97 protein-coding genes, 2 tRNA genes and 4 pseudogenes are annotated in these 112,461 nt (G+C 44.3%); 63 read left to right on the top strand and 40 right to left on the bottom strand.

The annotated features are described in order from the left end of the window. From Xedl_RS07635 to Xedl_RS07645, 3 genes are all read left to right on the top strand, one after another. Positions 1–443 (top strand): transposase (locus Xedl_RS07635; RefSeq protein WP_143187407.1); only part of this gene is annotated, 443 nt, incomplete at its 5' end. 269 nt (positions 444–712) lie between these two features. Beyond that, positions 713–1,675, top strand: coding sequence for an IS110 family RNA-guided transposase (locus Xedl_RS07640; protein ID WP_074023231.1), 963 nt, complete (start codon positions 713–715; stop codon positions 1,673–1,675). Positions 1,676–1,779: 104 nt separating this feature from the next. Beyond that, positions 1,780–2,664, top strand: coding sequence for an IS982 family transposase (locus Xedl_RS07645; RefSeq protein ID WP_074023232.1), 885 nt, complete (start codon positions 1,780–1,782; stop codon positions 2,662–2,664). 16 nt (positions 2,665–2,680) lie between these two features. Here the strand turns inward: Xedl_RS07645 and Xedl_RS07650 are convergent. The 4 genes and pseudogenes from Xedl_RS07650 to glyQ form a co-directional block, all read right to left on the bottom strand. After that, positions 2,681–2,779, bottom strand: a pseudogene (locus Xedl_RS07650) (IS200/IS605 family transposase); the annotation flags it as partial. A 162-nt stretch (positions 2,780–2,941) separates the two neighbouring features. Continuing rightward, a tRNA-Pro gene (locus Xedl_RS07655) sits at positions 2,942–3,018 on the bottom strand. A 184-nt stretch (positions 3,019–3,202) separates the two neighbouring features. Continuing rightward, positions 3,203–5,272: a glycine--tRNA ligase subunit beta gene (gene glyS / locus Xedl_RS07665; protein WP_074023234.1), complete on the bottom strand. Its 2,070-nt coding sequence runs from the start codon at positions 5,270–5,272 to the stop codon at positions 3,203–3,205. Positions 5,273–5,281: 9 nt separating this feature from the next. Then, positions 5,282–6,190: a glycine--tRNA ligase subunit alpha gene (gene glyQ, locus Xedl_RS07670; RefSeq protein WP_074023235.1), complete on the bottom strand. Its 909-nt coding sequence runs from the start codon at positions 6,188–6,190 to the stop codon at positions 5,282–5,284. 193 nt (positions 6,191–6,383) lie between these two features. Between glyQ and Xedl_RS07675 the strand changes: the two genes are divergently transcribed. Then, entirely contained in the window at positions 6,384–6,968 is a 585-nt protein-coding gene (locus tag Xedl_RS07675; protein ID WP_074023236.1) for a DNA-3-methyladenine glycosylase I, read from the top strand. A gap of 109 nt (positions 6,969–7,077) precedes the next feature. Then, positions 7,078–8,334, top strand: coding sequence for a valine--pyruvate transaminase (locus tag Xedl_RS07680; RefSeq protein WP_074023237.1), 1,257 nt, complete (start codon positions 7,078–7,080; stop codon positions 8,332–8,334). A 351-nt stretch (positions 8,335–8,685) separates the two neighbouring features. Here the strand turns inward: Xedl_RS07680 and Xedl_RS07685 are convergent, their stop codons facing one another. Beyond that, positions 8,686–10,344 carry a putative transporter gene (locus Xedl_RS07685; RefSeq protein WP_074023238.1) on the bottom strand — a complete coding sequence of 553 codons (1,659 nt, stop codon included), beginning with the start codon at positions 10,342–10,344 and terminating at the stop codon, positions 8,686–8,688. Positions 10,345–10,704: 360 nt separating this feature from the next. Here Xedl_RS07685 and Xedl_RS07690 point away from each other — a divergent pair, with 360 nt between their 5' ends. Then, positions 10,705–11,064, top strand: coding sequence for a YceK/YidQ family lipoprotein (locus Xedl_RS07690; RefSeq protein ID WP_074023350.1), 360 nt, complete (start codon positions 10,705–10,707; stop codon positions 11,062–11,064). Between the two features lie 81 nt (positions 11,065–11,145). On the opposite strand, the gene Xedl_RS07695 is transcribed toward Xedl_RS07690, so the two are convergent. Beyond that, positions 11,146–12,435, bottom strand: a complete 1,290-nt coding sequence (locus Xedl_RS07695; RefSeq protein ID WP_074023239.1) for a YidR family protein — start codon at positions 12,433–12,435, stop codon at positions 11,146–11,148. Between the two features lie 134 nt (positions 12,436–12,569). Here Xedl_RS07695 and Xedl_RS07700 point away from each other — a divergent pair, with 134 nt between their 5' ends. Continuing rightward, positions 12,570–13,187 (top strand): trimeric intracellular cation channel family protein, encoded by a 618-nt coding sequence (locus Xedl_RS07700; protein WP_074023240.1) that lies wholly within the window; start codon positions 12,570–12,572, stop codon positions 13,185–13,187. Positions 13,188–13,235: 48 nt separating this feature from the next. On the opposite strand, the gene ligB is transcribed toward Xedl_RS07700, so the two are convergent. Further along, entirely contained in the window at positions 13,236–14,981 is a 1,746-nt protein-coding gene (gene ligB, locus Xedl_RS07705; protein ID WP_074023241.1) for an NAD-dependent DNA ligase LigB, read from the bottom strand. A 334-nt stretch (positions 14,982–15,315) separates the two neighbouring features. On the opposite strand from ligB, the gene gmk reads away from it, so the two are divergent. The 5 genes and pseudogenes from gmk to recG all read left to right on the top strand — a co-directional run bounded on the left by gmk (position 15,316) and on the right by recG (position 20,751). Next, the gene (gmk, locus tag Xedl_RS07710; RefSeq protein ID WP_074023242.1) at positions 15,316–15,939 is read left to right on the top strand and encodes a guanylate kinase; all 624 of its coding nucleotides are present in this window, start codon (positions 15,316–15,318) and stop codon (positions 15,937–15,939) included. Positions 15,940–15,993: 54 nt separating this feature from the next. After that, the gene (rpoZ, locus tag Xedl_RS07715; RefSeq protein ID WP_074023243.1) at positions 15,994–16,269 is read left to right on the top strand and encodes a DNA-directed RNA polymerase subunit omega; all 276 of its coding nucleotides are present in this window, start codon (positions 15,994–15,996) and stop codon (positions 16,267–16,269) included. 18 nt (positions 16,270–16,287) lie between these two features. Continuing rightward, positions 16,288–18,402: a bifunctional GTP diphosphokinase/guanosine-3',5'-bis pyrophosphate 3'-pyrophosphohydrolase gene (gene spoT, locus Xedl_RS07720; protein ID WP_074023244.1), complete on the top strand. Its 2,115-nt coding sequence runs from the start codon at positions 16,288–16,290 to the stop codon at positions 18,400–18,402. A gap of 5 nt (positions 18,403–18,407) precedes the next feature. Further along, positions 18,408–18,503: pseudogene (locus tag Xedl_RS25670) on the top strand (tRNA (guanosine(18)-2'-O)-methyltransferase TrmH); the annotation flags it as partial. Positions 18,504–18,669: 166 nt separating this feature from the next. After that, entirely contained in the window at positions 18,670–20,751 is a 2,082-nt protein-coding gene (recG, locus tag Xedl_RS07725) for an ATP-dependent DNA helicase RecG (RefSeq protein ID WP_074023245.1), read from the top strand. Positions 20,752–20,854: 103 nt separating this feature from the next. On the opposite strand, the gene gltS is transcribed toward recG, so the two are convergent. Beyond that, the gene (gltS, locus tag Xedl_RS07730) at positions 20,855–22,069 is read right to left on the bottom strand and encodes a sodium/glutamate symporter (protein ID WP_074023246.1); all 1,215 of its coding nucleotides are present in this window, start codon (positions 22,067–22,069) and stop codon (positions 20,855–20,857) included. A 241-nt stretch (positions 22,070–22,310) separates the two neighbouring features. On the opposite strand from gltS, the gene Xedl_RS07735 reads away from it, so the two are divergent. Together Xedl_RS07735 and Xedl_RS07740 are read left to right on the top strand one after the other, a co-directional pair. Then, on the top strand, positions 22,311–23,696 hold the full coding sequence (locus tag Xedl_RS07735; RefSeq protein ID WP_074023247.1) for a nucleobase:cation symporter-2 family protein: 1,386 nt from the start codon (positions 22,311–22,313) through the stop codon (positions 23,694–23,696). A 141-nt stretch (positions 23,697–23,837) separates the two neighbouring features. Next, positions 23,838–25,619: an AsmA family protein gene (locus Xedl_RS07740; RefSeq protein WP_074023248.1), complete on the top strand. Its 1,782-nt coding sequence runs from the start codon at positions 23,838–23,840 to the stop codon at positions 25,617–25,619. On the opposite strand, the gene fabY is transcribed toward Xedl_RS07740, so the two are convergent. From fabY to typA, 4 genes are all read right to left on the bottom strand, one after another. Next, positions 25,609–26,526, bottom strand: a complete 918-nt coding sequence (gene fabY, locus Xedl_RS07745) for a fatty acid biosynthesis protein FabY (protein WP_074023249.1) — start codon at positions 26,524–26,526, stop codon at positions 25,609–25,611. The two genes, Xedl_RS07740 and fabY, sit on opposite strands and share 11 nt — an antisense overlap. 50 nt (positions 26,527–26,576) lie before the next feature. Beyond that, positions 26,577–27,014 carry a D-aminoacyl-tRNA deacylase gene (dtd, locus tag Xedl_RS07750; RefSeq protein ID WP_074023250.1) on the bottom strand — a complete coding sequence of 146 codons (438 nt, stop codon included), beginning with the start codon at positions 27,012–27,014 and terminating at the stop codon, positions 26,577–26,579. A 39-nt stretch (positions 27,015–27,053) separates the two neighbouring features. Beyond that, positions 27,054–27,671, bottom strand: coding sequence for a glucose-1-phosphatase (yihX, locus tag Xedl_RS07755; RefSeq protein WP_074023251.1), 618 nt, complete (start codon positions 27,669–27,671; stop codon positions 27,054–27,056). A 228-nt stretch (positions 27,672–27,899) separates the two neighbouring features. After that, complete coding sequence (gene typA, locus Xedl_RS07760) at positions 27,900–29,729, bottom strand: ribosome-dependent GTPase TypA (protein ID WP_074023252.1); 1,830 nt, start codon at positions 29,727–29,729, stop codon at positions 27,900–27,902. A 639-nt stretch (positions 29,730–30,368) separates the two neighbouring features. Here typA and glnA point away from each other — a divergent pair. The 3 genes from glnA to glnG all read left to right on the top strand — a co-directional run bounded on the left by glnA (position 30,369) and on the right by glnG (position 34,568). After that, positions 30,369–31,778 carry a glutamate--ammonia ligase gene (gene glnA, locus Xedl_RS07765; RefSeq protein ID WP_074023253.1) on the top strand — a complete coding sequence of 470 codons (1,410 nt, stop codon included), beginning with the start codon at positions 30,369–30,371 and terminating at the stop codon, positions 31,776–31,778. 270 nt (positions 31,779–32,048) lie between these two features. Then, the gene (gene glnL, locus Xedl_RS07770; RefSeq protein ID WP_074023254.1) at positions 32,049–33,098 is read left to right on the top strand and encodes a nitrogen regulation protein NR(II); all 1,050 of its coding nucleotides are present in this window, start codon (positions 32,049–32,051) and stop codon (positions 33,096–33,098) included. Positions 33,099–33,137: 39 nt separating this feature from the next. Further along, positions 33,138–34,568 carry a nitrogen regulation protein NR(I) gene (gene glnG / locus Xedl_RS07775; RefSeq protein ID WP_074023255.1) on the top strand — a complete coding sequence of 477 codons (1,431 nt, stop codon included), beginning with the start codon at positions 33,138–33,140 and terminating at the stop codon, positions 34,566–34,568. Between the two features lie 224 nt (positions 34,569–34,792). On the opposite strand, the gene hemN is transcribed toward glnG, so the two are convergent. Both hemN and yihI read right to left on the bottom strand, forming a co-directional pair. Next, positions 34,793–36,166: an oxygen-independent coproporphyrinogen III oxidase gene (hemN, locus tag Xedl_RS07780; RefSeq protein ID WP_074023256.1), complete on the bottom strand. Its 1,374-nt coding sequence runs from the start codon at positions 36,164–36,166 to the stop codon at positions 34,793–34,795. A gap of 175 nt (positions 36,167–36,341) precedes the next feature. After that, positions 36,342–36,890, bottom strand: a complete 549-nt coding sequence (gene yihI / locus Xedl_RS07785; protein WP_074023257.1) for a Der GTPase-activating protein YihI — start codon at positions 36,888–36,890, stop codon at positions 36,342–36,344. A 149-nt stretch (positions 36,891–37,039) separates the two neighbouring features. Between yihI and Xedl_RS07790 the strand changes: the two genes are divergently transcribed. After that, on the top strand, positions 37,040–38,509 hold the full coding sequence (locus Xedl_RS07790) for a glycosyltransferase family 39 protein (RefSeq protein WP_074023258.1): 1,470 nt from the start codon (positions 37,040–37,042) through the stop codon (positions 38,507–38,509). 73 nt (positions 38,510–38,582) lie between these two features. Here Xedl_RS07790 and Xedl_RS07795 read toward each other — a convergent pair whose 3' ends face one another. Then, on the bottom strand, positions 38,583–39,920 hold the full coding sequence (locus tag Xedl_RS07795) for an NCS2 family permease (RefSeq protein ID WP_074023259.1): 1,338 nt from the start codon (positions 39,918–39,920) through the stop codon (positions 38,583–38,585). 474 nt (positions 39,921–40,394) lie between these two features. Between Xedl_RS07795 and Xedl_RS07800 the strand changes: the two genes are divergently transcribed. Next, on the top strand, positions 40,395–40,844 hold the full coding sequence (locus Xedl_RS07800; protein ID WP_074023260.1) for a VapA/VapB family virulence-associated protein: 450 nt from the start codon (positions 40,395–40,397) through the stop codon (positions 40,842–40,844). A gap of 157 nt (positions 40,845–41,001) precedes the next feature. Continuing rightward, positions 41,002–41,199, top strand: a complete 198-nt coding sequence (locus Xedl_RS07805) for a hypothetical protein (protein ID WP_074023261.1) — start codon at positions 41,002–41,004, stop codon at positions 41,197–41,199. Positions 41,200–41,295: 96 nt separating this feature from the next. Here the strand turns inward: Xedl_RS07805 and Xedl_RS07810 are convergent, their stop codons facing one another. From Xedl_RS07810 to greB, 11 genes are all read right to left on the bottom strand, one after another. Continuing rightward, positions 41,296–42,009 carry an amino acid ABC transporter permease gene (locus Xedl_RS07810; protein ID WP_074023262.1) on the bottom strand — a complete coding sequence of 238 codons (714 nt, stop codon included), beginning with the start codon at positions 42,007–42,009 and terminating at the stop codon, positions 41,296–41,298. Between the two features lies 1 nt (position 42,010). Beyond that, positions 42,011–42,748, bottom strand: a complete 738-nt coding sequence (locus tag Xedl_RS07815) for an amino acid ABC transporter permease (protein WP_074023263.1) — start codon at positions 42,746–42,748, stop codon at positions 42,011–42,013. A gap of 100 nt (positions 42,749–42,848) precedes the next feature. After that, positions 42,849–43,697: an ABC transporter substrate-binding protein gene (locus Xedl_RS07820; RefSeq protein ID WP_074023264.1), complete on the bottom strand. Its 849-nt coding sequence runs from the start codon at positions 43,695–43,697 to the stop codon at positions 42,849–42,851. Positions 43,698–43,807: 110 nt separating this feature from the next. Further along, positions 43,808–44,524: a phosphate signaling complex protein PhoU gene (phoU, locus tag Xedl_RS07825; RefSeq protein ID WP_074023265.1), complete on the bottom strand. Its 717-nt coding sequence runs from the start codon at positions 44,522–44,524 to the stop codon at positions 43,808–43,810. A gap of 35 nt (positions 44,525–44,559) precedes the next feature. Beyond that, complete coding sequence (gene pstB / locus Xedl_RS07830) at positions 44,560–45,369, bottom strand: phosphate ABC transporter ATP-binding protein PstB (RefSeq protein ID WP_074023266.1); 810 nt, start codon at positions 45,367–45,369, stop codon at positions 44,560–44,562. Between the two features lie 49 nt (positions 45,370–45,418). After that, the gene (pstA, locus tag Xedl_RS07835; RefSeq protein WP_074023267.1) at positions 45,419–46,327 is read right to left on the bottom strand and encodes a phosphate ABC transporter permease PstA; all 909 of its coding nucleotides are present in this window, start codon (positions 46,325–46,327) and stop codon (positions 45,419–45,421) included. A 1-nt stretch (position 46,328) separates the two neighbouring features. Continuing rightward, on the bottom strand, positions 46,329–47,288 hold the full coding sequence (gene pstC / locus Xedl_RS07840; protein ID WP_074023351.1) for a phosphate ABC transporter permease PstC: 960 nt from the start codon (positions 47,286–47,288) through the stop codon (positions 46,329–46,331). Between the two features lie 34 nt (positions 47,289–47,322). Then, positions 47,323–48,345, bottom strand: a complete 1,023-nt coding sequence (gene pstS, locus Xedl_RS07845) for a phosphate ABC transporter substrate-binding protein PstS (RefSeq protein WP_074023268.1) — start codon at positions 48,343–48,345, stop codon at positions 47,323–47,325. Between the two features lie 202 nt (positions 48,346–48,547). Beyond that, positions 48,548–49,573, bottom strand: coding sequence for an ATP-binding protein (locus Xedl_RS07850; protein WP_143187408.1), 1,026 nt, complete (start codon positions 49,571–49,573; stop codon positions 48,548–48,550). Beyond that, a complete protein-coding gene (gene ompR, locus Xedl_RS07855) occupies positions 49,570–50,289 on the bottom strand; it encodes an osmolarity response regulator transcription factor OmpR (protein ID WP_074023269.1) in 720 nt (239 codons plus the stop codon). The genes Xedl_RS07850 and ompR overlap by 4 nt, the downstream gene beginning before the upstream one ends. Positions 50,290–50,406: 117 nt before the next feature. After that, positions 50,407–50,889, bottom strand: a complete 483-nt coding sequence (gene greB / locus Xedl_RS07860) for a transcription elongation factor GreB (RefSeq protein ID WP_074023270.1) — start codon at positions 50,887–50,889, stop codon at positions 50,407–50,409. 275 nt (positions 50,890–51,164) lie between these two features. On the opposite strand from greB, the gene Xedl_RS07865 reads away from it, so the two are divergent. Beyond that, the gene (locus tag Xedl_RS07865; RefSeq protein ID WP_074023271.1) at positions 51,165–53,501 is read left to right on the top strand and encodes a Tex family protein; all 2,337 of its coding nucleotides are present in this window, start codon (positions 51,165–51,167) and stop codon (positions 53,499–53,501) included. Positions 53,502–53,597: 96 nt separating this feature from the next. Here the strand turns inward: Xedl_RS07865 and Xedl_RS07870 are convergent, their stop codons facing one another. From Xedl_RS07870 to Xedl_RS07890, 5 genes are read right to left on the bottom strand one after another with little or no spacing between them, the layout of a single operon-like run. Then, positions 53,598–54,698, bottom strand: a complete 1,101-nt coding sequence (locus tag Xedl_RS07870) for an aminotransferase class V-fold PLP-dependent enzyme (RefSeq protein ID WP_158024352.1) — start codon at positions 54,696–54,698, stop codon at positions 53,598–53,600. Positions 54,699–54,711: 13 nt separating this feature from the next. Beyond that, on the bottom strand, positions 54,712–55,932 hold the full coding sequence (locus Xedl_RS07875) for an MFS transporter (RefSeq protein WP_074023272.1): 1,221 nt from the start codon (positions 55,930–55,932) through the stop codon (positions 54,712–54,714). Beyond that, the gene (locus Xedl_RS07880; RefSeq protein WP_074023273.1) at positions 55,925–57,181 is read right to left on the bottom strand and encodes an ATP-grasp domain-containing protein; all 1,257 of its coding nucleotides are present in this window, start codon (positions 57,179–57,181) and stop codon (positions 55,925–55,927) included. The genes Xedl_RS07875 and Xedl_RS07880 overlap by 8 nt, the downstream gene beginning before the upstream one ends. 19 nt (positions 57,182–57,200) lie before the next feature. Further along, positions 57,201–58,172 (bottom strand): proline dehydrogenase family protein, encoded by a 972-nt coding sequence (locus Xedl_RS07885; RefSeq protein WP_074023274.1) that lies wholly within the window; start codon positions 58,170–58,172, stop codon positions 57,201–57,203. A 24-nt stretch (positions 58,173–58,196) separates the two neighbouring features. After that, entirely contained in the window at positions 58,197–59,246 is a 1,050-nt protein-coding gene (locus Xedl_RS07890) for a fatty acid desaturase family protein (RefSeq protein ID WP_074023275.1), read from the bottom strand. 824 nt (positions 59,247–60,070) lie between these two features. Here Xedl_RS07890 and Xedl_RS07895 point away from each other — a divergent pair. From Xedl_RS07895 to Xedl_RS07925, 7 genes are all read left to right on the top strand, one after another. After that, the gene (locus Xedl_RS07895) at positions 60,071–62,881 is read left to right on the top strand and encodes an inverse autotransporter beta domain-containing protein (RefSeq protein WP_074023276.1); all 2,811 of its coding nucleotides are present in this window, start codon (positions 60,071–60,073) and stop codon (positions 62,879–62,881) included. Between the two features lie 384 nt (positions 62,882–63,265). Then, on the top strand, positions 63,266–63,670 hold the full coding sequence (locus tag Xedl_RS07900; RefSeq protein WP_143187409.1) for a hypothetical protein: 405 nt from the start codon (positions 63,266–63,268) through the stop codon (positions 63,668–63,670). A 587-nt stretch (positions 63,671–64,257) separates the two neighbouring features. Further along, positions 64,258–64,995: a Thoeris anti-defense Tad2 family protein gene (locus Xedl_RS07905; protein ID WP_074023278.1), complete on the top strand. Its 738-nt coding sequence runs from the start codon at positions 64,258–64,260 to the stop codon at positions 64,993–64,995. A 723-nt stretch (positions 64,996–65,718) separates the two neighbouring features. Beyond that, entirely contained in the window at positions 65,719–65,946 is a 228-nt protein-coding gene (gene feoA / locus Xedl_RS07910) for a ferrous iron transporter A (protein ID WP_074020765.1), read from the top strand. 126 nt (positions 65,947–66,072) lie between these two features. Next, a complete protein-coding gene (feoB, locus tag Xedl_RS07915) occupies positions 66,073–68,385 on the top strand; it encodes a Fe(2+) transporter permease subunit FeoB (RefSeq protein WP_074023354.1) in 2,313 nt (770 codons plus the stop codon). Positions 68,386–68,407: 22 nt separating this feature from the next. Then, complete coding sequence (locus tag Xedl_RS07920) at positions 68,408–68,647, top strand: FeoC-like transcriptional regulator (RefSeq protein WP_074023279.1); 240 nt, start codon at positions 68,408–68,410, stop codon at positions 68,645–68,647. A 73-nt stretch (positions 68,648–68,720) separates the two neighbouring features. Then, positions 68,721–69,164 (top strand): OsmC family protein, encoded by a 444-nt coding sequence (locus Xedl_RS07925; RefSeq protein WP_074023280.1) that lies wholly within the window; start codon positions 68,721–68,723, stop codon positions 69,162–69,164. Positions 69,165–69,287: 123 nt separating this feature from the next. Here the strand turns inward: Xedl_RS07925 and Xedl_RS07930 are convergent, their stop codons facing one another. The 3 genes from Xedl_RS07930 to bioH form a co-directional block, all read right to left on the bottom strand. Continuing rightward, positions 69,288–69,581 (bottom strand): type II toxin-antitoxin system RelE/ParE family toxin, encoded by a 294-nt coding sequence (locus Xedl_RS07930; protein WP_074023281.1) that lies wholly within the window; start codon positions 69,579–69,581, stop codon positions 69,288–69,290. After that, positions 69,569–69,841 (bottom strand): CopG family ribbon-helix-helix protein, encoded by a 273-nt coding sequence (locus Xedl_RS07935; protein WP_074020760.1) that lies wholly within the window; start codon positions 69,839–69,841, stop codon positions 69,569–69,571. The genes Xedl_RS07930 and Xedl_RS07935 overlap by 13 nt, the downstream gene beginning before the upstream one ends. A gap of 152 nt (positions 69,842–69,993) precedes the next feature. Further along, positions 69,994–70,770 (bottom strand): pimeloyl-ACP methyl ester esterase BioH, encoded by a 777-nt coding sequence (gene bioH, locus Xedl_RS07940; protein ID WP_074023282.1) that lies wholly within the window; start codon positions 70,768–70,770, stop codon positions 69,994–69,996. 38 nt (positions 70,771–70,808) lie between these two features. Between bioH and gntX the strand changes: the two genes are divergently transcribed. From gntX to glpD, 6 genes are all read left to right on the top strand, one after another. Beyond that, on the top strand, positions 70,809–71,492 hold the full coding sequence (gntX, locus tag Xedl_RS07945; RefSeq protein WP_074023283.1) for a DNA utilization protein GntX: 684 nt from the start codon (positions 70,809–70,811) through the stop codon (positions 71,490–71,492). Between the two features lie 59 nt (positions 71,493–71,551). After that, positions 71,552–72,127 (top strand): Fe-S biogenesis protein NfuA, encoded by a 576-nt coding sequence (nfuA, locus tag Xedl_RS07950; RefSeq protein ID WP_074023284.1) that lies wholly within the window; start codon positions 71,552–71,554, stop codon positions 72,125–72,127. Positions 72,128–72,303: 176 nt separating this feature from the next. Beyond that, complete coding sequence (glpE, locus tag Xedl_RS07955; RefSeq protein WP_074023285.1) at positions 72,304–72,627, top strand: thiosulfate sulfurtransferase GlpE; 324 nt, start codon at positions 72,304–72,306, stop codon at positions 72,625–72,627. A 91-nt stretch (positions 72,628–72,718) separates the two neighbouring features. Then, the gene (gene glpG, locus Xedl_RS07960; protein ID WP_074023286.1) at positions 72,719–73,570 is read left to right on the top strand and encodes a rhomboid family intramembrane serine protease GlpG; all 852 of its coding nucleotides are present in this window, start codon (positions 72,719–72,721) and stop codon (positions 73,568–73,570) included. 84 nt (positions 73,571–73,654) lie between these two features. Next, complete coding sequence (locus Xedl_RS07965; RefSeq protein WP_074023287.1) at positions 73,655–74,413, top strand: DeoR/GlpR family transcriptional regulator; 759 nt, start codon at positions 73,655–73,657, stop codon at positions 74,411–74,413. 287 nt (positions 74,414–74,700) lie between these two features. Beyond that, the gene (gene glpD / locus Xedl_RS07970; protein WP_074023288.1) at positions 74,701–76,194 is read left to right on the top strand and encodes a glycerol-3-phosphate dehydrogenase; all 1,494 of its coding nucleotides are present in this window, start codon (positions 74,701–74,703) and stop codon (positions 76,192–76,194) included. A 125-nt stretch (positions 76,195–76,319) separates the two neighbouring features. Here glpD and Xedl_RS07975 read toward each other — a convergent pair whose 3' ends face one another. Next, the gene (locus Xedl_RS07975) at positions 76,320–77,819 is read right to left on the bottom strand and encodes a hypothetical protein (RefSeq protein WP_074023289.1); all 1,500 of its coding nucleotides are present in this window, start codon (positions 77,817–77,819) and stop codon (positions 76,320–76,322) included. Positions 77,820–78,351: 532 nt separating this feature from the next. On the opposite strand from Xedl_RS07975, the gene yhfZ reads away from it, so the two are divergent. The 8 genes from yhfZ (at position 78,352) to abiEi (ending at position 85,692) form a co-directional block, all read left to right on the top strand. Further along, positions 78,352–79,263, top strand: a complete 912-nt coding sequence (gene yhfZ / locus Xedl_RS07980; protein WP_074023290.1) for a GntR family transcriptional regulator YhfZ — start codon at positions 78,352–78,354, stop codon at positions 79,261–79,263. Between the two features lie 44 nt (positions 79,264–79,307). After that, positions 79,308–79,670 carry a PRD domain-containing protein gene (locus Xedl_RS07985; RefSeq protein WP_074023291.1) on the top strand — a complete coding sequence of 121 codons (363 nt, stop codon included), beginning with the start codon at positions 79,308–79,310 and terminating at the stop codon, positions 79,668–79,670. A gap of 92 nt (positions 79,671–79,762) precedes the next feature. Further along, the gene (locus tag Xedl_RS07990; protein WP_074023292.1) at positions 79,763–80,953 is read left to right on the top strand and encodes a YhfX family PLP-dependent enzyme; all 1,191 of its coding nucleotides are present in this window, start codon (positions 79,763–79,765) and stop codon (positions 80,951–80,953) included. Positions 80,954–81,042: 89 nt separating this feature from the next. Beyond that, on the top strand, positions 81,043–81,966 hold the full coding sequence (locus Xedl_RS07995; protein WP_083600294.1) for a phosphotriesterase-related protein: 924 nt from the start codon (positions 81,043–81,045) through the stop codon (positions 81,964–81,966). Between the two features lie 117 nt (positions 81,967–82,083). Then, positions 82,084–82,446: a DUF2620 domain-containing protein gene (locus Xedl_RS08000; RefSeq protein ID WP_074023294.1), complete on the top strand. Its 363-nt coding sequence runs from the start codon at positions 82,084–82,086 to the stop codon at positions 82,444–82,446. Positions 82,447–82,456: 10 nt separating this feature from the next. Next, on the top strand, positions 82,457–83,806 hold the full coding sequence (locus tag Xedl_RS08005) for a YhfT family protein (protein ID WP_074023295.1): 1,350 nt from the start codon (positions 82,457–82,459) through the stop codon (positions 83,804–83,806). A 3-nt stretch (positions 83,807–83,809) separates the two neighbouring features. Next, positions 83,810–84,895 carry an aminotransferase class V-fold PLP-dependent enzyme gene (locus Xedl_RS08010; RefSeq protein ID WP_074023296.1) on the top strand — a complete coding sequence of 362 codons (1,086 nt, stop codon included), beginning with the start codon at positions 83,810–83,812 and terminating at the stop codon, positions 84,893–84,895. A gap of 260 nt (positions 84,896–85,155) precedes the next feature. Next, positions 85,156–85,692, top strand: coding sequence for a type IV toxin-antitoxin system AbiEi family antitoxin (gene abiEi, locus Xedl_RS08015; protein WP_074023297.1), 537 nt, complete (start codon positions 85,156–85,158; stop codon positions 85,690–85,692). Between the two features lie 135 nt (positions 85,693–85,827). On the opposite strand, the gene paaZ is transcribed toward abiEi, so the two are convergent. Then, positions 85,828–87,900, bottom strand: coding sequence for a phenylacetic acid degradation bifunctional protein PaaZ (paaZ, locus tag Xedl_RS08020; protein WP_074023355.1), 2,073 nt, complete (start codon positions 87,898–87,900; stop codon positions 85,828–85,830). 327 nt (positions 87,901–88,227) lie between these two features. Between paaZ and paaA the strand changes: the two genes are divergently transcribed. The 18 genes and pseudogenes from paaA (at position 88,228) to Xedl_RS08110 (ending at position 104,691) form a co-directional block, all read left to right on the top strand. Next, positions 88,228–89,169 (top strand): 1,2-phenylacetyl-CoA epoxidase subunit PaaA, encoded by a 942-nt coding sequence (gene paaA, locus Xedl_RS08025; protein WP_074023298.1) that lies wholly within the window; start codon positions 88,228–88,230, stop codon positions 89,167–89,169. A 54-nt stretch (positions 89,170–89,223) separates the two neighbouring features. Further along, complete coding sequence (paaB, locus tag Xedl_RS08030; protein ID WP_074023299.1) at positions 89,224–89,511, top strand: 1,2-phenylacetyl-CoA epoxidase subunit PaaB; 288 nt, start codon at positions 89,224–89,226, stop codon at positions 89,509–89,511. 11 nt (positions 89,512–89,522) lie between these two features. After that, complete coding sequence (paaC, locus tag Xedl_RS08035) at positions 89,523–90,314, top strand: 1,2-phenylacetyl-CoA epoxidase subunit PaaC (protein WP_074023300.1); 792 nt, start codon at positions 89,523–89,525, stop codon at positions 90,312–90,314. Positions 90,315–90,353: 39 nt separating this feature from the next. Beyond that, positions 90,354–90,872, top strand: a complete 519-nt coding sequence (gene paaD, locus Xedl_RS08040; protein WP_074023301.1) for a 1,2-phenylacetyl-CoA epoxidase subunit PaaD — start codon at positions 90,354–90,356, stop codon at positions 90,870–90,872. Between the two features lie 27 nt (positions 90,873–90,899). Further along, the gene (gene paaE / locus Xedl_RS08045; protein WP_074023302.1) at positions 90,900–91,988 is read left to right on the top strand and encodes a 1,2-phenylacetyl-CoA epoxidase subunit PaaE; all 1,089 of its coding nucleotides are present in this window, start codon (positions 90,900–90,902) and stop codon (positions 91,986–91,988) included. A 29-nt stretch (positions 91,989–92,017) separates the two neighbouring features. Beyond that, positions 92,018–92,791 (top strand): 2,3-dehydroadipyl-CoA hydratase PaaF, encoded by a 774-nt coding sequence (gene paaF / locus Xedl_RS08050; protein WP_074023303.1) that lies wholly within the window; start codon positions 92,018–92,020, stop codon positions 92,789–92,791. Positions 92,792–92,794: 3 nt separating this feature from the next. Then, complete coding sequence (paaG, locus tag Xedl_RS08055; RefSeq protein ID WP_074023304.1) at positions 92,795–93,592, top strand: 2-(1,2-epoxy-1,2-dihydrophenyl)acetyl-CoA isomerase PaaG; 798 nt, start codon at positions 92,795–92,797, stop codon at positions 93,590–93,592. A gap of 2 nt (positions 93,593–93,594) precedes the next feature. Next, a complete protein-coding gene (locus tag Xedl_RS08060; RefSeq protein ID WP_074023305.1) occupies positions 93,595–95,214 on the top strand; it encodes a 3-hydroxyacyl-CoA dehydrogenase in 1,620 nt (539 codons plus the stop codon). Positions 95,215–95,216: 2 nt separating this feature from the next. Continuing rightward, entirely contained in the window at positions 95,217–95,693 is a 477-nt protein-coding gene (paaI, locus tag Xedl_RS08065) for a hydroxyphenylacetyl-CoA thioesterase PaaI (RefSeq protein ID WP_074023306.1), read from the top strand. A gap of 2 nt (positions 95,694–95,695) precedes the next feature. Continuing rightward, positions 95,696–96,910 carry a 3-oxoadipyl-CoA thiolase gene (pcaF, locus tag Xedl_RS08070; RefSeq protein ID WP_074023307.1) on the top strand — a complete coding sequence of 405 codons (1,215 nt, stop codon included), beginning with the start codon at positions 95,696–95,698 and terminating at the stop codon, positions 96,908–96,910. Between the two features lie 138 nt (positions 96,911–97,048). After that, positions 97,049–98,383 carry a phenylacetate--CoA ligase PaaK gene (paaK, locus tag Xedl_RS08075; RefSeq protein WP_422645914.1) on the top strand — a complete coding sequence of 445 codons (1,335 nt, stop codon included), beginning with the start codon at positions 97,049–97,051 and terminating at the stop codon, positions 98,381–98,383. A gap of 168 nt (positions 98,384–98,551) precedes the next feature. After that, positions 98,552–99,493, top strand: a complete 942-nt coding sequence (paaX, locus tag Xedl_RS08080; RefSeq protein ID WP_074023309.1) for a phenylacetic acid degradation operon negative regulatory protein PaaX — start codon at positions 98,552–98,554, stop codon at positions 99,491–99,493. Further along, positions 99,490–99,669: pseudogene (locus tag Xedl_RS08085) on the top strand (type B chloramphenicol O-acetyltransferase); the annotation flags it as partial. The gene paaX and the pseudogene Xedl_RS08085, both read left to right, overlap by 4 nt. 159 nt (positions 99,670–99,828) lie before the next feature. Further along, positions 99,829–100,368: a dihydrofolate reductase family protein gene (locus Xedl_RS08090; protein ID WP_074023310.1), complete on the top strand. Its 540-nt coding sequence runs from the start codon at positions 99,829–99,831 to the stop codon at positions 100,366–100,368. 264 nt (positions 100,369–100,632) lie between these two features. Next, entirely contained in the window at positions 100,633–102,066 is a 1,434-nt protein-coding gene (gene treB, locus Xedl_RS08095; RefSeq protein ID WP_074023311.1) for a PTS trehalose transporter subunit IIBC, read from the top strand. Between the two features lie 18 nt (positions 102,067–102,084). Then, complete coding sequence (gene treC, locus Xedl_RS08100) at positions 102,085–103,746, top strand: alpha,alpha-phosphotrehalase (protein ID WP_074023312.1); 1,662 nt, start codon at positions 102,085–102,087, stop codon at positions 103,744–103,746. Positions 103,747–103,932: 186 nt separating this feature from the next. Next, positions 103,933–104,364, top strand: coding sequence for a hypothetical protein (locus Xedl_RS08105; RefSeq protein WP_074023313.1), 432 nt, complete (start codon positions 103,933–103,935; stop codon positions 104,362–104,364). Next, the gene (locus tag Xedl_RS08110) at positions 104,365–104,691 is read left to right on the top strand and encodes a lysozyme inhibitor LprI family protein (protein ID WP_074023314.1); all 327 of its coding nucleotides are present in this window, start codon (positions 104,365–104,367) and stop codon (positions 104,689–104,691) included. 31 nt (positions 104,692–104,722) lie between these two features. Here the strand turns inward: Xedl_RS08110 and Xedl_RS33560 are convergent. Beyond that, positions 104,723–104,839: pseudogene (locus tag Xedl_RS33560) on the bottom strand (GNAT family N-acetyltransferase); the annotation flags it as partial. 886 nt (positions 104,840–105,725) lie between these two features. Here Xedl_RS33560 and Xedl_RS08125 point away from each other — a divergent pair. After that, the gene (locus Xedl_RS08125; RefSeq protein ID WP_074023315.1) at positions 105,726–106,625 is read left to right on the top strand and encodes a YopJ family acetyltransferase; all 900 of its coding nucleotides are present in this window, start codon (positions 105,726–105,728) and stop codon (positions 106,623–106,625) included. 271 nt (positions 106,626–106,896) lie between these two features. Here Xedl_RS08125 and Xedl_RS27820 read toward each other — a convergent pair. Next, positions 106,897–106,992 (bottom strand) — tRNA-Sec (locus tag Xedl_RS27820). Positions 106,993–107,217: 225 nt separating this feature from the next. Between Xedl_RS27820 and prlC the strand changes: the two genes are divergently transcribed. Both prlC and rsmJ read left to right on the top strand, forming a co-directional pair. Continuing rightward, on the top strand, positions 107,218–109,260 hold the full coding sequence (prlC, locus tag Xedl_RS08130; protein WP_074023316.1) for an oligopeptidase A: 2,043 nt from the start codon (positions 107,218–107,220) through the stop codon (positions 109,258–109,260). 5 nt (positions 109,261–109,265) lie between these two features. Continuing rightward, positions 109,266–110,009: a 16S rRNA (guanine(1516)-N(2))-methyltransferase RsmJ gene (rsmJ, locus tag Xedl_RS08135; protein WP_074023317.1), complete on the top strand. Its 744-nt coding sequence runs from the start codon at positions 109,266–109,268 to the stop codon at positions 110,007–110,009. An 81-nt stretch (positions 110,010–110,090) separates the two neighbouring features. Here the strand turns inward: rsmJ and gdhA are convergent, their stop codons facing one another. Both gdhA and uspA read right to left on the bottom strand, forming a co-directional pair. Beyond that, a complete protein-coding gene (gdhA, locus tag Xedl_RS08140) occupies positions 110,091–111,434 on the bottom strand; it encodes an NADP-specific glutamate dehydrogenase (protein ID WP_074023318.1) in 1,344 nt (447 codons plus the stop codon). 258 nt (positions 111,435–111,692) lie between these two features. Next, positions 111,693–112,124, bottom strand: a complete 432-nt coding sequence (gene uspA, locus Xedl_RS08145) for a universal stress protein UspA (protein WP_074023319.1) — start codon at positions 112,122–112,124, stop codon at positions 111,693–111,695. Between the last annotated feature and the right edge of the window lie 337 nt (positions 112,125–112,461).

The raw sequence follows: 112,461 nt of genomic DNA on the forward strand, positions 1-112,461 counted from the left end.
ATCTCATGATAGACGAAATCGGCGTAGTAACCGGGTTTACACTGACGCCCGCCAATGTCAGTGAGCGTGAAGCAGCCTGGGATGTGATCGGCTCGATAACAGGCTGTTTGCTGGGTGATAAAGGGTATTTAGGCATTGAATTTAAAAAGGAAATGAAAGCAGAGGGTATTGAAATGATTACCCCGGTGCGGGCCAATATGGATGATCCCCTCCCCAGAAAAACGAGAAGGGCCATTAACGCCAAACGCCGTTTAATTGAAACCGTGATTAGTCAACTCGCCGGACAATTTGCTATCGAGAAGTGCTGGGCACGAGATTTGTGGCATTTGAGTAATCGAATTGCCAGAAAACTGCTTTCTCACACGTTGGGTATTTTTGCCAATTTTCAACAAGGTAAAAGTCAACGCGACTGGCTTCAACAAGCCAATGTTATAGGATGTTAAAGTTGAGCATCGCGTTAACCTTATATCTTGATTATCACTTTTACAGAGCGATAATCCCCTGACTGATCATCAGGGATGCTGTTGTGAGTTTGTTATTATTAACCTGAACCTGAAATGTGTCATTCAATGGAGTTCGTAATTCAGAGTAAACCACAACAGCCTCTTCTTTATCGCCTTTAAGATTGAACGGTATCTTGTGCCTCGAGCATCTATTTTATAAGTCTAATCATGGCGATATCTCCTGTGTCTCTGACAAAGAGGATAACCTTATGTCTGATAACATCGTAGTCGGTATTGATATCGCCAAACACAAATTTGATGTCGCCGTTTGGGCAGGCGAAAATCATTACAAAATGAAGCATTTTCCAAATGACCTTAAGGGATTCGACGCCTTCATTAATTGGCTTAAACCCGCCTCAAATTACCATTTTTGCATGGAAGCAACAGGAGTTTATGGGGATCCGCTTGCACTTTATCTTTCGGATAAGGGGCTTCTTATCAGTGTTGTCAATCCGGTACAAATCCATGCCTTTGGTAAAGCGGAATTACTCCGCAATAAAACCGATAAAATTGATGCCAAACTGATAGCACGTTATTGCGCCAGTCAGCATCCTCCGGCATGGCAGCCCGCGCCGCTTTGTGAACGCCAATTACTGGCTTTAGTCCGCCATCGCAATAAGCTGAATGAAATGCTTTTGACGGAAGAGAATCGCCTCTCCGTGGCGGATGAAGTTGTTTGTGATTCTCATGCAAAGATAATCACCCTGCTAAAGCAAGAGCTCAAAGACACCGAATTGAAAATAAAAAAGCACATTGATGACTCGCCTTCGCTGAAGAAAAATAAGGGGTTACTGGAAAGTATTCCCGGTATTGGCGAACGGTTGAGCGCAACACTGCTGGCTTATATTGGTGATGGTTCACGGTTTCATCATAGTGGGCAAGTGGTGGCTTACGCTGGGCTTAATCCTAAATTACATGAATCAGGACAACTAAAAGGGCGGGCTCATCTCTCGAAGCAGGGAAGTGCCGAGCTGCGAAAAGCACTTTATATGCCTGCGCTGGCAGCGATCAGTTGCAATAAAGTAGTGAAAAAGCAGTGGGAACAGCTGACAGCACGCCATAAAGGGGGGAAAGTCGGTGTTTGTGCAGTGATGCGTAAACTCTTACGATTAGCCTATGGCGTGATGAAATCAGGCACATTATTTAACGCAGAAATACCGCTTGCAGTTTAATGACTGAGACGGTATCTGAATTCTGGATAAGGAATTGACGAAGTGCCTGTTCCAAGAGCAAAGTTTTGGTGCACACCAAAAACAGCTCTGGGGAGGAACAGGCAATGAACAAATTAGTTGAAATTTTCTGCGATGCCGATGACTTTTGTCGTTTTTTTATTCCTCAATGGGAGCAGTTTTGTTTCAATAAGGGGGAGCGCCTGCGCCGCAGACAAGGTTATATGTATCCCAGTGAAATCATGACCATTCTGATCCTCTTTCATATGTCGCATTACCGTGATTTCAAACATTTTTATCTGGCGCATATTTGCAAATATCATCATAACGATTTTCCAACCCTGCTTAGTTATACCCGTTTTGTCAGTGTTGCGCCTTCCGTTTTAGTGCCACTGTGCAGTTATCTGACTCAATTAAAAGGGAAACCCACAGGCATTGCTTTTATTGATTCCACCAGTTTGAAAGTTTGCCATAACATCCGCATTCCCCGCCATAAGGTCTTTAAGGGGATAGCACAACACGGAAAAACTTCAATGGGATGGTTTTACGGTTTCAAATTACACTTGATTGTTAACCATCAGGGCGAATTGCTGGCACTTAAAGTCACCGCGGGTAATGTGGATGATCGGGAACCTGTTCACGAATTAGTAAAAGAATTAACGGGTTCTCTTTATGGTGATAAGGGTTATCTTAGCCAGGAACTGGCAGAGGATTTAGCGCAAACCGATATCACTTTCATCACGAAAAAACGCCGTAACATGAAAGAGCATGCGCTGGCCGAATGGGATAAGATGATGTTATCAAGGCGTTTTATCATCGAAACAATTAATGGGCAATTAAAAACAATTTCTCAAATAGAGCATTCTCGCCACCGAAGTCTAAAAGGATTTTTGTTGACCGTTTTAGGTGGACTGATTGCTTACTGCCTTAAATGGAAGAAGCCGTCACTGAAAGTTTTCTACTCAGAAGAAAATTTTTCAGAAACGGCTTAAACGGAATTCGGGTTGATTACTTACGACCCGTAAACGGGCTACCTGGATATGGGATCGATAATTGTTCTCCCAATTTATCCGCTTCCAGTTGGTGCCTTATATATTCCTGTATGCGCTAAGCTCTTTTCATCCCTCATTGTGGGATCCCCTTTCGATTTCTTGATTCACTTTTGCAGTTGCCAGACCGCAAGGGGTTTTAACAAACGGAACCCCCTGCCTAGCAGGGGGTTCTCTATATACAAAAAACCCCGCTCATAAGAGCGGGGTTTCTGAATGCTGGTCGGCGAGAGAGGATTCGAACCTCCGACCCACTGGTCCCAAACCAGTTGCGCTACCAAGCTGCGCTACTCGCCGAAAACGAAGCGCATCTTACTGCCAGAGCCATGAACCGTCAATACCTTTTTAAAGATAAGCAATTAGTTGGCGGCAAATCATCCAAAATGACCGTTATAGGCGATATTACAGACAGCAAAAAGCCCTACCCAAAAGGTAAGGCTGTTCGATTAAACTGATTGACACTAATCCAATCAATCAGAAATTACTGGAGCAGTGAAATATCGGCGACACGCAAGAACAGGTCACGCAATTCACTTAATAATGTCAAGCGATTAACCCTGACTTGACTGTCTTCATCCATAACCATCACATTGTCGAAGAACGCATCCACCACTTCACGCAGGGAAGCCAGCTCAACCAGCGCATCCTGATAGTTACTTTCGGCAAACAAAGGCGCCAGTTTCTCTTTCAACACCACAAGGTGTGTCGCCAGTTGGATCTCTTCTGCTGCTTTCAATACGGAAGCAAGGACAGTGTCATTCAACTGTTCTTCTGATTTCGCCAGAATGTTGGAAACGCGTTTATTGGCCGCTGCCAGAGAAACGGCTGCATCCAGGGTACGGAAATGCGTAACCGCTTTCATACGAGCATCAAAGTCTGCCGGTTGAGTCGGACGACGTGCCAGCACCGCTTGAATAGTATCAACGCTATAACCCAGTTCTTGATACCAGGCGCGGAAACGGCCGAGCATAAACTCAACCACATCATCCACCGCTTTTTCGTTGGTCAGCTTGTCACCATACAGACGCACCGCTTCTTCTGCCAACGTCTGGAGGTCAAGAGGCAATTTTTTCTCAACGATAATGCGCAGAACACCCAATGCCGCACGGCGCAGAGCAAACGGGTCTTTATCCCCTTTCGGATGCTGACCAATCCCGAAGATCCCCGCCAAAGTATCCATTTTATCGGCAATGGCAACGGCACAGGAAACCCCTGTTGATGGCAATGCATCACCAGAGAAACGTGGCTGATACTGTTCATTCAGTGCCAGTGCCACATCTTCGGCTTCCCCATCATGACGCGCATAATGCATTCCCATTACGCCTTGCGTATCGGTGAATTCAAACACCATATTGGTCATCAGGTCACATTTGGACAATAGACCTGCACGAGTCGCATGATTGACATCTGCACCGATTTTTTCCGCAATCCAGCCAGCCAGAGCCTGAATACGATCAGTTTTGTCACGCAGTGTTCCCAATTGTTTCTGGAACAACACGGTCTCTAAACGAGGAAGGTTATCTTCCAAACGTTGTTTACGGTCTGTCTTGAAGAAGAATTCTGCATCCGCCAGACGGGGGCGAACAACTTTTTCGTTACCGGAAATAATTTGCTGAGGATCAGAAGATTCAATATTGGTGACAAAAATAAAGTTCGCCATCAATTTGCCGGCCTTATCGTAAACCGGAAAATATTTCTGGTCACCTTTCATGGTATAAACCAGCGCTTCAGCAGGAACTTGCAGGAATTTTTCTTCGAATTTCGCCGTCAGTACAACGGGCCATTCCACCAGAGAAGTCACTTCTTCCAACAAACTGTCGCTCAGATCCGCAACCCCGCCAAGCTGCATTGCGGCCTGTTCTGCATCACGTTTGATCATCGCCTTACGCGCTTCATAATCTGCGATAACCCGACCTCGCTCCTGCAAAATAGCTGGATATTGTTCTGCGTTCTCAATGGTAAATTCCGCCTCACCCATAAAGCGGTGACCACGAATAATGCGATCCGATTGAATCCCCAGAATTTCGCCTTCAACCACTTCGCTGCCCAGCAGCATAGTGACCGTATGAACCGGACGAACAAACTGAGTCTGCTTATCGCCCCAACGCATCAACTTAGGGATCGGCAACTTACTCAGAGAACTGCTTACCATATCCGCCAGCAGCTCTTTTGCTGCGCGGCCTTTAACCTGGGCACGATAGAGCAACCATTCCCCTTTGTCCGTGACCATGCGTTCAGCCTGATCAACGGTGATACCGCAACCACGCGCCCAACCTTCTGCGGCTTTGGTGGGTTTACCTTCTGCATCGAACGCCTGAGCAATCGCAGGACCACGCTTTTCAACTTCACGATCAGCCTGTGCGGCCGCCAAATTTGCTACTTTCAGTGCCAAACGGCGAGGAGCCGCAAACCAACTCACTTCACCATGACCCAGATTAGCGTTATTCAGTTCGGCTGCAAAATTAGCCGCAAAGGATTCAGCCAATGAACGCAGCGCCTTTGGCGGTAGCTCTTCTGTACCGATTTCCACAAGGAAAGTCTGTTGAATCATGATGGCCTCTTATTTCTTGTTACACATAGGGAAGCCAAGCGCCTCGCGGGAGGCATAATAAGCTTCAGCAACCGATTTAGTCAGGGTACGGATGCGCAGGATATAGCGCTGACGTTCTGTCACAGAAATCGCTTTGCGGGCATCCAGCAAATTGAAGGTATGACCCGCTTTTAAAATGCGTTCATAAGCCGGCAATGGCAGCGGAGTTTCCAGCGCCAGTAATTCCTGAGCCTCTTTCTCATATTGCTCAAAGCAGGTAAACAGGAAATCTACATCGGCGTGCTCGAAGTTATAAGTAGACTGTTCAACCTCATTCTGATGGTAAATATCACCATAGGTGGTTTTACCCAACGGGCCATCGCTCCAGACCAAATCGTAAACGCTATCCACACCTTGAATATACATCGCAAGACGTTCCAACCCATAAGTAATCTCACCAGTCACTGGCTTACACTCAAGGCCGCCCACTTGCTGGAAGTAAGTAAACTGGGTGACTTCCATACCATTCAACCAGACTTCCCAACCCAGTCCCCAGGCGCCCAAGGTTGGGTTTTCCCAGTTATCTTCAACAAAGCGGATATCGTGAACCGTCGGATCAAGTCCCAACGCTTTCAGGGAACCCAGATAAAGCTCCTGAATGTTATCCGGAGATGGCTTGATGATAACCTGAAACTGATAATAGTGCTGGAGGCGGTTTGGGTTTTCGCCATAACGACCGTCAGTTGGACGACGAGAAGGTTGCACATAAGCTGCGGCAATAGGCTCTGGTCCCAAAGCACGCAGGCAAGTCATAGGATGAGAGGTTCCTGCGCCGACTTCCATATCCAGTGGTTGGACAATGGTACAGCCTTGATGCGCCCAGTAATCCTGTAGTGTCAGGATGAGCCCCTGAAAGGTTTTGGTATCAAACTTTTGCATGTTGAACCCGCACGCGATACATATGAATTTAAACGAAAGAGGCCAGTATACCCTTTGGATGTAAGATATACAGCACTGATCACTGTCAATTTTGCCGCGATATAAAAAAATCTTATTCAAGTCTCTTTACTTGTATATTTATACAGCTAAGATTGGTGTAATTATCAACCATTATCTGAGATAAATACGGTTCATGAGCAAGGAAATCACTCGCTGCGGTTGGGTAACATCTGACCCGGATTATCTGGCCTATCACGACAATGAATGGGGGATCCCCTTGAGAGATAGCCAGCAACTTTTCGAACTGATTTGTCTGGAAGGACAACAAGCAGGCTTATCCTGGTTCACTATCCTGAAAAAACGGGAAGGCTATAGAAAATGTTTCCATCAGTTTGATCCGGTCAAAATCGCCAAAATGGATGAAACTGACGTTGAGCGACTGATGAAAGAACCTATCATCGTGCGTAATCGAGCCAAAATCAATGCGATTATCCACAATGCCCGCGCTTACCTAAAAATGGCTGAACAAGGTGAAGATTTCAGCGCTTTTATCTGGCGTTTCGTTGATGACTCACCACAAATTAATCACTGGCAAAATTTGTCAGAAGTTCCTGCTAAAACAACCAATTCCGATGCACTTGCAACCGCACTGAAAAAACGAGGATTTAAATTTATTGGCAGCACCACCTGCTATGCGTTTATGCAAGCAGCAGGTTTGGTAAATGATCACCTCGTAAATTGTTTGTGTCGAAAATCAGTTATTGTGATGAAAAATTAAAATTAGTGTATAAAAATAAACAAAAATACCACTTTTACCCCATTGCACCCTAGTAATGAGCAGAGTATGGTGTTTTCTTCTCATACAAAAAACAGACGCTAACGCCACTATGAAATTTTCGCAATTCGGAAACAAATTTACACAAAATTCGGGAATTACCCGTCTGATGAATGATCTCAACCAAGGCCTGAGAACACCTGGTGCAATTATGTTAGGTGGTGGAAATCCGGCACATATCCCAGAAATGGATGAGTATTTCCAGCAGATATTGACTGATATGGCGTTAGGCGGTCAATTAAGTGAAACCCTATGCAACTATGACGGGCCACAAGGGAAAAACATCTTGATAACGGCGCTGGCCCAAGAGCTAAGAGAAAAGCTCGGCTGGGACATCCAACCACAAAACATCGCCCTGACTAATGGCAGCCAAAGCGCCTTTTTTTATCTGTTTAACTTACTGGCAGGTCGTAGTGAAGACGGCTCAATGAAGCGCGTTTTATTTCCTCTTGCGCCAGAATATATTGGCTATTCTGATTCAGGTTTGGATGAAGGATTATTTGTCGCTAATAAGCCGAATATTGAATTATTGCCCAACGGCCAATTCAAATATCACGTTGATTTCGATCACCTAAATATTACCGAAGACATTAACCTGATTTGTGTCTCTCGTCCGACCAACCCAACAGGCAACGTGATCACCGACGAAGAATTACTGCGCCTGGATAGACTGGCTCAACAGCACCAGATCCCCCTACTGATAGACAATGCCTACGGTGTGCCATTCCCCGGTATTATCTTTAGCGAAGCTACCCCGCTGTGGAATCACAATATTATTCTGTGTATGAGTCTGTCCAAACTAGGGCTGCCAGGTTCCCGCTGCGGTATCATTATCGCTAATGAAAAAATCATCAGTGCTATCAGTAATATGAATGGCATTATTAGTCTGGCTCCTGGGGGCGTTGGGCCGGCTATCGCTTTGGAAATGATTAAGCGCAACGACCTATTCCGTCTGTCACAAAATGTTATTCAACCGTTTTACAAGCAGCGGGTAGATAACGTGATTACAATCATTCGGCGCCATATATCGGAAGATCGCTGCCTTATCCATAAACCGGAAGGTGCCATATTTCTATGGCTCTGGTTCAAGGATTTACCAATCACGACAGAAGAGCTGTATCAGCGATTAAAGAAACGCAAGGTGCTGATGGTGCCGGGACATTTCTTCTTTCCAGGACTGGAACATGATTGGCCACATGCCCATCAATGTATGCGAATGAACTATGTTCCTGATATTGAGAAGATCGAAGAAGGCGTGCGTATTCTGTCTGAAGAGATTGAGATAGCGCATCAGGAAGCAGGACTCTGATCCTGCCAATAAAATAAAAAAAAGCTCCCTCATTTTAGGGGAGGGAGCAAAATGATAACGAGGACTTTTACCTGCGAACAGGACAGTAGTTATTAGAATCCCAAAAGAATTCTTCACACACAATAGGAAAGGAAAACACTCCTTGTTTTTATACCCTCCCTGAACTGCGTATATTTAACCAGAAATATCTTATTCTAATGAATTGAATAAGCAGGGGTTTTCTACTTTAAATTGCCCCTACTATCTCAAATTAATACCAAATGAAGACAGTTGGGCAGCATTTTGTGATCTAAAGCACATTTAATGAATTAAACAATTATACTTTATACAGTAACTGCTCCCCACACTAAATCATAATGCCCAGAAAATAACCGCCAAAATTTGAGGAGACATGATCCTCAAAAACATCGCCAATGGATAAACTGTCGCATATGACAATGCCGCTGCCCCGCTGGTACTATGGATCCCATTAGCAAAAGCCAGAGCAGGGGGATCTGTCATCGCGCCTGCCAACATCCCACATAAGCTGAGATAATTCATTTTTACAACAATACGTGCCAGCAGGCTCACGACTAACAAAGGAACTATCGTTATCAACGCCCCATAACCAATCCATGCCAGACCTTCGCCATGCACCAATGTATTAATAAAATTACCACCAGATTTCAGCCCTACAACCGCCAGAAACATAACAATCCCCAGTTCGCGTAATGCAAGGTTCGCACTGGGAGGCATAAACCAATAAAGTTTACCAATCGTACCAATCCGTCCCAAAATTAACGCAATAACCAAGGGCCCTCCTGCCAATCCCAGGCGTAACGCGGCTGGAAAACCAGGAATAAACAGGGGAATCGAACCTAATAAAACCCCTAACCCTACTCCAATAAACACAGGCAACATCTGAACTTGCTGGAGTTTTTGCTGTGAATTACCCAAGAGCTTCGTGACGGCTTCTACGGCTTCAGGACGACCGACAATATTCAGGATATCGCCGAACTGTAAACTGGCATTATTACTGGCAACCAGTTCAATGCCTGCACGATTTAGGCGTGTGACGACAACGTCATATTTCTGCTTTAAATTCAGCGCGCCAAGCCTCTGGCTCAATACTTCATCATTCGTTACCACAACCCTGACAGATTGAAAAATATCACTAGCAGTAGACAAGGAGACATCAACTTCTTCCCCAATAACCAGCCTAACCTGATTTAATGCATCTCGCTGCCCCACCAGATAAAGCAGATCCCCACTCTGAATCACCGTCGTTGGCTGGGGAACCATCAATAAATCCTTCCGTTTTAAGCGGGAGCATACTATTTCGTCATTATTAAGTAAGGGAATCTCCTGCATCATTAATCCATTCAAATTTGGATTACGTACAGCAATATTCATTGTCTGGAGCACATCCCGATTCTGATTATTTTGGTTATCAAACGAATCAGCTTCCTGTTCAATGCTTACTCTGAATAAAAGGCGAACCAACCACATCACCAGTAAAATACCGCAAATTCCCATAGGATAAGCCATTGCATACCCCATACCCATTTGGCTAACCAATGAGGGGGCAGATCCTAAATCTGCCAGAATTTGCTGCCCTGCCCCTAAAGATGGGGTATTTGTCACTGCACCGGAAAAAATACCTAAAATAATAGGCAAAGGAACACCAAACAATTTGTGAATCATTGCAGCAACTAATCCACCAATAATGACAATCAGGACAGCAAAACCATTTAATTTAAGGCCAGAAACCCGCAGGGAAGAAAAAAAGCCCGGTCCAACTTGAATACCAATAGTATAAACAAACAGAATTAAGCCAAATTCCTGAATAAAATGCAGCATGTCATTACTGAGAGACAGAGAATACATCCGGGCAAAATGACCAACAATAATCCCACCAAACAAAACCCCACCAATTCCAAGACCAATACCCCGTATTCGCCAGTTGCCTATCCATAACCCCAATGCGGCAGACAGCGCCAGCAAGCTCATTGTCAGTGCAATATCACTCATGACCCGCTTCCTTTACCAAAGGTTAATCATCCGGGAAATTAGTCATTTTCCCTTCCGCCTCATAATAAATGATGGCATTACCACTAATTAAATATTGGCATGAATTAACCGCAAGTTGTGTGTTTTAAACCACATACTGTATACTTTGAACTTAAAAAAGAAATTTAAATTCACCTCACAAAAATTATTAAATTTAGCGATAATTGCTATAGCAAACTGAATATTACCTGACTATAGTAAATAGTATTAAAGGATAAACCGCATTAAAGGCTTGTTACCTGTCATGCTTTGGAAAAGTGGCGTTAATAGCGAATAAGTACCTGAACATTGGCAAATTAACTCATTGAGATCATGGAAATGATGAAAAATTGTAAAGTGCTTCTATTACTATGTACCACATTAGGATGGTTACTTGTTACAGGCTGTTCCAGCATAATGACCCACAGCGGTCCCTACCAAGGTTATTATGCTGGAGCAAAAGCCAATATTGACATGCTGCAAGATGACAAAACGGGATGGCTTATGAAGCCCTTGCTTGCGATAGACCTGCCGTTTTCTGCCTTTCTGGATACGCTTCTGCTACCCTACGATTATGCTCGTTCCGATCAAGATAGCTCAGAACAATCTCCTAAGCATCGTATAGAGCAACTCGATAAAAACCCAATTATCGTACTGCCTACACCAGAAACTGGTGACCACGAGACTTCATTGTTAGAATAGAAACATAATAGGTTATATCAACGTATTATCGGGCATCACCCATCATTAATCTGCAATGCCCGTTTTGCTATATCTTTTATTTCAATTAATCCCTGTTTCCACCACAAAAATTTGTCGGTAACCGTCAATATCACGCATAAAAGCGACATAACGATCATCTGGTGATATCACAATCGCATCAGCGCAAGGAGCATCATCAGTGCGCTCGGTTAAACGCTGCATTTTTCCAGTCTGAATATCACAAAGTACAACGCTATTGTCACAAACACAGGCAATAAACCGCCCGCGACTATCCCAGCTAAATGCAGATTGTATGCTGTTTTTGCTGTAAGTTATCTGCATTGGCTCACCACCATTTGGTGAGATATACCATAGCTGGACAATTCCCTCTTCATCTTTCATCAGAAAACAGATTTTACTGCCATCTGGCGAGGTTCTTAGCCAATGACGTGGAACATTCACCACTCCCGGCCAGCGATTATCGTGCGTAAAAGTCAAACGTTTCTGTTTCACTCCCGCAGGTGGTGCTGGTAATGTTATTTCTGTCCCAGCCAAAGGCTGGTCACCCGCAATGGCATAAACATCATCGTTTTCAGGTAGATCAACGAGATAAATTTCCGGTATTTTTTCGCCATGAGTGGTGTATGTATCCCCAATAAAAGCCAGCGCCCACCGTTGCCATTGACCATTATCTTTACGATATCCTCGCTGCCCAATCCATCCCTCCTCATAAGCTCGATTGATGTCATCACTGCCGGGACGCGGGTGAGCCGTTGTCTCGCTAACCACAACCGAAAAATAGCTCCCCCCATGTTCCCTTGGATGTTTTTTGGCTGGCATTACAGCTCGCAAAGGGATGGCCACCGCCACATTACGTAAATCAAGCACAGGATCTAACTCATGCATCACATGATCATTGTAGGTAAAGCTTAGACGACTGCCATCAGGGCTGAAAACGTGAACATGTGTTCCACCGCGCAAAGCGCCAGCGGTGTAAGGTGGAGTAATATCCATAGCATCAATATTAATTGCCACATTTGGCTGCATATCGGAAACAATAACACCACGGCGATGGTGAAAATCATATTGCCACTGCGCATCGGGTTTTTCCGGGCCATGAATAAAAGCATAACGAACTGGCTCTTGTGGACTCACAGTCACAACACCGACATGCGCATCATCCTTTGCCTGATAGATAATTTCAGTTTTCCCATGATTAACATGAATTTTTTCTATCGTTAAACCAGTAAAAGATGCACCATGAGGACGAACATCGTATACCAACCATTGGCTGTCTGGCGTCCAAATATTTATATTAGTTATCTGATGGCTACGGCTATCGAATGTAATTTGACGTTCCTTAAAAACCATTTTACTGCCTTATTTTGCGAAGTTTCGGATAATAAAAACTAATCTTATTCAAATTCGGCTAAAAAATTTCAGTCGAGACGTTATTATTTCAACAGTACCTTTACTTCTACGTTATATCTCATGTAATTAAATTTATGCTACTTAGTGTCCTTTATATTATTGGTATTACGGCTGAAGCCATGACAGGCGCTTTGGCCGCAGGTCGTCGAAAAATGGATGTATTCGGCGTTATCATTATTGCTTCCGTGACAGCCATCGGTGGTGGCACCGTCCGTGATATTATTTTGGGGCACTATCCCCTCGGCTGGGTAAAAAACCCAGAATATATAGTGACTGTTGCCTGTGCTGCCGTACTCACTATCTGGGTTGCTCCCATGATGAAACACCTACGCCGTCTGTTTCTCATTCTTGATGCCATTGGCTTAATTGTCTTCTCCATCCTTGGTGCACAAATCGCGTTGGAGATGCACTATAGCCCGATCATCGCAGCCATTGCCGCCGTCATCACTGGCGTTTTTGGGGGTGTACTGCGCGATATGTTTTGCAATACCATCCCCCTGGTATTCCAAAAAGAGATTTATGCCGGTGTCTCTTTTGCCGCTGCCTGGCTTTATATTGCCTTACTGCATACACCATTACCCCCGAACAGTGTCATCTTGATTACGCTTGTTGCGGGACTGGCTGCACGATTGATCGCCATTCGTTATCGTCTTGGATTACCTATCTTCAATTACGATGGCACAGACCACTGATACCATAATGAACCTCTGGGGCAACCCTTTGCCCCTATTCCTTTGCTCCTATTCACTGAATATCTCTTGTTTATTCTCACTATCCTGTGAAGACAAAATATGAATTACCGCCTTAATCTCAGGATGCTGTAAAAAGGCCAGGATTTTTTCTCTTTGTTTTACTGTTAATGCTTGTTTATCCGTAAGGTGCCTGGCATAAGGCAGGCCAATGGCTTCGCGCCATAGCGAAAGAGGCTGTAACTTTGCTTGCTGAAATTGGGCGAAGATCGATTTGGCACGTTGAGTTCCAATATGAGTCACGGCCTCAAGCTGTTCTTTATCCAAATCCAACCAATCCGTTAAATTTGCCACCAGCCTATGTTTTACCAAAGCTGACCACGTTCCTTGACCAATGCCTTTCATTTTCAATTTTTCCCCCAGCCATGTCAGGCGAGCGATAAACTGTTGCCGGCAATGTTCATCACTGCTTCTATTTTCATGATCGAGTGTCTTTTCATGATCGAATATCTTTTCATGATCGAATGTCAGGCAACTGAGGAAATGATAATCCTGTTCATTAGGTGGCTGAACATCAGGGCGTTCCACCATACGCCACACCACCTTATCAAGTTTGGGTATACCATGCCCCGCCAGCGCCACTGTGATCTTATCACCAGGATAGACATTCCACTGTTTCCAACGTTTGATTGAACCGATATTGACTCGACTCACCTGTCGATCATCCACCTTTACTTTTTCCAGCTCTAATACAACGGATATTCTCCCTGTCCGGCCTATTGTGAAATTAACACCTTTTACGGTTGTTATTTGCTGTCGCAGTGGATATTTCCATGCAATTGCCCAACTGTTTGAGCCGGCACGCCATTGCCGACCTGTTGGCTCAATCACCTGCCGTAAGACAACTCCATCCGTAGCAAAAGGCAGGGGCTGGACAAAATAATCTTTCCATCTTTTTTCGGCATCTTCTGCTGTGGCAATAAGGTGGCTATATTGTTGTGTGATGGGAAAACCCATTGCAGCCAATTTTTCCAGTTTCACCGCCATTTCATTTGGTCCATCCGGCCAGCCCCAAATAAAAATACCCACTTGTTTCAGCTCTGGTGCTGGAATTTTACGTATCATTAAACCCGCCACTTTACTGCGCGCACCCTGACTCCCCGAAACAAACTGCCGATGCTGTTCCTGCTGCCAGAAAAGTTCACCTTGCAATACCAAATATTCAGGGGCATTTTTAATTTGTTTAGGAATACTGGGAATAAACGCGCTTTTCTCCATCCAGTCTATTCCTTCAATACCATCACCACGGCTGATTAACTGCACTAATTGACCTTTTTCATACACCAAAGTCACCGCAACACCATCGATTTTAGGTTGTAGCCACACCCCTGTGCGCCCCTGCAACCACTGACGAATTTCTTGTATTCCTTTTAGCTTATGCAAGCCTGTATGCTGGACAGGATGAAGCTGCTTCCCTGCCCGTCGCACGGGGATCACAGAAGTGTCAGTAGCAGGGCTAGCAGAGGTCAAAGCGCTGTCTGATCCGTGAGTTAAGCAACTTTGCCAAATTCTCAAGGTTTCCAATAATTGATCGTAAATTTCATCATCTATTTCACTCATCCCCTGCTGACGATAAAGATGATCCCATTTAACCACCTGCTGTGTGAGTTGATTAATTTCATGCTGAAATTTTTCTTGTGACCAGTCAGGACACTGAATCTTGTTTGCAAATGCCATTGGCGTACCAGATAGCAGTATCCACACGGTTATTAAAAAACTGATGAGAAAATTAAGCATCCTTGCTCCTTGGTTTCCTTAAAACGGCTTCCTAAAAATTGATTCCCAAGATACGGACAAAGAATAAAAAGCAGGAAAATTTTTACCAAGTGGCAAAAAAGAAGTTTGCGGAATGTTTCGAAAAATAAATGTGCAATTTCTGCAAACGACTATTTTTGCTGAAAATGTCTCGCAAAAAATCTCATTAGTGCCCGTTTGTTAAGAAAAAATTTTGGTGAAATACCGGTTGGCATGTATTGTAGCGCTGCATGGATTAACGTATCCGTGTATACTATGTGGGATCTTATATTCCTGCGCTTGCATTTATTTATACCCAATCAGTCAAGAAATCATCATGAACCAAGGAACGTTATATATTGTTTCTGCGCCGAGTGGAGCAGGCAAATCAAGCCTTATTCAGGCTTTATTAAAAACCCAGCCCATGTATGACACTCAGGTTTCTGTTTCGCATACAACGCGGCAAACTCGCCCAGGCGAAAATCATGGTGAACACTATTTTTTCGTCACAGTGGATGAATTCCAAAATATGATCAACCATGATGAATTTTTGGAATATGCCTGTGTTTTTGGTAACTATTACGGCACATCCCGAAAAGTCATTGAAGATACACTCGCCAGTGGTGTTGATGTTTTTCTTGATATTGACTGGCAAGGTGCACAGCAAATCCGCCAGAAAATGCCAACAGCTCGCAGCATTTTCATCCTTCCACCGTCTAAGGAAGAGTTGCTCCGCCGCCTGCGTGGGCGCGGTCAGGACAGTGAAGAGGTGATTGCCAAACGAATGGCTCAGGCTATCGCGGAGATGGAACATTACAACGAATATGATTACGTCATCATCAATGACGATTTCAATACGGCACTGGCCGATTTACAATCTATTATTCGTTCAGAGCGTCTACGATTAGATCGTCAGACCCAGCGGCATGATGCCTTAATCAGCAAATTATTGGCAGACTGAACCAAGTTTCAGTATTATGCCCAGTCATTTATTTATCTGTGGAGTAGCACACATATGGCACGCGTAACTGTTCAAGACGCAGTAGAAAAAATTGGTAACCGTTTTGACCTGGTGTTGGTCGCTGCTCGCCGAGCACGCCAATTGCAAGTAGGTGGCAAAGATCCCCTCGTTCCAGAAGAAAACGATAAGACGACTGTTATCGCCCTGCGTGAAATCGAGCAAGGCCTCATCAACAACAAAATTCTCGATGTTCGTGAACGTCAGGAACAGCAAGAGCAAGAAGCCGCAGAAATCAAAGCCGTTTCTGCTATCGCTGAAGGTCGTCGTTAATTTTACGGTAGGTCTGCCTTGTACCTGTTTGAAAGCCTGAATCAGCTAGTTCTGAAATATTTGCCTGAAGATCAAATTGATCTGCTTAAACAGGCCTATGTGGTTGCGCGGGATGCCCACGAAGGGCAAACCCGTTCCAGCGGTGAGCCGTACATCACTCACCCTGTTGCCGTTTCCTGTATTTTGGCTGCAATGCGCCTTGACCATGAAACACTTATGGCGGCACTGTTGCACGATGTCATTGAAGATACCCCCGCAACATTTCAGGATATAGAACAGTTATTTGGCACCACCGTTGCCGGATTGGTGGAAGGTGTATCCAAGCTGGATAAGCTGAACTTCCGTGACAAAAAAGAAGCACAGGCTGAAAACTTCCGCAAAATGATCATGGCGATGGTGCAGGATATCCGCGTCATTTTGATCAAACTGGCAGACCGTACACACAATATGCGTACCCTTGGCTCACTGCGCCCCGATAAACGGCGACGCATTGCCAGGGAAACGCTGGAAATTTATAGTCCACTGGCTCATCGTCTGGGTATTCATCACCTAAAAACGGAGCTGGAGGAGCTTGGGTTTGAAGCCCTGTATCCAAACCGTTACCGCGTGATTAAAGAGGTTGTGAAAGCCGCCCGCGGTAATCGTAAAGAGATGATCCAGAAAATTCTGTCGGAGATCGAAGGCAGGTTAACGGATGCCGGCATTACATGCACAGTCAGTGGCCGCGAAAAACATCTCTACTCAATCTATCGTAAGATGCGCCTGAAAGAACAGCGTTTCCATTCCATCATGGATATTTACGCCTTTCGTGTCATCGTCAATAATCTTGATACCTGCTACCGCGTATTGGGGCAAATGCACAGTTTGTACAAGCCACGCCCTGGCAGAGTGAAAGATTATATCGCCATCCCCAAAGCCAACGGCTACCAATCTCTCCATACCTCCCTGATAGGCCCGCATGGCGTACCTGTCGAAGTTCAGATCCGTACCGAAGATATGGATCAAATGGCGGAAATGGGGGTTGCCGCACACTGGGCCTATAAAGAGCAAGGGGAATCCGGTACGACTGCACAGGTTCGGGCCCAACGCTGGATGCAGAGCTTGCTGGAACTCCAGCAAAGTGCCGGCAGCTCTTTTGAATTTATTGAAAGCGTTAAATCTGATTTGTTCCCTGATGAGATTTACGTTTTTACTCCTGAAGGACGAATTGTTGAGTTACCGGCGGGCGCGACCCCTGTCGATTTTGCCTATGCCGTCCATACCGATATCGGCCACGCCTGTGTTGGTGCACGCGTTGATCGTCTGCCTTATCCTCTCTCACAAACGCTTAACAGTGGGCAAACTGTCGAAATTATTACTGCGCCAGGGGCTCGCCCTAATGCTGCATGGCTGAACTTTGTCGTTAGTTCCAAAGCGCGAGCCAAGATCCGCCAGTTATTGAAAAACCTGAAACGGGATGATTCCATTAGTTTGGGACGTCGTTTACTCAATCATGCTCTCGGTAACGGCACGAAAGTTGCCGATATTCCGCAAGAGAATATCAACAAAGAACTAGCAAGAATGAAGCTCGCTACTTTGGATGATTTGTTGGCGGAAATCGGATTGGGTAATGCTATGAGCGTGGTTGTTGCCCGCAACTTATTATTAGGTTCACCGGAGAAAGTACCGAACAACCACAGCAATACTTCCCGTAAGCTGCCTATCAAGGGCGCTGATGGTATTTTGATTACCTTTGCTAAATGTTGTCGCCCAATTCCAGGCGACCCGATTATTGCCCATATCAGCCCGGGGAAAGGCTTAGTCATCCACCACGAATCCTGTCGCAATATCCGTGGATATCAGAAAGAGCCGGAAAAATTCATGCCAGTTGAGTGGGATAAAGATATCAATAGCGATTTTATTGCTGAAATTAAAGTCGATATGTTTAACCACCAAGGAGCACTGGCAAATCTGACTGCGGCCATTAACGATGTCAACTCCAGTATTCAAAGCATGAATACAGAGGAAAAAGATGGCCGTGTCTATTGTGCTTTCATCAGGCTGACGACCAAAGACCGTATCCAGCTAGCGAATATCATGCGTAAGATACGTATCATGCCAGACGTGATGCGAGTCAGCCGTAACCGAAACTAGAGGTTATGAATCCAAAACGTTACGCACGCATTTGCCAGATGATGGCAATGCGTCAACCTGACCTGACAATCTGTTTAGAAGAAGTTCACAAACCCCATAACGGAACAGGCGATTCACCAATTTAAATCTGATGGAATGCAATTGCTGGCAAACAAGGGCAAATTATCGCAAGTGAATCATGGTGATCAGCTATGCAAGCAACATCAGCCGCGCAAAAAACAACTGCACCATCAGCAAGGAAATAAATCATCCTGACGGAGAAATCGTATGAAAGGCCAACTACTTGATGCCATCCCCTTAACCACGTTGCGTGGTGTTGGAGCCAATCAGGTCACTAAACTCGCGAAGCTAGGGTTGGTCAATCTACAGGACTTGCTTTTGCATTTGCCTCTCCGTTATGAGGATCAAACCCGCCTGTATACCATTAATGAATTACTATCCGGCACTTATGCTACGGTAACAGGTGAAATATTACGCACCAATGTGGCGTTTGGGCGGCGGCGCATTATGACCTGTCAAATCAGTGATGGCACAGGTATATTGACCTTGCGTTTCTTCAATTTTACTGCCGCTATGAAAAATAATCTGGCCGCAGGAAAGCACCTTGTTGCTTATGGGGAAATTCGCCGCGGCAATCAAGGGCCAGAGATTATCCATCCTGAATATAAAGTCCAGCAACACGCCAACCGCGTCCAACTGCAAGAGACGTTAACTCCCATCTATCCCACGACCGAAGGAGTGCGCCAGACAACGCTGCGCAAGTTAATCGATCAGGCATTGGAAATATTAGATACCTGTGCCATTAATGAATTGCTGCCGGAAGAATTCAGCCAGAAGATCATTAGCCTGCCCAACGCACTGCGTACATTGCACCATCCCCCGCCGGATACTTCTCTGGCCGATTTGGAAAATGGTCGGCATCCAGCCCAGCGAAGGTTGATTCTGGAAGAATTGCTGGCTCATCATTTAAGTATGTTAGCAGTCAGAGCTGGAACCCAGCGCTTTCATGCCTCCCCTTTAACGGCGGGTGATTCACTAAAGCAGAAGCTACTGAGCCAGTTACCATTCTCACCCACAGGCGCACAAGTCCGTGTCGTTGCAGAAATAGAACATGATTTGGCAAAAAATGTCCCGATGATGCGTCTGATACAAGGGGATGTTGGTTCGGGGAAAACATTGGTGGCAGCACTGGCTGCCGTCCGTGCCATTGTTCATGGCAAGCAAGTGGCTCTGATGGCACCAACTGAGCTTTTGGCAGAGCAACATGCCAATACCTTCCGCCAATGGCTTGAGCCGCTCGGTATTCAGGTCGGTTGGTTGGCTGGCAAACAGAAAGGCAAGGCGCGTCAGGCACAGCAAGAGGCGATAGCAAGTGGTCAAGTGAGCATGGTTGTCGGTACTCACGCCATGTTTCAGGAGCAGGTAAAATTTGCCGGATTGGCACTGGTTATCATTGATGAGCAACATCGATTTGGTGTCCATCAACGCCTGGCATTATGGGAAAAGGGGCGTGAACAAGGCTTTCATCCCCACCAATTGATCATGACTGCGACCCCTATTCCACGCACATTGGCAATGACCGCCTACGCCGATCTGGATACTTCTATCATTGATGAATTGCCACCAGGTCGAACACCAGTCACAACGGTTGCCATCCCAGATACGCGCCGGAACGATATTATCCAACGTATCAAAAACGCTTGTCTGGATGAAGGCCGTCAGGCTTACTGGGTATGTACCCTGATCGAAGATTCGGAGGTACTGGAAGCGCAAGCAGCACAGGCAACCAGCGAAGAACTGACCCTGGCATTGCCTGAATTGAAAATCGGCTTAGTGCACGGACGAATGAAACCGGCAGAAAAGCAAGCCGTTATGGCGGCTTTCAAGCAGGGCGAGATACAATTGCTGGTTGCCACGACAGTCATCGAAGTTGGGGTAGATGTGCCTAATGCCAGCCTGATGATCATCGACAATCCCGAACGGCTAGGATTGGCCCAGTTGCACCAGCTTCGAGGGCGCGTCGGACGTGGAGCTATTGCTTCTCACTGTGTCCTGCTCTATAAAACCCCACTGACCAATACAGCCAAAATTCGCCTGCAAGTTTTACGGGACAGTAATGATGGTTTTGTGATTGCCCAGAAAGATTTGGAGATCCGCGGGCCAGGTGAATTACTTGGTACACGCCAAACGGGCAACGCAGAATTTAGGATTGCTGATTTATTACGGGATCAAAGCATGCTGCCTGAAGTGCAACGTGTCGCTCGCTATATCCACCAGCGCTACCCTGAACATGCCAAGGCGCTGATTGAACGCTGGTTGCCGGAGCGTTCGCAATATAGTCATGCTTAAGTTCTAAAGAAAACCCAAAGACGGCACAAACAAATAAAAATGCCGCTGAAATACTCAGCGGCACCTTTTACCAAGATAGCAGACAAATCAAAAGTCAATTAATTTAACCTGCTACAGATGGGAACATCGGTAATAACAGATACAATTTGATAACGGCAGCGTTGACGATATCAATAAAGAATGCCCCCACCATAGGTACAAGTAAGAATGCCACATGTGATGGCCCACAACGGTCAGTGATCGCTTGCATATTTGCGATAGCGGTCGGTGTTGCGCCTAAGCCAAAACCACAGTGACCGGCTGACAATACTGCCGCGTCGAAATTCTTGCCCATGACACGGTAAGTGACGAAAACAGCATACAAAGCCATAACCAAGGTCTGCACGGCAAGAATGATCAACATTGGCAGCGCAAGGGAAGCCAACTGCCACAGTTTCAGGCTCATCAATGCCATTGCCAGGAACAGAGACAAACTGACGTTACCCAAGACCGAAACCGCGCGATCAAATACCCGATAAAAACCAAGCAGGGATAAGCCGTTGCTGAGAATAACACCAATAAACAGGACACATACGAATGTCGGCAATTCAAAGGCCGTACCTTGTAGCAGTTTCTCAATAAACCTACCGGCCAATAAGCAAATGGAAACCATAGCAATAGTTTCTACCATCACTAATGGCGTAATAAGCCGACCAGTATAAGGTTTCTCAAATGCCGTCGGAAGCTCGGTATCCTCCCCCCCCAATCCTGGAGTTTTGGTATTTTTCACCAACATACGGGCAACTGGGCCGCCAATCAAGCCACCTAAAATCAGGCCGAATGTTGCACATGCCATTGCCACTTCTGTAGCATTTTCAAAACCATAGCGTTCAGTGAATACCTTGCCCCAAGCGCCACCTGTTCCATGACCACCAGATAGTGTAATGGAGCCTGCTAACAATCCCATTAATGGATCAAGGCCAAGCATTTTCGCCAATGCGATGCCTACGGTGTTCTGTACAAATAACAGGCCAACAACCACGCAGACAAAAATGACCAAAGATTTTCCGCCTGCTTTCAGGCTGGCAAGATTAGCGTTCAAGCCAATGGTGGCAAAGAACATCAACATGAGAGGCTCTTGGAGGGATAAATCAAAACTGACTTCCCAACCCGTGGATTGTTTAACTGCCAGCAGAACTAGCGCAACCAATAATCCACCGGCGACGGGCTCAGGGATAGTATATTTTTCAAGGAATGGGACTGATTGTACGAGTTTTCTTCCCAGCAGCAAAACCAGTGTGGCAGCAACGAGCGTGCCATAAATATCCAGATGATACATTTATGTACCTCATCCATTGTTAATGTTATGTGAAATTAATACGACGTTATAATCATCCTATAAAAACGCCAAGAGCAGGTAAGGGTTGGATTAAAAAGAAAATTACTCATAAACACAAGTTAAAACATTTAAAAATGTGACGAATTTAAGCTGGATTTAATAATGAAAACTTTACGCAAACGATTGCTTTACTGTTGAGAATCATTAAAATGCGCTTTTTGTCTATCTGGAATTTCACAACATGGTCAATTTACCCCGTGAATCCAATTCATCAGAAGTTCCCAATAAATCAAATAATGAACTGATCTATCGCCTGGAAGATAAACCCCCGTTCCCACATGCCCTCTTTGCTGCATGCCAACATTTACTGGCTATGTTTGTGGCTGTTATTACGCCAGCAATGCTGATTTGCCAGGCTCTGGGGCTGCCAGAGCAGGATACCCAACGCATTATCAGTATGTCCTTGTTTGCTTCAGGTTTGGCATCACTTATTCAAATTCGCTCTTGGGGGCCCATTGGCTCTGGGTTGCTTTCAATTCAGGGCACTAGTTTTAATTTCGTTGCCCCACTGATTATGGGTGGCCTGGCATTAAAAAATGGCGGTGCAGATATTCCCACTATGATGGCAGCTCTGTTCGGTACACTGATGCTCGCCGCCATGACGGAAGTGCTGCTTTCACGCGTGCTGCATTTGGCAAGACGGATCATCACACCTCTGGTATCCGGTATCGTGGTGATGATTATTGGCCTGTCATTAATTCAAGTGGGGTTAACCTCAATCGGTGGCGGTTATTCTGCAATTCAAAACGGCTCATTTGGCGCACCTGAAAACCTGCTGCTCGCTGGATCTGTTCTTGCGGTTATCGTATTGCTGAATCGCCAAAATAATCCTTACTTGCGTGTCGCATCTCTGGTCATTGCCATGACAGTGGGTTATCTGCTGGCCTGGTATATGGAGATGTTGCCCGTTTCAACACCAAAAGAAGACGTTCCCATCATCACGATTCCTTCGCCACTCTATTATGGTTTGTCTTTTGACTGGAATTTGTTGATCCCACTGATTCTGATTTTTATGGTGACATCACTGGAAACGATTGGTGATATCACTGCTACCTCAGATGTCTCCGAGCAACCTGTCAGCGGCTCACTTTACATGAAACGTGTCAAAGGTGGTGTGCTGGCAAATGGTCTCAATTCTATGGTGTCAGCCGTGTTCAATACATTTCCAAACTCCTGTTTTGGTCAGAACAATGGGGTGATCCAGCTAACGGGTGTCGCCAGTCGCTATGTCGGTTACATGATTGCTTCAATGCTGATCCTATTGGGACTGTTTCCCGCCGTGGCGGGTTTTGTTCAACATATTCCTGAGCCTGTTCTGGGAGGGGCGACGATTGTCATGTTTGGGACTATCGCCGCATCGGGTGTCAGAATTGTTTCTCGTGAGCCTTTGAATCGACGTGCCATTATGATCATTGCACTGTCTCTGGCTGTGGGATTAGGTGTTTCTCAACAACCATTGATTTTGCAGTTTGCCCCTGATTGGGTGAAAAACTTACTTTCTTCAGGTATTGCCGCTGGTGGGTTAACCGCCATTCTGCTTAACCTCATTTTTCCCCAGGAAAAATAGTTGACAGATTTTTGTATGGTATTTTTCTCCCGCCTTAGCCGCGGGAGTTTTCTTTTTTTAGCTAACTCCTCTATTGAGTGCTGCTCTATTTTACGGCATAAAAGGGCTTCTATTGGAAGGTCACACTATTGAGGTGAAATAATGAGGTGGTTAGGGAAATTTTTTGTCACTCTTTTGGTGTTGCTAATTTTGGCAATCATCGTTATCTATGTTATGGTCCAGACACATTGGGGCGCTAAACAGTTAAGTCAATGGCTCAGCAGGCAAGGGCATTATCAAGTCAGTATTGAAAACATCAGCCATAGCTGGCAGCAACCCGCTACCATATCACTTCACCACATCGATATTCGCGACAAACAAAGTCCTTTCTCACTCAATACCGCTACCATTAACCTCGATTTTAAATGGCAGCATTTACTGTCCCCCCAAAATCTCCGGCGTTTGACTTTGCAACAAGGGACGCTGCTACTGTTTGAAAATCAATTTCCCCCTCTTTTACAAGCGGATATCTTACAACTGAACCAGATGAATATTCAGCTAGAAAGGCCCAACACACATATTCAGGGGGAGAATATCACGGGCGGCATTACCCCCTGGGCTCCTGCTGTAGGCAATCCATTTGGTAATGGAAAATATCAATTCAGTGCCAGTACGATCCGTTTAAATGACATATCTGTTGAAAATGCCGTTGTGCAAGGCAGTTACCAGAATAAAGCCCTGACTATCGACTCTTTTGGCGCAACATTTCTGCGAGGTGCCATTTCTGGCGATGGTCAACAATTACCGGATGGCAGTTGGCGCTGGAACAATATTCTGCTCAGTGATATCCGCTGGCAAACACCGATGACTTTGGGCGACTTAAAAGAAAAAATTAGCCATCTGCCAGCTACTTATGTCAAAAATCTCAATATCACCAATGCCAAACTGCAAGGACAAAACTGGTCTGTCGATTACCTGGATAGCACCATCAAAAACTTAGGTTTAGTCAACGGCAGTTGGAGCGCCGAAGATGGGTTGATGGATTTTAATGCGATGAATATGATGTTGGATGATGAACAGTTCAGCGACACGCTTGGCAAATTCCGTTTTTCTGGTGATACCTTTACCATCGCAAGCCTGACCACCCATTATCAAAAAGGGTTGTTCAATATCCAGTCTCAGTGGGATCGCAAAAGCCGGCTTCTTACTCTCAAAGAGAGTTCTGTAACAGGGCTGCTTTATGCTCTGCCACCGGCATGGCTCAACTATTTCAAACAACCGGCATCGGAATGGATTGCAGGAGTAAAACTCAATGATATTACTATCAATAATACGCTGCTGATTGATACCAATCCCAACTTCCCGTTCCAGCTCACCACCCTCGCAGCCCATATTAACAACATGGATATCTTGAAAAATGGCACGTGGGGATTGTGGAATGGTCAGGCATCGCTGCAAGCGGCGGCGGGAACATTTAACAAAATCGAAATCACCCGTCCTTATCTGCAACTCCATGCCACAGACGGCAAAGTTACTATTGATAAATTGAACGGCTTTACACGTGAAGGGCTGTTGCAAGTTACTGGCTCGGCGGAACAACAAACTGCTCATACACCTTTTAAGCTCAACTTCCAAGGCATGAATGCGGATTTGAACACCTTGCCACAGTGGGGTTGGATACCGCTTAAGATTCAGGGAGAAGGAAATTTCTCACTCGCTATCACGGGAGATCTCTCCGCTGACGATGTGAAGGGAACAATAAACGGGACATTGGTTGCTGAAGATAAATCATCAGACAAAGAGTCACAGTCTGTTGAGCAAGGTTTGATCTCAACGAACCGCTGTATCCCAACAGCACCCTCTTCCGTCGATACCCCTGAAGCAGGAAATTCAACAACAGACCATGATACGGAGAGCCAAACCTGCGCAAAAATTAAGCTTTAGTAAACCGTTCGGGAGGCAGGACGATATAAGTACCGGTGAACACGCTACCTACGCCATGTTCACCGCTAACCTGCACTTCTACTTTGACGCGCGCTTTATTACCGCGGGCAAGGCGAGCCAGGTCTCCGCTCATATTATTGAAATCCGCAGTTGCACAGGGGCGCCCTGTAACCGGTTTTCGATAACGAATATTGGCATCCACTAAAATGATATCTCCCCCTAACTGGCGTTCCTGTAACAACAACCAAATCAGTCCCCATGCCGTTAACGTGGCTTGAGAAAATAAACTACCGGCGAAAATAGTATGATGTGGATTCTGGTTTCCGGCTTCAGGCATCGTTGTGATAAAACGCTGGCCGGTATATTGGGTGATCCGCAGCCCCATTTTTTCACTCAAAGGGATTTGCTTATGCCATGCCTGCTGCAATTCGGCACACCAATCAGGGCGGTGTAAGATATCATCAAGGCTTATTATCGGTTTTATCATGAGGAAATGGCTAATCGGCGACGCCTTAGCACCATTGATCAAACCACGATTTTGAAAACCCAACTTGTCAAAGAAATCAACCGCATCTTCCCGTGCACTACAAACAATTCGTTTCACACCTTCCTGTCTGGCTACTGATTCCAATGCCATCGCAATCAGTGTACCCAATCCTTTTCGCTGCACATGGGGATGTACAGCCAGAAAACGAATAGCACCTTCATTGTCCGCATTGATATATAAGCGCCCAACAGCCAGTGGTTTCCCCTGTTCATCCACCACCATTTGATGATGAGCCATCGAATCGTAACCATCTTTCTCTGATCCGCTGGGTTGGTGAAGCGGTTTACGCAACATTTCCCAACGAAATTGGTAATAGGTTTCCAACTCTTGTTCTGTTTGAGGTACTCTCAGATGGTACATAGAAACAACCCCTTCTCTTGTGTGTTGCCATGTGTAGCCAGAAAAACACATCATACTTGCAACCAAAAAGTTACTGGCCCGTCATTTGTCAAACTGACTTTCATGTCTGCCGCAAATTTCCCCGTTTCTGTTTTTACACCAGTTACACGGCACTGTTCAATAAAATAGCGATAAAGTTCCTCGGCTTTTTGTGGTTCGGCACCACCAGAAAAGCTGGGTCTTAAGCCTTTCTGCGTGTCCGCAGCCAGTGTAAATTGCGATACCACCAGCAAACTACCGTCAGCCTGCTGAACGTTAAGGTTCATTTTTCCCTGCTCATCGCTGAATACCCGATACCCCATCACCTTATCGCATAAACGTTGCGCTTTCTGTGGGGTATCGTCTTTTTCAACCCCCAGCAACACCAGCAATCCCTGCCCAATTTCTCCCATCGTTTCACTTTCAACAACAACCTTTGCCTGTGTTACACGCTGAATTAATGCGATCATTTCTCTTGCCTATTATTCTGTTGCAATAAGCTAACGGTGTTAATTTTTTGAGGGAAGCGAGAAATCATGTGACTTAAAATCATCAGGGATCACACTCCTGTCAGCCACATGAATGGCATTGATGCCTAATTTTTTTGCTGCTTCGACGTTTTCTAAAAGATCATCAAAAAATATGGCTTGCTCCGCTGCCATACTTTCTGCGGCAAGCACATAGTTAAAAATATCAAGATTGGGTTTACGCATCCCCAATTCGTGGGATAGGTAGAGAAAATCCGCTGATACTGCAATCTCAGGATAATGCACTGAGCAGTAATCAATATGCAGACGATTTGTATTTGACAGCACAACCACACGATGCCCTTCGGCACGCAATCTATTCATTATCTCAATGACTTCTTGCCTGACACCAATAAAGATTGCATTCCAACCTTCGACAAATTGTTCAAAACTGAGAGAGACCTCCATTTCATCACACATTCTTTCTGCAAATTCAGTGTCACTGATTTGCCCATATTCATGTTTTTCAACAATCTCTTTTAGTGAAGATTTGGGGATCAATGCTGCCAGTGGTGTCCCACTCAGATTACTCCAAACAGCCAGCGCTCTTTTAAAATCAATATCAATAATCACGTTACCCAAATCGAAAATATACAGCATACTTCCTCCTGACTGACGCTCATTGTTTGGTACTTTTATCATACTTTTGTTAAAAACAAATAAATTGTTCTTGTTATAAATCGTCGTTGAAGCCCTGACTGGCTGTATTAACCGATAAGGAAGAGGTAACAAAATGGCTGGGAAGGGATAGGATAAAAAAACTCAGGGCACAGAAGTACCCTAAGCTGTTGATTTTCAGGCGGTCATATACAATGCATAAGCCAGAAATTAAACTTCTTTGCTACGATTTGCACGACGGCGATCGTTTTCAGTCAAATGACGCTTACGCAAGCGAATTGACACTGGAGTCACTTCAACCAACTCGTCGTCATCAATAAACTCCAACGCCTGCTCCAATGTTTTCTTGATATGTGGAGACAGTGTTGTCGCTTCATCCGTACCTGATGCACGCACGTTAGTCAGTTTCTTACCCGTCAGACAGTTAACAGTCAGGTCATTTGAACGTGAGTGAATACCAATGATCTGGCCTTCATACACTTCAGTACCATGACCCAGGAACAATTTACCACGCTCCTGCAAGCCATACAGCGCGTAAGCAACTGCCTTGCCTTGTCCATTGGAAATCAGCACACCATTTTGGCGACGACCAATCTCACCTGGGCGGATGTCATCATAGTGGCTGAATGTGGCATACAACAAACCCGTACCCGAAGTCATGGTCATGAATTCAGTACGGAAGCCAATCAAACCACGGCTAGGAATGACGTAATCAAGACGAACACGACCTTTGCCATCTGGCAGCATGTCACGCATTTCACCTTTACGCTCACCCAATGCCTGCATCACATCGCCTTGATGCTGCTCTTCGATATCCAGAGTCACCTGCTCAAAAGGTTCCTGCTTACGGCCATCAATTTCACGGAAAATCACTTTTGGACGGGAAACTCCCATTTCGAAACCTTCACGGCGCATATTTTCGATCAGAACGGACAGGTGCAGTTCACCACGGCCTGATACACGGAATGCGTCTGGATCTTCAGTTTCTTCAACACGCAGCGCAACGTTATGAACCAGTTCTTTTTTCAGACGATCAAGGATCTGGCGAGAAGTCACGTACTTACCTTCACGACCACAGAACGGCGAAGTGTTGACACAGAAATACATGCTTACGGTAGGTTCATCAACTGCCAGTGCTGGCAATGCTTCAACCGCATTGACTTCACACAGGGTATCAGAGATGTTCAGCTCACCCAGGCCGGTAATGGCAATGATATCGCCGGCTTCCACCTTATCAGATTCAATACGCTCCAATCCCAGATGGCTAAAGACCTTGCCGACTTTACCGTTGCGAGTTTTCCCTTCGCTGTCGATGATAGTGATATTTTGGTTTGTTTTTACCATACCACGCTTAATGCGACCGATACCGATAACCCCAACGTAGTTGTTGTAATCCAACTGCGAAATTTGCATCTGGAATGGGCCATCAAGGTCAACCTTAGGTGGCTCAACATGATCCACGATTGCCTGATACAACGGAGTCATATCTTCAGCCATATCGGTATGTTCGTTACCCGCAACCCCCATCAACGCAGAAGCATAAATGATTGGGAAATCCAACTGTTCATCGGTTGCACCGAGGTTGACAAACAAGTCAAACACCTGATCCACTACCCAATCAGGGCGAGCACCCGGACGGTCAACTTTGTTGATCACGACAATAGGCTTCAGACCGTGAGCAAATGCTTTCTGGGTTACAAAGCGAGTCTGTGGCATTGGGCCATCCATCGCATCAACCAGCAACAAAACACTGTCTACCATTGACATTACACGTTCAACCTCACCACCAAAATCGGCGTGGCCTGGGGTGTCTACGATATTGATACGATAGTCATTCCATCTGATGGCCGTGTTCTTTGCAAGGATGGTAATACCACGTTCTTTTTCCAGATCATTGGAATCCATCACACGCTCAGTTGTTGCAGCACGCTCCCCGAAGGTACCGGACTGTTGCAGGAGTTTATCAACCAGCGTGGTTTTGCCATGGTCGACGTGAGCGATAATTGCTATATTTCTTAACTTACTAATTTCATTTGACATTTAAAAATTCCGATAACACTAAAATCATTTATGTACTCAATGCAGTACACAAAAAGAATTCTGTTTTACTTGGCTACTGCCGAACAAAAGTGCAGCATTATACACTTTGGATGGTTGCACTGGTATTAAAAGTTGTGCAGTATTGGCGGTTTTCTCTTTATTTAGGAACATTAGGAACACCGCTAAAATGATATCCCTATTGAGGTATAAAGAGGCGTCCATCAGGCTGGAAGTCGAGTTCAGTGGCGTCGCCAGTGACCTGCTCGAACAAAGGATGAACTGGATTGATATAGTATTAACATATCAATTGATTACGTAACGAGCAAATTCACGAAATTCCAGCCGACCATTTGCACCATAATAATGCAATCACGTTGTGATTATTCACCGTTTCGGTGCAAGATACCTAAAACCACACACTTAACTTATGCACTTTTTTCTCTTTCCCTTCCCATATATTTTTATCACATTGATATTAAATGATTTTTAAATATTGGCACACTTTTCGCATTTATGCTTAGCAATAGTGATTTATAAAATTGATCATACAGAGATCTATAATCGCCCCTAACTTTTAAGATAAAACAGCCTGTTTCTTGCCCTGTTTTATCAGGCCGACGTAATTCCAGGAGAGCCAGTATGTCCGCTGAACATGTTTTGTCCATGATTGAAGAACATCAGGTGAAATTTATTGACTTACGCTTTACTGACACTAAAGGTAAAGAACAACATATCACCATCCCTGCCCACCAAGTTGATGAAGACTTCTTTGAAGATGGCAAAATGTTTGACGGCTCATCTATCGGTGGCTGGAAAGGTATCAATGAATCCGACATGGTGTTAATGCCAGATCCAAGTACTGCGATGCTTGATCCCTTCTTTAATGATGCCACCCTGATCCTGCGCTGCGATATCCTTGAGCCTGGCACCATGCAAGGCTATAGCCGCGATCCTCGCTCCATTGCGAAACGTGCAGAAGATTTCCTGCGTGCAAGCGATATTGCTGACACCGTCTTATTTGGGCCAGAACCCGAATTCTTCTTGTTCGATGATATCCGTTTCGGCAATTCCATTTCTGGCTCTTATTATCATATTGATGATACGGAAGCTGCATGGAACAGCGGCACACGCTATGAAGGTGGTAACAAAGGCCACCGTCCTGGCATTAAAGGAGGGTATTTTCCGGTTCCTCCTGTGGACTCTTCCCAAGACCTGCGTTCAGCCATGTGCTTAACAATGGAAAAAATGGGTTTGGTAGTTGAAGCTCACCACCATGAGGTCGCAACTGCCGGACAAAACGAAGTTGCCACCCGCTTTAATACCATGACCAAAAAAGCGGATGAAACCCAGATTTATAAATATGTGGTTCATAACGTTGCCGATAAATTTGGCAAGACCGCCACATTTATGCCAAAACCGTTGGTGGGCGATAATGGTTCAGGTATGCACTGTCATATGTCACTGTCCAAAAATGGCACTAACCTGTTTGCCGGTGACAAATATGGCGGCCTGTCCGAAATGGCACTTTACTATATCGGCGGTGTCATTAAACACGCCCGTGCGTTAAATGCCTTTACCAACCCAACCACTAACTCGTACAAACGTCTGGTACCTGGCTTTGAAGCCCCGGTTATGCTGGCCTATTCTGCCCGTAACCGTTCTGCTTCTATTCGTATTCCCGTGGTCGCCAGCGCCAAAGCTCGCCGTATTGAAGTGCGCTTCCCTGATCCCGCAGCGAACCCTTATCTGGCCTTCGCTGCCCTGTTGATGGCCGGCCTTGATGGTATCATCAACAAAATCCATCCGGGTGATGCAATGGACAAGAACTTGTATGACCTGCCCGCCGAAGAAGCCCAAGAGATCCCAACGGTGGCCTCTTCTTTGGAAGAAGCGCTGGCTGCACTGGATGCCGACCGCGAATTCCTGACACGCGGTGGTGTTTTCACTGATGACACGATTGATGCTTATATCAATTTATTGAATGGGGAAATTGAACGTGTTCGCATGACACCACATCCCCTGGAGTTTGAACTGTATTACAGTGTGTAGTGCTTTTATCAGGTGTGCTTTTTTTATCAGGTGTGCTTTTTTTATCAGGTGTAGTGCCCTATCGGGCAATGCCCCATAACGTGAAGACATTATTATTGTTTTTTGTTGCCGTGAAACTTTTGGCCCATCCTTAGATGGGCTTTTTTCCCCTCGCATATACACACTCGCATAGACATTATTGTATTACCCATGAGGATGTATGCTGAGCGGAAGGATTTATCAAACTATGCTTGAATAAGCTACAATGCACCAAAAAAGTGCAGGAACTGAATGACAATGGTTAGTTTGCCCAAAGCAGAACAGATTCTCGACTCACAGATAAACAACGTTTTGGTGCTGGATAATGATTTGATCATTCGCTACGCCAATCATTCTGCTATGCAACTTCTGGCGCAAAGTTCCCGTAAATTATTCGGCACGCCTCTTCCTATCCTGTTTAGCTATATTTCACTGGATACAGAATTGATGCGTTCTAGTTTGATCAACGGTCATGGTTTTACCGATAACGAAGTCATATTGGTGATCAATAATCACTCTCATGTGATGTCGCTCAGTGCCCAACCAATTTCCGAACAGTTTATTCTGCTGGAACTGGCGCCTATGGACAGTCTGCGCCGGCTAAGCCAAGAGCAGATCCAACAAGCACAGCAGGTAGCTGCGCGGGAACTGGTTCGGGGGCTGGCACATGAAATCAAAAATCCGCTTGGAGGATTGCGGGGAGCCGCACAGTTACTTGCCAAGGCACTGCCCGATCCGTCCTTGCGGGAATATACTCAGGTGATCATTGAGCAGGCAGACAGGCTACGCAACCTTGTTGATCGATTGTTGGGACCACAGCATCCTGGCTGCCAAACCCGCCAGAGCATTCACCATGTAGTCGAACGGGTTTATCAACTAGTCTCACTGGAAATGCCTGCCAATGTCACGCTGATTAAAGATTATGATCCAAGCTTGCCTGAACTGGCGCATTATCCTGACCAAATTGAACAGGTATTACTGAATATCACCCGCAATGCCCTACAAGCACTAGGGAAAAAGGGAGGAATTATCACCCTAAGAACGCGAACAGCGTTCCAGATTACCTTACAGGGTGAACGCTACCGACTGGCAGCCCGAATTGATATTAAAGATAACGGGCCAGGCATTCCCCCCAATATTCAGGATACGCTTTTTTACCCGATGGTTAGCGGGTATGAAGGCGGAACTGGACTTGGCTTATCTATAGCACGTAATCTTATCGACCAACATGCTGGCAAAATTGAATTTACCAGTTGGCCAGGACATACGGAATTCTCCATTTACCTGCCTATCAAGAAATAACCGGTCAAGGAACAACTGAACAAACAGTAGAGGGTGACAATGCAACGAGGAAAAGTTTGGATCGTTGATGATGACAGTTCTATCCGCTGGGTACTTGAACGGGCGCTGAGTGGCGCAGGGATGGAGTGTATCAGTTTTGAAAATGCCGATGCCGTCTTGGCCGCGCTAGGACAAGGTAATCCAGAAGTTATTCTGTCGGATATCCGTATGCCCGGATTAGACGGACTTAGTTTACTCAATCGGATCAAGCAGAGCCACCCACAGCTTCCGGTCATCATTATGACTGCCCATTCTGATCTGGATGCCGCTGTCAGTGCCTATCAACACGGAGCATTCGATTATCTACCAAAGCCTTTCGATATTGATGAAACTGTTGCGCTGGTTGAACGTGCACTGAGTCATTATCGGGAACAACATCAATCAGCCGCTAATCCGCAGTTGCCGGTATCGGTTTCAGATATGATCGGAGAAGCCCCCGCGATGCAGGAGGTATACCGGATTATCGGCCGCCTTTCCCGCTCTTCCATCAGCGTGTTAATTAATGGTGAATCCGGCACAGGAAAAGAGCTGGTTGCCCATGCCCTTCACCGCCACAGTCCATGCGCTTCCGCACCATTTATTGCCCTGAATATGGCGGCAATCCCGAAAGACCTGATTGAATCCGAACTGTTTGGTCATGAAAAAGGCGCATTCACAGGGGCAAATCAAGTACGTCACGGTCGTTTTGAACAAGCCAATGGTGGCTCACTGTTTTTAGATGAAATTGGTGATATGCCGCTGGATATCCAAACTCGTCTGCTGCGAGTGCTGGCCGAAGGACAATTCTATCGAGTCGGGGGCTATGCACCCGTGAAAGTGAATGTTCGTATTATCGCTGCTACTCACCAGAATCTTGAGCAGCGCGTTGCAGAAGGTAAATTCAGGGAAGACCTCTACCATCGTCTGAATGTGATCCGTGTTCAATTACCGCCTTTGCGGGACAGAGTGGAAGACATTCCTCGTCTGGCGCACCATTTCCTACAACAAACGGCCAAAGAGTTGGGCGTTGAAGCCAAAGTGCTGCATCCTGATACTGAACTCGCTTTGATGCGTCTGCCGTGGTCGGGCAATGTCCGCCAGTTGGAAAACGTCTGCCGCTGGCTGACCGTGATGGCGGCAAGCAAGGAGGTACTGGTACAGGATCTGCCCGCTGACCTGATTGGCAACCAACCGACAGGACAGACAGGGAACTCCTCTATTGCACGCTCCACTCTACCTGAAAACTGGTCACAACTGCTGGCTGAATGGGCGAAACATGCTTTAAAAGAGGGAAAAACTGATCTCCTTGCCGATGCCTTACCACTGCTGGAACGCACTCTGCTTAATTGTGCACTAGAATATACCAATGGACATAAACAAGAAGCCGCCCGTTTGCTGGGTTGGGGAAGGAATACGATAACGCGGAAATTGAAGGAGCTGGGGTTACAATAAGCTTCACAACAGTCAACAGAAATCCTTTTATACTTCGGTGGCGCAAGTGTTCTATAGCAGAATATCTTCCTTTCAAGGATACGTTACTACCTTACAGTCCGGATTTGAATCTTATCAACCCAAATAGGCGAAAGCAAAAACGATAAGAAGACGAAAAAGGGGCTCAATTGATGAATTATTTATTTCGCATGTGAAATGTGCCTAATTTATTGATTCACCGATACTCATATCACCCGCGAAAATTGCCGCTGTCGCATCTGATTACGCAGATAACGATCAAAACACATACAAATATTACGTATCAGCAATCGCCCTTTCGGGGATACCTGAATCTGCGATTCGGTCACTTCAACCAACCCATCTTCGGCCAACGGCGCCAATAATTGCAGGTCTTCGGCAAAGTAATCCGCGAAATTCAGCCCGTAATACTGCTCAATATCTGCAAAATTCAGCCGGAAGTTACAGATTAGCGCCTTAATCACATCACGACGAATGCAATCATCCTGTGTCAACGCTAAACCACGCCACAAAGCATGGCCTTGTGCTTCCACCACAGCGTAGTAGGTTTTCAGGTCTTTCTGGTTCTGAGCATAGCTATCCCCCAGCATACTGATCGCGGAAACGCCCATACCCAGTAAATCGCATTCCCCCTGCGTGGTATATCCCTGAAAATTTCGGTGTAAGATGCCCTTTCGTTGGGCAACGGCCAATTCATCATCAGGACGGGCAAAATGATCCATGCCAATAAACTGGTAGCCATTACCTGTCAGGGTTGCGATCGTTGCTTGCAAGATATCCAGCTTTTGCGTCGCAGTGGGTAAATCCTGTTCCTTAATCTTGCGTTGTGCCGCAAATAAATCCGGTAAGTGGGCATAGTTGAATACACTTAAGCGATCAGGAGACAAGGCCAATACCCGCTGTAATGTAAAAGCAAAACTCTCAGGTGTCTGTTGCGGCAGGCCATAAATCAAATCAATGCTGGTGGATGTAAAGCCAATTTCACGGGCACGTTTGATCAGTTCGAAAATAAATGCTTCATCTTGCTCTCGATTCACCAAACGCTGCACATCTTTATTAAAATCCTGCACGCCCATACTCAGGCGGTTAAAGCCTTCGTGATGCAAATGATCAATGACATCAAGCTCAATTTCACGCGGATCAATTTCAATGGAAAGTTCAGCATCGGGCAGAAAATGGAAATGGCTGCGCAGCATCGACATCAATCGGCTGATCTGTGTTTTGTCCAGATAGGTTGGCGTCCCTCCACCCCAGTGCATCTGGCTGACTTTCCGCTGGGAAAATAATTTTCCACGAGCAGCAATCTCTTTTTCTAACACATTCAGATACTCATCCGCTTTGTGCTTTTGGCGCGTCACCAGTTTATTGCAACCACAGAAATAACAAAGCTTATGGCAGAACGGAATATGGATATAGAGGGAAAGCGGGCGCTCAGGATAACGGGCGGCAGCCTGTGCAAAAGCGGTCGCATCGTACTGTTGGTTAAACTCCAATGCTGTTGGATATGAAGTATAACGAGGCCCTGAATAGTTGTATTTTTGGATCAAAGGCAGATCCCAAACAATGGCTTGCTCTGACATGCTTATTCCTTCCGCTGTTTTCGCCCATCAAAACGCAACATGATTGCCGCCATAGTTTACCCAATAACCACAAAAAATAACACACTGATACTATGGTTATTAATACCGTGGTTATTAATATCGTGGTTATCAGAATGAACCCGCCTTTTACGATCACAATTCATTGATGAAGGCGTTACTTACCCTTCAACAATTGCATGATATCTTCCTGTGATTCTTCTTCGCTATTTTCTTCATCCAGTTCGATGCCCAACTCTTCCATCAGGGTATCAATGCGATCGAGCGTATTGTCGACATAAGCATGGTCTTCCTGGGACAGTTTTTCACCCTGCTCAAGACGTGCCAACAAGTCATCCAATCGTTCATCATTTTCCAGCATTTTCAGCTCTTCCTGTGGTGACAGGCGCGGTTTTTGTTGCTCTATAGTCGGTTTAACGGCTGGTTTCACCGTCAGTGCTTTTTCACTTGCGGCTTTCCCATCAACCAACAGAGGAACCGGAACTTTACTGCCGATACGTGGATCTTTTTCCTGTTTGACTACTGAACGCTTTTTATTACTGCCATTATCGCTCTGACGGCTACCGGTCGGATTACCATTACCACGGCGTTTTTTCTGGCGCTTACGCTCGCGCCCTTCTGCATCCAGCTCTGCGCGACTTTTTCTTTTTTGCTTTTGCTGACCAGCGGAAAACTTCGCTGGTGATTTTTTCTTTAACGGGCTCATAGCTTGTGACTCAACTCATTTTTATCAAGATATTTTCGGCGGAATCTAACAGAAACTCCCATTAACATCCAATGCCATTCACCTATAGTTTAAATTTCGTCTAGTATTCTAAGTAATTTTAACTCAAATAATATGATCATCTGATTACCATGCGTTTTTTTGATACTCCTTCTTATCGCATACCATTGTATCTTTGGGTCACTGGTTATGCCGTTTTGTGGATAATAGCAAGCTACTCTCTCGATCCCACCGTTCCTTATGATGCCGTAGAAGCATTAAACTGGGGCATTAATGGGGAATGGGGTTCGCCCAAAAATCCATGGCTAGTGGGAGCCATCATGCTACCCGCTATTTCTATCAGCGATATTTCTCTCAGTTTTTATTGGTATTTCAGCCACTTTGTCGCCATTGCCATCGGTATGCTTGGGGTTTGGCAACTGGCTTTCCGACTGACAGGTAAAGTTATGCTCGCATGGCTTGCCATGCTGACTCTGAATCTATCCGGTATCATCAATTTTGATATCATTCCTTATAATGATAATTATCTTTTGGTTATGCTCTGGCCGTGGTCATTGCTGTTTTTCCTGCGTGCCATTGACGATCACCCCAAATGGTGGCTGGCATTCGCCCTCACCACCGGTCTGGCAACGATGGCAAAGTATTCTTCACTTGCTATAGTCGGCTCGGTCTTTTTGCTCTCCCTGTTCGTACCTAAAATACGCCGTAACTATCGGGAGCCACTATTTTATCTCGCCATTGTCATCTGGCTCCTGCTGGTACTGCCGAACGTTTGGTGGTTGGTGCATAACGACTTTGTTGCCTTTAAATGGGTAGATTCCCAAATTCAGAAAGGATTTAACCTACATACCACACGGGCTATGCTTTCCGTGTTCTACCCGTTAATTATCGTCAGCGTTATTATTTATCTGCTGGGTGGCCGGATTGGCTGGCCTAAGCAGCAATCCAATGCGCTGGCTAATATCGTGATCCTGCTGCCTCTGCTGATTATTTACGGCTGGTTCTCCTTCAATCAGGGCGGGCGGATGACCGAATGGGTGCAACCTTTTATGGTTGTTTCGACGGCATTGTTGGTGGGATCGGTCACAGTATTCCCCAACAAACCTTTGCGAGGCACATTACGGGGATTGACTGTGTTTGGTGTATTGGTGTTGATCGGTTACGTCGGTGTAATGATGGCAAATGCCCGTGATGCAGGGCAAAAATTTGTTGGCATAAAAACCCTTGCCAACCAACTTGATCAACGTTGGAACGAACTGTATCCAACACCATTGCATTATGTGGGTGGAGCATATCTGCATCAATGGCTGACATTTTATAGCTATTATCACCCTGAAACGATACAACCCTGGGAATTAGATAATGGTGTGCCACCGAATATCTATAACCGCCATATCAAAGAGGATAATATTGTGAAATACGGTGCCTTGCTAGTAGGAGAGCGAGGAAAGAGCTGTGCAGAGGAAGATTTCCAACATACACTGGCACAATGGCCATCATTGGTGCTCAGTCACAAAGAAGAGTTCGCCTTCCAGGCTCAACCAAGTGCTAAGGTAGATACTGTTTGCATTGGCTTTATTGCACCTAAAAATATTCAATAAAATACCCCATTAAATAAGCAAGCCTGACATAACCTGCTGTCAGGCCTGCTCTTACTCACTGTTTCAATCGTGCTCAATGGGCATCCACAAACACCATTTTTAATACAAACAATAGCGTCACGACAAGAACACATGGGCTAATTTCACGCCATTTGCCAGTGCCCAATTTCATAGCACAGTAGGCGATAAACCCCAGAGCAATACCTTCGGTAATGGAGAAGCTAAATGGCATCATCACTGCGGTAATAAAAGCAGGGACGGATTCAGTCAGATCGTTCCATTTCACCCTTGTCAGGCTAGAGGTCATCAAAACGCCCACATAGACCAAAGCTCCCGCTGTAGCATAAGCAGGCACCATGCTTGCCAGTGGAGAGATAAACATGACCAACAGGAATAAAATACCCACAACAATTGCTGTCAAACCCGTCCGGCCACCAACAGAAACGCCCGAAGAACTTTCAATATAGGCGGTAACCGAAGACGTTCCAATGTAAGAACCCGCCACCGAACTGATACTATCCACATACAAGGCTTGTTTCATGCGTGGGAATTTGCCACTACTGTCAGCAATACCCGCTTTATCCGTCACGCCAATCAATGTGCCGGAAGAATCAAACAAGTTCACCAACATAAATGAGAAAATAACGCCAGCCAAAGCAATATCCAGAGCACCTTTTACATCAACGTTACCCACTACGCTCATCACACTGGGCGGCAGATCAAAAATACCGTGATATTCCACATATCCCATCATCAAACCGATGCCCGTTGTCACGATAATTGAAACCAACACCGCCGCATGGAAATTACGTGCCGCTAAAATAGCAATAATGAAAAAACCCAATGTCCCCAACAAGACATTGTGAGAAGCAAAATTGCCAATTGAAACAATCGTGTCAGGATTAGGCACGATAATGCCTGCATTTTTCAGCCCCATCATGGCAATGAAAAGACCGATACCACTGGTAATACCCACACGCAGGCTCAATGGAATATTGGCGATCATCCAATAACGGACACGAAAGAGAGTCAATATAAACAACCCCACCGCCCCCCAGAAAATTGCCCCCATCGCAACTTGCCACGAAAGCCCCATCGCACCGACCACAACAAAGGCAAAAAACGCATTTAGTCCCATTGCAGGTGCAACGGCAACAGGCAGATTCGCCAACAATCCCATCAGAATGCTGCCAACTGCGGCGATTAAACAGGTTGTAACAAATACCGCTTTAATATCCATGCCTGCAACCGCCAGAATTTGCGGGTTAACAAAGACGATATAAACCATCGTTAGAAAAGTCGTCAGCCCGGCAATTATTTCAGTACGAACTGTTGTGCCATGTTCCCTTAATTTAAACACGCGCTGAAACAAGCTCTGACGATTAGCAGAGCCAGAATTTATTGTGCTCATATAATATTGTTTCCCCAAAAAAAAGCGAAGTTTTCGACCTATCCTACAGGAAACCCATCTAAATCGTTATCCTGAAACGACAAAAAGAAAACGTTTGCGACAAGTGTAATCAATAAGTTACATAACATTATGATTGTTAGGGAAATTTAGGGTGATAAAGCAGCAAGAATGTTCCGTCTGATATGAGCATATACTTTTATTATTATTCTTCTTAAAAACGTTATAAATATAACCAAATAATATTTGGTGTATTCTTCATAAGCTATCATACTATAAATAATAACGTCATTTTATTATATCATAATAAACAGTTTCATCTTAACACAATAATAGGCGGAATTGTTATTCCATCGCCCTATGAATCCTCATACAGAAATATCCATTGTTATTATTATTTAAGTAAAATAATAAGATTCATACATTTTAGATATTATTTTTTCTCTATATTCAATAAATTATAAAAGAGGTAATATTATGAACGAATTAGAAAAAAATGAAATTAAACTAAAAGTTATTGAAAATTTTAAACAAACTATGCAGGGGAAGCTAGACTCCAAACTTATTGATGAAGCGACAAAAAGAATGGCTTCTTCAGGACTAGATGCATATTCAGCGGGAGGTCAAGTAGAAAGCCTCGTTTTTTATCTGAGGTTTTCCCTGCTCTTGGATTTTGCTGGTAACAAAGTTTTTCACGGGCAGGCAGGAGGGTTTACGACTCCTGGCATTGCAGCTATACAAGGATTTATTTTTACAGACGATTTAGATGCACTTTGTTCTAATACGGTAAGTTTCTCGTTTCAGTCAACGCCCGTGAGCTTTGGTTTGCAATTCTTTGATTCAAATAGCTATTTGCTTGGTTCCTTCGGCGGTCTCGCAATTTCCCTTATAGTAGGCGCAGGTGGTGGATCGGGTTCATGGAGTTAATTATTTTTTATAATAAATAATTTCAGCCGGAGTACAATGATTAACAGAATACTACGCCCTTGCTGGGTAATATTTTACACAGCAAGGGTTATTGTTATGAATTAATTAACATTAAACTGAATTAAAATTATGCTTTTTAGCTTTTGCTCTGAATTTTATGAAAGATGCAGCGGCTATTGCCGAGGCGAGATTTGTGGCAACGACTGAACACACCAGATCCTATGATTGTTTGCTTGCCTTGGAAGATACAACCTCACTGGAGTTTACTCATCGGGCAGTTCGGGAGGAAATGGGATACCCCATTATCAACCCGTTGATGATGGGATATTTACTGTCCAAGTCTCTTGAGCTATAAAATATGATCAAGAGACAGGCCTCGCAGCAGGGAATGAATGCAATAACGAAAATATTTGTCAGATATTAATTTTGAGGAACCACGGTCAACGTTTTTTTACGCCAAAACCCGAAGATGGCGGTTCTTTTTACGCCTCACTGAGAAACGACGGGCAATGTAATTAGCCACTAACTCCAGTGATAAACACATCACAAAATACACCAGCGCAACGAATAAAAAGACTTCCATCGGATAGACCATACTGCGGTTATTCACTTGGGTCGCCAAAAATGACAATTCCGCGACGCCAACGATATAAGCCAATGAGGTATCCTTGATTAACGCAATCCACTGATTGATAAATGAAGGCACCATCATGCGCAATGCCTGCGGCAAAACGATATGCCACAACACTTCCCAACGATTGAAACCCAGCGATAACCCTGCCCGCCATTGACCATCACCAATCGCTAAAATTCCCGCTTTGACGCCATGTGCTAAATAAGCCGAAGTAATCAATGCCAGTGCACAAACAACGGTCGTAATTTCAGGGATCTCCATTCCCAATACGACAGGTAACAAGAAATACGTCCAGAAAATCAGCATAATGACTGGAATGGCGCGGAAGAAACCCAGCACTGCCGCCAATAAGTTGGCCCAAAAGCCACGCAGCATCGCCAGTGCAACGCCACCCAGAATACCCAATACGATGGAGATCGTCCCCGCTATGATACTGATTACCAGCGTCAATGCCGCCCCTTCCAGTGGCCCATCGGGAAAGGTTCCCAAGAGCAAATAACGCCAGTTTTCTGCAATAACCGTAAAGTCCATATCAATACCCTCTCATCAATGTTCTCTGTTGGCGCCATTGTCCCCAACCTTCCATCATGGCAATAATGGCGATGTAGAGTACGGTCGCCACACCAAATGCCTCAAAGGTTTGTAAGGATTGAGTTTCCACCTGACGAGAAGCATAGGAGAGTTCTGCCACACCAATCGCCATAGTTAATGATGAATTTTTGACAATATTCATGTATTGCCCCAATAAAGGTGGCATGGCTATTTTCAGTGCCTGTGGCAACACAACGTGACGCATGGCCTGCCAACCCGTTAAACCCAATGCATGGGCAGCATATTTCTGCCCGCGTCCGACTCCCTGAATGCCCGCACGTAATTCTTCCGCAACAAACGGGGCTGAGTAGAGAGTTAATCCGATAAATCCTGCCAGAAATTCAAAAGACGGCCATTCCAGTGTCAGACCGAAAATCATTGTGTCATGGGGCGTGTTCAGCCATATCATCGCCGCTTGTGGCAAAATTTGCCCGGATGCGAAGTACCAGAAAAACAGTTGTACCAACAGAGGCGTGTTACGAAATACTGTCGTGTAAGCCGTAATCAACCAGCACAGCGGCTTGATTTGGCTATCCCGTACCGCCGCAATCACAAAACCCAATAAAGTGGAGGAGGTAATAACACAGGCAGAAAGCCACAAGGTGATCAGAAATCCCTGCCAAAGCCATTGCAGATATTCAGGAGCCAGTAAGTGCTCGGTAATAAATTGCTCAAACATCTCGTTCACCACATAAACAAACAGCAAAGCCCCGAAATAACGGGGCTAATCAATTTGTGTTTTAAAATAGAGGCACTAAACAGAAACGGCTAAACGAACATTACTGTTTTGCCTGATCCTCTAACGGCGCAAATTTAAAATCACCACGCGGTTGAGCGGATTTAGTGTCTGGGCCAAACCAGCGGTTATAGATTTTCTCTGCTTCACCCTCTTTTTCCAATTTCAGTAAGGTTTGGTTAACCGAATCAACCAATCGCGTTTCCCCTTTGGAAGCTGCGACTGCTTGATATTCACGAGTAATACTGAAAGGGGAAATTTCAAAATCGGCTTTCTGGGCTTCTGGTACGTTTGCCAGCAAACCAACCAGTTTCGCATCATCCTGCGTGATCGCCTGAACATTACCATTTCTCAGAGCCGCAAATGCCAACGGTGTATCATCATAAGAGATCACTTTGGCTGTAGGATAACGCTCACGCAAGGTAATTTCCTGTACAGTGCCCTTGTCTGCACCAATACGCAGTTTGGCAATATCGTCCGGCTTGGTCAGAACACCTTTGCGGGCAATAAATTTCTGACCAGTCGCAAAATAAGGGATGGAAAAATCAACTTGTTTTGCGCGTTCGTCAGTGATCGTGAAGTTAGCAGCAATTAAGTCAATTTTCTTGGAAGAAAGCAGAGGGATGCGGTTTGCTGGATTCGTTGGACGCAGTTCCAGCTTTACCCCCAAATCATTGGCAATCGCATTGGCGATATCGACATCATAGCCTGCCAATTTTTTCGTTTGGGGATCGATAAAACCAAAGGGTGGGTTACTGTCAAATACCGCAATACGTACCGTGCCCGCTTTTTTAATGTCATCAAGTTTATCTGCTTTTGCCACCCCTGAAACCAATGCCAAGCTGGTCAGCAGAGCAGTAACCGCTACGCGAGAGTTGTTGCGAATCTTCATTGTATACCCCTGTTGGTTATTAATTTTTATATATCAACAAAAGCTATCAATTTCGATATAGCACATGAAATAATATAAAATACTATATTTATTCATTTTTGGAATAAAAACTATTCCTTTTGGGTCAGTAATTTTTCCAGATTATCACCACCAATATGGCGGAAATCCTGCCCTTTAACGTAATAGAAGATAAATTCACAAATATTCTGGCAACGGTCACCAATGCGCTCAATAGAGCGGGCACAGAAGAGAGCTGTCATAACATTTGGAATGGTTCTGGGATCTTCCATCATGTAGGTCATTAGCTGGCGGATAATACTTTCGTATTCCTGATCCACTTTTTTGTCTTCATGGTAGATGCGGATAGCTTCTTGCAGATCCATACGGGCAAAGGCATCCAACACATCATGCAACATTTGGATCGTATGACGCCCTAATGATTCCAGACTAACCAGCAAGGATTGTTGTTGATGTGAAAATCTTTCAAGCGCGGTCTGGCAAATCTTATCGGCAACATCGCCAATACGCTCCAGTTCAGCAATAGTCTTTGAAATAACCATGATCAGACGCAGGTCACTGGCCGTCGGTTGGCGTTTTGCAATGATGCGGACGCACGCTTCATCAATCGCCACTTCCAGCATATTAACCTTCTGGTCATCCTCAATCACTTGCCGTGCTAAGACTTCATCCTGGTTGTGCATCGCCAGAATCGCCTTACTGAGCTGTTCTTCCACCAGCCCGCCCATTGTCATCAATTCTGTACGAATATGTTCCAGTTCAGCCGTAAACTGACCGGAGATATGTTTGCTGAGATTCAAATTGTCCATACGATGCTATGCCCCATACCTTCTATGCCCCCGCATTAACCATAACGGCCAGTAATATAATCTTCGGTCTGTTTCATTTTCGGCGTGGTGAACAATCTATCGGTATCACTAAATTCAATCAGTTCACCAAGGTACATAAACGCCGTGGAATCCGAACAGCGAGCCGCCTGCTGCATATTGTGAGTGACGATCACTACGGTATATTCCGATTTCAGTTCACTGATCAACTCTTCAATGCGTCCTGTAGAGATGGGATCAAGTGCCGAACAGGGTTCATCCAGCAACAAAACTTCAGGACGAATAGCAATACCACGGGCAATACACAGACGTTGTTGTTGACCACCGGAAAGGCTATACCCACTCTGGTGCAATTTATCTTTGGTTTCATTCCACAATGCTGCTTTGGTCAACGCCCATTGGACTCGTTCATCCATCTCTGCTCTGGGCAGTTTTTCAAACAAGCGCACCCCGAAAGCAATATTGTCGTAAATGGACATCGGGAAGGGTGTTGGTTTTTGGAAGACCATCCCAACTTTGGCACGTAGCAAGGCAATATCTTGCTTATCTGTCAGGATATTGGTGCCATCCAGAATAATTTCACCTTCAGCGCGCTGATCACCGTACAATTCATACATTTTGTTGAAAGTACGTAGTAACGTGGACTTGCCACAGCCCGATGGTCCGATGAATGCCGTGACCTTATTTTTTGCGATATTCAGCGTAATATTTTTCAGTGCGTGAAACTTGCCGTAATAGAAATTCAGATCACGTACCTGAATTTTACTTACTGCGATTTTATTTACTGCCATGTTGTTGACTGAAATAACGTCATTCGCCTTATTCATCAATATTTATCTCTTTAATACCATCTGATTTTGTTCCTTTGAAAAAATATTAGTGCTTTTTCTGCGCAAACAGCGCACGCGCCACAATATTAATTAGCAGTACGCACAGGGTGATCAGCAATACCCCAGCCCATGCCAACTGCTGCCAGTCAGAGAATGGACTCATAGCAAACTTGAAAATAGTAACAGGCAAGTTTGCCATCGGCTGGCTGAGATCGGTGCTCCAGAACTGGTTAGAAAGCGAAGTGAACAACAACGGAGCCGTTTCGCCAGCGATACGGGCAATAGCCAGCAATACACCGGTAATAATGCCTGATATCGATGCCTTTAAAGTAATGGCTGAGATCATTTTCCATTTCGGTGTACCCAAGGCATAAGCGGCTTCACGCAAGTTATCCGGCACTAATTTCAGCATGTTTTCCGTCGTGCGAATAACGATGGGGATCTGCAACAGTGCTAACGCAATTACCCCTGCCCAACCCGAAAAGTGTTGCACCTTTGCCACCACAACCGTATAGACAAATAATCCGACGACAATCGAAGGTGCTGAAAGTAGGATGTCATTAATAAAGCGGATAATTTCTGCCAGCCATGAACGGCGACCATATTCCGCCAGATAAATCCCCGCCATAATCCCCAATGGCGTACCAAACACTGTCGCCCAGCAGATCAGCAAACCACTGCCAACGATGGCGTTTGCCAGCCCGCCACCCTCGGTATTGGGAGGTGGCGTCATTTCAGTAAATAACGCCAGCGACATTCCATCGATACCTTTAGTGACGGTAGAGATTAAAATCCAGCCCAGCCAGAATAAACCGAATGCCATCGTCATCATGGATAGCATCAGCGCCAGCCGATTTTTCTGGCGACGCCATGACTGCATACGGCGACGGCTTTTCATCTCCGCGTCGTTTACTGTATTGACTAAATGTGGAGGTTGCTTATTGATGGTTGTCATCTCAGCGCTGCCCCTCATTTTTTGCCAGACGCATAATCATTAATTTTGACAACGCCAATACGACAAAAGTGATGACAAACAAAATCAGTCCCAGTTCCATCAATGCGGCAGTATGCAAACCAGATTCAGCCTCAGCAAACTCATTTGCCAATGCAGAAGTAATACTGTTCCCTGGCATATACAGCGACCAACTATCAAGTTGGTAGGTATTACCGATAATAAAGGTGACCGCCATTGTTTCCCCCAATGCCCGACCAAGCCCTAACATTACACCACCAATCACACCATTCCGGGTATAAGGCAAGACGATATGCCAAATCACTTCCCATGTTGTACAACCGATACCATAAGCAGACTCTTTCATCATCACAGGGGTCTGTTCAAACACATCACGCATGACCGAAGCGATATAGGGGATAACCATGATGGCAAGAATGACCCCCGCAGCCAGAATGCCAATACCAAAGGCAGGACCAGAGAACAGCGCCCCCACGATGGGAACGCTGGAGAGCACGTCACCAACGGGTTGCTGGAAATAGGTGGCAAATAGTGGAGCAAAGACAAACAACCCCCACATGCCATAAACAATGCTGGGGATCGCCGCCAATAGCTCTATCGCCACACCTAACGGGCGTTTCAACCAGTTTGGGGACAACTCCGTCAGAAACAGGGCAATACCAAAACTTACGGGAACCGCAATGATCAGGGCAATCAATGACGTCATCAATGTGCCATAAATCGGTATCAATGCACCAAACAACCCTGCCGGTGCATCCCACTCTTTGCTCCATAAGAAAGCAAAACCAAATGTTTGTATACTCGGCCAGGAAGCAATGAGCAGCGAAATGATAATGCCTCCCAGCAGAAATAAAGTTAACAACGCCGCTAATCTGACCAGGGCGCTGAAGATAATGTCACCCTTTTTGCTCGGTGCTTTCAGCGCCATTTTACGTTCGGCCATACGCTTCATTCTCATTTTTGGTTATCTCCCCCTCTTAATAAAAGGAGAGATTGCTCTTCCATGCAGCACGTATCTGGCTGACCACTTCTTCCGGCAGGGTGGCATAATCCAACTCTTTCGCCTGTTTTTTGCCGTTGTTATAAGCCCAATCGAAGAATTTCAACACTTCGATACCTTTGGCGGTATTTGCCTGTTGTTTGTGGATGAGAATGAAGGTAGTAGAGGTAATTGGCCACGCATTATCGCCTTTCTGGTTTGTCAGATCCTGTGCAAAGCTGCTGTTCCAATCCGCACCTTTGGCTGCCGCACTAAAGTTTTCTTCGGCAGGCGCTAGCACGGCACCATCTGCGGAGACCAATCTGGTATAAGCAAGGTGATTCTGCTTCGCATAGGCATATTCGACATAGCCAATCGAACCCGGCAAACGCTGAACAAATGCAGCAATCCCATCATTGCCTTTACCACCCAATCCGGTAGGCCATTTGACGGTCGAGCCAGCGCCAACTTTTTGCTTCCAATCGCGGTTAACTTTGGACAGATAACTCGTGAAGACATAGGAAGTCCCTGATCCATCAGCGCGACGAACCACGGCAATATTCTGATCCGGCAGTTTGAGATCCGGATTCAACTTTGCAATTGCCGGATCATTCCATTTCTTGATATTACCCAGATAGATATCACCAAGGGTTTTACCATCCAAAATCAACTGACCAGATTTAATGCCAGAAATGTTCACTGCCAGCACAATCCCACCGATTACCGTTGGGAACTGGAACAAGCCATCAGTCGCCAATTTTTCATCAGAAAGCGGAGCATCAGATGCACCAAAATCAACGGTATTGGCAATAATCTGTTTTACACCACCAGAAGAGCCGATACCTTGATAATTGATTTTGTTACCTGTTTCTTTTTGGTAAGAATCTGCCCACTTGGTATATATCGGTGCAGGAAATGTCGCACCTGCCCCCGTCAAGCTGGCTGCCGCAAATGAAGACAGTGATGTCATGGCAAATACAGTCACCATGATGCTCGCCACAGTGGTACGCATTGATTTCATACAATCTCCTGTTGGGTCTTCTACTGAGATACGCGTCATTAATGAAAAACAAATGACAGGTATCACTGACAATCTGATTTTCAAGTAATAAAAAGATTCGATAAGGAAAATAGGTGAATTTAATGACAATAAAATGTAGGAATTATGACATTTTTATGACAGGGCATTTCAGGAATACCTTACGCTTCGTGCAATGATGTTTTCATATTGCACTCAACGGAATAGATACGCGAATGGATAGTCCCCCTTTTTCACTGCTCCCCACCTGAATATTTCCCCCGTGGGTTTCAATGATACGACGGATGATCGCCAGCCCCAGCCCCACGCCATTATTTATTTCATTTCTATTTCCCTGCGTAACCGTTCCCTGCGTAAAAGGCTGGAATAAAATAGTGGCTTCTTCTTTCGTCATTCCAGTACCGTTGTCCTCAACCTGAAACCAGCCAAATTTTTCTGTTGATCCACTACTGATGCGTATCCACCCATTGCCATAACGTCGGGCATTAGTAAACAAATTGATCAGTACCCGTTTGATGGAAAAGGGATGAGCTAAAATGAAAATCGAACTTGTCGTTAAGCAATTTTCAATATCTGTATCTCCCGTACAGCGCTGCTCTGCTGTAATCACCTCTTCAAGCACCCCATTCAATTCACAGCATGTCATCGGCATATCCTGCCCTGCCCGCTGATAATCAATGAATTGATCAATCATGACATTGCACTCTTCAATATCCTGATGGATAGATTCGGTCAGAAAATCATCTTTTTCTGCCATCATTTCCATCGCCAAACGAATACGGGTAAGTGGCGTGCGCAAATCATGGCTTACGCCAGCCATTAATACCGCCTGATCGCTTTCCTGTGATTGCAGCTCCATCGACAATCGGTTAAGCGCCCTAATCACAGAACGAGTAGCGGGCGTCCCCATTTCAGGCATTAATGAGCCTCTTCTGCCTTTTCCTATGTCGATAACAACTTTTTGCATCACCTTCAATGAATGTTTCTGGATAGCGGAATATCGCCAGAACATCATGAGCACGGACAATGCCACCACCAAGACACTGATAAAGAGATAGGGAAATATCGCGTTAAAAGGGAGCTCTTCTAGTACCACCAGTAGTAAGGTAACCAGAGAGCTGAACAGCAAGCTGCCCAGCACTGAGTACAGGACACGGAAAAACAAAGTACGCGGAGAAAGCCAAAACTTTTTCACACCGGACTTTTTCATGCCTTGTTTCCATCAGGAACAAAAACGTATCCCAGCCCCCAAACTGTCTGGATATAACGAGGATGGGCAGGATCTTCTTCAACCAGGCGCCGCAGGCGGGAAATCTGGACATCAATGGAACGCTCCATCGCACCATACTCTCGTCCGCGAGCCAAATTCATCAATTTATCCCGTGATAATGGCTCACGTGGGTAAGAAACCAATACCTTCAACACGGAAAATTCGCCACTGGTCAACGGTAATAATTCATCTTGATGAAACATTTCACGCGTTCCGAGATCAAGTTTAAATTTCCCAAACTTGATCACCGCATCATCTGACGTCGGCGCTCCCGGCAATTCATTAGCTCGTCGCCGCAGGACAGCCCGCATACGTGCTAACAATTCACGCGGGTTAAAAGGCTTGGCAAGATAATCATCAGCGCCAATTTCAAGCCCAACAATCCGATCAACTTCTTCCCCTTTCGCGGATACCATGATGATCGGAATCGAATTATGCTGGCTTCTCAGCCGTCGACAAATAGACAATCCATCTTCTCCAGGCAACATTAAATCCAGGATAATCAAATGGATGGATTCTCTGGTTAATAAACGATCCATCTGCTCTGCATTTGCTGCGCTACGCACTTGGAACCCCTGTTCAGATAAGTAACGTTCCAGTAGCACCCGCAAGCGCATATCATCATCAACAACAAGGATCTTATAACTCTCTTGCATGTTTCAGCTCCCAAGATGCTCCATTGCCCGCAACATCCATCACTTTCACAGAAAAACCATAACGCCAATAGAAACTTAACCGCATGTCTTTTAAGGCCGCTAAACAAGCCCTGTGACTTATACCAAAGGCTGGTAGCTAATTTCCAGTATCCAGTAAGTCACCACGCCATTTGGTGTCATCACCGTGACTTCATCATCAACCTGCTTACCCAATAATGCTCTCGCCACCGGAGAATCAATGGAAATCCACTTTCTGGCTGGATCAAATTCATCCGATCCTACCAAACGAAACATGTGCTCTTCTTCATTTTCGTTTTCAACTTTTACCCATGCCCCAAAAAAGACTTTCCCTTCTTGTCGCGGGTCAGGATCGACAATTTGCAGTACATCCAAACGCTTGGATAAAAAACGTACTCGGCGGTCAATTTCTCTTAACCTTTTTTTACCATAAATGTACTCTGCATTCTCTGAACGATCCCCCAATGCAGCCGCATCTGAAACAGCCTGAGTGACTTTGGGACGTTCAACTTTCCAGAGATATTTCAATTCCTGATCAAGCGTATGCCAACCCTCTCGGGTAATATAATTACTCTTGGCCATGAGAAAACTCACTTGAGAAAAGATGATTAATGGCGGAGTACTATATCTCATCAACTCTCATCAACCCAATCCCAACCTAGAAGATATTTGATGAATTCTGTTACAACATGACCAAAATATCGCGCTAAACTGGAAATTATTGCGCTCAGCACGTATAAATGGAGCCAGTTTGAACCATGCCGATACTGTTTCAGATGAAATTTGATCTTATCCGGCTCTGTCTGACGATGTCTCAGAATATCTACAGACCCTAAAGAAGTTGAAGAAAACAGACCATGAATGAATCTTTAAATCGAATCATTGCCGGTGAGCTACAGGCTCAACCACAGCAAATCCTAGCTGCCATCTCCCTGCTTGATGAGGGAAATACGGTTCCCTTTATCGCCCGTTACCGTAAAGAGGCCACCGGTGGTCTGGATGACACACAGCTCCGCCAACTTGAAAGCCGTCTCGGCTATCTGCGTGAACTGTCCAACCGCCGTCAGACTATCCTGAAATCGATTGAGGAACAGGGAAAACTAACCGTTGAGCTGGCAGAAGCGATTAACGCAACGCTGAACAAGACTGAGTTGGAAGATCTGTACCTACCTTATAAACCTAAACGCCGTACCCGTGGACAAACTGCCATCGAAGCCGGATTGGAGCCTTTGGCCGACCTGCTATGGCAAGATCCGCAGCAAGAGCCAGAACTGGCAGCGGCTGCCTATGTCAATGCTGACAAAGGCGTTGCTGATACCAAAGCCGCATTGGATGGTGCACGTTATATCCTGATGGAGCGTTTTGCCGAAGATGCAACCCTGCTGGCGAAGGTACGTGAATATTTATGGAAAAATGCCCATTTGGTCTCCAGGGTTGTCGAGGGTAAAGAGGAAGAAGGGGCTAAATTCAGCGATTATTTCGATCACCATGAAGCTATCGCCACTGTCCCTTCCCACCGTGCCCTTGCCATGTTCCGTGGACGCAATGAAGGCATCCTGCAACTTGCTTTGAATGCTGATCCACAATTTGAGGAAGCCCCAAAAGAGAGTCACTGCGAACAAATTATTACCGATCACTTGCAGTTGCGCCTGAACAATGCACCGGCTGACCATTGGCGCAAAGCCGTGGTGAGCTGGACATGGCGCATCAAGGTGCTGCTGCATCTGGAAACCGAACTGATGGGTACACTGCGTGAGAAGGCTGAAAATGAGGCTATCAACGTCTTCGCCCGTAACCTGAATGACCTGCTGATGGCAGCCCCAGCGGGTATGCGCTCAACAATGGGTCTGGACCCAGGTTTGCGTACCGGTGTAAAAGTTGCCGTTGTTGACGCGACGGGCAAACTGATTGCCACCGATACTATTTATCCGCACACCGGACAGGAAAACAAAGCGGCAGCAATCGTTGCAGCCCTGTGCACTAAACATCAGGTGGAACTGGTTGCCATTGGCAATGGCACCGCATCCCGTGAAACAGAACGCTTCTTTGCCAACGTTCAGAAACAGTATCCTGACGTCACAGCACAGAAGGTGGTGGTCAGCGAAGCGGGCGCCTCTGTCTATTCCGCGTCTGAATTGGCTGCACAAGAATTCCCTGATCTGGATGTTTCCCTGCGTGGTGCGGTTTCCATTGCCCGCCGCCTGCAAGATCCACTGGCTGAACTGGTGAAAATCGAACCCAAATCCATCGGTGTGGGTCAATACCAACATGATGTTAGCCAGACTCTGCTTGCCAAGAAACTGGATAACGTGGTTGAAGATTGCGTAAACAGCGTCGGCGTTGACCTGAATACCGCCTCTGTTGCCTTGCTGACTCGCGTTGCTGGCCTGACTCGCACCGTTGCCCAAAATATTGTTAACTGGCGCGACGAAAACGGTCGTTTCGGCAACCGTAACCAACTATTGAAAGTGACCCGTCTGGGGCCAAAAGCCTTCCTGCAATGTGCGGGCTTCCTGCGCATCAATCAGGGCGATAACCCGCTGGACGCTTCAACCGTTCACCCAGAAGCCTATCCAATCGTTGAGAAGATCCTGGCAACAACTCAGCAAACCTTGCCTGAACTGATGGGTAATCCGGCTAATTTGCGTAACCTGAGCGCACAGGAGTTCACGACCGAAAAATTTGGTATTCCGACCGTCACCGATATCCTGAAAGAGCTGGAAAAACCAGGTCGCGATCCACGTCCTGAATTCAAGACCGCCACATTTGCCGATGGGGTTGAAACCATGAACGACCTGCAAGTGGGTATGATCCTGGAAGGTACGGTCACTAACGTGACCAATTTTGGTGCATTCGTAGACATCGGTGTCCACCAGGATGGGCTGGTTCATATCTCCTCTCTATCCGACCGTTTTGTGGAAGATCCACACACCGTCGTCAAAACAGGTGATATCGTGAAAGTGAAGGTGATGGATGTTGACCTCAACCGCAAGCGTATTGCATTGACCATGCGTCTTGATGAGCAACCAGGTGAAACACAAGCACGCCGTAGCTCTCAGGGAGGTCACCGTCAGGATCGCAATAATCGTAACGGCAATGGCAGAAACCGCCCTATTTCACGTTCAGGTTCTGCACCTTTAGCTAATAGTGCTATGAGTGATGCATTGGCCGCTGCCTTTAATAAAAAACGTTAGTTGACTTAAAATGATTTCCTGAACTGGCTCAATTGAGTCAATTCAGGATCTTTAATTTTGTATTTATGCATCATATTAATAGGATTCGAAAACACCTTATATTTTTCTAATTGCATTTAACGCAATCTCAATATCATGAATTGATAAATTTTTATCAAAAGAAGCCCGCACAAATTTACTGTGTAATATATGAGGGGATAAAAACGGTGTATGTTGAGCAGTTCCTTCCCATAAGTTAATTCCTTGATCTCTTAATTTTTTTACTCCATCAGAAGCGGAACAATTTTTAAATTGAAAGGCTGCTATACCTTGTATATATGAATCAGGAAAAAGTATTTTAATACTTTTAATTTTCTTTAATTCCTCAAGAAAAAACACGAAATTTTCATTATTATAATCACTATCATTAATTCTTATTTTCAATGCATTATTGAAACCACAAATAGAAACAAGACTCCTTTCTGATCTTTCAAAACTCTTCGCTGTATTTACAGTCAAACATTTATTAAAATTATCTGTATAACCTACATGAAGATCAAAAAAATCGTAACTAAGTTTGCTTGATAATTTTTTTGAGACAAATGCAAACCCTACTCCTCTAGGACCACTAATAAATTTACGACTAGCACCAGTTAAAAGATCACATTGTATTTTTTTTACATCAATGGGTAATTGACCTATTGATTGGCATGCGTCAACTATATAAGCAATGTCTTTATTTTTTAATAGCTCACCAATTTCCTCTATGGGATTAATAATACCACAGCATGAAGGCATATGCGTAATACTTACAATTGAAACATTATCAGATAAATTATTTCTCATCCATTCCAAGTCAATAGTAAAATTTGAAATTGAGGGGATTCGTCGTAGTTTTAAATTATACTTATTGGATAAAAATGAGAAATATATTACATTAGCTGCATATTCTGAATCACTAATCCATATTTCCGATTTTTCTTTAACACGTAACATTCTAATAATACTAACCCATGCATCTGTTGCACTAGTAAACAATGCCACATTTTCTGGATCACAATTCATCAATTGTGCACAATTATTATAAACTTCACTATTTAAAATAGATTCATACTTCAACTCAGTTTCATAACTACCTATTTTGAATTCAGAAAATAAATAATTCTTCATAATTTCATGAGTTGAATCATGAATTATTCCAGAGCCGGCTGTATTCATGTGAACTCTCATATCAAGCATTATCCTTCCATAAAATTTTGTTCTTCTTTATTAAAATCAAAAAAACAGAAATAAACAATAAAAACATTCCAACAAATAACCAAGGTGAAATCATTTCATTTTCCATCATATAAAAAGCGATAGATGGTGTTATCATCACCCCTATATTCACACCAGCAGAATAAAAACCCAAATTTCTATCAACATTTTCACTAGAAGATATACCACTAATATAATGCGTTATAGCAGGAAATATTATCATCTCCCCCAAAGACCATAATAAAGTCGCTATTATTAGAAAAATAATACTATGGCTAGCAACCATTAATGCGAATCCTCCTGCTGCCAACAAAAGTCCCCAAATTAATGAAACCCTACTATTTATATCATTCATTCTTTTATTAATAGGAAGCTCAAACAAAATAACAAGAAACGCATTAACAAAGAAAATAACACCAACAAAATAACTTGGAAGTGATGTATAATTTATTATATATGCAGAAAGAAATGTCGGTGGAAGAGCATATGCAATATGTATAGGCAAAACAGAAGAAAGAATAAAAGCTAATCTTGGATAATGATATTTTTTATCTTCTATAATTTCACATTCCTTTTTTACACAATTATTTTCATTATCGCTATCAAGCTCTCTATTCAGAGCATTTTTAATATTCATAGAGAAAATATAAAAAGCAAGAGAGAACAAAGCAAAGACTGAATTAACTAAAAAAACAAATATAGGACTAATGGAAAATATAATACCACCAACAAAAGGACCAATAGCCATACCTATATTTATAGCAAGTCTATTACATGAAAAAGCAACTTTCCTTGTTAAATAATCTGAATTTGAAACAGTTTCAGAATATGAGGCTGGAGTAAAAGATTCATAACTAATCCCCCAAAGAAAAGAAAAGAAAATTATTGTATGATAAGAATCCAAGAACGGGATAAAAAATAATATAATAGATGTAAATAATAATGAAAAAACAATAATCTTACTGGAACCAAATTTTTTAATGAAATATCCTATAATAAGATCACAAAGTAACGCACCTGCACCAAAAACACCAACTAATACACCAGCTTGAATCGCATTTAATGATTTCTCCTGTATAAGATACGCTGCAAAAAATGGGAACCCCATAGTTCCCATTCTGAATGAAAGAGTTGCAAAAAATAATGATCTAAGCTTTACGTTCAATTCACGTATAGTTGCTATTGTATCAAACATTTAAATCATACACCCCATCTTTGATTGAATCAATTTTTTGATAATCTAATTCTATAGCAGTTATTTCATCAGAATAAACAAATATTCTTAGAGGACTTGATAAGAGATCAATAGTTGGTGTTATTTTCCTACCAACACCATATTTTACAACCAATTTAAAAACCGTATCCAATTCTTTAATTTCATTAACTATCCTTTCATTAATCTCTGTTATTACTCCATTAAGTTTAGTTGATGTATTTAGAACACATGCCTCTTTTAATTTTACATATGTTTTACCAGAAAAATTCTTCAAAAACCTATCAGGTGAACAATAAGAAATGTAAGTAATTCTTGCCTGATTGTTGCCTAAGACAATATCATGAAAATCAGGTTCCATATTTCCATTTAGACGGGCCCCTATTTCTACTAGAGCAGGCCCTCCATTAGTCAATATAACTTCTGCATGAGCTGGACCATTCATTATACCTAGTGCTGGTAAAACCTTATAGATATAATCAACAAGTAATTTTGCCTCATAAGTGCTTTCATCAATCAACACATCTCTATCATATATTTTCTTTCCTCCATAAACCATTTTTTTAACATATTTCCATATTCCACAAATATAAATATGGCCACCACAACTTACTGTATCAACTATATATTCGTCACCATCAAGAAAAGATTGAACCAATATCTCTTCATTATCAACACCAAATATATCTTTATTTTTCAAAACAACATCACAAGCATCAATAACATCCCTTTCATTAAAACAAATGGTAACACCATCAGTTGAAGCTGAACTTAATGGTTTTACTACACATGGATATCCATTTTTATTATTAACCCAATTAATAATATCACTCTTGTCTGATGACTTAATTTGATAAGCTGCTTTAATGTTATTTTCATGAAGTGTTTCAATCATATCATACTTATTTCTCCTAGAACTTGACAATCTAGTTCCATTTGAATTTTTTAAGTTAAGTGATTCACTTAATAAGTCAGCTAAAGTTACCCCTGGCTCCTGTCCAGCAATAACTGCAATTACTTCCTTTTCTTTCAACGAATTTATAATTTCATTTAAATTATAACCAGTATAAACTAAATTTAGCTCATATTCTGACAAATTAGGTCCCAACATTGATGGCATCAATTCAGGTGTACTTTGTACGTGTATGAGAGAGATCCCATTTTCTTTAAAAAAACGAGGTAAAAAATTACCACTAGAATAAACATCAACTAAGGCAACATATTCTTTCATTCATTTTTTCCACTTATTTCTAGTACTGGTGATTATATAAGTTATTGATCCTACCATTTAAATATATATCATTAAATGCCTGATAAATATTTTCAGGGGATTCTGCTAAACGATGCATAAAATGCAAATACCAATTGTAACCATAAACACATGCAATTCGTGGTTTAATGGTAAAAAAGTCTCTGGAGCTTTTTATCAACTCAGGCCTCACTCCATGAAGCATTTCATGTTCTCCTTTCTTATGTATACCTTCTCCTCTAATCATCTCTACCAGCTTTGGATCCTGAGTTGCATAAGCAAATATATTATTATTATTAGCTATATTTGTTAAAATTTCCAAGTATCTCTTATCAAGTTTGCTTCCCCTAGGGAGAGAGATCTTTCTAGATTCATCATAAACTCCCTTTACTAATCTAATTTTACATCCAGTTTTAAGAACATCTTTTATATCATCATCAGTTCTATTTAATTGTGCCTGTAATGTTATCCCTAAGTTACTAAACTTCTTCCTAAGTGCGAAGAAAATGTCAAGAATTATATCAGTCCACTTAGACCTTTCCATACTAATAATTATTGATATATCTTTTTTTATAGCTTTTTCACAAATTTTCTCACAATTTAAGATAGCAATTTCTTTTGAAATTCCTGAACCCAAATTAGATAAGTCAAATCCTAACTGAGGTTTACTCTCAATTCCATCTTCTATGCGGTCAATCAAATTAAGATATTCATTAACTATTGTATTTACTTCAGATATTGAGGAAGCTTCTTCTCCTGCAAATTCTACTCCCGTGTTATATCCTATATTTTCTAAATTTTTTAATCTTTCAAACAATTCAGAATAATTTCCTCCTACAATATATCTATTTGCTGCTGGCTTTAAAAAATCCTGAAAAACTTTTGATGAAATAAATAATTCTCTTAAAAAAGAGTCTGCTGCAAGACTCTTAAGTGCCTTGGTCGTCATTTCTTTTTTCTCAAAATCATTCATAAACAATCCCCTTTTTAATATAATTTATTGAACAGATAAAATATATTTTGCAAAACTGTTATTCACTTCACATTTTTTATTTAACCTTTTATATTCTCTATATTTTTTAGAATAACTAAGAAGTGTTTCTTCATTTTTGCTTTTACGTGTAAATATCCCCCCCCATAAACGATCCCACTTGGCGTAATTAGTATCCTTCATTAAAAGAACATGTGCTTTTTTCATATTCCAATGTGGAATACCTGGATGTAAATGATGAACCAAATGATAGTTATCATTATGTCTACCAAAAAAGAAATTTTCCCACCATGCTCCTTTACGATTTCTAGTTAACAATAGAGCTTCATCTTCAGATTCAGGCAATGGATAATGCTCGGAAAGCTCTACTATCCAACCTATTGCAACTGCAAATGTAAATAATGGCACTAACCAAAAAGCTAAAAAATACAATATAATATCAAAATATATACAAACTGATAAAATAACAATCCAATATAATATAAATGGAATTGATTCCTTTTCTCTTTTTTCGTTATTTTTTATCTTTATTCTATCTTTTATTATATATTGTATATATTTTAAAGTTCTGTACCCTGTTAGAGCTAATAGAATGTTTTTAATAAAAAATTCCTTTGAACTTTTATTTGCATCATACAATCCACATTGTATATGAAAATTATAATCTGGATCTTTATCTTTATCCCCTAAATAAACGTGATGATATTTAATATGCGAATAACTATAAGAATTATAAAGATGAAAGATTAAATAACCAGACAAGTAAGTTCCAGCTACATAATTCAATACCTTGTTTTTAGCTAATATATTGTGAGATGACTCATGCAATATATTAGATAATGCTCTTTGTGTCGAACCAATCACAAACAATGAAATAGGATAAAACCAATAACTGATACCAAGTGTTAGATATATTGATATGGCTATAAGAGAGTAATCCTTTAAGATAGCTAACAACCAGTGATAATTATCTTGTTTACATAAAGGTTTTAGTTCTCTAATTACATATTTTGATATTCTATATCTATTAGATATCTCTATGTTTTTTGAACTCATAATTCCTCCTTTGCTACTAAGTAAAAATCACACCATGATATTAATAATATATTTTCACTAATAAAAGCTTCACATAATTTTTACTAGCATATCTAATTCCGCGGCGAAATTAGATATATATTCATAACCACAAACATTTACTTCAAAGGCAAATTATAATTATCTACATTAAACAAAATTTCATTATTACACAAAGATATAATCACTCTTATAAAACTATAAATTCATATATAATATATGTGTAAATATTTAATTGTTAGTTTATAGTTTCACCACTAAATATTTTTTATAGTTTCATTAAACAGACACTAAGTTTATAGAGCAAAAAATAAAATAACAAATACACCACATAAACACAACAAGAATCATAAAAAATCAACATTCTAATTAAGTTTATTTTTTATCACGCTGCATAACGAATTTAGGTATAGTGTAAAAAGCATACAATGTGTTTCTCTCTTCTCTGTAACTTCCTGAGATGGCTTTTTACCTTTCCTTTTAATTCCTGCTAACTTATTACCGTTGACGAACAACGAATGACATTTTTCAGTTCACCATCAAGATACTCAACTGGATTCAATTTCGGTGAATTTTAGCAGGGCATTTACCCTGACGATTATTTCCAAGAGGCTTACTTTTTATTCCTTCCTTAATAAGCTCTTAGCTAAAATCATCAATGTTTTAACTTATTGAGTTATTGAGCTATTGAAAATCATTATCACGTGATAACTATTTTTAATAACGCAAAAATAAAATACATCACTATTATCACAATAGGGTTAACTCCGTGTTATTTAGGATTATTTAATATGAGGTGTGTGAATATGTTATCATATATTGGTAAAGTCATATTTTTACTCTTTTTTCTTTACTCGTTATTGATACCCTATACGATAACGAACTCCTTTGCAGAAGGGGATCTTAGAACTGAAAGATATACGAAAAAAGCAGATGAGAACGATAATATTGGCGTGCGAGTGAATGGATCAGGTAAAAAATATCTGAATTCGGATACGCGTAAAAATAGCGTAAAAGAAAACAATCACACCTCATATGCTGATACACAAAATGTTATTGCTAAAAACCTCCAAATGGCCGGTAATTTCCTGTCATCTTCACCTTCAGAATTGGCCGAACACGCCAAATCCTATGCGTTAGGCCAAGTTAACGGCCTGGTAACGTCTGAAGCACAAAAATGGTTATCACAGTTTGGTACGGCCAGAATTAATTTTGGACTGGATAAAAAGGGAGCGCGAAAAAACGGCTCACTCGATCTTTTACTGCCACTTTATGATAATAAAGCGGATTGGCTGTTCTTTTCCCAGCTTGGTTATCGCAACAAAGACAGTCGGGATACCATCAACGTAGGATTGGGTGGTCGTTATTTCTATCAGGACTGGATGTATGGCCTGAATACCTTTTATGACAATGACCTGACGGGCAAAAACCAGCGTCTTGGGCTGGGTGGAGAAGTGTGGGCAGACAACATTAAACTGGCTGCTAATACCTATTTTCGTGTCAGTAACTGGAAAAACTCACGGGATTTTGTCGGTTATTACGAACGCCCCGCCAACGGTTATGACATTAGTGGAGAGTTTTTCTTACCTGCTTACCCTAATCTGGGCGCCAAGCTGACTTATGAGCAATATTTTGGCGATGAGGTGACTTTATTCGATCGTGACACCAAACAGAAAAACCCCGTCCTGGCTACCTTGGGGCTGTCTTACACCCCAGTTCCGCTATTTACTCTGGGTGTGGATTATAAACAAGGAAACGGGCACAACGAAACACAATTTTTGGCGAACTTAAGCTATAGATTGGGTGTTCCCCTGAGTGTGCAGTTATCGCCAGAAAACGTGGCGACGGCAAGGACATTAGCGGGCAGCCGTTATGATCTGGTAGAAAGAAATAACCATATCGTGCTTGAGCATCAGGCAAAGCCAGCCGCTCAATTGTCGCTGCCGGAGGTTATCACCGGCTATAGTGGAAGTCAGCAGGAGATTACCGCCAAGTTCTCTTCTGAGTCTCCGCTTAAGCAGATCCATTGGGCAACCAACAAAGATTTTGAACAACACGGTGGGAAACTCTCTTCCAAGACCGGCAACACCATCAACGTTACCCTGCCAGCCTATTTATCTGGCGATAACCAAAATAACAATTACCCCATTTATGCTGTTGCTGAATGGGAAAATAACCAAAAATCAGCGCCTGCTGAAATGCGTGTCATTGTCAGGCCGTTTATGCTGAAAAAACAGGAAGGCGCTAACTTTACTCCAGCAGGACCACTGCCTGCGACAGGAGATCAAAAGGACGGATATACGTTTGACCCTGTGATTACCTTTGATACGGACGCTAATGCACCGATAAAAAATGTCACCATCAATCATGTTCAGTGGATAACCGATCCTAAAATCGGCCCAGAGAGTGGGTTGAAGTTACTTGATTGGGGAACGTCGGATTCTGTGGTGCTTGATGAAAACGGGCGTTTCAAACAAAAACCGGTCTTAGTGAGTACAAACCCACATAAAGATGTCAAGGTGTACCTGCAAATAGATAGCCAGCCTCCAGAATTAGTGGGCGAAGTTAGCTTTGGTGACAATCCAGCCAATTCCAAAGATTACAGTATTGGTCAGTCTGGTATTACGTCCGAGAAATTGAAGTCCTTATCGGGCGGTGGTTACCAACAATATCAATTTATGGCGACTATCCTGGGTGGTGATGGCAAACCCGTTAAAGAGGGTACAGTCATTAGTGATGCACATTGGAAGATAGATAAACCATCAGACGCCGGTAAAAATGGAATAATACTCACCCCAGATACTAAAACAGATAGCAAAGGAAACTTAAAGGCAATCATCACCAGTACTAAGGCATTCAAAGGGGATGTAGTGGTTTCACTTCAGGTTGGGAAATATAAGTCTGTTCAATCACCAACGTCTACGGTAAATTTCGGACTAGCAGGGATATCGCCAATAACATCGGACGTACCAAGCCCTATAGTGGTAGGTAGAACTTATAACCTGACAGTCACCGTTACGGATGGCGAGGGTAACCCGTTGCCTAATAAGACAGTTAACTGGCATACAGAGGTTGAGAATGGTGGTGACAAGAACGCGGTAAAAATCCCCGTAAGTAGTACAACCAATTCAAGCGGTAAAGCTACCGCAATATTGACCAGTAGTACTGACCAAGACGTTACAGTAACAGCTTCAGTGGATGGCATAGGAACAACGCAGCCTTTAACGGTGAATTTCGCATGGCCAACGTTCAGTCGCCCCATACCGACCGGCCAATCCCCTCAGGCACCCCAGCCAGTTATGCATGGTGGAACTGATTTTTATACATTTACTACGACAATGTATGCTCCTGACGGGAGGCTTTTTGAAAATCCGTCAGAAGGCTCGCTGGGGCATGTTCCTATTAAATGGTGGTCAGAACTCGTTAATAACACCCCCCTAACTTTTACACCTCAAAAGAACACCCAACCATCTAGTGGAGAGGTGACAGTTCAAGTGACGAGTACTGAGAAAATTAAGATTCATATATGTGTTGGCATAGGTATACCCCTAAAGCCAGGAGATATCCCTCCATCACGGAAATGTGTAGACCCTAACAACATGAAGGAGTTTAATTAACTTCAATTTTAACTTTGCTTAAGCATAAGGACAGTTATTTTATCATCACGTAAATGTAGACTCGGCTTTTTAGGTTCAGCAAAAAGCCGAGTCTGTTTCATTTTCTGCAACACAGTGTTTTCTGCATAGCCGCTTATTTCAAAGTAATTTCCTCTCTTAAATAAAACCCCAATAAATTAGCAGTAAACTTTGAGTTTACACGCCAGCGCATCACTCACTCGACGAATAGAGAGATTTTATTATGCTAAACCCGATTTTAGTGTGTATTCATTGCTATATGATTACCGCTTATTGCGATAAAAATTTAACTTAAGTAATATGGTTTGGCGATTTAGTCGTAGGATGAAATAACCTTAAACTTTAATGAAGATCAGCGAGGTGTTTATGTCTAACGTTAATCAGCAAGAAAAACAGGTGCTAGATTCCACATCGGATCTCAATGTGAAAATTGAAACGTACCCAAAAGGCCCAGTACCGGCGACTGGGATTTATACTATAAGAGTCAACGTTACAAGTGATAATAATAGTAAAGAAATATCTAACCAAAGAATTAAATTGAGCGTAACCGATCCACAGGGGAACCCCGTATTGGGTGAGGATGGCAACCCTCAGGTATACACCAATGCTGATGGGCGTGGTGATACATTAACCGATAGTCATGGTGTGATTTTCTTTACACCGTATCTTAGGCTTAACAAGCACCAAACTCAAACTGGCATATACACAATAAAGGCCTCTGTGGAAGGCTCAGGAATAGAACCTGCGCAACTGCCGGTGGAATTCCAATAGCTAACAATCCAAAAATCTGCGGTTATCTAAAAAATGGGAATAGTTCTTGCGGTATTTGACTTTGATGCTTAAACACCTTATCAAAGCCAAAGAAAGTGACTATTCAAACTGATTTATTATCACGTAAATGTAGACTCGGTTTTTATTAAAAAGCCGAGTCTGTTATAATTTCCATCACAAAATATATTACTTTATTACTGGTTCGAATTATTGAGTATCTTTTTTTATGCCAATATGATACATGCTCTGTTTGTGTGTATACACCGCATTAATATTTATTAATAACGTTATAAATTTGAGCAAGTGATAATATCTGCATATTTTAATTGACTTGCTTACATTCAAATAATAAGTTAATTTAATTTTAATATATGGATTTTTATCTATTTGAACTTTTTGTTTATAAAAAACAAAATGAATCACACATTAAATAATGATATTTACGATAAATGGAAGTTATTATCACTGTATTGTGCATTTAGGAAAATATCAGCAGTAAATTTTGAATTTACAACCCAGCAGATTATTCACTCTGAGAGTAAACAGATTTTATCATGTTACTTTAATGATCAATAAGTGAGGAAATTATGTCAGTAATAAATAAATTAGACAGTAATATTGCTCAACAATGTTCATTTACCCCTGATCAATTCAAGGTTAACGTCACAACTAAAATTGATAATGATATCACTGCACCTATTGGCTCTTCTCCGTGGGCACTAATTCAGGTGTATTTAGGCAAGAAAGTGTGTAGACGTAATTGGACTTATCCTTTTGAATACATACATCTTGTACCTGATAGCTCGCCGTTAATTGAGAAGCGTCAACAAGACAATATTACCGCTTGGCAGCCAACACCAGAAGATTTAACAGCTTGTGACTGGGAATTACAGGGCCCCAATCTGGAGTTTGATCTTGAAGTGGGAGAAGGAACGCTTTACGGTAACCAAACCTTTGGATATTTTGATACAGATACGCCTTCTCCATCTACTCACATTGGTACCTTAAAGCCAATCAAGAATAATCCAGATATTAAAAACATAACAGCGTTCTATTTTAGTGATACACAGTTAATTATTCAAGCCTCCTCTAATAACAACCAAGAGAGTCGTCAAAAAGTAAATGAATTCTTTGGTAACAATCTCACCGTAATTGTTGATGATGTTTATTATGTTCTTGGAGATACAGGCCGGTATGGAATGGATGAACAGTTCTCCCGAACCTATTATAATGATAGCAATAATGGCGTGCAAAAATTAGGTGACCTGTTGCAACAAAACGTAGGTGAAACACTTCGTCTTCGCTTATTGTGGAGTGATAATTAATTTATAGTCTAAATTCAAGGCTATGCTTCCGGCATGGCCTTTTTGTTTTTCTGTAATAAGGTAAGCAAGTTATAAACGAGAAATTAACCGTGACTATTTTTGGTTTAGATTAAACTGCATGTTGTAATTATTGGTTATCCATCCAACAACCAATGTCAGCAGTAAACTTGGTCACGTATCCAATTTGAAAAATTATATACCAATTTAATTTCAAAATGTAGGGTTGTAATGATTATTTATTCTATAACATTAATAACATTAGTCTCATATAAATTTCTAATCATGTATCTTCAACCTTTCCACCTATGATCCAGATGAAGATTCAGTCTGGAGCCAGCACCAGGATGATGAGAGTATACAGGTTCCATTAAATGAACGGCTTTATCCTCCCAAAAGCCAATTCAAGCCTATCATTTGTTAAATTAATAATGAAATAAAAATCAATAAGCTCTGTTTATTAACAGAATTTTATCAATAAAGAATTTTTCCAAATATTAAATAATCTTGACAATGACTTATTTTCAATAAAACCACCATTAATTTGATAAATATCAATTCATTCCCATCTTATCCAATATAAATAGCCGATATCGCAGTTGCGTATTATTATCATTAGCAACTATAATTCAGAGGAATTACCATACTTTTTTCTTGTGGTTCTCCCATTATTGAGGATAATAATTCTTATAATCACTTATTTTTTCAGTTAGAGCGGAGATTTATATGGTTCTTATTCCAGAACGTAGATATAAAATTCTGGGATTTTCTCCAGAAATTACCCCAGCTTACCGACAAAAATTATTGTCACTCGGTATGTTACCTGGCTCAACATTTCAGGTCATTCGCTTCGCTCCATTGGGCGATCCAATACAAATCGAAACACGCAGAGTTAGCCTTACCCTTCGTAAACAAGATTTAGCATTTCTTATGTTGCATGAAGATCTGAATTAACAAAGCCCTAAGACGATTTGGTTAAGAATAACCATCGACCATACACTTTTTATAACCCGATGTAATCAGAGTACTGAACGTATAGCTAAGGTACGAAATTCGCTTTCCTGATTGGCAGAAAGTATGATGAAACAATTAACTATTGGCCTGATTGGTAATCCCAATGCCGGCAAAACGACGCTTTTTAACCAGCTTACAGGCTCCCATCAACGAGTGGGAAACTGGGCTGGCGTTACTGTAGAACGCAAAACCGGCCACTTTATCACTGATAACCATCAGGTCGAACTTGTCGACCTCCCTGGCACTTATTCGCTTACCACCATTTCTGAGCAAACTTCCATTGATGAACAAATTGCCTGCCACTATATCCTCAGTGGTGAAGCGGATATGCTGATCAATGTTGTTGATGCGTCTAATCTGGAGCGTAACCTTTATCTCTCACTGCAATTGATTGAACTGGGTGTTCCCTGCATCATTGCACTGAACATGTTGGATATCGCCCAAAATCAACGCATCAATATTGATATTCCTGCACTGGAGAAACGCCTTGGCTGTCCGGTCATCCCGCTGGTTTCAACCCGTGCCACAGGGATAGATACACTAAAAAAAACCATCGACAATTACCCACAGAAATCTAATCCTGTACAGGTTAATTATCCTGATGCGTTATTGCAGGAAATTTCCCACCTTTCCAGCCAGATCACAGAAAAATTCACGCCACAACAGTGCCGCTGGCTGACTTTGCAAGTCCTGGAAGGGGATATTTACAGCCGTGAGGTATCCGGCCTGACTCCCACACAATTGGCTGAAAGCAAAGAACGCTTGCAAAAACAACAAATTGAAGAACCCGACCTCATCATTGCCGGTTCACGCTATCAAACCATCAGTGAAATTTGTCTGGCGGTCATTGATACCCGCTCAGCCACACCAAACAAACTCACCCAAGTGTTAGATACCGTTATCCTGAACCGCTGGTTGGGTTTGCCTATCTTCCTGTTTGTCATGTACCTGATGTTTGTGCTGGCTATCAATATTGGTGGAGCCTTACAGCCTATCTTCGACGGCGCTTCCGCAGCCATTTTCATCGATGGAATGCAATGGCTCGGCCATACTCTCCATTTCCCACATTGGTTAACAGTGTTCCTTGCTCAGGGAATTGGCGGGGGCATCAACACGGTACTGCCGCTGGTTCCCCAAATTGGCATGATGTACCTGTTCCTCTCCTTTCTGGAAGATTCCGGCTACATGGCGCGGGCGGCATTTGTTATGGACAGGTTGATGCAAGCCATAGGGTTACCAGGTAAATCCTTTGTGCCCCTGATTGTTGGCTTTGGTTGTAATGTGCCTGCCGTGATGGGTTCAAGGACTCTGGATGCCCCTCGCGAACGCTTGATTACCATTATGATGGCACCGTTTATGTCCTGCGGAGCAAGGCTGGCGATCTTTGCCGTCTTTGCGGCGGCGTTCTTCGGCAAAAATGGGGCAAGTATCGTTTTCTCCCTGTATATCCTGGGGATTGTTATCGCCATCCTGACAGGGCTGCTGCTCAAGTTCACGCTAATGCGTGGTGAAGCATCGCCATTTGTTATGGAATTGCCGGTCTATCACGTTCCTCATGCCAAAACTCTGCTGCTCCAGACATGGCAGAGGCTGAAAGGTTTTGTCATACGTGCAGGTAAAGTGATTGTCGCAGCGAGCATGTTGATTGGTGCCCTGAACAGTTTCTCCTTCTCCGGTAAGACCGTGGATAACATCAACCAATCGGCACTGGCCTCCGTCAGTAAAGTGCTCACCCCTGTCTTGCAACCTATCGGTGTGCATGCCGATAACTGGCAAGCAACCGTCGGGCTTATCACTGGCGCGATGGCAAAAGAAGTGGTTGTAGGAACCCTAAATACCCTCTATACCGCCGAAAATATTGCTCAAGAGCCATTTAATCCAGATGAATTTAATTTACTGGCTCAACTCAAAGATTCTGTCGCAGAAACGTGGGATAGCCTGAAAGAAACCTTCACCTTGAGCGCACTTTCTAACCCCATTGAAGCCAGCAAAGGCGATGGCAACATGGATCGCAGCTCTATGGGAACAATGAGCGCCCAATTTGGTTCAGCCATTTCCGCTTACAGTTATCTGATTTTCGTGCTGCTGTACGTGCCTTGCGTTTCCGTGATGGGCGCCATTGCCCGTGAAACCAGCCGTGGCTGGATGACGTTCTCGATTCTGTGGGGATTAAACGTTGCTTATTCTCTGTCAGCACTGTTTTATCAAATCACAACGTTTTCAGCCCATCCACAAACTAGCCTGATCACCATTCTGGCCGTGATCCTGTTTAACATTCTGATAGTTATTGGCTTACGCCGCGCACGCAGCCGAGTCACTGTGACATTCAACAATACCGCTGACCGCAGTTGCAAATGCTCAGATAATAGCTGTCACTAGCTGGAACCATGAGGAACCATAAATGATTAACCTGCTAAAAATCAGAGATGCTGTTGCCCTCAACGGGCGTACTGATGCCAGATCATTAAGCCATCAGTTTTCAGCACCGCTGCCAATGGTGGAAGCCATGCTCAAGCAGCTTGTCATAATGGGTAAACTGGAGGAAGTGGATGCTTCCTCCTGCCTCAGCGGGGGCTGCAAACAATGTCCTGAAACACAGAAATGTGATACTAAGGCATATCAGCTTGCCGTAAAAGAATAAATAGATTAATTATCGCTATCTCTTTATTATCTGATAAGCGGTATCCCTACATTAATAACCTGAGGATAGTAATATGCCTAAAGAGTTATTCACTGCAAAAGTTGAGTCGGTTGGCAAACTCAAAATGAAATGCTCATCGCGAGATTTTACCTTTCATGTAGACGAACCCAAAAGCCTCGGTGGAACCGATGAGGCGATGAATCCAGTGGAAGCGTTACTTTCTGCATTTGGTGCATGTCAGTGCATTGTGGCAAAAAGCTTTGCCCGTAAGCATAAAATCAATTTGATCGATATTCAGGTTAAAGTGGAAGGAGAACTGGATACCGATGGCTTCACAGGTAAAAATAAAAACGCCAAAATGGGATTTTCAAAAATCACCTCCAAATTTTATATTAAAGCCGATAATACCGAACAAGAGATCCGTGATTTTATTACCTTTGTTGAAAGTAATTGCCCTGTTCTCGATACTATCGTGAATACGCCGGAAATTGTAACTGAGGTTTATCCGAATAAATAAAGGGTGATAACAAGGCGGTAAACATTTTTATTACCGATTGAATTGCCTCAAGAATGGAATAAACCTATAAGGTGAGTAGTTTATTCCATTTATTAATCTGATAAGCGACTGACTTCCTTCTTGTTAATATCCGGCCTCTTTTTGATGCCGTACAGCAAGAATTGTTGCTGTTTCACCCTCAATGCGGTACAAGGCGATATAGCCACTACTTCCAAAATCAATAAGCCATTCTCGGAATGCCGGATCCATATCGTCAGCGGGGCGTCCTGCTTCAGGCTGGTGTGCCAGTGTTTTCACGCCAATCCGTATTGTTTTAATAGCTCGACGGGCAGTGTCTTTGTCTTTTTTGGCAAGAAAACCATAGTAGAGCCGCTGTATATCAGCGAGAGCTGGCGGAGACCAAATCAAACGTGGCATTCAGGTAACTCCGCATCTTCTCCTGCTTCGAGCTTAGCTAACCAGTCGTCTGCTTCTTCAAGCGTCAGGTGTAGTCCATTCTCTTGATACGCTTCCCAGGCACGCAAAGCATCCTGTTTGAAAGATTCACGTTTTTCTTCACGCTCTACATAGTCACGTATAGCTTCACGCATTATCCAATGCGCTGAACGATGTCGCACTTTTGCCAAATATTGGATCCGGCTTTTCAAATTATCGTCAAGTTTTACTGAGGTTGCCATTTTCTTCCACCTTAATATTAAAAGGTAATACCTTTTAAGTTTGTCATTACAATGTTTCTTTATGACCGGATTTATCGTTTAAGATCCCTCCCTGCTATTGCTCAAATTACCCATAGTTTATATGTAACACCAGAGAGAGTAGTTATCGATAATTACCATCCAATATCCGAAGCAAAATTCGTCAACACGTCAACAAACTCATCAGGATGGGAAATAAAAGGGGCATGGGCAGCGTTGCGCATAATAACGGAATGCGTATGTGGCCATACTCTGTCAAGCTGTGAAGCGATATTACGTGGCACCAAACCATCAAGATAACCATACAGACGCAGGAACGGTAATTGAAGTTGGGACAATTCTCCCCTTAAATCATCGGTGCGCAGGATTTCCAAACCGGCATTAAGTACTTCGACTGTCGGCATCGGCTGATTCAGGATCACAGATTTCAGTACACGGGCATCCTGGCGTGCACTGTCTGTCCCCAAGGTCTGCAAAGCCAGAAAACGTTCGACAGTCTTTTGAAAATCAGCACTCAATTGATACTCAAATGCCCTCAAAACCTCTGGCTTAATCCCCGGCCAGTCGCCATCAGCACTAAATTTTGGCGAAGAAGCCACGGTTATTAACCCCGCAACTTGTGATGGATGATCTAAAGCAATCCGGCTAGCCACCAATCCGCCTAAAGACCAACCTAGCCACAAGGCATTTGCTGGCGCTTGTTGCCATACAATGTCTGCCATGTCCGCCAATGACATAGCCGGATACGATTGGCTACGCCCATAACCCGGCAAATCCACCAGATGCAAACGAAAATGCGAAGCCAATCGCGTTTCCATTGAGCGCCAAACCTCAGCGTTTAGACCCCATCCGTGCAGCATCACAAGATCACGTGGTGCATCCCCAATTGTCTGCCAAAATAACTGATTCATTGTTATTCTCACTTTATTTGTCGCCAAGGAAGGAAACTATGCTAACAATGGTTGGATACTGTTGGCTATGCCAGCAAAATTTGTATTTTGCCCATCATGGGATCTGTTACACCTGTCACAGTCACTTAAGGCGGCTGCAACATGTCTGCCCGCGCTGTGCACTGCCTTCTGAGTCCGGCAATCTTCCCTGTGGACAATGCGTAAGGCATCCCCCTGTGTGGCAACATTTGATCGCCATTACAGATTACACTCCACCATTGAGCCAACTTATTCAACGATACAAATATTACAACACTCCACAACTCGCACCAGTGCTGGCACGTTTGTTCCTGCTGCATTGGTTGCAAGGCTATCGTGAAGGCCGCTGGCATAAGCCAGACCGCATATTTGGCATTCCTCTGCACAGCAGAAAACGCTGGCAACGTGGTTTCGATCACATTGAACTGATTACCCGATCCCTATCACATTGGCTGCAATGCCCATATCAGCCCAATTTTTTGCACCGCTCACGTGCTACACTCACGCAGCGGAGCCTATCTGCCGCCCAAAGGAGAACCAATCTTAAACAAGCCTTTCAATTACAGGGCGATTTTACTGATCAACATGTCGCGATTTTTGACGATGTGATCACCACGGGCACAACGCTGCATGAAGCTTCACAGTTGATGATTCGTGCTGGTGCTCGCTCTGTACAGGCTTGGGCAATATGCCGAACCTTGTAGTTCCTTTATAAATGGGCGTATTATAACCAACTAGAACAGTCAACTATTGAGCAAATGACATGATTAATATTACTGAAGCAGCGCAAGCACATTTTGCCAAGCTACTGGCAAATCAAGAACCGGGTACACAGATCCGCGTCTTTGTTATTAATCCAGGAACGCCGACCGCTGAATGTGGTGTTTCCTATTGCCCACCGGATGCTGTTGAAACCACTGATACTGAATTGAAGTTCGATCAACTCTCTGCTTATATTGATGAAATTAGTGCCCCTTTTCTGGAAGAAGCCGTCATTGATTTTGTGACCGATCAACTGGGTTCCCAACTGACCCTGAAAGCTCCGAACGCTAAAATGCGTAAAGTGGCAGATGATGCCCCACTGATTGATCGTGTTGAATATGTCCTGCAATCGCAGATCAATCCACAACTGGCAGGGCATGGTGGTCGTGTCAGCCTGATGGAAATCACCGATGAAGGTTATGCTATCCTGCAATTCGGTGGTGGATGTAACGGCTGTTCCATGGTCGATGTCACTCTGAAAGAGGGGATTGAAAAACAGTTATTACAGATGTTCCCTGAATTAAAAGGCGTGAAAGACCTGACTGAGCACCAACGCGGTGAACATTCATATTACTGATTTTTCATTCTTGTTTTGACAATTTTTAACCATTTTTCTGTTTCTAACGTTTTCTATCTCTATATTTCTACGCCTTCCCAATGGCTATATTGGGAAGGCGGTCAGGTCATACCAGACGGCTATTAAGAAATGAATATATTGAAAATGAAAATTTAGGAAACTTACGTTGAGTATTTATGGACCATTTTCAAACAATAACGCCTGAACAGGCTTACCAGCTTTGGCTCGATAAAACCGCAGTCATGGTTGATATCCGCGATCCACAAAGTTTCCATGCCGGACACGCAACCGGTGCGTTTCACCTGGCAAACGAAACGCTCAATAGCTTTCTACAGGAAGCGGATTTTGACCAACCGGTTATGGTGATGTGCTACCACGGCCATAGTAGTCAAGGAGCAGCACAGTACCTGATCAATATGGGTTTTGAGACCGTTTATAGTGTCAATGGCGGTTTTGAAGTCTGGCAGAGAGACTACCCTCACGCTGTCCATACTCAATAAACCTTTAACGCACTGATTCCAATGTAATTAGCCCCAATACAGTTAACCCCAGTGCAATTAACTTCAACTTAAGGCAGAGATAAGACGAGCAATGATCCATATAACCTCAATATCTAACCCTCGGCTGGCTCAGGCCTTTATTGATTATATGGCGACGCAAGGCATTCATTTGACTATGCGACCCACCCATGAGCCACCATTAGTTGAACTTTGGTTAGAGGATGATAGCCAACTAAGTCGGGTTGAAGAGGAGCTTCGCCACTTTGCTCACGAGCCACTCAATGAACGCTATCAAGCTGCCAGTTGGCAAACAGGCAAATCTGTCAGTTTCTTCAAGTATCATAACAACCTGAATTTAAGTACGCTTAAAAGCCAGTCTGGCCCACTGACTATTGCCATCACCCTGCTCTGTATCCTCATTTACTGCTGGATGGCAATAGCGGGCATACCGGATGTTATGAACTGGCCGGCCAACAGTGATCAGTATCTGGAGTTATGGCGCTGGATAAGCCCAACGCTATTGCATTTCTCCCTGACACACCTACTCTTTAACCTTGTATTATGGTGGTATTTCGGTAGCCAGGTTGAGCAGAAGATTGGCAGCGGCAAACTTTTTGAAATCACGATAGTATCCGCAATTTTCAGTGGTTGGGCGCAATCATTGTTCAGCGGATCTCATTTCGGGGGGCTATCCGGTGTCGTCTACGCCCTGATCGGGTATGTTTGGCTAACGGGTGAAATCTCTCCCAAACGTGGGATCAGTGCTCCCAGAGGGTTAATTGCTGTCTCTGTCATTTGGCTATTGGTTGGTTATTTCGATCTATTTTCATTGAACATCGCCAATGCCGCCCACGTTGCAGGATTAGTCATCGGGTTATTAATGGGGTTATGGGATAATTTGCGTAAACAAAAAAACCAAAAAATGCCAAATAAACCCCAATAGATTTCAAGTTCCAGCATCGGCTTGAAATAGAGGGGATAATTTTGGCCAACTATAATCCATCTATGCACATATTAGGGGAATTTTGTGAAGCAAACTCAGCGACATGATGCAATAATCGAGCTGGTGCGCCTTCAAGGTTATGTCAGCACTGAAGAGCTGGTTGCACATTTTGATGTTAGCCCGCAAACTATTCGACGTGATTTAAATGATCTCGCAGATAAAAATAAAATCCAGCGTCATCACGGCGGAGCCGCTTTGCCATCCAGCTCCGTCAACACAGCCTACCATGACCGCAAGATCATGTGGTCGGATGAAAAAGCCCGCATTGCACAACAAGTTGCCACCCAAATTCCAAACGGCGCAACCCTTTTCATCGATATTGGAACAACACCAGAGGCTGTAGCACATGCCCTACTCAACCATCGAGATTTACGGATTGTCACCAACAATCTCAACGTCGCAACTCTGTTTATGGGCAAAGAAGATTTCCGCCTGATTTTAGCGGGTGGTGAAGTACGCTCCCGCGATGGCGGCATCATTGGTGAAGCAACGCTAGATTTTATTTCCCAATTCCGCCTTGATTTCGGCATTCTTGGGATCAGCGGCATTGATAGTGATGGTTCACTGCTGGAATTCGATTACCACGAAGTTCGTACCAAACGCGCCATTATCGAAAATTCCCGCTGTGTCATGCTGGTTGCCGACCATTCAAAATTCGGCCGCAATGCTATGGTGAATCTCGGTAACATGAACCTGATTGATTTTTTGTTCACGGATAAAGCACCTCCTCCCAGCGTCCAGAAAATTATCGAACAGCACAACGTCAAGCTGGAATTGTGTTAACTACTTGGAATGGTGTTAACCACTCTTTAGGCAAGAGTGTCGCAATAATATCCCCACCTGATATTCTGGTGGGGTTCATTTCCGTCAATATTTCTTCTCAATTCCCGCTCAAATTTGTATCCCCCAAAATCCTTATTAATCTTATGTATATAAGAAGGTTTTGTTACCTCTATCACGTGAATATGTTTTTTCTGAGTTAATGGTTGGCGGCTGATGAATTTTTGATTACAATTCTTGAGCGAAAACGAACATTAAAGAACTCTTTCGAACATTTCAGAGGGGATGCGATGGAAACCAAAGACTTGATTGTAATCGGCGGCGGAATTAACGGCGCTGGTATTGCGGCAGATGCTGCTGGCCGGGGACTTTCTGTCCTACTGTTGGAAGGTCAAGATTTGGCCAGTGCAACTTCGTCTGCCAGCTCCAAGCTGATCCACGGTGGCTTACGCTATCTGGAACATTATGAGTTTCGTTTAGTCAGCGAAGCATTGGCAGAACGTGAAGTGCTTTTAAAACTGGCTCCCCATATTGCATTCCCGATGCGTTTTCGCCTGCCACATCAACCACACCTGCGCCCAGCGTGGATGATCCGCATTGGCTTATTCTTGTACGATAACTTAGGTAAACGCGTCAGCTTACCAGGCAGCAAGGGGCTGAAATTTGGCACAAACTCAGTATTGAAGTCATCTATCACCCGTGGTTTTGAATACTCCGACTGTTGGGTTGACGATGCGCGTCTGGTGGTTCTGAACGCACAGGAAGTGCAGAAACACGGCGGCGAAGTACGTACCCGTACCCAGGTAACCCGTGCATGGCGTGAAAATGGTTATTGGCTGGTTGAAGCCACAAACCTCAAAACTGGCGAAACCAATACATGGCGCGCAAAAGGTTTGGTCAACGCAACAGGCCCGTGGGTGAAAAATTTCTTCGATAACGGCCTGCAACTAAAATCACCTTATGGCATCCGTCTGATCAAAGGCAGTCATATCGTTGTGCCTCGCGTTCACGATGAACCGCAGGCTTATATTCTGCAAAATGAAGATAACCGCATCGTGTTCGTTATTCCATGGAATGACGAATTTTCGATTATCGGTACAACGGACGTTGAATACAAAGGCGATCCAAAAGAAGTCAAAATTGACGATAAAGAGATCGGCTATTTGCTGAAAGTCTATAACGACCACTTTAAGAAACAACTTGGTCGCGATGATGTTGTCTGGACTTACTCTGGCGTTCGCCCCCTGTGTGATGATGAATCCGATTCACCACAAGCAATCACCCGTGATTACACGCTGGATGTGCAAGATGAGCAAGGCCAGACGCCATTACTGTCCGTATTTGGCGGTAAGCTAACAACTTATCGTAAACTGGCTGAACACGCTATGGATAAAATGGCGCAATACTATCCTAACGCGGGCAAGGCATGGACCAAAAATGGCAAGTTATCCGGTAGTGAGCTGGAAGGCTGTGATCGCGATGGTTATGCGCGTCTGCTGCGTCAGCGTCACAACTGGCTGCCAGAAGGCGTAGCATTGCGTTATGCCCGTACTTACGGCAGCAACAGCCAAATCATCCTGAAAGGTGCAGAAACGCTGGCGGATCTTGGCGAATGCTTCGGACATAACTTGTATGAAGCTGAACTGCGTTATTTGGTTGAACATGAATGGGTAACACAGTTAGATGATGCTATCTGGCGTCGTACTAAACTGGGTATGTGGCTCACCGATGAGCAGAAACAGCGTGTAGCTGACTGGCTGGCACAAAACGCCAAAGCCGCTTAATTACAAGATTGATGTTGAAAATGGCGATAGAAATTATCGCCATTTTTCATTTCGATTTATTTTTATCATATAAGTTTTTTCCCGCTCATCAATATCCGCAAACGACCATAAACTTTCGAAATCAATCATCGCTTTTCTATTGCCGCAATCTCCGATTCATAAATCAGAAACCTAGACCGCAGATCCTGCAACGCGGCTAATTTCTCTTTTGAGGGTAAAAAAGAGTATCGAAGACTATTAAACACGGTTTTTTTGATATTGGCATATGATGGCTTGTAGTTTGTGGCAAAAATGACAAATTCATGAGTTAAGTCACCACGAGAAACCCCTGGATCATCACTGGATATCACAAAAGGCACGCCATAGCGCTGGTAAAGTTTTATCGGGTGCTCATTCCCTTTAATGCCAAGAATAAAATCATTACTTGTCAGGTTAATTTCAATCGGAATAGCCTTTTTTCTCAGTACCTGGAGTAATTCCAATGCGTTCGTTTCCCGCGCAATGTCAACGCCGTGGCCGATCCGATCGGCTCCGGCGATCTCTACGGCATATCGAATATGATTTGCCAGCACCTCTGGCGGAACCATGCCGCTAGCCAACTCTCCCGCATGCAAAGACAAATGCACATCAGGGAAACGCCTTTTTAGATACCGCAGCATCGTCATGTGCAATTTATAGTCACGAATGGCAATATCACCGTTTTCCGACCCAACAATATTCACACCGACAATCTTTTTGCTGGTATGTGCTGCCAAAAATGCCGAATATAAACCTGAAAATACCGTCGCGCGTGACGCATTACGCACAACATAGGATTGGAGCCGAATACGAAATTTATCATCGTCCATCCCTGAGACCGCAGCTTCTTCAGTTTGGATGTAATGAGAGATGCCTTGCATAACAACTGGGCTGTGAGCCATGAAGTCCGCATAGGGTGCCAGTGCTGCGAAAACGGTATTTTCATCGGCATTCGGATCTAATTCGTCAAGTGCCTTAGACAAATCTGGATACTGAAAAGAAGGGGCTTTTTTTAACATCATTTCCAAATACTGGACATTTTCATATTTGGCGCGATTTTTTAATTTAGCAATTCCCTCCCTTAAAATTTGATGTGATAACGGTCTGAAATAACTAAAGGTGTCAAAAAATTGCTGATCCGGTGCTTTCTGTATGTGATCATGGTTATAGAAATCTTTGTCTGACCATACCTTCAACAAATTTCGGTAGAAAGCATCGTTTGCAATGACCGCACTTTTTTCGAGGCAAAATTGCTGGCTCTCCGGCGGAAGCTGATCTTTCTGACGCGTTTCAATTCGATATATTTCGATCTTGAGTTTTGGATCAGAGCGATCATAAATGCAATATCCTTTATCCCCCACCCAATCAAGATAGGTTTCTGCGTATATTGCACCAGAATAATGAAGGTGGATATCGGCTCCCTTAGGCATCATTTCCATTGCCATCGTCAGTTCTGCAATATCCGGATCGTCGGTTTCAATTCGATCACGGAAAAAATGTGCAGTCGCTGTTTCATTTTTTCTGGCTAAAGCCGCATTAATTTCCCCTGAATTGACCAGACATGGAAGTAATATCAATACAATAATGGCAATGGATAAGATATTCATAACGTTTTTCCTGGTTTCAATGTTTGTTAATGTTTTATCTGAATGACAAATAAGGAAATAATAGGATTCGTCTTCAACTTTGACTGAAAATATAAACCTAAAAAATATAAACCAGAGATAAACAAAAGTTATTTTTGGATATGACAACAGAAAAAACTAAATTTTAATGTTCTTAAATAAGCTACCTTCATAAGATATTTTATTGATTCATGCAAAAATAAGATGCAGAATATAGCCTAATTATTCTGTCGCGTGATAAATAGCGTAGAAAAAATCACCATCCATACAGAAAAATACAGTGAGTAATCATCAATAACACTCTCACTTTCCCTATATTCCCCCATAATAGTCATTTTTATATCTTCAATGAAAAATTAAAATATATCTTCAAAAGATTGATAATATTAGACTTTATCATTTTTTAAATTTTCATTTTTTTTGTAATTGTGATATTAATCCCCTTTCTTTAATTCACTTATTGCGATTTATGTTCAATTTTATGAATATAAACGCGAATGGATAACAACTTGTAATGATGAGCCAAACATTCATTAAGAAAGAGGGGATAGCACAGTCATTCTTGGCTCGTTACCTCCTCGCTGAACAATGTGGTAGCCGCCTGAAAACTATAGAGTTACTGGCTAAAGAATGTGGATTGTCCGTGGGTTTGATGCAAGCAGCATTAAAATCTCTCGAACAGGCACAGGTGGTTGGAATTAAGCGTCGTGGCCGTAATGGCAGCTTTCTTGTACAGATAAACCACAAATTACTGTTGCAGTATGCCGATATTGGCAATGTGGTTTGTGCGATGCCGCTCCCATATACCCGTGCTTATGAAGGGCTGGCTAGTGGTTTAAAGGCGTTGTGTGCAGGCGTACCCTTTTACTTTGCACACATGCGTGGCTCAGATATCCGTATTGAATGTTTACTGAATAGTGTTTACGACTTAGCAGTAACATCAAGACTTGCCGCAGAGCAGCATCCAGAAAATAAAGATCTATATATTGCGCTTTCACTAGGGACACAAAGTTATACAGACAGGCACAGGTTAATCTTTCGTAATGGCGAGATGGAATCAATTCGTCGCGTTGGGTTAGATAGCACCTCAGCAGACCAAAAAATAATGACAAAGGAATACTTTGCTGACAAAGAAATTGAATTGGTCGAGGTTTCCTATCATGAATGCCTGAATCAAATCATAAAAGGTCACATTGATGCGGCCATCTGGAACGTTGGACAAGGCTATGAACTAATATCACAAGGCCTGATGACCCAACTTCCTGACGACAATTCAGAGTGTTTTATCAAAGCGTCTGAGGCCGTTATCCTGACCCGAAAGGATAATATCCCCATCCAGCAACTCCTGCATACTATGGTTGATCGGGAGCTATTGTTGACCCATCAACAAAACGTAGTAACAGGCATCATCGAACCCGTTTATTGAACCAAAATAAACTGTTGATTAACACCTACGTATAACAAAAAGCAATGATAGAACAACGGTTAACTATCCTGCTACAAGGTGGCGTTATCGATCAAGATATCTACGATAACATGCTGGAAGTTGTGCATGTTCTGGAAGATATCTGGCTCATCCCTATCCGTCACCCACAAGGTGAAATGGCGCTTACCCATATGGCAAGTGCTTTCATGCGTTCGCGCCGTGGTGAAATAGTCTCCCCGTTGGATAAAAAAATATTGGAAGAACTTGAGCAATCTGAATACTACGATCAATTACTCACAATGCATCACTCTCTAATCAAAAAATTTACCGTGGTCTTACATCCCAATGAGGAAGGCTATCTGTTGGCAAATTTATATGGTTTAATCTTTTCACTCGAAAGAGGTTAGCTTTTGATTCTCATAAAAATATTCAAAAAAATGAAAACTTAACTGCGAAAAATTTCGATTTCACACAGCTTTGCTGCCATGAAGGGAGTCCTATGTTTATTGAGGCACTAAAAAAACAAAACCCCAAATTGATTGAAGTTGCAAAAGAGCTTTGGCAACAAGGGGCAATTTTGCCAGATACCTACGTGATTGACGTCGATCAGGTTTTAGACAATGGTCAGCGTTTGCTGCAAACTGCGGAGCAATATGGCATTGAGCTTTATTTGATGACCAAACAAATCGGACGTAACCCATGGCTGACCAAAAAATTGCTTGAACTCGGTTATCGTGGTGTCGTGGCTGTCGATTTCAGGGAAGCCTATAGCCTGAGCCAACATGGTATTCCACTGTGCCACATCGGCCATTTGGTGCAGACACCAACCCATTTAATAGAAACCATGCTCAAACATAATCCAAGTGTTATTACTGTATTCTCCCTTGAAAAAGCCCAAGCCATCTCAGATATTGCGGAGAAATTGGGACGAATTCAGCCCATCATGCTGAAAGTATATGATAAACGGGACATCGCCTTTTCCGGCCAAGAAGCAGGTATCACCTTTAATGAACTAGACAGCGTCGTCGATGCTTTAAAGCGTATGCCAGGCATAAAATTGAGCGGACTGACGCATTTTCCTTGTCTGTCATGGAATTCACGGTATCAAATAACCTTACCCACCACCAATTTGCTCACCCTCATTCGGGCGCGGAACCGACTGGAACAACTCGGCATCAAACTTTCACAAATCAATGCTCCTGCAGCCTCAAGCTGTAACACCATACCCTTACTGGCTAAATACGGCGCTACCCATCTGGAACCAGGACATGCCTTGACCGGAACCATTCCCGCCAATGTCTGCGGCCAAGAGCCGGAACATATTGCGATGGTCTATCTCACCGAAGTTGCCCATCACTATGATGGTAATAGTTACAGCTATGGTGGCGGATATTATAAACGTGGGCATATGAAACATGCATTGGTTCTTCCTGAACGCGCCATCCCTTCTGGTATCATCTCGGCTAAAAAAGTGCGCATACTGCGTCTGGGTGAATCCTGCATTGACTACCACCTCCCCTTGGCAGGCACTTATCCTATTGGTAGCCCAGTGATCATGTGTTTTCGTCCCCAAATCTTCACAACGCGCAGTGATGTAGCCCTTGTTTCAGGTATTCAATCTGGCTCGCCAAAACTCGAAGGCATTTATGACAGTCAAGGAAATTGGAAAAATAGTGGTTATTCTCGTTAATCCCTCAACAAGGGTATTACAAATAATATTATCTCATCATTAAATAATATTATTTTCGCTATAACGGAATTACCGCATGATCCGGCCGTTTGGCAATAAAGGCAAATAACTTGATTGATGTTTCAGGCTACACCTATGTACATGAGCACTTGCATATCGATCTCTCTGATGTGAAAGGAAGCCTAGATTGTCGATTAGATCAATACGATCTGATCGTAGAAGAACTTCGTCACCTCTACGCCCTTGGGGTAAGAAATATCGTGGAGATGACCAATCGTTATATGGGACGTAACGCGGCTTTTCTGCTGGATCTGATGCGTGATACTCACATCAATATCATTGCCTCGACTGGCTATTATAAGCAACCATTCTTCCCTGCCCATTTCAGTGAGTTAAATGTACAGGCCATTGCCGATGACATGATCGCTGAAATTGAAGCGGGTATTGATGGCACGGTATTAAAAGCAGGGATAATTGCAGAAATTGGCTCTAGCCTCGATCAAATCACGAAAGATGAGCGAAAGGTGTTTATAGCTGCGGCATTGGCACATCAGGCAACAGGCTGCCCCATTTCCACCCATACCACATTAAGCACAATGGGACGTGAGCAGTTGGCGTTACTAAAGGAGTTTGGCGTTTCCCCTGAATATGTGTCTATCGGTCATTGTGATCTGAGAGATAACCTGAACACCATTATTCCGCTGCTAGAAGCCGGAGCATGGGTACAATTCGATACAATCGGCAAGAATAATTATTATCCCGACAGTCGACGCATTACCATGTTACAGGAGGTTGCCAAGCGTGGATTGCTTGATCGGGTAATGCTTTCCCAAGATATCACGCGTCGATCTCATTTGAAAAACAATGGGGGAAATGGCTTCGATTACTTGCTAACTGTATTCGTTCCCATGTTGCTGGAAGCTGGTTTTTGCCAAAAACAGATAGACCAAATGCTGCGTGATAATCCTGCACAATTCTTCCAAGGCAAGATTAAATCAAGAACAAACCTATAAAATAAAAAATTAAAATACGTTAATTCTAAAAACATAACCTTTAAAAACATAGATTTTAAAAACATAGATTTTTCAAAAAGCAATCCGATATGAAGATACAAAGAGAGGGATAACAGCATGAGATTTGTCATTGGTGGACAAATAGAGAAAGAGGCAATAGCCGAAGGTCTTCGTCAACTGGCAGGCGACAAAGCCACCGCCATTACCATCATGAATGATATTGACGCGGCGATGGCAATTAAACATGGCGAAGCAGATTACTACTTTGGCGCATGCAATACAGGTGGAGGAGGTGCGCTGGCAATGGCAATTGCCCTTATTGGGCTAGACCAATGTGCCACTATCGGAATGCCGGGAAAAATCTTGTCTAATGACGAGATCATCGCCCATGTAAAAGCAGGTAAGAAAGCATTTGGTTTTACAGGCCAGGATATTGATATCGTCCTACCTGTGGTCATCAACGCCATCATCTCACTATAAGGAGGAAATCATGCAACATTTCCATGATTTTCTGCTGAGATTGATGGAAGTCGACCCTTTTAAAGCCGGATTATTAGCAACCATTGGTGCCATTGCTGCTATGATGGCAAACCGTGGTATCGCCGTTTTCCATGATGGTTTGCGCCCACTTTTGCCGGAATACCTTGAAGGCCGCATGAGCCGCAAAGCGCTTGCCGCAACCAGTTTCGCCCTGAGCATTGGTTTGGTTGTTGGCTTCGGTATCCCTTTTTCACTCACAGCCCCAATTGTATTGGTTCACAGCCTGTTACTCGGTACAGACATGATCGGGATTTGGTGTGCTAACAGCCGCAGAGGCTTTATCGCCTCTGGCATTATCGGTGCCCTATATGCCATCGCGTTGCTGGCTGGCCTGCGTTCAGTGGTGGAACTGTTCGCCATGTTGCCCGTCAATTTTACCGATGACCTCAAGAAAGTGGGTGACCCGATTGTCGCTTGCTTTGCCCTGTTTCCTGCGATGGTTGTCGGCTATCAATATGGCTATCGCAAGGGGCTTTTGGTCATGTTCACCGCCCTGTTCGGCTATCTGGCAACCAAGGCCATTGGCCCGTTGAGCTTTGGAGGGATGATCGAAAAACCCGTCAGCATTGACCCTAACGGAGCTGCACTATTGCTATCGATGATTGCCATGTTTTACTTTGCAATGCGTGAACGGCCAACACAGTCAGCGGAGCAAAAAGGCAGCAATGAAGTCTTGGTCGGCTTGTTTTCCACCCGTATAGAACGTATCCAGAAAAATAAATGGTTGTTAATCCTGTGTGGTGGATTGACCGCCAGTGCCGCTACTATGTCTTTTAGCCTGCTGGCGGAAGGACCTGTTTCCCTGCAACTGATGGCGCAAGGTGAGCAGACCAATGCATTGCTGGTAGCACTGGCACGTGCCATCGGCTTTATTCCATTAGTGGGCACGACGGCGATAGCCACAGGCGTTTATAGCCCAAATGGCATGAAATTTGTGTTTGTGGCTGGGCTGGCAACCAACAACCCGTGGATTGCCTTTGTCGCAGGCGGCATCACCATGTTCATTGAAATCCAGCTACTGGCAAAAATCGCTATCTGGTTGGATAAATATCCAGGAGTGAAAGCATGCAGCGGACATATTCGTACCGCGATCACCAAAATGCTCGAAGTTGCCTTGTTGGTTGGTGCGATGATTGCCTCCAACGCCATTCTGCCAGGCATGGGCTTTATGATCGTGGCAGGTGTCTACCTGCTTAACCGTACATCCAAACGTCCTTTAGTGGAAATGGCTATCGGCCCAATCGCAACAATCATTGTGGGCATTCTGGCAAACTTGCTCTTTCTGCTGGGAATAAAATAAGAAATGAAAACCTATCCATTGCAAAGCATGACGATGGCACAAGCGCAACAACAACAATTCAGGCTGGTTGATATTATCTGTCGTTACTTTCCTGGTGCTGATTTTCTTTCGCAAGGTGATCTGGGCTTAGTTCCAGATTTTCACCAACCGCGGATGACCCGACGCATTGAAGCGGTAATTGCAGAGTTTTTTGGTGCTGAAACCGCCGCTTTTGTCAATGGAGCAGGAACAGGTGCACTACGCGCGGGGCTGGCCGCTTTGGTCAGCCCCAATTCAACGTTACTTGTGCATAATGCACCGATTTATCCCACAACCAAGGCATCAATTGAACAAATGGGGCTTCGTGTCGTTCAGGCAGATTTCAACCACACAGAGCAAATTGTGGCCGCCATTCAGCAATATCAACCCGTAGCCAGCCTTATCCAACATACCCGCCAGAAGATGTCTGACAGTTATTCCCTACAAGAGGTTATCGACACCCTGAATCAATATGACATACCTTCATTGGTCGATGATAACTACGCGGCGATGAAAGTGACCCATATTGGTTGCCAGTATGGCGCAACCCTTTCCACGTTCTCTTGCTTCAAATTATTGGGACCACAAGGCGTTGGGTTAATTGTAGGAAAGCAGGCAATCATTGATAATCTACGCCACAGCATGTACTCCGGCGGCTGCCAGATCCAGGGTTATCAGGCAATGGAAGCCCTGCGTGGTATGGTATTCGCGCCGGTTATGCACGCAGTACAGGCCGAAGTGAATAACGAACTGGTCACTCGTTTGAACCAAGGAGAGTTACCACAAGTGAAACACGCCTTGCTCGCCAATGCTCAATCAAAAGTGTTATTAGTGGAATTCCACGATCCCATTGCAGAAAGAGTACTCGCCACAGCCCATACCCTCGGCGCACTACCTTATCCGGTAGGTGCAGAATCAAAATTTGAAATCCCCCCCCTGTTTTACCGCATTTCCGCCACCTTTCGTCAGGCAGATCCTACCCTGGAACAACGCATGATCCGCATCAATCCTAACCGTAGCGGCGCAAATACCGTCATGCGCATTTTACGGGAAAGCTGCCAGTTGAAATAACAGGGCACAGACCAGTGGTAAATCGCATACTTTCAAAAAACATCGGTCATGTATTCAAGACGTTGTTCTTCATCTAAATGCCTATTTTGCAAGCTGCTTATCGCGATCTAAAACGAGATTAAATGCAGCCCTCTGGTTTTCATATTGGCCAGAAACAAGTAGACAGATACACTACTTTTATATGTGGTTTACGTTCACTTTATAAGCGGCTATTATATAGACACAAATAACACACTAAAGTGATTTAAACGTACATTTAAATGAACCAAATTACAGCCATTCAGTGCCTAAATAAACTCGATCAACAAGGTCATTATGTTTTTACTCATAAAGATCTCGCCAAACTGTTTTCAGAAGATAGCAAACGGGCTTTTGAAGCTGGATTGAGCCGCCTCGTTAAACAGGGTGTACTATTACGAGCCTGTAAGGGGGTTTATGTGTATGCGTTATCCCGCCATAAGGGGCTTCATACCTTAGAATTAATTGCCAAAGCGATTCGACGAGGTGAATACAATTATGTCAGTTTAGAATCCGCACTATCTGAATATGGCGCTATTTCACAAATCCCAATTGATCGATTAACCGTGATGACTACTGGCCGTAAAGGCGAATATCACACACCTTTTGGTACGATTGAATTTACACATACTAAAAGATCAGTATCAGACATTATTAACCATATCCATTTTGTCGGCCGGCCGCTCCGTTTGGCGAATAAACAGGCCGCTTATCGCGATCTAAAGCGAGTTGGCAGAAACACGCACTTGGTTGAAGAGGATATCATCTATGAAAATTGAAGAGGCCGATTTCGTACATCCAGCCTGAATTTAAACTTTAATAAACAGCCTGAGGATTACCGCTGCCCTTGCCTTTGACAAATCCCCTCAGGCCACTTTGTTTCCTTGACTTAACAACGCTTATCCTAACCGTAATTATACCGACGCCGCAAAATCACTTTGCTGCCGTTCTACCAACGTCAGGATGCTATAAAGTGCCACCGGCTGTTGTTCCTGATTCAACACCTGCACATCCCACATCACCACACCATGTGGTTTATCTTCTGGCGTCTTCTGGACTTTCTTAATCTTCTTCTTGCAGGTCAAACGAACTTGGATAGTATCGCCAATCTTAACCGGCTCAATGAAACGCAGGTTTTCCATACCGTAGTTGGCAAGCACCGGCCCTACCGCACCATCAACGAACAAGCCCGCAGCAGCCGATACAACAAAATAACCATGTGCTACACGCTCGCCAAACAAGGATTCAGCCGCGCCGATTTTATCCACGTGGGCGTAAAAATGATCGCCACTCAGGCTGGCGAAATTTACGATATCCGCTTCCGTCACCGTCCGGCGAGCAGTCAGTAAACTTTCACCAATTTCAATTTGTTCAAAGTACTTGCGGAATGGATGAATCGGTTCTTCCTTCACTTTCGCGCCACGCACCCACTCACGACCAATCGCTGCCAGCATACTTGGGCTGCTTTGAATCGCTGTACGCTGCATATAGTGTTTCACGGCACGCAAGCCCCCCAACTCTTCTCCACCACCAGCACGCCCTGGCCCACCATGTACCAACATGGGTAGCGGGGAGCCGTGCCCCGTGGATTCCGCAGCAGCCGCTTCATCCAGCACCAACATACGACCATGAGCACATGCTGTCGCACGGATCACCTGAACTGCAATCTGTTCATCTGCCGTCACCAATGACCCAGCCAAACTACCCTGTCCCATCATCGCCAATGCAATCGCCTGCTCAGTATCCTGATACGCCATTAATGTGGCAACCGGCCCAAAGGCTTCCGTGCTGTGTACCACCTGATTAGTCATTGGCGCAGCGCAGTAGAGCAACGTCGGTGGATAGAATGCGCCATTACTGTTGCTATCGCCTGTCAGTACGAGTTTATCCAGTGAACCGCCACACAAAACCTCGCAACCACTATTGCGCAATTCGTTGACTTTCACCTGCACCTCATCACGCTGTTCCAGGTTAATCAACGCTCCCATGCGCACTTCTGGCAAAGTAGGATCGCCAACTGCCACGCCAGACAGCCGCTTGAGCAGCGCTTGTTTGACCGCTTCCATTTGGCTGGCAGGGACAATAATGCGCCGGATAGCCGTACACTTCTGACCGGCCTTCGCCGTCATTTCACGAGTCACTTCCTTGATGAAAACGCCGAATTCCGGCATGTCAGGTGTCACATCCTCGCCTAAAATGCAGCAGTTAAGCGAATCGGCTTCCATCGTAAAAGGAATGGATTTTTCTATCAGTCTAGGATGGACACGCAACTTCTGCCCTGTTTGTGCCGAGCCGGTAAACGTCACGGCATCCTGATAATCGAGATGAGCAAACAGATCACCAACGCCACCACAGATCAATTGCAATGCCCCTTCCGACACCAAACCGCTATCGATGATCATTTTCACCATCGCCTGTGTCAGTTGGGCAGATGCCGTAGCAGGCTTGATAATCGCGGGCATGCCAGCCATCCACGTTGGAGCCAATTTTTCCAGCATCCCCCAACAAGGAAAGTTAAACGCATTGATATGCAATGCAACACCGGAGCGGGAAGTCAGCACATGGCGTGCCACAAACTGGGATTGTTTAGACAGCGGGATCATCTCATCTTCCGGCCACAGGGTATCATCCGGCAATTCACGCCCTGCTAATCCGGCATAAGAGAACAATGTTGCTACGCCCCCCTCAATATCCACCCAACTATCCGCACGGGTTGCACCTGTTTCTGTGGAAATGGCATACAATGCTTCTTTATTGGCAAGCAGGTGTTTTGCCACTGCCTTCATCATCTGCGCACGTTGCTGGAACGTCATCGCAGCCAGCGCTCTTCCCCCTTTTTCACGGGCGTAAACTAAACTTTCTGCCAATGGCAAACCTTCTGAAGATACCTGATACAACGCTTCGCCGCTGACTGCATGATGGATAATTCTGGGATTGCCTTGCCCATAAACCCAGTCACCACAAATGTAACTCGTTAACTGTTGCATTTTTTTCTCCACCGATTTAACCAATGAAACAATCATTAAGTAATGGAATGCCATTTATGTATCACATATACGATTAACAAAACCAGCCATATAATTAACAAAATACAAACATTTGCACCCAGTCACTTGTTAATATTTATCCCACTGCTAAATAAAAATAATTAATCTATTGTTTTATAAAGAATAAAAATTCATATTGTGATGTGAACAACAAATAAACAATTTTTGTATTTGCTATTTTGTTACCATTTTGTAGATTTGCGGTTACATAAAGTGATTCATTTTTATTTCTTATATCAAAAAATAAGAATCATAATGGAGTCGCGCATGACAATTGATCTACTTCAGGCGAACTTTGAGGCAAAAATAGCAGCAGATCTCTCTGTTGAGGCTAAAGATTGGATGCCCGAAGCCTATCGCCAAACCCTGATACGCCAGATCGGTCAACACGCACACTCGGAAGTCGTCGGCATGTTACCGGAAGCCAATTGGATCACCCGTGCCCCGACATTGCGTCGCAAGGCTATATTGCTGGCGAAAGTACAAGATGAAGCAGGGCATGGGCTGTATCTCTACAGCGCTGCTGAGACATTGGGTTGTTCCCGTCAGGACATCTACCAAAAGTTGTTGGCTGGCAAGATGAAATATTCCTCGATCTTTAACTATCCCACCCTCAGTTGGGCAGATGTTGGCGTGATTGGCTGGCTGGTGGATGGTGCGGCGATTGTCAATCAGGTTGCTTTATGCCGTGCCTCTTACGGTCCCTACGCCCGCGCGATGGTAAAAATCTGCAAGGAAGAAAGTTTCCACCAACGGCAAGGTTATGAAGCAGTAACAGTGCTGGCGAATGGCAACGAAGCCCAGCGTGCCATGTTACAAGATGCCATTAACCGCTTCTGGTGGCCGACATTGATGATGTTTGGTCCCAATGACAGTGATTCTCCCAACAGCGCCCAGAGCATGGCATGGAAAATTAAGCGATTCAGTAATGATGAACTGCGGCAAAAATTCATCGACAACACCGTGCCCCAGTTGGAAGCCCTGGGTATGACAGCTCCCGATCCGGAGCTGGCTTGGGATGAAACAACAGGACATTACCGTTTTGGTGAAATTAATTGGGATGAATTCTATCAAGTGCTGAAAGGGCAGGGGATATGCAATCACGAACGTCTGGAAGCCAAACGCCAAGCCTGGGAAAACGGGGGCTGGGTACGGGAAGCGGCTGTTGTTCACGCCAGAAAAATAGCAGCCAAACATCGCGCCGCTTAATGCTTTACGTTACCTGAATTACGTTACCTGAACAGCAGCGAAGGGAGAACTCTAATGAACGATACCGATTGGTCACTGTATGAAGTCTTTGTCCGCAGTAAACAGGGATTGGCGCACCGTCACGTCGGCAGCCTCCACGCGGCAGATGATCAAATGGCACTGGAAAACGCACGTGATGCCTACACTCGGCGCAATGAAGGTTGCTCCATCTGGGTAGTGAAATCCATCTATCTGGTGGCTTCACAACCGGAAGAGCGTGGCGCTTTTTTCGCACCCTCGGAGGACAAGATCTACCGTCATCCGACTTTCTACACTATCCCTGATGGTATCAAGAATATGTAAGGGATGAGAATATGAATATACACAGCATCTCATCACCCAACCATTCCTCGTTCAACCATGCCCTGTTCAAATATGTACTTCGTCAGGGAGATACCCCGCTGATTCTGGCACAGCGCCTGTGCGAATGGTGTGGACATGCGCCAGAACTGGAAATTGACCTCGCCCTGTCCAATATCGCACTCGATCTATTGGGGCAAGCACGCCATTTCCTCAGTTATGCCGCGACCCTTTCAGGAACAGGACAGGATGAAGATCATCTGGCGTTTTGGCGTCATGAGCGCGAATTCTGCAATCTGCTGCTGGTGGAACAACCCAATGGCGGCTTTAACGACACCTTGGTACGCCAGTTTTTTATTGATGCCTATCACGTCTTGCTGCATCAGGCTATGGGACAAAGCCGCGATCCCCAATTGGCGGCCATTAGTGCCAAGTCGTTGAAGGAGGTGAAATATCACCTGCGATTTAGCCGAGGCTGGATGATCAGATTGGGGGATGGAACAAAACTGAGTCACGAAAAAATCCAACAGTCCGTTAATCAACTGTGGCGCTTTACCGGCGAACTCTTCCATTGCGACGAAATAGAGCAGCAATTGGCAGAAGAAGGCATTGCCGTTGATCCCAGCACCCTGTATGAACCGTGGCGGCAAATCATCAACGCAACGTTTACCGAAGCCACGCTAGAAATGCCACAGGAGACACCTTATCGGCAAGGTGGAAAACAAGGGCTGCATACGGAACATTTGGGATACATGTTGGCAGAAATGCAACACCTGCAACGCACTTATCCCAACTGCAACTGGTGACAAAAACGGATAGAAAACAAAGGGTAATGGGAGAAGATCATGGAACAGCGATGCAATACTCACTTTTCTTCAGAGATACAGCCGCCGGAAATTCATCAAATCTGGCAATGCCTGCACCAAATTGCTGATCCAGAACTTCCTGCACTCTCCATTACTGATCTCGGCATGATACGGGCTGTCACATCCTGGCAAAACGGCTGGCGAGTGACATTCACCCCAACCTATTCCGGCTGTCCTGCGACGGAATACCTGATCGAAACTATTCAGGAAATGCTGGCGCAAGCAGGTTTTTCTCCGGTGCATATCGAAGTAAGCCTACACCCTGCGTGGACCACCGACTGGATAAATGCAGAGGCTAAACAACGTTTGCGGGGATCCGGCATTGCTCCGCCTCAGGGATTAACTTGCGAAAGGACGACAGACATGGCCTCCATCATCTGCCCGTACTGCGGCAGCCATGAAACAGAAAAAATCAGCGAATTCGGTTCTACTGCCTGCAAAGCCCTCTATCGCTGTCGAGATTGTTGGGAACCATTTGATTATTTCAAATGCATTTAACGAGGGTGCACTTAAAGAGGAAATAAGATGTCCACTTTGCATCAAACACGCTCACATGGCTTTCACCGCTTAAGCATTGCCGCCATCGAAAGGGAAACGCCGGATGCTGTGGTCGTTACCCTGCATATTCCTGCTGAGCTGAAAAAACAGTTCTGCTATCACCCTGGTCAACACCTGACACTCAAGGCGAAGGTAAATAACGAAGAACTACGCCGCTGCTACTCCATCTGTAGCTCACCGTTGGATGATGTATTACAAATTGGTGTCAAAGCCATTCACCAAGGCCGCTTTTCGACTTTCATCAATCAACAATTAAAAGTCGGGGATGAGCTGGAAGTCATGCAGCCACAGGGCAATTTTGGTCATCATCCCAGTACCGACCAACAGGGGCATTATCTGGCTATCGCTGCCGGTTCGGGTATCACTCCCATTTTATCGATCATCAAAAGTACGCTGGCACTAGAACCCAATAGCACCTTTACGCTTATTTATGGCAATCGCACCAGTCGCTCTGTCATGTTCAAAGAAGCACTGGCTGATCTCAAGAATTGCTACCTGAGCCGTTTTCAGGTGCTGTACCTGTTTAGTCAGGAATCCACGGATAGCCCACTGTTTAACGGACGCATTGATACTGAACACCTGAACCGCATTGGCAAAACCCTGCTCAATTTTATCCAATTTGACCATGCTTTTCTCTGTGGACCAGAAGCCATGTTGGATGACGCTCATTCTGCACTGGAACAGGCGGGGATACCTGTTGAACACATCCATAGTGAACGTTTCAATACCGGACAAGCCACAATAAAGCCCCGCTCAGCCAATCCCGCAGAACGCAGTAAGACTCGCGTTGAGATCCATCTGGATGGCCGCACCCTCCACATTGCCATGAACACCGAAGATGACAGTATCCTCGATGCTGCATTGCGTCAGGGCGCAGACTTACCCTACGCCTGTAAAGGAGGGGTATGTGCTACCTGTAAATGCCGGCTTAAATCCGGTGAAGTGGACATGAGGATGAACTACAGCCTGGAACCTGATCAATTGGCTGCCGGTTATATCTTAAGCTGCCAGTCATGGCCGAAAGGCGATGGCGTAGTTGTCGATTTTGATATCTAACCACTTTCATATGCTTGTGAGGAGCTACCATGAGTCAGGAATGGATTTTATGCCACCAGCAGCAAAAAGTACGCACATTGACCCTAAATCGGCCAGAAGTGCGCAATGCCCTCAGTAATGACTGTCTGGAACAACTCGTGCAGCAATTGGAATTCGCGGATACGGATAGCGGAACAGGCGCCATTGTTATTACGGGATCAGCGCCCTGTTTCGCGGCAGGTGCCGACCTGAAAGAACTACAACAACAAAACATTGCTACAGCTATGACTGATCGCCGCCCACAACTTTGGCAACGTTTAAATAATATCAGCAAGCCCCTGATTGCGGCTGTCAATGGTTACGCACTTGGCGCGGGTTGCGAACTGGCATTGGCTTGTGATTTGGTGATTTGTGGAGAAAACGCCCGTTTTGGTCTACCAGAAATCACCCTAGGGCTGATGCCAGGGGCGGGGGGAACCCAACGACTCATCCGTAGCGTCGGCAAGGCATTAGCTTACCAGATGATATTGACCGGCGAGGCTATCGATGCCCATCGCGCTCTGGAAGCGGGGCTGGTAAGCGAAGTCTGCACTGATGCTGTGACATTAGAGCGTGCACAGCAAATCGCCCAACACATCAGTGAATTTTCCCCTCTGGCATTGCGGGCAGCCAAAGCCGCCCTCAAAGCCGCACAAGAAACCAGCCTGTCACAAGGGCTACTCGCCGAACGCCAACACTTTGTTGCTTTGGCAGGTACAACCGATCGTCAGGAAGGCATCTCCGCCTTTTTAGAAAAACGTAAACCAACATTTAAGGGGTTCTGACAGATGGAAAACATGTCAACGGTACTGACTGATATACAAGCAGGTGTCCTTAGCATTACTCTCAACCGTCCAGAATGCCTCAATAGCTTTAATGAGGAACTACACCAACAATTAAGTCAGGCAATGGATATTGCTGAACAGGATGAATCCGTGCGCTGTGTCCTGCTCACCGGAACCGGACGCGGCTTCTGCGCCGGACAAGATTTAAATGATCGCAATGCCATCATTTCTGATGGCAGCACTCCTGATCTCGGCCAATCGGTTGAACGCTACTATAATCCGCTGATCCGGCGTATGACTTCCCTGCCTAAGCCTATTATCTGCGCCGTCAACGGCGTGGCGGCGGGTGCGGGTGTCTCCCTTGCTTTGGCCTGTGATATTGTTATTGCCTCCCGCACTGCCAGCTTTATTCAGGCTTTCTGCCGTATTGGCCTGACACCCGATTCTGGCGGTAGCTGGTTTCTGCCCCATAAGATTGGACAAGCGCGGGCGATGGGGATGGCACTGTTGGGCGACAAAATCAGCGCTGAACAAGCACTGGATTGGGGCATGATCTGGCAAGTCGTTGCGCCAGAAGAGTTGGAAGATAAAACCCAGAAGCTCGCCCTACACCTTGCTACCCAACCTACTTTGGCTCTTGCCTGCATCAAGCAAGCCACCTATGCAGCCGCAACCAATACACTGGAACAACAGCTTGCTCTCGAACGAGATTTACAACGCCAGTGCGGGCATAGCGAAGATTTTCGTGAAGGTGTCAATGCGTTCATTGAAAAACGCCAGCCGACGTTCAAGGGGAAATGATCATGAACACGCCTCACCTCTGCGGTTCCATAGCCGTTATCGGTGCGGGAACAATGGGAATCGGCATTGCCCAGGTTGTAGCTCAGGCAGGACATTCCGTCCTGCTGTTTGACCGCAATAGCGAAGCGATCTGTCAGGCACTGGACAATTTACGCACCCGTCTGCATCAACGTGTAGCAGCAGGTAAAGCGGAAACCAGTGCAACAGAAGCCCTGTTACAACGCATCACGCAGGTGGATTCGTTACATGCGCTGGCACCGTGTGGTCTGGTGATCGAAGCCATTGTCGAACAACTGGAAGCGAAACAGGATCTCTTCCAGCAACTGGAATCCATTTGTTCACATCAAACCCTATTTGCCAGCAATACTTCATCATTGTCGATTACCGCCATTGCCCGTGTTCTGTCTGCCCCGCAGCGCATGGCAGGGCTACATTTTTTTAATCCCGCCCCCCTAATGAGGCTGGTGGAAATCGTACAAGGTTTAGAAACATCTCCTCAAACCGTGGCAACACTCAAAACCCTCGTGACGAGCTGGAAAAAACAGCCTGTGATTTGCCGTTCTACGCCGGGGTTTATCGTCAATCGCATCGCCCGTCCATTCTATGCTGAAGCCCTGCGTGCACTGGAAGAACGGATTGCGACACCCGCCACACTGGATGCAGTCCTCAAAGAATCGGGTGGTTTTGCAATGGGACCATTACAACTGATGGATTTGATTGGCCATGACATTAACTATACTGTGACCGAATCCCTGTTCCAGGCCTTCCATTATGACCCCCGCTTCCAGCCTTCACTACTGCAAAAAGAGCTGGTGGATGCCGATCATCTTGGGCGCAAACGCGGTCGTGGTTTCTATTCCTATAATATAAAAGGAAACAACAGCATAAGAAGAAACGGTGGAACAAAGGAGATCCCGCCACAACCTAAAATAGAGCCGAAACACGCCAAAGCACAAAAACAGCCAGTGCGGATCAAGGCGACAGGAAATTGGGCAGCATTACCACACTTTGTTGCCCTGCTACAACAGCCTAAGTTACAACAATATGGGATCATCTTCGAAGAAATTAAAAATGACCGATTCCACTCCCCGACTTTACAGATTGATGAAATTCTGTTGATTCTGACTAAAGGGAGAACCAGTGCGCAGATTGCCGACGAAGTCAGGATACCCGTGATGCAATTTGATCTTTCTGCCAACCACCAATTGGCTTCTATCATGACTCTTAGTACCGCCTGCCAGAATACGCCCCAACAAACGGCAAAGGTGATCGGTTTTCTGCAATCCCTCGGTAAGCAAATTATTCTCCTGCCAGATTATCCCGCCCTGCTAACCATGCGTACCGTGGCTATGTTATGTAACGAGGCACTGGATGCCATTCATAAAGGGATTGCCAGCATGGAAGATATCGATCTGGCGATGCGTCATGGTGTGAATTACCCCATCGGTCCACTGGCATGGGGTGAACAGTTGGGTTGGAAACATATTCTCAGTACGTTAGAAAACTTGCAGAAGTTTTATGGTGAATCCCGTTACCGCCCTGTGCCCTTGCTGCGCCAACTAGCGGCAGGACATACCAAACTCCCTCTCCAGCAAGTCCAACAACACAAGGAAAGGGGATAACCATGCAAGATAATGGTAACACAGCAAGCCAACTGGCTCGCCATCACGTTGAAACCATGTATGCCCAGGATGCCTGTGCCCAAAATATGGGAATGCATATTGAACATATCGATATCGGGTTCGCCCGACTCAGCATGAAAATCGTGCCCAATATGCTCAACGGTCATCAACGTTGTCACGGTGGCATTCTGTTCAGTCTGGCGGATACGGCTTTCGCCTATGCCTGTAACAGCGAGGGGAAGGCAACCGTCGCTTCCAGCGGCAGCATAGATTTTATCCGTCCGGCATTGGTGGGTGATCGACTCACCGCCACCGCTTCTGTTCGGCATCAAGGCAAAAATACTGGCCTGTACGACGTGGAGATCATCAACCAGAACAGCAAAATTGTCGCTTTTTTCCGCGGTTACGCCTATCGTTTCAGTCACCCTATTTCTGATAATACGGTGGAAAAAACCCAGCCAAACCGTCAGGGAGAGTAATCATGAACCATGCATTTATCTGTGATGGTATCCGCACACCTATCGGCCGTTATGGTGGTGCACTATCCAGCCTGCGGGCTGATGATCTGGCTGCCCTGCCGCTACGGGCATTGATGACTCGTTATCCAGCATTGGATTGGGAACAAATTGATGATGTGATCCTCGGCTGTGCTAATCAGGCAGGAGAAGATAATCGCAACGTCGCACGTATGGCACTATTGTTAGCAGGGCTGCCAAATTCGCTCTCTGGCACGACAGTCAATCGGTTGTGTGGCTCAGGTCTGGATGCACTGGCCTTCGCCGCTCGCAGTATTAAATCCGGCGATGCCCAACTGATATTGGCGGGGGGTGTTGAATCCATGTCCCGTGCTCCTTTCGTGATGGGTAAAGCGGACAGTGCTTTCAGCCGACAGGCTGAGATCTTTGATACGACTCTTGGCTGGCGCTTCATTAATCCTTTGATACAACAGAAATTCGGCACAGATTCCATGCCAGAAACGGCAGAAAATGTGGCCGCCCAGTTTCAAATTAGCCGTGATGATCAGGATGCCTTCGCCCTACGCAGCCAACAACGTGCCGCCATAGCGCAACGACGTGGAGTATTAGCTGAGGAAATCAGCCCTGTTACTCTGCCTCCAACCAACAAAAAAGGCGTAGCTACGGTCATTTCACAGGATGAACATCCTCGACCAGAAACGACGCTCGCACAATTACAACAGCTCAAAACCCCATTTCGTGCAGACGGCACTATCACCGCGGGTAATGCTTCCGGTATTAACGATGGTGCGGCGGCACTGATTATCGCCTCAGAAACGGCAGCCTTACACCAGGGGCTGACACCACGGGCACGCATCGTCGCAACGGCAACATGTGGTGTTGAGCCACGTATTATGGGGATCGGGCCATTGCCTGCGACTCGCAAGGTACTGGAGTTCACAGGCTTAACCTTAAATCAAATGGATGTTATTGAACTGAATGAGGCTTTTGCCGCACAAGCACTGGCTGTGATGCGCCAACTGGGATTACCGGATGATGCAGGGCACGTAAACCCGAACGGAGGGGCGATTGCTCTGGGGCATCCCCTCGGTATGAGTGGTGCCCGTCTTGCACTGACCGCAACCCTTGAACTGGAACGACGTGCCGGACGTTACGCCTTATGCACCATGTGCATTGGCGTCGGACAAGGCATCGCCATGATTCTTGAACGTATTTCATAGTCATCATTTTTACAACAACGAATTTCACAACAACAAAACTGATACACGATTAACTGACTTAACCAACACCTGCATATCACTACGTGCACATAACGACAAAAGCAACCTGTTACAAACAAATCAATAAAAGGACAGGAAATGATGAGCAACAACGGACAAAACCTAAAAAAAACCTCTGCACAACCCCAGGACGCGATTGAATTTGCTTCACGTGATGAGATTGAGGCGTGGCAATTTGAACAGATGGCATGGACCCTCAACCACGCCTACAACAACGCTCCCATGTATCGTCGCAAATTCGATGCAGCAGGTATCCATCCAAGTGATTTCAAGCAACTCAGTGACATCACCAAATTTCCTTACACCACCAAGCAAGATCTGCGGGAACACTATCCTTTTGATGCCTTCGCCGTCCCGATGGAGCAGGTCGTGCGCATCCACGCATCATCTGGCATGACCGGAAGCCCCACTGTTGTAGGTTATACCCAACGGGATATCGATACATGGGCGAATATCATCGCCCGTTGTCTGCGCTTTGCCGGAGTCAGTGCCAAAGATAAAGTGCATGTTGCTTACGGTTACGGACTGTTCACGGGAGGTTTAGGAGCACACTATGGCGCCGAACGGCTGGGAGCAACAGTCATTCCGATGTCTAGTGGCAATACCATCAAACAAGCGAAACTGATTATGGACTTCGAGCCTGACGTCATTATGATGACACCGTCTTATTGCCTGACTTTATTGGATGAGCTGGAGCACCAAATGGGTGGAGATGCCAGCATGTGCTCCTTACGTATTGGTATCTTTGGCGCAGAGCCGTGGACAGCCGCTTTGCGTACTGAAATTGAAACACGCATGGGCATCAAAGCATTGGATATCTATGGTCTGTCCGAAGTGATGGGGCCAGGCGTTGCCATGGAGTCACTGGAATACGCCGATGGCTCTACCATTTGGGAAGATCATTTCTACCCGGAAATCATTGATCCTGACAACCTGAATAACCTGGCAGATGGCGAAACCGGAGAACTGGTTTTCACTACCCTGAGCAAAGAAGCCATGCCCGTGATCCGCTATCGCACCCGCGACCTGACACGCCTATTGCCTGGTACAGCACGTAATATGCGGCGTATGGACAGGCTCACCGGTCGTTCCGATGACATGCTGATTATCCGTGGCATCAACGTCTTCCCATCACAAATAGAAGAACAGATCATACGCTTTAAGGAGCTTTCCCCTCATTATCAATTGGAAGTCAACCACGAGGGTAACCATGACTGTTTGTTAGTCAAAGTTGAACTGAAAGAACCCGATCTGCTGAACCATGAACAACGTTGCAACCTCTGTCATCAATTGCGCCATCACATAAAATCGACAGTAGGACTTATCACCGATATCAGCATCGTCAATTATGGAGTCATTCCACGTTCAGAAGGTAAAGCGGTACGGGTAATCGACAACCGACCGCGCGAATAACTTTCTGCCACCGCAAGTTAAATGCGATGAAACAGCGGTGGCACCTTTTTCAATAGTATTTTCCCAACAATATGTTGCTCCGAAGGGTTTTCTCTAAGCGTATCGATTAAGCTTATCGATACAGTTATGCTAACGTTATGACACACTTTTGAGCAAATCACAGAAACTATGGCACATAAACTTGACGATTTTATCCAACACGCTCTCAATGCACAGCCTGTCAGCGGAACATCGCTGATCATCTCCCTATATGGGGACGCTCTGAATCACCGTGGCGGTGAAGTTTGGCTTGGCAGTTTGAGCCTCTTGCTGGAGCCGATGGGGTTTAGTGACCGTTTCGTGAGAACATCCGTATTCAGGCTGCAAAAAGAGGGATGGCTTACAGTAGAAAAACTAGGGCGACGCAGTTATTACCGCATCGCCGAGCGGGGAATGCATCAATTTCGTCATGCAGAGAATAAAATCTATCTCAATGAGCAGCCAGAATGGGATGGCAAGTGGGATCTGCTGCTACTGGAAGGCACCGCCAAAAACGAACGTAACCGTTTAAGAAAAGAGCTGGCTTGGTTCGGGTTTGCGCAATTTAACAGCACCCTGATCGCCGCACCAAGCAATACCCAAAGAGACATTCCTTCCCTGTTGGGGGAGCTTAACGCCAGCGATTCCGTCATCTATTTCCGTGCTGATTATCCCTACCCACGTTCGCAACAGAGCTTGAAAGAACTCGTCTCTATCAATTGGTCACTGGAGCAGATATCACAACACTATCACGAATTTATTGTTTCCTTCCGCCCATTGATGACACTACTACGGGATTGTCATGAGGCCGATCTGACACCAGAACGCTGTTTCCAATTACGCCTGCTGCTGATCCACTTTTACCGCCGCATAGCCCTGCGCGATCCACTGCTGCCTGATGCACTGCTGCCCGCACAATGGGAAGGGAAAATTGCCCGTAATTTGTGTATAAATATTTATCAGCACATTGGCCTTGCTACGACACGCTACGTCAGTGAACGTTGCGAAACGACCATTGGCCAATTACCTCAACCCACCGCCGCGTATTACCGACGTTTTGGCGGATTACACAATGAAATAAATACCCTATGAAAAACTATTTCGACAGTCCCTTTAAGGGCAAAACATTAGCGGAACAGGTTACCAATCCCAATATTCAGGTTGGCCGTTTCAGTTATTATTCCGGTTACTATCACGGCCATTCATTTGACGAATGTGCCCGTTATTTATCACCTGATTTAACCAATGTCGATAAGCTCATCATCGGATATTGAAGCTCTATATCAGTGGTGGAAAACTCAAAAAGGCTAATCATCTTTTTGCTCGCCTGCTAAAGTAACTAGGGCGTATATAATCATTATTTATCTGATCAGGCATCATAACCTTCCCATGATTAATAGCCCTATGTACAAAAATAAGGAAAATCCATGTCAAAACTCATCTATTATGTCGCCGCCACAATGGATGGTTATATCGCTACTAAAAACCATGAATTGGGTTGGTTATATGATTTTCCGCCAGGCGATGATGCCACTCCTTATGATGAGTTTTATCAAAATATCGGAGCCACAATTATGGGAGCTGAAACCTATGAGTGGATTATGAAAAATGCTGCGGATGAATGGCCGTATCAAAATATTCCTTCCTTTATCCTCTCCTCAAGAAAATTAACGATTTCTGCCAACATTAATGCCGTTATCACTCAAGATAATCCCCAAAATATTGCCGTCAAGGCAAAAGTCGCAGCTAAAGGGAAAGATGTTTGGGTCATTGGGGGAGGTAAGACTGCCGCAAGTTTTGCCGATGCCGGAGAGTTACAACAACTGTTTATTACCACCATTCCAGTCTTCTTAGGCTCTGGTATTCCTGTCCTGCCCGTTAGCCAAGCTGTTAATGTAACGCCTAATAAGCAAAGATGCTTACGAAATGGCGCGATTGAAACAATTATGGATATTAAAATGATATGACTGACTATTTTGGCGTATCTGCTGACTAAAAACCCGATAATAATAAGCACCATGAATATAAAAATCCTTTAATTTCAAATCAATAGCCTAAAGTGTGATCTAAAACTCAAACAAAGCAACTTTTCATATTCAAAATATAAAAATCTGTCTACGATTGACCTGCTATTATCTCAGTCTATTTCATTATCTCATCACGAGAATAATCATTCTGTTAATCGCAAAACTCCATTATTTATAACTCCTGCCATACCAAGGAGAAAAGGCATGAAGAAAAAACAAATAAATCAAAAGGATATTGATAATCTTATTACCCTGATTGGTGGTAAAGAGAATATCGCTTCCGTCAGTCATTGTATCACCCGCCTCAGATTCGTTCTTAATACACCAGAAAATGCCGACGCCAAAGCCATTGAAGAGTTACCCATGGTCAAGGGATGCTTCACTAATGCCGGACAATTTCAGGTCGTGATTGGGACAAATGTGGATGTTTATTACAAAGCGCTGCTTGAAACCACAGGAAAACAATCCGTTAATAAAGAAGAAGTTAAGCAAGCTGCTCGCCAAAATATGAAATGGTATGAAAATGCAATTTCACATTTTGCTGAGATCTTCTTCCCCCTACTGCCAGCCCTGATCAGCGGCGGTTTAATCCTCGGTTTTCGTAACCTGATCGGCGATATCCCGTTTAGTGAAGGCAAATCGCTCGCGCAGCTCTATCCTGTCTGGCAAAGTGTCTATGATTTTCTCTGGCTAATCGGCGAGGCCGTATTCTTCTACCTCCCTGTCGGTATTTGTTGGTCTGCCGTCAAAAAAATGGGCGGAACCCCCATTCTGGGGATTATTCTCGGCATTACTCTGGTTTCCCCGCAATTGATGAATGCTTACCTGCTTGGGCAACAAACGCCCGAAGTCTGGAATTTCGGCTGGTTTACCATTTCTAAAGTCGGTTATCAGGCTCAGGTTATTCCTTCCCTATTAGCCGGCCTGACGTTGGGATGGATTGAAACGCGACTGAAAAAATGGGTACCAGACTATCTCTATCTTGTGATTGTCCCTGTGGTTTCTCTGGTACTGGCGGTTCTCCTTGCCCACGCCTTGATAGGCCCCGCCGGACGTGCTATCGGGGATGGTGTTGCCTGGGTTGTTAAAAGTCTAATGACGGGTAGCTTTGCGCCTATCGGAGCCGCTTTGTTTGGTTTCTTCTACGCACCGTTAGTCATTACAGGTGTACACCAAACAACACTGGCCATCGATTTGCAAATGATCCAAAGCACCGGAGGAACACCGATTTGGCCTATTATTGCGCTATCTAATATCGCCCAAGGTTCTGCCGTTCTTGGCATTGTCTGGGCAAGCAAGAAACAAAAAGAACGCGAAATTTCTGTTCCTGCGGCAATTTCAGCCTATCTGGGGGTCACCGAACCCGCCATGTATGGTATCAACCTTAAATACCGTTACCCCATGTTCTGCGCGATGATTGGCGCAGCTCTGGCTGGGCTGGTTTGTGGGCTCAACCATGTAACCGCTAATGGTATCGGCGTTGGCGGAATACCGGGGATTCTTTCTATCAAGCCGCAGTTCTGGATGGTTTATCTGATTGCCATGCTCATCGCGATTGCTGTGCCATTCATGCTGACCGTTCTGGCTTATCGCAGAAATGAACGCAAAGCGATCTTATCCAATGAACAGGCCAATTAATTTTGTAGGTATCTATTTATGACGGAACAAAAACCCTGGTGGATGGATAGCGTTATCTACCAAATTTATCCAAAAAGTTTTCAGGATAGTACCGGTAGCGGTACAGGAGATATCAACGGGATCACCCAACGGCTGGATTATTTACAGCGACTCGGCGTTGAGGCCATTTGGATCACGCCGATTTACCCCTCTCCGCAGGTTGATAATGGCTATGATGTCGCTGATTACTGTGCCATCAATCCTGATTATGGCTCCATGGAGGACTTTGACAATTTGGTGCAAAATGCCCATCGCCGTGGCATTCGCATTATTTTGGATATGGTTTTCAATCACACTTCAACTCAACACCCGTGGTTCCAGGCGGCACAAGACATTAATAGCCCCTACCGTCAGTTTTATATCTGGCGCGATGGTTCTGAAGGTTCCCTGCCCAATAACTGGAAATCCAAATTCGGTGGTAATGCGTGGCAGTGGCATGCAGACAGTCAACAATATTACCTCCACCTGTTTGCGGTTGAACAAGCCGATTTAAATTGGGAGCATGAACCGGTTCGCGCTGAGCTGAAAAAAATCTGTGAATTCTGGGCTGATCGTGGCGTTGATGGCTTGCGTCTGGATGTCATTAACCTTGTCTCAAAACAGCAAGATTACCCGAGTGATGATCGCGGAGATGGCCGCCGATTCTACACCGATGGCCCGCGGATACATGAGTTTCTGCAAGAAATGAGCCGTGAGGTTTTCCAGCCTAAAGGATTGATGACGGTTGGTGAAATGTCATCCACCAGCCTTGAGAACTGCCAACGCTATGCTGCCTTGGACGGAACAACGCTGTCTATGACGTTTAATTTCCACCATCTAAAAGTTGATTATCCAAACGGTGAAAAATGGACGCTGGCAAAACCAAATTACGTTGAATTGAAAAAGATTTTTGCAACATGGCAGCAGGGTATGCACCAAAACGCCTGGAATGCGCTTTTTTGGTGTAACCATGATCAGCCGCGTATTGTCTCTCGGTTCGGGGATGAGCACCAACACCATAAAACATCCGCTAAAATGCTGGCGATGGTGCTGCATGGTATGCAAGGCACGCCTTATATTTATCAGGGCGAAGAGCTGGGCATGACAAATCCTCACTTTACGCGCATTGAAGATTATCGGGATATCGAAAGCCTGAATATGTATCAAGAGCATATTGAAAAAGGTATGCAACCAGAGGATATACTGGCAATTTTGGCGCAGAAATCCCGTGATAACAGCCGAACCCCCATGCAGTGGGATAATTCAGCAAACGCTGGTTTTACCACAGGAACGCCGTGGATTGCGCCTTGCAGTAATTACTCAGAGATCAACGCCGAAACCGTATTACAGGATGAAGATTCCGTCTTCTATTGCTACCACAATTTGATTAAGTTGAGAAAGCAACAGCCCGTTCTGACATACGGTGATTACCTGGATCTGCTGCCAGAACATCCGTCGCTATGGTGCTATCTGCGTCGTTGGCAGGATCAAACCTTGCTGGTTATTGCAAACCTTAGCGATGAAACCCAACTTTGGTCTCCAGAATCTTCGCTGTTAAACAAAAAGTGGCAAGTATTGATGAGCAATTACTCATCACCTGCAATGGTAGATCATGAAATTAAAATTAAACCTTATGAATCAATATATTTAATATCCAAGTGATAATATTATTTATATTTTCATTTGGCATAATGAATTATTTATAAAACACTTTAAATACCCTACCTTGCTAAAAATAAAGCGAGGTAGGGTATATTCTTTCAAAGACTCATGCATGCCAGTATATTAATGGCTCATCCACAAAATTTATGCCATACTTTTTTAGTCTCAAACAAGGAGTATGCCATTATGTCTTACTCAAGATATTTAATTTATTTGGGGATCATCAGTCTGCTACTATCTGCCTTTGCACAAGCACAAGTGCCATCTCAACAATTATCTCCAGACCAGAAAAAATACCTACAACAGCTAATTAATGAACAAGTTACAGATAAATCTGCATTGCCAACGGTAGAGAGTTGGTCAGATACTAAAAAAGTAGCAGAGTTTATTTGTCGTCCTTTTGCCTTATCCACCATAAAAAAATATCACAAAAACGCTGATAAAGTTTTCCTCGGTGTGGGTTCAGAAGAGAGTATCAGACTCAAACCCCTTTCTGAGTTGGTCGGTATCGGTATGTATAGGACGGATGAAGGTTGGCACGACATTCGATTTTCCTGCAAATTAGATGCAACGGGTAAAGCCCAATCATTCAACTTTTTCCCCATAGAGGAGAATTAAATGAAATATCTCTGGCTTATGTTACTTATCTTCTCCCCACTCAGTTTTGCTGCCAGTTTTGACTGCGCCAAAGCCAAGGCGCCGGATGAAAAAGCAATTTGTGCAAACCCAAAGCTAAATGATTTGGATGTGGAATTAAGTGTGAAGTATCACTTTCTGCGAGGGTTGTTTGCTATGGGCGTATCTGGCGAAATGTATGATGAGCAAACTGCATGGCTGAAACAGCGCCAAAAGTGCAAGGGCGATACAACCTGTTTACTGCAAAGTTACCGCCAACGCATTCATCAACTTGACAAACTGTATAATTGGATAGAGAAACCGATTTGATAATAAATAATTAGAGCACCAAGGAAGGTCTTTCTTTCAATACATAAACATTACATAGATAGCCAAATGTTACAAAATCCGTTACGAGTCTGGCAAATCCTATTTGGGTTTTATCTTTATACAACCCAAATGTCAGGCTGTTTTCAGAATGCAGATGAAGCAGGGCATATGCCTATTTGTTAAAAATGCATGGCGTGAATATTATTTACTGGCTGTATGAAAACAATATGGAATACCTGAGTATTCTGAAAAAGATATCAGCCATTGAAAAACTTGATGACATATATCCTTAAGGGAAAATTTCATTTTTCCCATATTAGCCTTATAAATTATGAAATTTAAGGTAATAAATAATTCATGGTTAATAATATCCACTTAGCTAAAAATAATTGTAGTATTACAAGTTTAACTCCCGTGTTATCGATACAGGCTGCGCCGCCCTAAGGAAGCGCGGCCTATTGCCGATAGCGGTGATGGATTACTTATAGTGGCGTCATTCATCATTACTGAGTTTCACTGGTCGGCTGAGTTTTAGTCTGATTACGTTTTTCATCAGACAAGGTTTCATAACGGGTTATTTCTGTATTCAGAGAATCAGACTGATTGCGAAGTTCGTCGAATTACTTATCTTCATCAGCATTGAGTGAGCGCTTTTCGTTTTCGGCTTTGGTGAGAAGCGAACGCATTTTTTGGGTTAAATCGGATTTTTGTTGGCATAATTCGAGTAATTTTTTCATGATATTTCTATAATTAATTTATTTTTTCAGCAAGCAAATCTTCAACACAATGAAAAATAACAATAAAGAATTCTAACCATGATGTTTGAATATACAAAAAATTAATGTTTGTTGTTTAAAAAGAAAATGGGATTAAGCACTTTTGTTAAAAATCAAGTAGAGTAAAATAAGTAACACAGTCATTATTACCTGTGTATCTCAAGGTAAAAAGCTAATAATCAGAGCAAGAGACAGTCTTTCTTAAAAAGTTAAATCAACTAATTATGATTTTTCAAGCAACTAATAGGAGTATTAAAAATGTCTGATAAAGACTCGTTAAGATCGTATATAGATATAATCCGATCAAATAAAATAAATAATTATCAATTCAATAATATAAATATGGATATATCAAATTGTGAAATAATATTAAAGCATTTAAATACAACATCTCGTATGAATGCACATCCTACTATTATGACTGCGCATGAATTCACTAGACATATAAAAGAATTAGATAAATCAAATAAATTATTTAGTAATGAACACAAGCGATTTGTGATTAACGCCGGTGAAGATAGAATGCATTTTGCCTCAGCTAATGTTTTTAAAGATGTAGATAATAATATTTCTATCATTTTTGTTGATTCAAGCCGCGGAAAAAATCAATTTATTTTTTTTATACTACATCATTTTCTTAATAATATTCCCAACATAAAAACCCTTTATATTTATAACCAAATACAAAATAGTAATGCAGATTGCCTACTCTTTTCACTCCATTTTTTGAAAAAGATGCATAAATATAGTGATCACTTTGTAAAGCTTCATCAAGATCTTTTCAATAATAAAATAGAATTTATTAGAGAAAAACACTCACCTTACAAACCAGAACTTGATGATGATTCAATAAAAGAAGCGCGGGTTGTATTTTTCGATCAAGCAATAAAATTATTGCCTATTGATTTTTTTAAACACGCGCAGTCAATGAGTTTAATGAATACTTATAATGATTACTTCAAAAGTCATTTTGGTGAAATCAATAAGGATATGAAAGCGAATAAGCAACCAGGAGGAAGAGAGACATTGATAGACAGATATAAGCGCCATGAAGTAACCCGCACAATTGACGAAAAAAAACGTACCTACAGTAACTCTATTGAAGAAAAAAGACTTAGCCTTGCTGAAGCTGCGCTACATTGGCTCGATGAGTCATGAATAAAAATAAGCTATATCAGTAAGATGATAACCTTCTATCGCTTCTTCTCGATAGAAGGTTATTTAGGGCTATCGCAAACCCAAATTTCAAGCGGGGTTTATATCCAGTAAAGCCAATTTCACCAAGGGTGAAAATAAAATTGTCCCTGCTCCTTACACTTTTATATTTACTTTATCCAGTTTCTCTAATTTCATTTACCTGCTGAAGGGTCATGTATTTATTGAAATAAATACATTTTATTGAGGTAAAAAGACGACACCAGACAATAACTGGAGGAAGATCACAGGAATCGAACCTGCCGAGGGTCGCTGGCGGCTCCCATCTGGATTTGAAGCCCAGCCGCCCCACCGGAGGCGATGATCTTCCATTAATGAAACTGATGAAGAGCGGGGATTATAGCGCGTCGCCAATAATATCTAAACTTCTCCATGACTTCACAGATCCCTGATAGAAAAAGAGCCTAATTATTCGCATAAAAGTGCAGCATTAGCATTGAACTCACGATATCTTATCCCCATCTATCGTCAACAACCCATTGGGATGCGGGGCTGGTTTCAGCCTATACCCAAATATACATATAAGGCGCTCATTATGACTAATCCGCTACTGACATCTTCTGCATTGCCTGAGTTCTCTGCAATCGAACCAAAACATGTCGTGCCTGCTGTGGAAGAGACGTTAGCCAATTACCGCCAATTAATTGAGAAGATTTTATCCGAAAACTCCGCTTTTACCTGGGATAATCTGTGCCAACCCATTTCAGAAGAGAAAGATCGGCTTTCCCGTATGTGGTCGCCAGTCGAACACCTGAATGCGGTTAAGAATAGTCCAGAGCTTCGCGAAGCCTATGAGCAAAGCCTGCCCCTGCTCTCTGAATTCGATACCTGGTTGGGGCAACACAAGGGGTTATATCAAGCCTACAAATCCCTGAGAGAGAGCCAAGCCTTCACAACCCTTTCCCAGCCACAGCACAAGGTTGTTGAAGATACTTTGCGTGATTTTGAATTGACCGGCATTGGCTTGCCAGAAGAGAAACAGAAGCGTTACGGTGAAATTACTGCCCGTTTATCTGAGCTGGGTGCAAAATTCGGCAATAATTTGCTGGATGCCACTATGGGGTGGACCAAGCTGATTACCGATGAGAGCGATCTGGCCGGTCTGCCTGAAAGTGCCAAAGCCGCCGCCAAGGCCGCCGCTGAAGCCAAGGAGCTGGATGGCTGGTTGCTGACACTCAATATGCCAAGTTATCTGCCAGTCATGACCTATGGCGATAATCGTGAGCTGCGCAAAGAAATGTATTACGCCTATACGACTCGTGCTTCTGATCAAGGGCCAGATGCCGGAAAATGGGATAACAGTGAAGTGATGGCGGAGCTACTCGCATTGCGTCATGAACTCGCCCAATTACTGGGATTCAACAATTATGCTGAAAGTTCGCTGGCAACCAAAATGGCTAAAACACCTCAGCAAGTGCTCGATTTTCTGAACGATCTGGCCAAACGCGCCCATCAACAAGGTCAAGAAGAGTTGGAAGCACTTACTGACTTCGCCAAATCTCACCACGGTGTTGATGGGCTGGAAGCGTGGGATCTGGCATATTACAGCGAGAAGCAAAAGCAGCACAATTTCTCCATTGATGATGAACAACTACGTCCTTACTTCCCTGAACAGCGGGCACTGGAAGGGCTGTTTGAAGTGGTTCGCCGCATTTATGGCATCACCGCCAAAGAGCGCCATGATGTAGATACATGGCACCCTGATGTTCGTTTCTTTGATCTGTATGATGATAAGCAGGTATTGCGCGGCAGTTTCTATTTAGATCTTTACGCCCGTGAACATAAACGCGGTGGCGCATGGATGGACAGTTATGTCGGCAGAATGCGTCATGCATCTGGCGAGTTGCAAAATCCAGTCGCGTATCTGACGTGTAACTTCAACAAGCCAGTCGGTGATCAGCCTGCTCTGTTTACGCACGATGAAGTTACCACACTATTCCATGAGTTTGGGCATGGCCTGCACCACATGCTGACCGAGATCGAAGCCTTGGATGTTGCTGGCATCAGTGGCGTACCGTGGGATGCGGTAGAGTGTCCAAGCCAGTTTATGGAAAACTGGTGCTGGGAGCCGGAAGCATTGGCCTTTATCTCCGGTCACTATCAGACTCAGGAACCGCTGCCACAAGAGATGCTGAATAATATGCTGGCCGCCAAAAACTATCAGGCCGCAATGAGAATTCTGCGTCAGCTTGAGTTTGGTCTGTTCGATTTCCGTCTGCATGCAGAATATGATCCCACTAAAGGGGCGCAAATCCTGCAAATGCTGCAATCAGTGAAAAAACAGGTTGCGGTTGTACCATCACCAGATTGGGGACGCTTCCCACACTCCTTTAGTCATATCTTTAATGGTGGCTATGCAGCGGGTTATTACAGCTATCTGTGGGCGGACGTTCTGGCAGCCGATGCCTATTCTCGCTTCTCGGAAGAGGGGATTTTCAATCGCACAACAGGCCAGTCATTCCTCGACAATATTTTGACCCGTGGCGGCTCAGAAGATCCCATGACTCTGTTTGTCCGCTTCCGTGGTCGTGAACCAGAACTGGATGCAATGCTCGAAAGCTACGGCATCGGCGGATAAAACCAGTGAAGATTTGTTTGATTTGTGAAGAAGGCGCGGATCACCGCGCCTTATCGCGATTGGCTGAACGTTGGGATCTGATCCACGATGAAGAATCAGTCATGGCATTGGTATTGACTCCCGAACGGCTGGAATTGCACAAACGCGATGAGCCTAAACTGGGCGGGATTTATGTCGATTTTGTCAGCGGGACAATGGCACACCGTCGCCGTTTTGGTGGTGGCCGTGGCGAAGCCGTTGCAAAAGCAGTCGGTATCAAGAAAGATTATTTACCCGATGTTGTGGATGCTACCGCTGGATTGGGACGCGATGCTTTTGTGCTGGCTTCTATTGGCTGTCATGTCAGGATGCTGGAGCGCCACCCCGTGGTAGCCGCATTACTGGATGATGGTCTACAACGAGGCTATCAGGATGAAGAGATTGGTGGCTGGCTGAAAGAGCGCATGACGCTGATCCATGCCTCAAGCATTACGGCTTTGACGGATATTACACCGCCGCCAGATGTGGTTTATCTCGATCCTATGTATCCACATAAACAAAAAAGCGCGCTGGTTAAAAAAGAGATGCGGGTTTTCCAATCGCTGGTCGGGGCAGATGAAGATGCTGATAATTTGCTGGAACCTGCCCGAACATTGGCAAAGCGTCGTGTTATAGTGAAACGGCCAGATTATGCAGAACCGCTGGCAGGTGTTAAAGCTTCCGCCGCCATTACCACCAAAAATCACCGTTTCGATATTTATCCTTGTTAGAAAAATTAAACCCCATGTTCTGAATGGGGTTCTTAGCGCTACAATTCCTTATTACACAATTCCTTATTACACAATTCCTTATTACACAACGCCTTGTGACAACATCGCATTCGCCACTTTGACAAAGCCAGCGATATTCGCGCCTTGTACGTAGTTAGTCTGTTTCTGTTCTCCGCCATATTCTACGCAAGCCTGATGGATATCGAGCATAATGTGATGTAAGCGAATATCCACTTTCTCCGCTTTCCAACTCAGACGCGCAGCGTTCTGTGCCATCTCCAGACCCGAAGTTGCCACTCCACCCGCGTTAGCCGCCTTACCTGGTGCAAACAAAACGCCTGCGTCAAGGAAAGCCGTAGTCGCTTCAATCGTCGCCGGCATATTGGCGCCTTCCGCAACCGCTTTTACACCATTTTTTATCAATGTTTTTGCTGCTGCTAAATCCAGTTCGTTCTGTGTGGCACAAGGCAAGGCAATATCCACAGGAATAGACCACGGATCCTGGCCTTTTAGGAAGGTCAGTCCACGCTCTTTAGCATACTCTTCCACACGTCCATAACGTTGGTTTTTGATCTCTTGAAGATGAGCCAATTTCTCTGGTGTAAAACCATCGTCATCCAATACCGTCCCACCTGAATCCGATACTGTGACGACTTTCGCTCCCAGTTCCATACATTTCTCAATAGAATACTGGGCGACATTTCCCGCACCGGACACAGATACCCGCATACCTTCAAGTTCCATACCATGCCGTTTGAGCATTTCATGGGTGAAATAAACCAACCCATATCCGGTGGCTTCAGGGCGGATCAGGCTGCCACCAAAAGACAGATCTTTACCCGTAAAAACGCACGCCGTATTGTTGGACAGTTTTTTCATCATACCTGCCATAAAACCAACTTCACGGCCGCCTACACCAATATCTCCGGCAGGTACATCGGTATCAGGCCCCAGATGGCGGTATAGTTCTGTCATCAATGCCTGACAGAATCGCATAATTTCACCGTGGCTTTTCCCTTTGGGATCGAAATCAGAACCCCCTTTGCCGCCTCCCATCGGGAGCGTCGTCAGCGCATTCTTCAATGTCTGCTCAAAGCCTAAAAATTTCAGGATAGAAAGATTAACAGAAGGATGAAAACGCATCCCACCTTTAAAGGGTCCAATAGCAGAGCTGAACTGAACCCGCCATGCGCGGTTAACCTGTACTTTCCCTTGATCATCCACCCAACAGACACGGAATTGGATAACCCTTTCCGGCTCCACCAGACGTTCCAATAATCCTTGCTCACAATATTGCGGGTTTTGTTGCAGAAAAGGCCAGAGAGAGGTCAACACTTCTCGTACTGCCTGTAAGTATTCTACTTGATGCTGATTACGGAATTGAACCGAATCGAGAAATGAAACTAAAGATAGTGAAACATTCATTTGGGCTTCCTTTTTGTCATTCAGATGTGATGACCCCCTGCCATTTTCCATATTATTTTTTTGTCGAAAATGTGAGGTAATTACGGTTTGCTTTCTGAATATAGCACTGTTCTATGCTTAAATTTCAACAACTATTTTTTAGATATTTTCTCAAAAATAGCTTTGACAATTTCTAAACCAGTTTCATTATCTTTTTTGGGGATAAAAAAATCGCCTGCATAAGCAGGCGATTTTACGGAATAAAATATCAACCGAAGATTATTCTTCATCACGCAAAGGTACAATCAACATATCAACATGAACGGTGTTAATAAGCTGGCGAGCTGAAGACATCAACTTACTCCAAAAGTCTTGATGGTGACCACATACAACCAAATCCATATCGTATTGTTTAATCGCATCCACAAGAACTTGCCCCAAATCACCGCTGCCACTCAACGTTTCCTGAACGGGATAATCTGCACTAGCAGAGAGTTCTTTCAGGGAATTACGGGTTTCATCCGCAATACGCTCCTGCATATCGCCAAGGTTTACGTCAATCAGGCCGGTATAAAGATCAGAGTAGTTGACATCAACATGGATCAGGGAAACTTTGGCATTGTACGGTTTCGCCAATGAAACAGCTTTTTCCACCAAAATCTGACTTTCTGGAGATAAATCAACCGCAACAAGGATGTGTTTGTAAGCCATAAGAGCTCCTTCCATAACGTCAATTAAATGGATTGGCAACATTAAACGCCATGATTCGATGCTTACACTATAACCGCTCAATGTGTCTTTTGAGTGTTGTTTTGATCACAACTTATTGTTTTACTTTCTTTCCAATAAACCTGTCACAAAAGCGGATTATATGCCCTACGATAATACCTGCTGATCACTGTATTTTTAACTAAGATTTAATATAGTTAACGCGATGCTCGACTTTTAGGGTGAGTTGAAATGACATAGCCGCTCCTTTATAACTTTAAGTCGTCAAAAATAGAGAAATAAAGGAACAAAAGGCTATGTCACAGCAAGATTTTATCAT

This window comes from Xenorhabdus eapokensis, from assembly GCF_001908105.1.

Excerpts from the sequence above, each read along its gene's own strand:
- Xedl_RS07640 (WP_074023231.1), top strand. The coding sequence starts at position 713 with ATGTCTGATAACATCGTAGTCGGTATTGATATCGCCAAACACAAATTT.
- Xedl_RS07645 (WP_074023232.1), top strand. The coding sequence starts at position 1,780 with ATGAACAAATTAGTTGAAATTTTCTGCGATGCCGATGACTTTTGTCGT.
- glyS (WP_074023234.1), bottom strand. The coding sequence starts at position 5,272 with ATGATTCAACAGACTTTCCTTGTGGAAATCGGTACAGAAGAGCTACCG.
- glyQ (WP_074023235.1), bottom strand. The coding sequence starts at position 6,190 with ATGCAAAAGTTTGATACCAAAACCTTTCAGGGGCTCATCCTGACACTA.
- Xedl_RS07675 (WP_074023236.1), top strand. The coding sequence starts at position 6,384 with ATGAGCAAGGAAATCACTCGCTGCGGTTGGGTAACATCTGACCCGGAT.
- Xedl_RS07680 (WP_074023237.1), top strand. The coding sequence starts at position 7,078 with ATGAAATTTTCGCAATTCGGAAACAAATTTACACAAAATTCGGGAATT.
- Xedl_RS07685 (WP_074023238.1), bottom strand. The coding sequence starts at position 10,344 with ATGAGTGATATTGCACTGACAATGAGCTTGCTGGCGCTGTCTGCCGCA.
- Xedl_RS07690 (WP_074023350.1), top strand. The coding sequence starts at position 10,705 with ATGAAAAATTGTAAAGTGCTTCTATTACTATGTACCACATTAGGATGG.
- Xedl_RS07695 (WP_074023239.1), bottom strand. The coding sequence starts at position 12,435 with ATGGTTTTTAAGGAACGTCAAATTACATTCGATAGCCGTAGCCATCAG.
- Xedl_RS07700 (WP_074023240.1), top strand. The coding sequence starts at position 12,570 with ATGCTACTTAGTGTCCTTTATATTATTGGTATTACGGCTGAAGCCATG.
- ligB (WP_074023241.1), bottom strand. The coding sequence starts at position 14,981 with ATGCTTAATTTTCTCATCAGTTTTTTAATAACCGTGTGGATACTGCTA.
- gmk (WP_074023242.1), top strand. The coding sequence starts at position 15,316 with ATGAACCAAGGAACGTTATATATTGTTTCTGCGCCGAGTGGAGCAGGC.
- rpoZ (WP_074023243.1), top strand. The coding sequence starts at position 15,994 with ATGGCACGCGTAACTGTTCAAGACGCAGTAGAAAAAATTGGTAACCGT.
- recG (WP_074023245.1), top strand. The coding sequence starts at position 18,670 with ATGAAAGGCCAACTACTTGATGCCATCCCCTTAACCACGTTGCGTGGT.
- gltS (WP_074023246.1), bottom strand. The coding sequence starts at position 22,069 with ATGTATCATCTGGATATTTATGGCACGCTCGTTGCTGCCACACTGGTT.
- Xedl_RS07735 (WP_074023247.1), top strand. The coding sequence starts at position 22,311 with ATGGTCAATTTACCCCGTGAATCCAATTCATCAGAAGTTCCCAATAAA.
- Xedl_RS07740 (WP_074023248.1), top strand. The coding sequence starts at position 23,838 with ATGAGGTGGTTAGGGAAATTTTTTGTCACTCTTTTGGTGTTGCTAATT.
- fabY (WP_074023249.1), bottom strand. The coding sequence starts at position 26,526 with ATGTACCATCTGAGAGTACCTCAAACAGAACAAGAGTTGGAAACCTAT.
- dtd (WP_074023250.1), bottom strand. The coding sequence starts at position 27,014 with ATGATCGCATTAATTCAGCGTGTAACACAGGCAAAGGTTGTTGTTGAA.
- yihX (WP_074023251.1), bottom strand. The coding sequence starts at position 27,671 with ATGCTGTATATTTTCGATTTGGGTAACGTGATTATTGATATTGATTTT.
- typA (WP_074023252.1), bottom strand. The coding sequence starts at position 29,729 with ATGTCAAATGAAATTAGTAAGTTAAGAAATATAGCAATTATCGCTCAC.
- glnA (WP_074023253.1), top strand. The coding sequence starts at position 30,369 with ATGTCCGCTGAACATGTTTTGTCCATGATTGAAGAACATCAGGTGAAA.
- glnL (WP_074023254.1), top strand. The coding sequence starts at position 32,049 with ATGACAATGGTTAGTTTGCCCAAAGCAGAACAGATTCTCGACTCACAG.
- glnG (WP_074023255.1), top strand. The coding sequence starts at position 33,138 with ATGCAACGAGGAAAAGTTTGGATCGTTGATGATGACAGTTCTATCCGC.
- hemN (WP_074023256.1), bottom strand. The coding sequence starts at position 36,166 with ATGTCAGAGCAAGCCATTGTTTGGGATCTGCCTTTGATCCAAAAATAC.
- yihI (WP_074023257.1), bottom strand. The coding sequence starts at position 36,890 with ATGAGCCCGTTAAAGAAAAAATCACCAGCGAAGTTTTCCGCTGGTCAG.
- Xedl_RS07790 (WP_074023258.1), top strand. The coding sequence starts at position 37,040 with ATGCGTTTTTTTGATACTCCTTCTTATCGCATACCATTGTATCTTTGG.
- Xedl_RS07795 (WP_074023259.1), bottom strand. The coding sequence starts at position 39,920 with ATGAGCACAATAAATTCTGGCTCTGCTAATCGTCAGAGCTTGTTTCAG.
- Xedl_RS07800 (WP_074023260.1), top strand. The coding sequence starts at position 40,395 with ATGAACGAATTAGAAAAAAATGAAATTAAACTAAAAGTTATTGAAAAT.
- Xedl_RS07805 (WP_074023261.1), top strand. The coding sequence starts at position 41,002 with ATGAAAGATGCAGCGGCTATTGCCGAGGCGAGATTTGTGGCAACGACT.
- Xedl_RS07810 (WP_074023262.1), bottom strand. The coding sequence starts at position 42,009 with ATGGACTTTACGGTTATTGCAGAAAACTGGCGTTATTTGCTCTTGGGA.
- Xedl_RS07815 (WP_074023263.1), bottom strand. The coding sequence starts at position 42,748 with ATGTTTGAGCAATTTATTACCGAGCACTTACTGGCTCCTGAATATCTG.
- Xedl_RS07820 (WP_074023264.1), bottom strand. The coding sequence starts at position 43,697 with ATGAAGATTCGCAACAACTCTCGCGTAGCGGTTACTGCTCTGCTGACC.
- phoU (WP_074023265.1), bottom strand. The coding sequence starts at position 44,524 with ATGGACAATTTGAATCTCAGCAAACATATCTCCGGTCAGTTTACGGCT.
- pstB (WP_074023266.1), bottom strand. The coding sequence starts at position 45,369 with ATGAATAAGGCGAATGACGTTATTTCAGTCAACAACATGGCAGTAAAT.
- pstA (WP_074023267.1), bottom strand. The coding sequence starts at position 46,327 with ATGACAACCATCAATAAGCAACCTCCACATTTAGTCAATACAGTAAAC.
- pstC (WP_074023351.1), bottom strand. The coding sequence starts at position 47,288 with ATGGCCGAACGTAAAATGGCGCTGAAAGCACCGAGCAAAAAGGGTGAC.
- pstS (WP_074023268.1), bottom strand. The coding sequence starts at position 48,345 with ATGAAATCAATGCGTACCACTGTGGCGAGCATCATGGTGACTGTATTT.
- Xedl_RS07850 (WP_143187408.1), bottom strand. The coding sequence starts at position 49,573 with ATGAAAAAGTCCGGTGTGAAAAAGTTTTGGCTTTCTCCGCGTACTTTG.
- ompR (WP_074023269.1), bottom strand. The coding sequence starts at position 50,289 with ATGCAAGAGAGTTATAAGATCCTTGTTGTTGATGATGATATGCGCTTG.
- greB (WP_074023270.1), bottom strand. The coding sequence starts at position 50,889 with ATGGCCAAGAGTAATTATATTACCCGAGAGGGTTGGCATACGCTTGAT.
- Xedl_RS07865 (WP_074023271.1), top strand. The coding sequence starts at position 51,165 with ATGAATGAATCTTTAAATCGAATCATTGCCGGTGAGCTACAGGCTCAA.
- Xedl_RS07870 (WP_158024352.1), bottom strand. The coding sequence starts at position 54,698 with ATGAATACAGCCGGCTCTGGAATAATTCATGATTCAACTCATGAAATT.
- Xedl_RS07875 (WP_074023272.1), bottom strand. The coding sequence starts at position 55,932 with ATGTTTGATACAATAGCAACTATACGTGAATTGAACGTAAAGCTTAGA.
- Xedl_RS07880 (WP_074023273.1), bottom strand. The coding sequence starts at position 57,181 with ATGAAAGAATATGTTGCCTTAGTTGATGTTTATTCTAGTGGTAATTTT.
- Xedl_RS07885 (WP_074023274.1), bottom strand. The coding sequence starts at position 58,172 with ATGAATGATTTTGAGAAAAAAGAAATGACGACCAAGGCACTTAAGAGT.
- Xedl_RS07890 (WP_074023275.1), bottom strand. The coding sequence starts at position 59,246 with ATGAGTTCAAAAAACATAGAGATATCTAATAGATATAGAATATCAAAA.
- Xedl_RS07895 (WP_074023276.1), top strand. The coding sequence starts at position 60,071 with ATGTTATCATATATTGGTAAAGTCATATTTTTACTCTTTTTTCTTTAC.
- Xedl_RS07900 (WP_143187409.1), top strand. The coding sequence starts at position 63,266 with ATGTCTAACGTTAATCAGCAAGAAAAACAGGTGCTAGATTCCACATCG.
- Xedl_RS07905 (WP_074023278.1), top strand. The coding sequence starts at position 64,258 with ATGTCAGTAATAAATAAATTAGACAGTAATATTGCTCAACAATGTTCA.
- feoA (WP_074020765.1), top strand. The coding sequence starts at position 65,719 with ATGGTTCTTATTCCAGAACGTAGATATAAAATTCTGGGATTTTCTCCA.
- feoB (WP_074023354.1), top strand. The coding sequence starts at position 66,073 with ATGAAACAATTAACTATTGGCCTGATTGGTAATCCCAATGCCGGCAAA.
- Xedl_RS07920 (WP_074023279.1), top strand. The coding sequence starts at position 68,408 with ATGATTAACCTGCTAAAAATCAGAGATGCTGTTGCCCTCAACGGGCGT.
- Xedl_RS07925 (WP_074023280.1), top strand. The coding sequence starts at position 68,721 with ATGCCTAAAGAGTTATTCACTGCAAAAGTTGAGTCGGTTGGCAAACTC.
- Xedl_RS07930 (WP_074023281.1), bottom strand. The coding sequence starts at position 69,581 with ATGCCACGTTTGATTTGGTCTCCGCCAGCTCTCGCTGATATACAGCGG.
- Xedl_RS07935 (WP_074020760.1), bottom strand. The coding sequence starts at position 69,841 with ATGGCAACCTCAGTAAAACTTGACGATAATTTGAAAAGCCGGATCCAA.
- bioH (WP_074023282.1), bottom strand. The coding sequence starts at position 70,770 with ATGAATCAGTTATTTTGGCAGACAATTGGGGATGCACCACGTGATCTT.
- gntX (WP_074023283.1), top strand. The coding sequence starts at position 70,809 with ATGCTAACAATGGTTGGATACTGTTGGCTATGCCAGCAAAATTTGTAT.
- nfuA (WP_074023284.1), top strand. The coding sequence starts at position 71,552 with ATGATTAATATTACTGAAGCAGCGCAAGCACATTTTGCCAAGCTACTG.
- glpE (WP_074023285.1), top strand. The coding sequence starts at position 72,304 with ATGGACCATTTTCAAACAATAACGCCTGAACAGGCTTACCAGCTTTGG.
- glpG (WP_074023286.1), top strand. The coding sequence starts at position 72,719 with ATGATCCATATAACCTCAATATCTAACCCTCGGCTGGCTCAGGCCTTT.
- glpD (WP_074023288.1), top strand. The coding sequence starts at position 74,701 with ATGGAAACCAAAGACTTGATTGTAATCGGCGGCGGAATTAACGGCGCT.
- Xedl_RS07975 (WP_074023289.1), bottom strand. The coding sequence starts at position 77,819 with ATGAATATCTTATCCATTGCCATTATTGTATTGATATTACTTCCATGT.
- yhfZ (WP_074023290.1), top strand. The coding sequence starts at position 78,352 with ATGATGAGCCAAACATTCATTAAGAAAGAGGGGATAGCACAGTCATTC.
- Xedl_RS07985 (WP_074023291.1), top strand. The coding sequence starts at position 79,308 with ATGATAGAACAACGGTTAACTATCCTGCTACAAGGTGGCGTTATCGAT.
- Xedl_RS07990 (WP_074023292.1), top strand. The coding sequence starts at position 79,763 with ATGTTTATTGAGGCACTAAAAAAACAAAACCCCAAATTGATTGAAGTT.
- Xedl_RS08000 (WP_074023294.1), top strand. The coding sequence starts at position 82,084 with ATGAGATTTGTCATTGGTGGACAAATAGAGAAAGAGGCAATAGCCGAA.
- Xedl_RS08005 (WP_074023295.1), top strand. The coding sequence starts at position 82,457 with ATGCAACATTTCCATGATTTTCTGCTGAGATTGATGGAAGTCGACCCT.
- Xedl_RS08010 (WP_074023296.1), top strand. The coding sequence starts at position 83,810 with ATGAAAACCTATCCATTGCAAAGCATGACGATGGCACAAGCGCAACAA.
- abiEi (WP_074023297.1), top strand. The coding sequence starts at position 85,156 with ATGAACCAAATTACAGCCATTCAGTGCCTAAATAAACTCGATCAACAA.
- paaZ (WP_074023355.1), bottom strand. The coding sequence starts at position 87,900 with ATGCAACAGTTAACGAGTTACATTTGTGGTGACTGGGTTTATGGGCAA.
- paaA (WP_074023298.1), top strand. The coding sequence starts at position 88,228 with ATGACAATTGATCTACTTCAGGCGAACTTTGAGGCAAAAATAGCAGCA.
- paaB (WP_074023299.1), top strand. The coding sequence starts at position 89,224 with ATGAACGATACCGATTGGTCACTGTATGAAGTCTTTGTCCGCAGTAAA.
- paaC (WP_074023300.1), top strand. The coding sequence starts at position 89,523 with ATGAATATACACAGCATCTCATCACCCAACCATTCCTCGTTCAACCAT.
- paaD (WP_074023301.1), top strand. The coding sequence starts at position 90,354 with ATGGAACAGCGATGCAATACTCACTTTTCTTCAGAGATACAGCCGCCG.
- paaE (WP_074023302.1), top strand. The coding sequence starts at position 90,900 with ATGTCCACTTTGCATCAAACACGCTCACATGGCTTTCACCGCTTAAGC.
- paaF (WP_074023303.1), top strand. The coding sequence starts at position 92,018 with ATGAGTCAGGAATGGATTTTATGCCACCAGCAGCAAAAAGTACGCACA.
- paaG (WP_074023304.1), top strand. The coding sequence starts at position 92,795 with ATGGAAAACATGTCAACGGTACTGACTGATATACAAGCAGGTGTCCTT.
- Xedl_RS08060 (WP_074023305.1), top strand. The coding sequence starts at position 93,595 with ATGAACACGCCTCACCTCTGCGGTTCCATAGCCGTTATCGGTGCGGGA.
- paaI (WP_074023306.1), top strand. The coding sequence starts at position 95,217 with ATGCAAGATAATGGTAACACAGCAAGCCAACTGGCTCGCCATCACGTT.
- pcaF (WP_074023307.1), top strand. The coding sequence starts at position 95,696 with ATGAACCATGCATTTATCTGTGATGGTATCCGCACACCTATCGGCCGT.
- paaK (WP_422645914.1), top strand. The coding sequence starts at position 97,049 with ATGATGAGCAACAACGGACAAAACCTAAAAAAAACCTCTGCACAACCC.
- paaX (WP_074023309.1), top strand. The coding sequence starts at position 98,552 with ATGGCACATAAACTTGACGATTTTATCCAACACGCTCTCAATGCACAG.
- Xedl_RS08090 (WP_074023310.1), top strand. The coding sequence starts at position 99,829 with ATGTCAAAACTCATCTATTATGTCGCCGCCACAATGGATGGTTATATC.
- treB (WP_074023311.1), top strand. The coding sequence starts at position 100,633 with ATGAAGAAAAAACAAATAAATCAAAAGGATATTGATAATCTTATTACC.
- treC (WP_074023312.1), top strand. The coding sequence starts at position 102,085 with ATGACGGAACAAAAACCCTGGTGGATGGATAGCGTTATCTACCAAATT.
- Xedl_RS08105 (WP_074023313.1), top strand. The coding sequence starts at position 103,933 with ATGTCTTACTCAAGATATTTAATTTATTTGGGGATCATCAGTCTGCTA.
- Xedl_RS08110 (WP_074023314.1), top strand. The coding sequence starts at position 104,365 with ATGAAATATCTCTGGCTTATGTTACTTATCTTCTCCCCACTCAGTTTT.
- Xedl_RS08125 (WP_074023315.1), top strand. The coding sequence starts at position 105,726 with ATGTCTGATAAAGACTCGTTAAGATCGTATATAGATATAATCCGATCA.
- prlC (WP_074023316.1), top strand. The coding sequence starts at position 107,218 with ATGACTAATCCGCTACTGACATCTTCTGCATTGCCTGAGTTCTCTGCA.
- gdhA (WP_074023318.1), bottom strand. The coding sequence starts at position 111,434 with ATGAATGTTTCACTATCTTTAGTTTCATTTCTCGATTCGGTTCAATTC.
- uspA (WP_074023319.1), bottom strand. The coding sequence starts at position 112,124 with ATGGCTTACAAACACATCCTTGTTGCGGTTGATTTATCTCCAGAAAGT.